The organism is Pseudomonas sp. BIGb0558 (genome assembly GCF_024807515.1).
In the GTDB taxonomy this organism is placed as follows: Bacteria; Pseudomonadota; Gammaproteobacteria; order Pseudomonadales; family Pseudomonadaceae; genus Aquipseudomonas; species Aquipseudomonas yamanorum_A.
The window spans coordinates 57672-173014 of sequence record NZ_JANUEW010000003.1; the positions used below are offsets into that span (position 1 = coordinate 57672).

Sequence of the window (115343 nt, forward strand, 5' to 3'; positions counted from 1 at the left end):
TGGCCGCGGCAATCAAGGGCTACAAGATGGTCCTGATCATGCCCGACAACGGCAGCGCCGAGCGCAAGGCAGCGATGACGGCCTATGGCGCCGAGTTGATCCTGGTCACCCAGGAAGAAGGCATGGAAGGCGCCCGCGACCTCGCCGAGCGCATGGCCGCCGAAGGCCGTGGCCTGGTGCTGGACCAGTTCGCCAACGGCGACAACCCCGAGGCGCACTACACCACCACCGGCCCGGAAATCTGGCGCCAGACCCAGGGCACCATCACCCACTTTGTGAGTTCGATGGGCACCACCGGCACCATCATGGGCAACTCGCGCTACCTCAAGGAGCAGAATCCCGAGATCCAGATCGTTGGCCTGCAACCGATGGAAGGCGCGGCGATCCCGGGGATTCGTCGTTGGCCCGAAGAGTACTTGCCGAAGATCTACAACGCGGCCCGCGTTGATCGCATCATCGACATGGCCCAGCGTGAAGCCGAAGACACCACCCGCCGCCTGGCCCGTGAAGAAGGCATCTTCTGCGGCGTATCGTCGGGTGGCGCCGTGGCCGGGATGTTGCGCTTGTCCCAGGAATTGGAAAACGCGGTGATCGTCGCGATCATCTGTGACCGTGGCGACCGTTACCTGTCGACCGGCATTTTCGACGCGCCCAACTGATGGCCAAGCACGAGAGAGGCCTGCGCTTCCAACCGACGGGCGGCAGCCGGGCCCCACAGATTCCAGTAGGCAAGAAGCAACGCCTGACCATCGAACGCCTGGCCAATGACGGCCGTGGCATCGTGTTCTTCGAAGGCCGCACCTGGTTTGTGGTGGGTGCCCTGGCGGGCGAAGAGGTTGAAGCGCGGGTGTTGGGCGCCCACGGCAAAGTGGTGGAGGCGCGCACCGAGCGCGTCTTTAGCGCCAGCGCACTGCGCCGCCCGGCACCTTGTGTGCACGCCGGCCGGTGTGGCGGTTGCAGCCTGCAACACTTGCCCCATGACGAACAGCTCGCCCTGAAACAGCGCATGCTCGCCGAGCAATTATCCCGTGTGGCGGGTGTCGAACCCCAAGAGTGGGCAGCGCCGTTGAGCGGGCCGGAATTCGGCTATCGCCGGCGTGCCCGCGTGGCCGTGCGCTGGGATGCCAAGGCGAAGAAACTCGAGGTGGGCTTTCGCGCCGTGGCCAGCCAGGACATCGTCGCCATCGACGATTGCCCGGTGCTGGTACAGGCCTTGCAACCGATCATGCAGCGGTTGCCCAACATGCTGCGGCGCTTGAGTAAACCTCAGGCGTTGGGCCATGTGGAATTGTTCAGCGGGTCGTCGATTGCCGTGTTGTTGCGACACATGGCGCCGTTGTCCGAAGCGGACCTGACGATCCTGCAGGAATTTTGTACCTTCCATGAAGCGCAATTGTGGCTGCATGGCGAGGACCAGCCGCAACCGTTCGAACCGGACCAGGCCCTGGGCTATCGTCTGGAACAGTGGGATCTGCAGTTGGCGTACCGCCCGGGAGACTTTGTGCAGGTCAACGCCGGGGTCAACGAGGCGATGGTCGCCCAGGCCCTGGAGTGGCTGGCGCCAAAGCCCGACGAGCGGGTGCTGGATTTGTTTTGTGGCTTGGGCAACTTCGCCTTGCCGCTGGCCCGCCAGGTGCGGGAAGTGGTGGCGGTGGAGGGTGTACAGGCCATGGTGGACCGGGCGGCACAAAATGCCGCCAGCAATAATTTGCATAATGCGCATTTTTTTCAGGCCGATTTGTCCCAGCCTTTGACCGACGCGGAATGGGCCAAAGAGGGCTTTTCTGCGGTACTCTTGGACCCACCCCGTGATGGTGCCCTGGAGGTTGTGCGCAAGCTCGCCACTCTGGGGGCCGATCGCCTGGTGTATGTGTCCTGCAATCCGGCAACGCTGGCGCGGGACACGGTCGAGTTGGTCAAGCAAGGCTACCGGCTAAAACGTGCCGGGATCCTCGACATGTTTCCCCAGACGGCCCATGTCGAGGCCATGGCGTTATTTGAAGCGGGCTAGGATGCCCGTTTAATCCGACTGGCCTGCATCTCCTGGGCCTGTGACCTGCCAGGGAGCGTGCACAAGCTTTTTTGTAAAGCAGGTCAGCGATGATTTTGACGCACTAAAAGGTGCGTCGTAGGGAAGGTAAGCAAGATGGTACAGGTGAGAGCACACCAGCCGATCAACACCGACGGCAGTATCAATCTCGAGGCATGGCTGGATCATGCCATCAGTGTCGACCCGGCACTGGACCGTGAAGCCTTGAAAGCAGCCTGCGAGTTCGCTCGTGAGTCTGAACAGCAAGACAATGCGGCCAAGAACCTGTGGGCCGAAGGCACTTCAAGCTTTCGCACCGGGTTGGAGATCGCCGAGATCCTCGCCGATCTCAAGCTCGATCAGGATTCGCTGATCGCGGCGGTGCTGTATCGCGGCGTGCGCGAAGGGCATATTCAACTGCCCACCGTCAGCCAGCGTTTCGGCACCGTGGTGGCCAAGCTGATCGACGGCGTGCTGCGCATGGCGGCGATCAGTGCCAGCCTCAGCCCGCGCCAGTCCATGGTGCTGGGCACCCAGGGCCAGGTGGAAAACCTGCGCAAGATGCTGGTGGCGATGGTCGACGACGTCCGCGTCGCGCTGATCAAGCTGGCCGAGCGCACCTGCGCGATTCGTGCGGTAAAAACCGCCGACGACGAAAAGCGCAACCGTGTCGCCCGCGAGGTGTTCGACATCTACGCGCCGCTGGCCCACCGCCTGGGCATCGGCCATATCAAGTGGGAGCTGGAGGACTTGTCCTTCCGTTACCTCGAACCCGATCAATACAAACAGATTGCCACGCTGCTCCATGAGCGGCGGCTGGACCGTGAGCGTTTCATCGCCGACGTGATGAGCCAGCTGCGCACGGAATTGCAGGCCACCGGGGTTGAAGCCGACATCAGCGGCCGGGCCAAGCACATCTATTCCATCTGGCGCAAAATGCAGCGCAAGGGCCTGGCCTTCAGCCAGATCTACGACGTGCGCGCCGTGCGCGTGCTGGTGCCGGAAATGCGCGACTGCTACACCGCGCTGGGTATCGTCCACACGCTGTGGCGGCACATCCCGAAAGAATTTGACGACTACATCGCCAACCCCAAGGAAAACGGCTACCGCTCGTTGCATACAGCGGTGATCGGCCCCGAGGGCAAGGTGCTGGAAGTGCAGATTCGCACCCACGCCATGCACGAGGAAGCGGAGCTGGGCGTATGCGCCCACTGGCGCTACAAGGGTACCGACGTCAAGGCCGGGTCCAACCAGTACGAAGAGAAAATCTCCTGGTTGCGCCAGGTGCTGGAATGGCATGAAGAGCTGGGCGACATCGGCGGTTTGGCCGACCAGTTGCGGGTGGATATCGAACCTGATCGGGTCTACATCTTCACCCCCGACGGCCACGCGATCGACCTGCCCAAGGGCTCCACGCCACTGGATTTCGCCTACCGCGTGCACACCGAGATCGGCCACAACTGCCGTGGCGCGAAGATCAACGGGCGCATCGTGCCGCTCAACTACAGCCTGCAGACCGGTGAACAGGTCGAGATCATCACCAGCAAGCACGGTACGCCGAGCCGCGACTGGCTGAACCCGAACCTGGGCTACATCACCACGTCCCGGGCGCGGGCGAAGATTGTCCACTGGTTCAAGTTGCAGGCGCGCGACCAGAACGTCGCCGCCGGCAAGACCTTGCTCGAACGCGAATTGGCGCGCCTGGGCCTGCCGCAGGTGGACTTCGACAAGCTGGCCGAAAAGGCCAACATGAAGATCGCCGAAGACATGTTTGCCGCCCTCGGTGCTGGCGATCTGCGCCTGGCGCAGTTGGTCAACCTGGCCCAGCAACTGGTGGAGCCGGAGCGCGGCAGCGAGCAACTGGAACTGATTCCACGCAAGGCCACCGGCTACAAGCCGGGCAAGCGTGGCGATATCCAGATCCAGGGTGTGGGCAACCTGATGACGCAGATGGCCGGCTGCTGCCAGCCATTGCCGGGGGACGCCATCGTCGGCTACATCACCCAAGGCCGTGGGGTGAGCATTCACCGCCAGGACTGTGCCTCGGTGTTGCAACTGGGCGGGCGCGAGCCGGAGCGGATCATCCAGGTCAGCTGGGGCCCGGTGCCGGTGTTGACCTATCCGGTGGATATCGTCATCCGCGCCTACGACCGTTCCGGCCTGCTGCGTGACGTGTCGCAGGTGCTGCTCAATGAGCGGATCAACGTGCTGGCGGTCAACACCCGCTCGAACAAAGAGGACAACACCGCGTTGATGTCCCTGACCATCGAGATTCCGGGGCTGGACGCGTTGGGGCGGTTGCTGGGGCGTATTTCCCAGTTGCCGAACATCATTGAGACCCGGCGCAACCGCACGCCATAACCCATTTTTTTGTGGGAGCCGGGCTTGTGTGGGAGCTGGCTTGCCTGCGATGCAGACGCCTCGGTATTTCAGATGTATTGAGTCGATGCCATCGCAGGCAAGCCAGCTCCCACAGAACACGGATAGAGATTGATCGATGTATTCACTTGAAGACCTGCTGCACCTGATGAACCGCCTGCGCGACCCGCAATATGGGTGCCCGTGGGACATCAAGCAAACCTACGCCACCATCGTGCCCCACACCCTGGAAGAAGCCTATGAAGTCGCCGACGCCATCGAGCGCGGGGATTTCGATCACCTGCAAGGTGAGCTGGGCGACCTGTTGTTCCAGGTGGTGTATTACAGCCAACTGGCGCGGGAAGAAGGGCGCTTCGAGTTCGCCGGGGTGATCGACAGCATCACCCGCAAGCTGATTCGTCGTCATCCCCACGTGTTCCCCACCGGCGACTTGTATGCGCCGCTGGATATCCCGCAACTGAGCGAAGAACAGGTCAAGGAACGCTGGGAGCAGATCAAGGCCGAGGAGCGTGCGGAAAAATCCGACGCGCCGGAGCAGTTGTCCTTACTGGACGATGTGCCCACAGCCCTGCCTTCGTTGTCCCGTGCCGCCAAATTGCAAAAGCGCGCCAGTCAGGTCGGCTTTGATTGGCCCGCCGCATTGCCGGTGGTGGATAACGTGCGCGAAGAGCTGGATGAAGTGCTCGAAGCCATGGCCGACAACGACCCGGCAGCCATCGCCGACGAGGTGGGTGACCTGCTGTTTGCGGCGGTGAACCTGGCCCGTCATCTGCAGGTCGACCCGGAAGCTGCGTTGCGTTTAGCCAACGCCAAATTCGAACGACGTTTCCGATTTATCGAACAGGCATTGCGCGAGACCCATCGTCCCATAGAAGATTGCACCCTCGAAGAGTTGGACGCCCTGTGGGGCGAAGCCAAACGCCAGGAAAAGAATCTGTCCAGCTGCGGCTGAGCCGTTGCCCAAGTGAGTAAGCACCATGAGCATTTCCCTTCGCGACCAGTTGCTCAAAGCAGGCCTGGTCAATCAAAAGCAGGCCAAGCAGGTCGGCAAAGAGAAACAGAAACAGCAGCGTCTGGTGCATAAAGGCCAGGCTGAAGCGGATGACAGCCAGGCGCGCCTGGCCATTGAAGCCCATGCCGAGAAGGTCCGGCGTGACCAGGAGCTGAACCGTCAGCAGCAGGAAAAAGCCGAGGCCAAGGCCCGCGTTGCCCAGGTCAAGCAGTTGATCGAAACCTCGCGCCTGCCCAAGCTGACCACCGAGGACTACTACAACTTTGTGGACGACAAGAAGGTCAAGCGCCTGTCGGTCAACACCCTGATGCGTAACAAGCTGAGCAACGGCTCCCTGGCAATCGTCCATCACGGTGGCGGTTACGAGGTGATCCCGCGCGAGGCAGCGCTGAAGATCCAGGAGCGGGCGCCGGAGCGCATCGTGCAGATGAACGTCCTGACCGAAAGCCAGGTGCCGGATGAGGATGATCCATACGCCGCCTACCAGATCCCTGATGACCTGATGTGGTAAGGCTGTAGAAACGACATTGTGCCAAGGGCGCTTGCTGTGGTGAGTGAACTTGCTGTGGCAAGGGGGCTTGCTGTGGCGAGGGAGCTTGCTGTGGCGAGGGAGCTTGCTCCCGCTGGGGCGCGAAGCGCCCCCAAAAATCCCCCCGCCCCCCAAAAAAACACAAACCCCGCTCAAAAGGCGGGGTTTGTGTTTATAAACACTCCAGCTGCGTGGGGCCGGGTGTCTAAGGATTTCAGAGTCTCAGGAGCTTTGCGCCTGGCGTTTCATCTCAAGGGTCTCGAGCTCGTTTTTATAATTATGAGCTTCGGTCTCGTCGTGAAACATGCCGACCAGCAGGTCTTGCTGGTGTACATCCCAGATGTGAATCCCGTGGGCTACTGCTTCATGGGACATATGTTCATCGTCGCGTTCAGTTACTTTTACAGTCATCTGCTTGCTCCAATCTCTGGTTGATCTGCGGCAAGGCGTCGCAGGCCTTTGTTATATGATTTGTTAGCTTGCTAAGTAAATAACCAGAATTTGCAACACACCTTTACAGAAGCTGGAACAATCACCGAGCCCCCGTAAACCGCGATATTGCGTCGCAGGGCGCTGAGTTTTATGACAAAAGTTTCATGTTGGCGTCAGTCGGCAGGCGAAAAAAAGCCCCGCAATAGCGAGGCTCTTTCATTGCGCAGAGGATCAGCTGCCTTTGACAGCCTTGCCGTCAACGGTACCGTCCTGCAGCATGATGTTGTATTCCTTGCCGTCGGTCTCGACCTGACGCAGGGCAACCAGGATGCCGCCCCAGTCCTTGGCAAACCACATTTGGGTAATGCGCTTGCTTTGCGTCGGGTCACGCACGCGCTCGACCTTGATCGCATCGATGGAGCCGGCTTTGGTCTGGACCTTTTCCGGGCCAATCACGCGGAAGTCGTAGGTATCGGTATCAGTACCCTCGACCACGCGGTAGCTCATGCTTTTCTTGCCGGCTGCGACATCGCGCTGCAGGGCAAGCTGGTAGGTCGACTTGTCCATCATGCCGCTTTCAAGGGCGACATTGACCGGGTCCTTGTTTTCGAAGCCGGTGACCTTGTTGGCCGTGCGGTCGAAGTCCAGGTTGATCTTCTTCGCCTTGCCCAGGCCTCCGCGTTCGAAGGTGTAGCTCTGCGGCTGCAGGGCGTCCTTGTCGAAGCGGATCACGCTGGTTTCGGTCAGGCTGGCGATCATCATGGACGCCTTGAAATTCAAGGTCCAGGTGCCGTTGTCATTCTTGGTCAGGCTGCGTTCTGCCGAACCACTCATGGGCAACTGTTTCCAGTCGGCGGTGTAGCTGGCGGAGAAAGGGTGAAGGTCTGCCGCTTGCACGGCAGGCAAGGCGAACAGCGCAAAAGCGAAGAGCAGGGCGCGACGCATAAAGTCTCCTAGGTTCGAATCAAGTGGCCGCTGGCCGCAAGTAACTGACCGTCCAATAATGCACCGTGGTCGCCAAGAATCAACCGCCCCTCAGCGAACCAGCGAACAGCCAGCGGGTAAATCCTGTGTTCCTGGGTGTGAACCCGTTGCGCAAGCGTCTGCGCAGAGTCCGCAGACTCTACCGGAACTACTGCCTGTACGACCAGAGGCCCGCCATCGAGTTCCTCGGTAACAAAGTGCACGCTGCAGCCGTGCTCGGTGTCGCCGGCCTCCAGGGCACGCTGGTGGGTGTGTAACCCTTTGTATTTTGGCAGCAGGGACGGGTGGATATTCAGCAGGCGCCCGTTGTAGTGGCGTACGAAGTCAGCGCTGAGAATGCGCATGAAGCCAGCCAGTACCACGAGTTTGGGATTGAAGGCGTCGATCAGTTCGATCAAGGCGCTGTCGAAGGCCTCGCGGCCTTCGAAAGCCTTGTGATCCAGGGAGCGGGTGTCGATACCTGCGTCCCTGGCGCGTTGCAGGCCGTAGGCGTCGCTGCGGTTGGAGATCACCGCAGCGATGCGCACCGGGCTGTCGCCGGCGCGCGTGCTATCGATCAGGGCCTGCAAGTTACTGCCGGTGCCGGAGAGCAGCACCACGACATCACAGGTCTGGGACATCTGCCCTTGCATCAGTGTGCCTTGAGGTTCTTCAGTTCAACCGCAGCAGCGCCTTCGGGGGCGGTGGCGATCTGGCCGATGACCCAAGGTTGTTCGCCGGCTTCACGCAGTACGTTCAGCGCGGTTTCAACGTGCTCCTGAGCCACGCAGATCACCATGCCCACGCCGCAGTTCAGCACGCGGTGCATCTCGGTTTCGTTGACGTTGCCTTTCTCTTGCAGCCAGTCGAATACCGCAGGGCGCTGCCAGCTGGCCACGTCGACGATGGCCTGGGCGCCTTTTGGCAGAACGCGCGGGATGTTGTCCAGCAGGCCGCCACCGGTGATGTGGGCCATGGCCTTGACCGCGCCGGTGTCCTTGATCAGCTTGAGCAACGGCTTCACGTAGATGCGGGTCGGGGCCATCAGCAGGTCGGTCAGAGGCTTGCCGTCGAGCTGGATGGTTTCGATGTCGGCGCCGGACACTTCGATGATCTTGCGGATCAGCGAGTAGCCGTTGGAGTGCGGGCCGGAGGATGGCAGGGCCAGCAGGGCGTCACCGGCAGCGACTTTGGAGCCGTCGATGATTTCGGATTTCTCTACAACGCCGACGCAGAAACCGGCCAGGTCGTAGTCTTCGCCTTCGTACATGCCTGGCATTTCAGCGGTTTCGCCGCCGACCAGGGAGCAGCCGGACAATTCGCAGCCGGCGCCGATGCCGGTAACCACTTGGGTCGCGGTCTCGACGTTGAGCTTGCCGGTGGCGTAGTAGTCAAGGAAGAACAGCGGCTCGGCGCCGCACACCACCAGGTCGTTCACGCACATGGCAACCAGGTCGATGCCGATGCTGTCGTGCTTGTTCAGGTTCAGTGCCAGGCGCAGCTTGGTGCCCACACCGTCGGTGCCGGAGACCAGTACAGGCTGCTTGTAGCCGGCCGGGATCTCGCAGAGGGCGCCAAAACCGCCCAGGCCGCCCATGACTTCGGGGCGCGCAGTGCGCTTGGCGACGCTCTTGATGCGTTCGACCAATGCTTCACCGGCGTCGATGTCTACACCGGCGTCCTTGTAGCTCAGGGAGGGTTGCTTGCTCATGATCCAGGCCTTTAGGGGGGATTCAGGGGTAACGACCGAATGCGGCGGGTATACCGAAACCTGAAGTTTCAGCATGGCCTGCCATTGACGGTCTGCGAAGGCGCGCGATTTTATCAGGCTTGAGGGGCAGCGGCCATCCTCGGGCCGACGGGCAGGGGCAATAGCTGTTAAAAAAATCGCTAATCGAGTCGGTCACGGGCCGTATTAAGGTATAGCCTTTAACTCGCTATCGTTATGACAGTACAAAAACTTGCCGAGGCCCTGTGAATGTTTTGCCGGTCGCTGTGGTCACAGCCTTGCTAAACACTGTTCACGCGGTCTGTTCCAACCGCTTATTTTGCCGTTCGGGAATCTTCTTTCATGGGTCTGAGTAAATATTTTTTTGTGGGCTGTTTGTCGTTGGTCAGCCTGGCGAGTCATGCCGAAACCCTCAATGGCCTCTATCAAGTGCTGGAACCGGTCAGCAGTCAGTCTCCCCAGGAGCGTGACCAGGCTACCCAGCGTGCCCTGCAAACCCTGGTGATCCGCCTGACCGGCGACGCAAAGGCCGCCGATGGCCCAGCCCTGGCGGCGATCCGCAAGGACCCGCAACAGATCATCAGCCAATACGGCTACGACGCCGGCCCTCCGGAAAGCCTGCAAGTGGATTTCGACCCGGTCAGCACCGATCGCGCCTTGCGTGGCGCGGGCCTGGCGCTGTGGGGCAGCAATCGGCCGTCGATCCTCGGTTGGTGGCTGAACGATTCCGTCGAAGGCAGCAGCCTGATTGGCGATGGCCAAGCCGTCGCCCAGCCGCTGCGCCGCGCGGCCCAGCACCGTGGCTTGCCGTTGCGCCTGCCGTTGGGTGACCTGGACGAGCAAATCGTCGCCACCGCGCCGAATCTCGAAAGCCCCGACGCCACGCCGCTGCGTGCCGCTTCCGAACGTTATGGCGCCGACGCTTTGCTGGCGGTGCACGCCCGCGAAGACGGCGGCCAATGGTCGGCCAAATGGCGCCTGTGGCTGGGGGATAAAAGCGAGCAGGGCACTGCCACCGGCACAGACACCGGCGCATTGGCCGACGCCGTGCTGCTGGCCGTGAGCGAACGCCTTGCGCCGCGCTTTGCGGTCAAGGCCGGCGCTGCCACCAGCGATCAGTTGCTGGAAGTGCAGGGCATGAACCTGGAGCATTACGCCGCCCTCGGTCATCTGCTGGAGCCGTTTGGTGCCCAGCCGGTGCGCGTGGACGGTACTCGCATTGTCTATCGCGTGAATGGCAGCGCCGAGCAGTTGCGTACCCAGTTGAGCCTGGCCAAGTTGCAGGAAGTCCCGGCAGGTGAAGCGCCGGCTCCGCAGCCGGTGGTGGAAGGTGCGCAACCGGCTCCGGTCGAGCCGACACCGCAGTTACGTTTTCATTGGTAAGCGTTCTTCCTCTTTATATAGAAGAAGGAAGCAAATAACAGATGGAGTGGTTTATGGCGGATACGCGTCGTTGGGTGTGGATTGGCGGGATTGTCCTGCTGTGCGTTTTTGTGTTCCTGCTGCATTCGATCCTGACGCCGTTCCTGGTTGCGTTACTGCTGGCCTATCTGTTCGATCCCGTGGTGGATCGCCTGGAAAAGCTCGGCCTGTCACGTACCTGGGGCGTGGTGGCGGTGTTTGCCTTGTTCACGTTGATCATCACGGCGTTGGTGCTGGTGCTGGTGCCGATGCTGGCCAAGCAATTGTTCAAGCTCTATGAACTGGCGCCGCAGATGCTCGACTGGCTGCAACACACGGCCATGCCGTGGGCGCAGGCCAAGTTGGGGCTGGCAGACGGCTTCTGGAAGTTCGACAAGGTCAAGGCGGCCATCAGCGAGCATATGGGCCAGACCACTGACATCGTCGGCGTGGTACTGAGCCAGGCGACGGCGTCGAGCCTGGCGCTGATCGGCTGGCTGACCAACCTGGTGCTGATACCGGTGGTGGCGTTCTACCTGCTGCGGGACTGGGACATCATGATGGCCAAAATCCGCAGCCTGCTGCCGCGCGACCGCGAAGAGCGTGTGGTTTCCCTGGCCGGGGAGTGCCATGAGGTGCTCGGCGCCTTCGTCCGTGGCCAGTTGCTGGTGATGCTGGCGTTGGGGATTATCTACGCGGCGGGGCTGATGGCTATCGGCCTGGAACTGGGCCTGTTGATCGGCCTGATCGCCGGCCTGGCGGCCATCGTGCCGTACATGGGCTTCGTGATCGGGATTGGTGCGGCACTGGTGGCCGGGTTGTTCCAGTTCCACGGCGACCTGTACCCGATGCTCGGGATTGTCGCGGTGTTCATGGTTGGCCAAGCCCTGGAAGGCATGGTGCTGACGCCGTTGCTGGTGGGCGACCGGATCGGCCTGCACCCGGTGGCGGTGATTTTCGCGATCCTGGCGGGCGGCGAGCTGTTCGGCTTTACCGGCATCCTGCTGGCGCTGCCGGTGGCGGCCGTGATCATGGTGCTGGTGCGCCATGTGCACGACTTGTACAAGGATTCGGACATGTACGCCGGAACAGACGAACCGGAGTTATAACCGCAGCATCACAAACCCGGCTCAAGGCCGGGTTTGTCGTTTAACGGCTCCGGCGTTTCGCCGGTGCGTCAAACAATCTTCACCAAATCCAACAAGTTAACGCAAACCTTTGATTTTGCTTGTGGTCTGCTGCATTGTGCGCCCGGCGTCACGGGTATAAACTTTGCAAACTTTACACAGAGGCCACTAACGGTTCGATTGGAACCGTTCAGTCAGCATGAAACCGATTCAGCTGCCCCTAGGTGTGCGTCTGCGTGACGACGCCACCTTTATCAATTACTACCCAGGCGCCAATGCCGCTGCACTCGGCTATGTCGAGCGGCTCTGCGAAGCCGACGCCGGGTGGACCGAAAGCCTGATCTACCTCTGGGGCAAGGACGGCGTGGGGCGTACCCACTTGTTGCAGGCCGCGTGCCTGCGTTTCGAGCAGATGGGCGAACCGGCGGTGTACCTGCCGTTGGCGGAGCTGCTGGACCGCGGTATCGAGATCCTCGATAACCTTGAACAATACGAACTGGTCTGCCTGGACGATTTGCAGGCAGTGGCGGGGCGGGCGGATTGGGAAGAGGCGCTGTTCCACCTGTTCAACCGCTTGCGTGACAGCGGCCGGCGTTTGTTGATTGCCGCATCCACCTCGCCCCGAGAGTTGCCGGTGAAGCTGGCCGACCTCAAGTCACGACTGACCCTGGCGCTGATTTTCCAGATGCGCCCTTTGTCCGACGAAGACAAATTGCGCGCCCTGCAGTTGCGTGCTTCCCGTCGCGGCTTGCACCTGACCGACGAAGTCGGGCATTTTATTCTCACCCGTGGCACCCGCAGCATGAGCGCACTGTTCGACTTGCTCGAACAGCTCGACCAGGCCTCCTTGCAGGCCCAGCGCAAGCTGACCATTCCCTTCCTTAAAGAAACCCTCGGCTGGTAGCCAGCCCTTCAAAATCGGGGCTTTCGGCAAATTCCAGGCGCCAGAAAACCTGCGTTTGGGCCGTTTTGGCCACGCAAATGGCTTGTATAGGGTGTTAAGGGCTTAGATGTCATAGTCCAAACAAGAAGTCACATAGATCACGATTGAATTTGCAAATCGATGTGATAGAAGGCATAGTCTCGGCTTCTTTACACATCAGCCACGGTCGTGCCCATGCTAAATCGCTTCGCACCCCTCGTGCCTCTCGCACTCGTTACCCTGTTGTTTGGTTGCGCCACCCACACTCAAAACGTGGCTGAGCAGCAAAAACCGGCACAACAGTCCCAGGCAAAATTCGTTGCATCGCAGTCTTCCACTGTTTATCAGGAAGAGATCGCAACTGAAAAAGAACTTGCCGATTTCGCTGGCGCCAAGCCTTACCAGCTTCCAGTTCTGGCCGACAGCATTCTCGAACGCGGCATGTCCTTGATCGGTACCCGTTACCGTTTCGGCGGTACCTCTGAAGCCGGTTTCGACTGCAGCGGTTTCATCGGCTACCTGTTCCGTGAGGAGGCCGGCATGAACCTGCCGCGCTCCACCCGCGAAATGATCAACGTTAATGCACCGTTGGTCGCACGGAACAACCTCAAGCCCGGTGATCTGCTTTTCTTCAGTACGGCTGGCCGTGGTCGTGTCAGTCACGCCGGTATCTACCTGGGCGACAACCAGTTTATCCACTCCAGCAGCCGCCGCAGCGGTGGTGTGCGAGTCGACAACCTGGGTGACAGCTACTGGAGCAAAACCTTCATCGAAGCCAAGCGCGCCCTGGCGATGGCCCCGACTACCGTTACCGCCAGCAAGTAAAGTTAAAGTGATACTTGAAGTTTGACGTGTAAGCGCTAGAATCCCTGGACATTGTTGTAAATCGATCGCGCGAGCTTTGCTTGCGCGTTCTGTTTTTCAACGTTCGGCAGCGAAAGCCGCATCCAGATCAGGATTGTTCTGCCCATGTCGACCTCGGCCCGCCTAATTCTTCTCGTTTGCGCCGCGCTGCTCAGCGCCTGCGCAAGTCGTCCTCCGCCTGCTCCCGTGGCCGTCAAGCCCAAGCCGGTGTTCAACACCTACGCCACCCAAAGTTTCTCGCCGGCAGCCGAAGACGTGCTCTTTCGTGCGCTGGGCCTGGTGGGCACGCCTTATCGCTGGGGCGGCAATACGCCGGACTCGGGGTTTGATTGCAGCGGCCTGATCGGTTTTGTTTACCGTGATGCAGCCGGCATCTCCCTGCCGCGCACCACCCGCGAGCTGATCGTGATGCGCGCCCAGGACGTGAGCGAAAACAACCTGCAAACCGGTGACCTGATCTTCTTCGCCACCGGTGGCGGCTCCCAGGTCAGCCATGCCGGGATCTACGTGGGAGAAGGGCGCTTTGTGCATGCGCCGCAAACCGGCGGTACGGTGAAGCTGGACACGCTGTCCAAGGCCTATTGGCAGAATGCCTACCTGAGCGCCAAGCGTGTGTTGCCGGCTGAGCACCTGGCGCGAAACCCTTAGGAAAAACGCTAATCAAAATGTGGGAGCCGGGCAAGCCCAGCTCCCACATTGTTTTGTGTGGTGAGTTGAATCGGCTATTTCGCCGCCGACACCCGCCACACCTTGTTCCCCACATCATCCGCCACCAGCAAATCCCCCTGCTTGTCGATCACCACGCCGACCGGGCGGCCCATGGCTTTCTCATCGCTGTCGAGGAACCCGGTCAGCACATCCACCGGCTGGCCTTTTGGCTTGCCTGCCTCAAACGGTACGAAGATCACCTTGTAGCCACTGTGGGGCTTGCGGTTCCACGAGCCATGCTGGCCGATAAACGCGCCGTTGCTGAACTGCGCTGGCAACTTGCTGCCGTCGGCAAAGGTCAGCCCGAGGGACGCCGTGTGCGGCCCTACCGCATAGTCCGGTGCAATGGCCTTGGCCACCAGATCCAGGTTCTGCGGTGTCACCCGCACATCCACGTGCTGTCCGTAGTAGCTGAATGGCCAGCCATAGAAAGCTCCGTCCTTGACCGAGGTGATGTAGTCCGGCACCAGATCACTGCCGATCTCATCGCGCTCGTTGACGGCCGCCCACAGCTTGCCGCTTTGCGGTTCCCAAGCCATGCCATTGGGGTTGCGCAGCCCGGAGGCGAAGATGCGATGCTCGCCGGTGGCGCGGTCCACTTCCCAGATCGCGGCCCGGCCTTGCTCGGCTTCCAGGCCGTTTTCCCCGACGTTGCTGTTGGAGCCCACGCTCACGTACAACTTGCTGCCATCCTTGCTGGCCACCACGTTTTTGGTCCAGTGATGGTTAATGCTGCCGCCCGGCAAGTCGGTCACGGTGGTGCCGGCTTCCTTGATCGAGGTTTCGCCCGGCTGATAAGGGAAACGCAGCAGCTTGTCCGAATCGGCGACATACAAGTCGTTGCCCACCAGCGTCATGCCGAAGGGCGAATTCAGGTTCTCCAGGAACACCGTGCGGGTCTCGGCGACGCCATCGTGATCAGCGTCCCGCAGCAGGGTGATGCGATTCGGGCTGGGCACGCCAGCGCCGGCACGGCCCATGACTTTTTCCATCACCCAACCACGAATGCCCTTCGAGTCGTCCGGCTTGGGCGGCGCGTTGGTTTCCGCCACCAGCACGTCGCCATTGGGCAGCACATACAGCCAGCGCGGGTGATCCAGGCCTTCGGCAAACGCTGCCACCTGGGTGCCCGCCGCCGGGGTCGGCTTGGTGCCTTCCGGCCAGCCGATCGCCGGTGCGATATTCACCGTGGGAATCAGGGTTTTATTCGGTTCCGGCAGCTTGGGCGACGGTCCGGTGCCGTCGGACACTTGCAGGGTAGAGCTTTCACCACAGGCGGCGAGGGTGCCGGCGAGCATGATCAGTAGGGCAAGTCGGGTCTTGTGCATGGTTTTCTCCTTGATACCTGTAGGGGTAGAGGTGCAGGGCGGTCCGATGGTTCACGCGCGTGTCCGGCTTTAATTGACGCTCCACCCCCAACCCACTAACCTTCGCGGCTTGTTTCAGGTGCTCTGTGGCGTACGCGTCGACTGAGTGAAACAGGGAAGCCGGTGAGTGAGCGTACTTTTCTACAGTGCAGCCACGATCCCGGCGCTGCCCCCGCAACGGTAAATGAGTCAAGACGGTGCCTTAAGCCACTGTATCGCCCGCGATATGGGAAGGCGCACCCTCGGCATTGCATGTCACTCATGAGCCCGGAGACCGGCCTGATCCATCCAACAGCATCACGGTGGGCGATGCTTGGCTGTCTATCTGTACCTTTTTCCTGCCCGCCGTTTTTGTCCAGCCCCAACGGAGAGCTGCCATGACTGAATCCCCCGATCGTGACGAACGCCACCTGGCGCGCATGCTGCGCAAAAAAGCCGTGATTGACGAGCGCATTGCCAATTCACCGAACGAGTGCGGGTTGCTGCTGGTGCTCACCGGCAATGGCAAAGGCAAGAGCAGCTCAGCCTTTGGCATGCTGGCCCGGGCCATGGGCCACGGTATGCAGTGCGGCGTGGTGCAGTTCATCAAGGGCCGCAACAGCACCGGCGAAGAACTGTTCTTCCGCCGTTTCCCCGAGCAGGTGCGGTTCCACGTGATGGGCGAAGGGTTTACCTGGGAAACCCAGGACCGTGCCCGCGACATCGTGGCTGCCGAAGCCGCCTGGGCGGTCTCCCGTAAAATGCTGCAAAACCCGGCCATCGGCCTGGTGGTGCTGGATGAGCTGAACATCGCCCTCAAGCACGGCTACCTCGACCTGGACCAGGTGCTCAGCGACCTGCAGGCCCGCCCGGCCATGCAACACGTGCTGGTGACCGGCCGGGGTGCCAAACCCGAATTGATTGAAATGGCCGACACCGTGACGGAAATGGGCATGCTCAAGCACGCCTTCCAGGCCGGTATCAAGGCACAGAAAGGCATCGAACTTTGAATCAGCCCCGTCACTGTCCTGCAGTCCTGATCGCCGCACCGGCATCCGGCCAGGGCAAAACCACCGTCACCGCCGCGCTCGCCCGTTTGCACCGCAACCTGGGGCGCAAGGTGCGGGTGTTCAAATGCGGTCCGGACTTTCTCGACCCGATGATCCACGAGCGCGCCAGTGGTGCGCCGGTCTATCAATTGGACATGTGGATGGTGGGCGAGCAGGAAAGTCGCCGGTTGCTGTGGGAAGCGGCGGGGGAAGCCGACCTGATCCTGATCGAAGGCGTGATGGGCCTGTTCGACGGCACCCCGTCCAGCGCCGACCTGGCGCGCCATTTTGGCGTGCCGGTACTGGCCGTGATCGACGGTACCGCCATGGCCCAGACTTTCGGCGCCCTGGCGCTGGGCCTGGCGCGCTACCAGCCGGACCTGCCGTTTGCCGGCGTGCTGGCCAACCGCGTCGGCACCCTGCGCCACGCGCAATTACTTGAAGGCAGCCTCACCGAAGGCCTGCGCTGGTATGGCGCACTGTCCCGGGAAACCGGCATCGAGTTGCCCAGTCGGCACCTTGGCCTGGTGCAAGCCAGCGAACTGAATGACCTCGACCTGCGCCTTGACGCAGCCGCCCAGGCCCTGGGCAACAGCTGCGAGGTAGCGCTGCCACCGCCGGTGGAGTTCGCCGCGCCCGAGGTGATCGAGGCCCAGCCGTTGTTGGCCGGCGTGCGCATTGCCGTGGCCCGCGACGAAGCCTTTGCCTTTACCTATGGCGCCAGCCTCGACCTGCTGCGGGCGATGGGTGCCGAGTTGCGATTCTTCTCGCCGATTCGCGACAGCGCGTTGCCTGAAGCTGACAGCCTCTACCTGCCCGGCGGCTACCCGGAACTGCATCACCAGGCGCTGTCGGAAAATACCGCGATGCTGGACGCCATCCGCGCCCACCACGCTGCCGGCAAGCCACTGCTGGCCGAATGCGGCGGTATGCTCTATCTGCTGGACTCGCTCACCGATGTCGACGGTACCCGTGCTGAACTGGTCGGCCTGCTCCAGGGGGATGCCGTGATGCAAAAGCGTCTGGCGGCATTGGCGCTGCAAAACGTCGAACTGCCTGAAGGCCTGTTGCGCGGCCACACGTACCATCACTCGCTGACCACTACCGAGTGGCAGCCGATTGCCCGGGGCCTGAGCCCGAATGGCGGGCGCGGCGCCGAGGCGGTTTACCGTCAGGGCCGGATGACGGCGTCCTACGTGCACTTTTATTTCCCGTCCAACCCGGTGGCGGTGGCTGCCTTGTTTGCGCCGGACCCTCAGGCCGCCATCGCAGGCAAGCCAGCTCCCACACTTGACCGAGTTGAAACGCAATCCACTGTGGGAGCGGGCTTGCCCGCGATGAGGCCATGACTGACAACGCCTTTCCCCAGGCCGACCGCGAAGCCGTCTACCGCGCCATCGCCGAACGCCGCGACATGCGCCATTTCAGCGGCGGGAGCGTCGCGCCTGAATTACTCCATCGCCTGCTGCAAGCCGCGCACCAGGCGCCGAGCGTCGGCTTGATGCAGCCCTGGCGGTTTATCCGCATCAGCGACCGCACTTTGCGCGGGCAGATCCAGCAACTGGTGGAAGAAGAACGCGTACGCACCGCTGAAGCCCTCGGCGAGCGCTCCGACCAGTTCATGAAGCTCAAGGTCGAAGGCATCAACGACTGCGCCGAAGTGCTGGTGGCTGCCCTGATGGACGACCGCGAACGGCATATCTTCGGGCGACGCACCTTGCCGGAAATGGACATGGCGTCGTTGTCCTGTGCGATCCAGAATCTATGGCTGGCGGCCCGCGTCGAAGGCCTGGGCATGGGCTGGGTCTCGCTGTTCGAGCCCCAGGCCCTGGCCGAACTGCTGGGCCTGCCGCCCGGCGCCAAGCCGTTGGCCGTGTTGTGCCTGGGCCCGGTGACCGAGTTCTACCCGGCACCGATGTTGCAGCTCGAAGGCTGGACCGAACCACGGCCACTGAGTGACATGTTGTATGAGAATGTTTGGGGAGTGAGTCAATGAGTGTGGCCTTGCTGAGTGTCGCTGCGGTGGCGCTGGATGCGCTGCTGGGCGAGCCCAGGCGCTGGCATCCGCTGGTGGCGTTCGGCAATTTTGCCGGGCGCATCGAGCAGCGTTTCAACTCCGGCGGTCGTGGCTGGCGCAGCCATGGTGTCACCGCGTGGGTGATCGCGGTGGTGCCGCTGACCCTGCTGGCCACGGCCCTGTCGTGGGCGCCTTACATCGGCTGGGTACTGGAAATCCTCGCGCTGTATTGCGCCCTCGGCATGCGCAGCCTCGGCGAGCACGTGCTGCCGGTGGCGCAAGCCCTGCGCAGCGACGACCTGGACGAGGCGCGCAAGCGTGTCAGCTACCTGGTCAGCCGCCAGACCAGCGAACTCGACCGCACCGAAGTCGCCCGCGCGGCCACCGAATCGGTGCTGGAGAACGGCAGCGATGCGGTATTTGCCGCCTTGTTCTGGTTTGTGGTCGCAGGCGTGCCGGGCGTGGTGCTCTATCGTCTGAGCAACACCCTGGATGCCATGTGGGGCTATCGCAATGAGCGCTTTGAACGTTTCGGCTGGGCCGCGGCAAAGATCGACGACGTGCTCAACTATATTCCGGCACGCTTGGTGGCGTTGACCTACGCGCTGCTGGGCAAAACCCGCCTGGCCCTCACATGCTGGCGCACCCAGGGCCCGACCTGGGACAGCCCTAACGCTGGTCCGGTGATGGCGGCCGGTGCCGGCGCCCTGGGTGTGGAGCTGGGCGGCGCGGCGATTTATCACGGCGAACTGCACCAGCGCCCGCAACTGGGCGAAGGCCCGCCAGCGGACGCAGACTCAATCGAGCGTGGCTGGCAACTGGTGCAGCGCGGCGTGTGGCTATGGTTGTTGATCCTGTGCGTGGGGGCTGAGTTTTATGCTTGAGCACGGTGGCCGCTTGCGCAAGGCGGCGATGCAGTACGGCATTCCAGAAACCGAATGGCTGGACCTGTCCAGCGGCCTGGCGCCGTGGCCGTTTCCGATCCCGGAAATCCCGCTGCGGGCCTGGGCGCGCCTGCCGGAAACCGATGACGGCCTGGAACAGGCCGCCTGCGAATATTACGGAGCCACCCATGTGCTGCCTGTGGCCGGGTCCCAAGCAGCGATCCAACTGCTACCGCGCCTGCGCCGGGCGGGCAAGGTCGGTGTGCTGTCGCCTTGCTACGCCGAACACGCAGAAGCCTGGCGTCGCGCCGGCTATATCGTGCGCGAAGTGCTGGAGCAGGAAGTCGACTTCTTCCTCGACAGCCTCGACGTGCTGGTGGTGGTTAACCCCAACAACCCCACCGGCCTGAGCCTTGCGCCCCAACGCTTGCTGGACTGGCATGCACGCCTGGCCCAGCGCGGTGGCTGGCTGGTGGTGGATGAAGCCTTCATGGACATCACTCCGCAGTTGAGTCTGGCGAGCCAGGCTCATCAAGTCGGGCTGATCGTGCTGCGCTCGTTTGGCAAATTTTTCGGTCTGGCCGGGGTACGGCTGGGGTTTGTATTGGCCGAGCGCAAGCTGCTCAAACTGCTCGCCGAACAGGTGGGACCGTGGGCCGTCAGCGGGCCGACGCGGGTGCTGGGGCAAGTGTGCCTGCGCGATACCGCCGGCCATGCGCAACAGCGGCTGCGTTGCGAATCGGCCAGCCAGCGTCTGTTTGATGTGCTCGAACGCCACGACTTGCGGCCTCAGGGCGGCTGCGCGCTGTTCCAGTGGATGATCACCGACCGGGCTGAGCTGTTGCATGAATTCATGGCCCAGCGCGGGATTCTGCTGCGCCTGTTTGTCGACAACAGCAGCTTGCGGTTTGGCCTGCCGGACACCGAGGCCGACTGGCTGCGGCTGGAACAGGCGCTCAGCGCCTACAAGGACGCCTCATGAGTACCTTGATGGTGCAAGGCACCACATCCGACGCGGGCAAAAGCACGCTGGTGACCGCACTTTGCCGCTGGCTGGTGCGCCAGGGCATCCCCGTGGTGCCCTTCAAACCCCAGAACATGGCCCTCAACAGCGCCGTGACCGCCGAAGGTGGCGAGATCGGCCGCGCCCAGGCGGTGCAGGCCCAGGCGGCGAACCTGGCGCCCCACACCGACATGAACCCGGTGCTGCTCAAGCCCAACAGCGACACGGGCTCCCAGGTGATTATCCATGGGCGTGCCGTGACCACCATGAATGCCGTGGCCTACCACGACTACAAAGCCATCGCGATGCAGGCAGTGCTGGCCTCCCATGCGCGGTTGAGTGCGGCGTATCCGGTGGTGATGGTCGAGGGCGCGGGTTCGCCGGCCGAGATCAACCTGCGGGCGAATGACATTGCCAACATGGGCTTTGCCGAAGCGGTGGACTGCCCGGTGCTGCTGATTGCCGACATCAATCGTGGCGGGGTATTTGCGCATCTGGTGGGCACGCTGGAATTGTTGTCGCCGACCGAACAGGCGCGGGTCAAAGGCTTCATCATCAATCGGTTTCGCGGGGATATTGCGCTGTTGCAGCCAGGGCTGGATTGGCTGGAAGCGCGTACCGGCAAGCCGGTGGTGGGGGTGTTGCCGTATGTGATGGATTTGCACCTGGAGGCGGAGGACGGTATCGACCAGCGTCAGATCGACAAGGCGGCGCAGGTGCTCAAGGTGGTGGTGCCGGTGTTGCCACGCATCAGTAATCACACGGATTTTGATCCGCTGCGGTTGCATCCGCAGGTGGATTTGCAGTTTGTCGGGCCGGGGCAGGCGATTCCTGCGGCGGACCTGATTATTTTGCCGGGCTCGAAAAGTGTGCGCAGTGATTTGGCGTATTTGCGGGCCAATGGGTGGGATACGGCTTTGGCGCGGCACCTGCGTTATGGCGGGAAGGTGTTGGGGATTTGTGGTGGGTTGCAGATGCTCGGGGAGCAGGTGCATGACCCGCTTGGGTTGGAAGGGCCCTGCGGTTCCAGTTTGGGTTTGGGGTTGTTGGCGTTCAGTACGACTCTGGAAGAAGAGAAGCAATTGCGCAATGTGCGGGGGCGGTTGTTGCTGGAGGATGCCGAGGTGAGTGGGTATGAGATCCACGCGGGCGTAACCAGTGGCGCTGGTTTATTGCGGGCTGCGGTGCAGTTGGACGATGGGCGCAGTGATGGGGCGCAGAGTGAGGATGGGCAGATCTTTGGCACTTACCTGCATGGGGTGTTTGAGACGCCGGCTGCGTGTAGTGCGTTGTTGCGGTGGGCTGGGTTGGAGGATGTGCAAGAGGTGGATTATCACGGGTTGCGGGAGAGGGATATCGAGCGGTTGGCGGACCTGGTAGAGCAGCATTTGGATACTGGGTTGCTGCTTGATTTGTGTGGGGTTTGATTTTTTTGGACTGTGTACATATCCATTCCTGCGGTAACGGCGGCTTAGGGTTCCGCTCTTACAACGGGTCACTTTTGGCAAACGCCCGGAATGCCGGCCCAGCCAAAAGTAACCAAAAGGTCTTTGCCCCACCACTCGGTGCCTCGCTTAGGCTCGGCATGCCGGAACGAAGGCCATCGTGGTTGACGGGGCCCGCAGATCAAGATCAAAAGCAAGAGCACGGCGGCCTGAAAGCCGACCTGAGTGGTAGAAGCAAAGGCAAAAGCCAAGGCAAGCGCAGAGCTGCTTTTCTGTAGGAGCTGGCTTGCCGGCGATGCGGACAACTCGGTCTTTCAGATACACCGAGGCGATGCCATCGCTGGCAAGCCAGCTCCTACAGTGGACCGTGTTCGCTTTAGATTTTGATTTGGCTTTTGCTTCACCACACTCAAGCCGGGCGGTAGGCCGCTGTGCTGTTGATCTGCTTTTGATCTTGATCTTAGGCGCCCCGTTAAACCACGCTGGCCGAACGCAGGTAGTACGGAGCGGGTAAACCGGCAGGACGCCGGTTTAGCCGCGACGGGGCAGGGACGCCCCGTCGCGGCGGCCCGCTTCGTGCTGCCTGCGTTCGGGCACACCGAGCCTGAGCGAGGTGCCGAGTGGTGGGGCAAGAGCGTTTTGCTTACTTTTGCGCTTTTCAAAAGTGAGCCGCTGTAAGAGCGGAACCAATAGTGGCCGTTACCTAAATAACGGATATACACACAAAGCAGAGGCACAACCCATGCTCCAGTTGATCCTCGGCGGCGCCCGCTCCGGCAAAAGCCGCCTGGCTGAAACGCTCGCCACCGACAGCGGCCTGAGCGTCACCTACATCGCCACCAGCCAACCCCTGGACGGCGAAATGAGCGCGCGCGTCGCCCACCATCGCGAGCGTCGCCCAGCCGAATGGGGCTTGATCGAAGAGCCCATCGAACTGGCCCGCGTCCTCAGGGAAAACGCCAGCCCCAACCATTGCCTGCTGGTCGACTGCCTGACCCTCTGGCTCACCAACCTGCTGATGCTCGAAGACCCCGACCGTCTAAAGCAAGAACGCGAAACCCTGCTACAAACCCTGGCCACCCTCCCGGGAGAAATCATTTTTGTCAGCAACGAGACCGGTATGGGTGTCGTGCCGCTGGGCGAATTGACTCGCCGCTATGTCGATGAAGCCGGTTGGCTGCATCAAGCCTTGGCCGAACGTTGTCAGCGCGTTGTCCTGACCGTCGCCGGCCTGCCCCTGACTCTGAAAGGTACTGCATTATGACCGACACCTGGTGGCTCAACCCCTGCAAAGCAATCGACGCCCAAGCCCACGAACAAGCCCTGGCTCGCCAACAGCAACTGACCAAACCCGCCGGCTCCCTCGGCCAGCTGGAAGCCGTGGCGGTACAACTGGCCGGCCTCCAGGGCCAGGTCAAACCCAGCGTCGACCACCTGTGGATCGCCATCTTCGCCGGCGACCACGGCGTCGTCGCCGAAGGGGTCTCCGCCTTCCCCCAGGAAGTCACCGGCCAGATGCTCCACAACTTCGTCACCGGCGGCGCCGCCATCAGCGTGCTGGCCCGCCAACTGGACGCGAAACTGGAAGTGGTCGACCTCGGCACCATCACCCCCACACTGAACCTGCCCGGCGTGCGCCACCTCAACATCGGTGCCGGCACCGCCAACTTCGTCAACGGCCCGGCAATGACTGAAGCTCAGGGCCGACTGGCCTTGCAAGCCGGCCGCGACAGCGTGCGTCGCGCCATCGAGAGTGGTGCGCAACTGTTTATCGGCGGCGAAATGGGCATCGGCAACACCACCGCCGCCAGCGCCCTGGCCTGCGCACTGCTGGACTGCCAGGTCAGTGACCTCACCGGCCCCGGCACCGGCCTGAACGCCCAGGGCGTCAGCCACAAAGTCGCCGTCATCGAACGCGCCCTGGCACTGCACGCAGGCGAGCGTGATGCCCCGCTGAAAACCCTGTTCAACCTCGGCGGCTTCGAAATTGCCGCGCTGGTCGGCGCCTACCTGGCCTGTGCCCAAGAGGGCGTCGTGGTGCTGGTGGACGGCTTTATCTGCACGGTCGCGGCGCTGGTCGCCACGCGCCTCAATCCGGCCTGCCGCGAATGGCTGCTGTTCGGCCATCGCGGTGCCGAGCCCGGTCACCGTCACGTGCTGCAAAGCCTCAATGCTGAACCGCTGCTGGAACTCGGCCTGCGTTTGGGCGAGGGCAGTGGCGCCGCGCTGGCCGTGCCGTTGCTGCGCCTGGCCTGCGCGCTGCACGGGCAGATGGCAACCTTCGCTGAAGCAGCCGTGGCGGATCGTCCGGCATGACCCTGCACCTGGACCTGCTGCGCCACGGCGAAACCGAACTGGGCGGCGGCTTGCGCGGCAGCCTGGACGACGCGCTCACCGACAGGGGCTGGGAGCAGATGCGTGCGGCGGTGGTGGAGCAGGGCCCGTGGGACCGTGTGGTCAGTTCGCCGCTGCAACGTTGCGCGCGGTTTGCTGATGAGCTGGGCGCACGCCTGAACCTGCCAGTCAGCCTGGAAAAGGATCTGCAGGAGCTGCACTTCGGTGCCTGGGAAGGGCAGAGCGCTGCGGCCTTGATGGAGACCGATGCCGACGCGCTGGGGCTGTTCTGGGCCGATCCCTACAGCTTCACGCCGCCCCAGGGCGAGCCGGTGGCGCAGTTTTCCGCGCGGGTGCTCGGCGCTGTCGCCCGCTTGCATCAAGCGTATGACGGCCAGCGCGTGCTGCTGATCAGCCACGGCGGCGTCATGCGTCTACTGCTTGCCCAGGCGCGGGGTTTGCCGCGTGAGCAACTGTTGAATGTCGAAGTCGGCCATGGTGGCCTGTTCAGCCTGCAGGTAGAGGCTGGTGGCGTATTGAAGGAAGGACTCTAAGCATGCTGCCGTTCTGGATCGCCTTGCAGTTTCTCAGCAGCCTGCCGATTCGCTTGCCGGGCATGCCGCAGCCCCAGGAGCTGGGACGCTCGTTGCTGTTTTATCCGGTGGTGGGGCTGTTGTTCGGGCTCCTGCTGTGGGGCTTGAACGCCGTGTTGATGGGCGCACCCTTGCTGCTGCATGCCGCGCTGCTGTTGACCGCGTGGGTGCTGCTCAGCGGTGGCCTGCATCTGGATGGCCTGGCCGACAGCGCTGATGCCTGGCTCGGTGGCTTCGGCGACCGCGAGCGTACCCTGACCATCATGAAAGACCCGCGCAGCGGGCCGATCGCGGTGGTCACCCTGGGCCTGGTGTTGCTGCTCAAGTTCACTGCGCTGGTGGCATTGATCGAGCAGCACAACGGCGCCGCGCTGATCCTCGCACCATTGATTGGCCGCGCTTCGATGCTGGCGCTGTTTCTCACTACGCGGTACGTGCGTGCTGGCGGGTTGGGGCAGGCGTTGGCGGATCATCTACCACGGATCGTCGGCCAACAGGTGCTGATCCTCAGCGGTCTGGCGTGTCTCTTGATCGGCGGCTTCAGCGGCGGCATTGCCGTGTTGCTGGCGGCCCTGTGCTTTATCGGCTTGCGCCAATTGATGGTCAATCGCCTTGGCGGCACCACCGGCGACACGGCTGGCGCGTTGCTGGAGCTGCTGGAAGTCGCGGTGTTGATCGGTCTGGCGCTGTAACAGTTTCTTGCATTTCATTAATCCCGGGTATATACACGCTCCATGCTTGCCTCCCAATGTTTATGTACCAACCTGCGTCGCGCCGCTCGTGGCGTCAGCAGGCATTACGACGGCGCTCTCGACGGCTTCGGGATCAACGTTGCCCAGTATTCTCTGCTGTGTAATCTGCAGCGCCTCGATCAACCGAGCATTTCCAGCCTGGCCGATGCCATGGGCCTGGATCGCAGCACGTTGGGGCGCAACCTGCGGGTGCTGGAAGGCGAAGGCCTGGTGCAGTTGGTGGAGGGTGACGACCTGCGTAACCGCCTGGTGTTGCTCACCGAAACCGGGCATGAACGGCTTGCCGCGGCATTGCCGGCCTGGGAAGCGGCGCAGCAAAAATTGATTGATCAGTTGGGCGCCGAAAAGCGCGAAACCCTGTTGGCCTTGCTGGATGAACTCGCTTGATGCGGGTTTGTTCGATGACAAGCGGGTATATACCCGCGAACGGAGAATAAGAATGACCTCGATGTGGCGCACCAGCGGCTGGATTCTAGTGGGGAGTGCGTTGATCCTGGCGTTGTCTCTGGGCGTGCGGCATGGCTTTGGCCTGTTCCTGGCGCCCATGAGTGCCGAGTTTGGCTGGGGCCGTGAAACCTTTGCCTTTGCCATCGCCCTGCAAAACCTGATCTGGGGCCTGGCGCAGCCGTTTACCGGCGCCCTGGCCGACCGCTTCGGCGCTGCCAAGGTGGTGATGATCGGTGGCGTGCTGTATGCGCTGGGCCTGGTGTTCATGGGCTTGTCGGACTCGGCGTGGTCGCTGTCCCTGAGTGCCGGGTTGCTGATCGGCATCGGCCTGTCGGGCACCTCGTTCTCGGTGATCCTCGGGGTGGTGGGGCGTGCCGTGGCGCCGGAAAAACGCAGCATGGCCATGGGTATCGCCAGCGCCGCGGGCTCGTTCGGCCAGTTCGCCATGTTGCCGGGCACCCTCGGTTTGATTGGTTGGCTCGGCTGGTCGGCCGCGTTGCTGGTGCTGGGTGTGATGGTGGCGCTGATTGTGCCGCTGGTGAGCATGCTCAAGGACCGTCCGCTGCCAGCGGTGGCCGGTCAACAAACTTTGCGCGAGGCCTTGCATGAAGCCTGCTCCCATTCAGGCTTTTGGCTGTTGGCGTTCGGTTTTTTTGTCTGCGGTTTCCAGGTGGTGTTTATCGGTGTGCACTTGCCGTCGTACCTGGTGGACCAGCATTTGCCCGCCTCGGTGGGCACCACAGTGCTGGCATTGATCGGCCTGTTTAATATCTTCGGTACTTACACCGCCGGATGGCTCGGCGGGCGCATGTCCAAGCCGCGCTTGCTGACCGGGTTATACCTGCTGCGGGCGGTGGTGATTGTGATCTTCCTGTGGGCGCCGGTGACGCAAACCAGTGCCTACCTGTTCGGCATGGCAATGGGCTTCTTGTGGCTGTCCACGGTGCCGCTGACCAACGGTACGGTCGCGACCTTGTTTGGGGTCAGAAACCTTTCCATGCTCGGCGGGATCGTGTTCCTGTTCCACCAACTCGGCTCGTTCCTCGGCGGCTGGCTGGGCGGAGTGGTCTATGATCGAACCGGTAGTTACGATTTGATCTGGCAAGTGGCAATCGTCCTGAGCCTGGTGGCAGCGGCCTTGAACTGGCCGGTGCGCGAGCGGCCGGTGGCACGTTTGCAGGCGCAAATGGGGGTGGCATGAATTCGACCTGGCATTGGCTCGGCGCCGCAGGAGCAGCGCTCTTGCTGCTTCTGGCGTGGTGGGGCTGGCAACAGGGCGGGCTGGCATTGATGCAGTTGGGCATGGCGATCTGTTAAGTTCTGTGTCTGAGACTTTTCAAGGACAGGTGACATGCTGATGCGCTGGCTCGCAGTACCCGCTCTGATGGTGGCTTTTGGCGGTGTCGCCATGGCCGCCGATTGCCCGCCGTTGCTTGAAGGCCAGTTGCCCAAGCTGCGCGCCAAGGAATCCATCGACCTGTGCCAGCGTTTCGCCGGCAAGCCGCTGCTGATCGTCAACACCGCCAGCTTCTGCGGGTTTGCGCCGCAGTTCAAAGGGCTTGAGGCGTTGTATCAGCGCTACAAGGGCCAGGGCCTGGAAGTGATTGGCGTGCCGTCCGATGACTTCAAGCAGGAAGCCAAGACCGGCGAGGAAACCGCCAAGGTTTGTTATGTGAACTACGGCGTGACCTTCACCATGACCGAGCCACAGAAGGTCAAGGGCCCGGACGCGGTGCATCTGTTCAAGATCCTGGCGCAGCAGAGCAGCGCGCCGAAGTGGAATTTCTACAAGTACGTGGTGGACCGCCAGGGCAAGGTGATCGCCAATTTCTCCAGCCTGACCAAGCCGGATAATCCAGACCTGATCAAGGCGCTGGAAGAGGCGCTGGCTTCGAAGCCCTGATCGGCGCCCACTAAAAAAGCCCCGCCTCTTGTGCAAGAGAGCGGGGCTTTTTTATGTCGCTTTACATCAGAACTTGTACGTCACGCCCAGGCCGAAACCGTTGGCGCTGTTTTCGTACTTGGCGTTGTAGGACTGGCCCAGTGCGTTAGCGCGTGCAACTTTGACAGGTTCTTCCTTGAGGTAGGAGTAAGCCACGTCGATGGTCATGTTCGGCATTACGTCGTAGCCCAGGCCGAGACTGAAGATCGTCCGGTCACCGGTAGGGATACGAGGCGAGCGATCAGTGTTATTGGTCGGCGACTGGTCGAACGTCAGGCCGGTACGCAGTACCACCTGCTTGGTCACACGGTACGAGGTGCCCAGGGCGTAGGCCCAGGTGTCGTGCCAGTTCTGGTCTTCCTTGATGGTGCCGACAATTTGCGGAGCCAAAGCGCCACTGCCCGCAGCGGCAGATACGCCTTCGTTGTTGACGGTGATGTCTTTCAGTCGGCTCCAGCGCGTCCAGGTTGCGCCCGCATAGAGTTTCCAGGCATCGCTCAAGTCTTGAGTAACAGACAGGTCCCAGGACTCAGGCGTGTCGATCTTCAGCGAGGCGTCATAGCGACCATTGTTCAAGAGAGTGGCAGGAACGTTGGTCCCTTTGGTCACTTCGGTATGGCCTTCGAGCTTGTACTTCACTTTCGAGTGGTAGGTCAGGCCCACACGAGTGGTGTCAGTGGCTTGTACCAGCAGACCGGCGTTGAAGCCGAGCGCGGTGTCATCACCCTTGATCTTGATGTTATTGGAGCCGGTACCCGCGATTGGCAGGTTGATGTCGGACTCAAGCGTACCGGAGATACGGTTGATAGTCGGACCAAAACCAATGGATACCCGGTCGTTGAAGGCATAGCTGACGGTTGGCTGGAAGGTAATGACCTTCACTTCGCTCTTACTGCCGAATGCTTTGCCCTGGAAGCCACTTTCGTAGTCAGTCACCAGGCCAAATGGTGCATAGACGCCGAAACCGACAGCCCATTGCTCATTGAGTTTATTGGTGTAGAAACCGAAAGGAACGGCAGTAAAAGGCACCATGTCGCCTTTGTTGCTACCGGTGGAGCGGCCACTGACATCTTTTATGTTGGTGGAGGCATCGATCGCTGCAACACCACCTGTAACTTGCTGGCCTTCAAGGCGAGCCATACCGGCAGGGTTACCATAAACGGTGCTTGCGTTATCGGCAGAGGAAGAGCGTCCCGCAAAACCGGTACCCATCCCGGCAACATCTTGTTCGTTGAGGGCGAAGCCGCTCGCGAACACGTGGGAGGATGCCATTGCAACGGCGAGGCTAAGTGTCGTCTTGAGCATTACTTTTTTCATTATTAGAACTCCGTGGTGATCACCGCTGCGGAAAGTAACAATAAATTTATGTTTGCGCTATAGGCTGAAACATAGGAGATAGAGCGGTTTTGTAGGACAATCCGACCAAAATCAACGTTTTTAGCCGAATCTTGCAAATCGCCCGGTCAACAAGCGACGTGATTCATGGGTGAAACACAGGTTTGCCAGGCTTGGGTGAAATCCCGAAGCCGGCCCTGGGGGTGAAATATTTCTTTCCAGATACGCGCCATGGCCAAAACATCGTCGGGTGGCGGCAGGGCAGGGCGGTGTTGTTCCACCAGCAGCCAGGCGATGGCGGTGGCGTAACGCAGGTTGACCGTCAGCTCAAGCTGCGGCCCGCTGAGGAACGCGTGCTGGCTGGCGAGGCCACGAACCAGGCTGGCGCGCTCTGGGTCCAGCGCCAGGTAGTTGTCCCACAAGGCGCGGTGGCGCGGTTCGGTGATGCTGTAGAGGCCATGGCCGCGGCGGTCGTGCAAGGCTGAACCGAGGGCCGACTGGCTGGCGGCGATACCCAGCAGCAGGGATTCGGCAGTCGGGTTATGGCGGCCCAGATACAGCAGGGTGGGCCGGATCACATAACGACACAATTCGCTGGCGGCGATGCCCATAAAAGCCTCAATCCATGAAATTGGTCGGCGATACCTGAGAGGGGGGCTTGGCAGCAGTGAATCGGATCTCAGGCTCGCCGGAAGCGGATCATGCCGCTTGAGTTGAAGTGTAGTGTCATATTTACGACGTAAAGGACTGTTTTTAAAATATTTTCATCATTTAGTTATATCGTTTATATCAATTTAAACTTAGCGCGCCTGAATTTCAGGCAATAAAAAACCCCGGGTTTTAACCGGGGTTTTTGTGTTTCAGCGATCCGGGTCGATCAGGCAACCAGTGCCTGGCGAGTACGATCGATCACGGCCTGCAGCGGTTCTGCGCTGGAGTATTGATCGGGGTACAGGCGTTCGCTGTGACGAGCGATGCCGTGTTCGTTGACCAGGGTAAAGCTGAAGCAGCCTTTGCGAGCGGCCATGATCAGGCAGTTCATTGGTGCAAAAGCGTTGGTGAGGGTGCGAATGGCATCCTGAGTGTGGATTTGAGTGGACATATTATGGGTGTTCCTACAAATGACACGGTTAAGAACCGTGCAACGTTAAAACGTTCCAGTGACGCTGATCACCATTGATCAAGCGAAGAACCCGACTGGAACAAAGCAGCCAGTTTGAAGCGCTATTAAGTTGGCGCGCTTGGGCTGGCAGGTAGGTACTTAGGAGGGCAGGCAACACAACAGGGGCAAAGGTTCTGGGCCCGGGGTGAAGATCCTGATCAATTTGCAGGTTGGTTCGGTCAGCGTATGGAAACTTCGCGACACCCTTTGCATTGTTCAAAGGCTGTGTCGTCGCAAGTGATACCTGGAAACCATCGAGGTGGTCGATCCCTTTTTGTCGGCGGTGCCGTGAGGGAGTTGTTCGACCAGAATTGACTTTCAGCTTGGTACTAACGCCGCGGATAGTAACGGATTGAAACGTGGAAAGAAAGTGTGCTAGGCAAAAAACTTTTCTGGCCTCGGTGCCTCGGTAACATTCCTGGGTCGAAGTCCGACAGAAAAACGCGGTGGATATAACCGCAAGGTGAGTAGTTGTGCACATTGGTTGCGCCCTGTGTAACCGTGCTGACATACACCGTGTAGTGCTCCCGGGTGCCTGCAACTAAAATTTAAGTCAATGAAAAATCGAGCTTTTTTTTATTGGTGAAAAAATCGTCAGTTTGACTGCGGCCCCCGTTCCATGGGCCTTTGCGGGAGTTACATAACGGTTGTCCACTGAGTTATCCACAGGTTCTGTGGATTGTCCCAAGCGCTTGCTCTAGAACGGGCGTGCAGGCTTTTTTCAGCTTTACCTGTACGAAAAAAAGAGTAGAGTGGCGCGCCTTCCGTTCTGTCCCACAGTGCTTTATGAAGTTTCGCTCAGTATCACCTTCTGTTACCGACAGCCCTCAGGTTGTTACCGCACCCAAGCGTTTTTCCCTGAAAGTTGCCTTGTGGTTGCTCGACAGCCCGCGCCTGGGCCACAGCCCCAACGTGAAGCATTTCGCCGGGCATTTGCTCAAGCAACCGGCGCGCGCTGGCGTGGTAGTGGCGCAGAGTCGCCTTGGCCAGTTGATGTGCCGCGAATGCGGCAACGCCCGGGACCGCCGCATCGGCCATGACCTGCTGCGCCAGGCTGCCCGCGCCGGCGACCGCATCGCCCAGCGTGAACTGGGCCAGATCGAAGACTGAGCTGTCCTCATTGCACAGGCTTGGTTAACCTTCTTCTTTTCGGGTGACGGCAGGAATCGCTATGGCTTTTGACTGGACCAGTGTTGTGCTGGGTCTCGCCGCTGCTGGGTTGCCGCTAGTGGGCCTGTGCTGGCAGATCCAGCGAAAACTGTCTGCCCGAATGGCCGGCTGGGAATTGCTCGAAGAGCGCCTGGCCACCGCGCAACTGGCCCAGGAAGGGCTCGCCGCGCAGTTGGACGCCAGCCGTGACGAAATCAGCGACCTGAGCCAAGCCAATGCCGCCAAACAGGCCGACCTGGCGGCCGTGCGCCGCGAAGTTGAACTGCTGCAGATCGACCGCGACAACGCCCGCGACGCCGCCCACGCCTGGAACCTCGACCGTTCCTCCAAGGAAACCGAACTGCGTCGCCTGGATGCCTTGGCCGCGTCCCTGCGCGCCGAACTGCGCGAGCAACAGGAAAGCCACCAGCAACGCCTCAACGACCTGCAAGGCTCCCGCGATGAACTGCGGGCGCAGTTCGCCGAACTCGCCGGGAAGATCTTCGACGAGCGCGAGCAGCGCTTCGCCGAAACCAGCCAGCAACGCCTCGGCCAATTGCTCGATCCGCTCAAGGAACGCATCCAGTCGTTCGAAAAACGTGTCGAAGAAAGCTACCAGAGCGAAGCCCGCGAGCGGTTCTCCCTGGCCAAGGAGCTGGAGCGCCTGCAACAGCTGAACCTGCGCCTGTCCGACGAAGCCACCAACCTGACGCGCGCCCTCAAGGGCCAGAAAACCCAGGGCAACTGGGGCGAATTGATTCTGGAGCGGGTGCTGGAACATGCGGGCCTGGAGAAGGGCCGCGAGTACCAGACCCAGGTCAGCCTCAAAGGCCCGGACGGCGAACGCTTCCAGCCTGACGTGCTGATCATGCTGCCGGGTGACAAGCAGGTGGTGGTGGATTCCAAGGTCAGCCTGACCGCCTATCAACAGTACGTGGCCGAGGACGACCAAGCGATCGGCCAGGCGGCCCTGAAGCAACACGTGCTGTCCTTGCGTAACCACGTAAAAGGCTTGGCCGGCAAGGACTACAAGCGTCTGGAAGGCTTGCACAGCCTGGACTTTGTCCTGTTGTTCGTGCCCATCGAAGCCGCGTTTTCGGCAGCGCTTCAAGCGGAGCCGAACCTGTTCCAGGAAGCGTTCGACCGCAATATCGTGATTGTCAGCCCGACTACCCTGCTGGCCACCTTGCGGGTGATCGACAGCTTGTGGAAACAGGAACGGCAAAGCCAGAACGCCCGGGAAATTGCCGAGCGTGCCGGTTGGCTCTACGACAAGTTCGTACTGTTTATCCAGGACCTGGACGAGGTGGGCAACCGCCTGCAACAGTTGGACAAAGCCTACAGCGCAGCGCGCAACAAGCTGACAGATGGACGCGGAAACCTGGTGAGCCGTACCGAGCAATTGAAGCTGCTCGGTGCCCGCGCCAGCAAAAGCCTGCCGGCTGACCTGCTGGAGCGGGCAATGACCGATGAAGACGGCGTGGCGCAGTTACCGGAATAGTCACCGGCCCCTGTAGGAGCTGGCTTGCCTGCGATAGCATCAACTCGGTTTCACGTCAGAGACCGAGTCGCCTGCATCGCAGGCAAGCCAGCTCCTACAGTGGTCAGAGCGGCAGGTGCCGGCTCAACAACGCCCGCAACGCCGCCGGCTTCACCGGCTTGGCCAGGTAATCCAGCCCCGCCGCATGCACCTGGGCCACCATCTCCGGCCGTCCATCGGCACTGATCACCACGCCCGGAATCGGCTCTGCCAATTGCGCCCGCAGCCAGCCCATCAACTCGGTGCCGGTCTCCCCGTGGTCGAGGTGATAATCCACCAGGGCCAGTTGCGGCCGCACACCCTCCGCCAGCAGCGCGGCACATTGCGCCTGGTCGCGCGCGGTCCACACTTCACAGCCCCAGCGCGTCAGCAAACTGCGCATGCCGATCAGGATGCTTTCTTCGTTATCCACACACAGTACCTGGGCGCCACTCAACGGCTGGCCGTTTTCCGGTACCGGCTTGGCGGGGGCGCTGACCTGGCTGCGGGCCAACGGCACCCGTACGCTGAAGACGCTGCCCTTGCCCGGCCATGAGCGCACGCTCAAGCGGTGCCCAAGCACGCGGCACAAGCCGTCGGCAATCGCCAGGCCCAGGCCCAGGCCTTTTTCCGCGCGGGTCTGGTGACTGTCCAGGCGTTTGAATTCCTCGAAGATGACTTTCTGCTTGTCCTGGGGAATGCCGGGGCCTCGGTCCCACACTTCCAGGCACAATTCACCACGCCGGCGCCGCACACCCAGCAGCACCGGCCCGTCGGCATAGCGGAACGCGTTGGTCAGGAAGTTCTGCAACACCCGCCGCAGCAACTTGATGTCACTGTCGACCCGCAAACGGCTACCCCGCAGCCGGAAACGCAAACCCTGTTCCTGGGCCAGCGCCTTGAACTCGGCACCCAACGTATCAAACAGTTCGTTGAGCACGAAGGGCTGGCGCTGCGGATTGATCTTGCCGTTTTCCAGGCGCGAAATATCCAGCAGGTCGCTGATCAGGTCTTCCGCCGAACGCAGCGAGCTGTCCAGGTGCTGCACCAGTTGCCGGGCATCCGCCGACATGCCGTCGTTCTGGTGGGAGAGGGCGGCAGAAAACAACCGCGCGGCGTTCAGCGGTTGCATCAAGTCGTGGCTGACGGCCGCGAGGAAGCGGGTTTTCGACTGGCTGGCGGTCTCGGCCACACCCTTTGCATCGGTGAGTGCGACGTTCAGTTGCGACAGTTCGTGGGTACGCTCGGTCACCCGTTGCTCCAGCCCTTCGTTGGCCTCGGTCAGCGCCTGCTCGGCTTCGCGGAACGCGGTGATGTCGGTGAAGCTCATCACAAACCCGCCACCCGGCATCGGGTTGCCGATCAACTCGATCACCCGGCCATTGGGAAACAGCCGTTCGGACGTGTGTGCGCGACCCTGGCGCATCCAGTGCAGGCGGCGCGCCACGTGCACTTCCGCCTCGCCCGGGCCGCACAGCCCGCGTTCGGCGTTGTAGCGAATGATGTCGGCAATCGGCCGGCCCACACTGATCAGGCCTTCGGGGTAATTGAACAGCTCCAGGTAGCGTCGGTTCCACGCCACCAGCCGCAGGGACTGGTCCACCACGCTGATGCCCTGGGTGATGTTTTCGATGGCGCCTTGCAGCAGCGCCCGGTTGAACTGCAGCACTTCCGACGCTTCGTCGGCGATGCGTACTACGTCCTCCAACTGCATTTCCCGGCCTTCGATGGCAGCTTTCACCACCGCCCGGGTTGATGAGGCACCCAGCACACCTGCCAGCAAGCGTTCGGTGTGGGCGATCCAGTCGTTGTCGGCATTCTGGTTGGGGTTAAAGCCTTTGCCCTGGCGATAGGCAAAGCGCACGAAACTCTGATGCGCCCGTTCTTCGCCGACAAACCGCGCCGCCAGGCTGAGCAAATCGTTGATCTGCACCGAGAGCATCGAGCGGGCGCTGGCCCGCTGGCTGATTTCCTGGCCGATAAAACGCCCGGCCTGCCAATGCTCCGAGACCCGGGTGCGCGAGAGCATCGAGACCCAGACGAACAAGGTGAAGTTACCCGCCAGGGAAAATACGGTGCCTAGCGTCAGGGAAGTCACGGACAAACCCAGCGGGTGCGAATGCAGCCACGTCATGCCGGGGAAAAGGCTGAACGACCAGCCGAGACTTTTTGCAGTGACCGGCAGGACCAAGGTGTAGAACCACAGGAATGTGCCTGCCGCCAACCCGGCAAATACCCCGCGCCGGTTGGCCTGTTTCCAATACAGCGCACCCAGCATCGCCGGCGCCAGTTGCGTCACGGCAGCAAACGCAATCTGGCCAATCGTTGCCAGGCTGGCAGACGAACCCAGCAGCCGGTAACTGACATAAGCCAGCAGCAGGATGATCACAATGCTCACTCGGCGCACCGACAGCATCCAGTGCCGAAACACCTCGAACGGCCGCTCGGCGCTGGAGCGGCGCAGCAGCCAGGGCAGCAGCATGTCGTTGGAAACCATGGTCGACAGGGCGATGCTCGCGACGATCACCATACCCGTGGCCGCCGAGGCACCACCGATAAATGCCAGCACCGCGAGGGCCGGATGGGCTTCGGCCAACGGCAGGCTGATCACGTAGGAATCCGGCAATACCGAGCCCGGCAGCAGCATCTTGCCGCCGAGGGCAATCGGGATCACAAACAGCGCCGCCAGGATCAGATAGGCCGGGAACACCCACTTGGCCAGGCGCAGGTCCTGCGGGTCGATATTCTCCACCACGGTCACGTGGAACTGCCGGGGCAGGCAGATGATCGCCATCATCGCGACGCCGGTCTGCACCACCATCGAAGGCCAGTTGACGGTCTCTTTCCAGTATTCCTCCAGCCGTGGCGCAAGCATTGCCTGGCTGAACAGGTCGTCGAAACCGTCGTACAGGCCGTAGGTCACAAACGCCCCGACGGCGAGAAACGCGAACAGCTTGACCAGGGATTCAAAGGCAATCGCCAGCACCATGCCCCGGTGGTGTTCCGTGGCGTCCAGGTTGCGGGTACCAAACACAATGGTGAACAGCGCCAGTACCAGTGACACGATCAGCGCCGTGTCCTGGGAACGGGTGCCGGTGGTATCGGCGCTGGCACCGATCAGCAGGTTCACGCCGAGCACGATGCCTTTGAGCTGCAAGGCGATATACGGCAGGACGCCCACCAGGCAGATCAGCGCCACCACCACCGCAAGGGATTGGGATTTGCCGTAGCGGGCGGCGATAAAGTCGGCGATGGAGGTGATGTTTTCCTGCTTGCTGATCAGCACCATCTTCTGCAGGACCCAGGGCGCCAGCACCAACAGCAGCACCGGTCCCAGGTAGATCGGTAAAAATGCCCACAATTGTTCGGCCGCCTGGCCTACGGCACCAAAGAAGGTCCAACTGGTGCAATACACCGCCAGCGACAGGCTATACACCCAGGCACGCATCCGCGGCGGCAACGGCGCATGGCGACGGTCACCGTAAAAGGCGATGGCAAACATAATGGCCATATAGGCCAGGGCAACGGCGGCGATCAGCCCGCTGGACAGCGTCATGAGAACTCCAGACATAAGAACGCCCGGGCATTCCCGGCCCGGGCGAACAGTCTCGCATGATGCTTGGCGTTAGTCAGTGTCGACCAAGGTCGGAGCGTGGTGTGATGTCGCAGCTTTTGCTTACGCGCTGAAACCACCGTCGATGGTCAGGCTGGCGCCGGTGATATAGCCGGCTTCAGGGCCAACCAGATAGGCGACGAAACTGGCGATCTCTTCCACATGGCCATAACGGCCCACGGCCATGAAACCGATCAGGCTCTCGGCGAAATCACCGCTTGCCGGGTTCATGTCGGTGTCCACCGGGCCTGGCTGCACGTTATTGATGGTGATGCCCCGTGGCCCCAGGTCGCGTGCCAGGCCTTTGGTCAAACCCACCAGCGCCGACTTGCTCATGGCGTACGGGCCGCCACCGGCAAACGGCATGCGTTCGGCGTTGGTGCTGCCGATGTTAATGATGCGGCCACCTTCGCCCATGTGCCGCGCGGCTTCCTGGGTGGCGACAAACACGCTGCGCACGTTGATCGCCAGGGTGCGGTCGAAGTCTTCCAGTTTGAAGTCTTCCAGCGGGCCCACGGCCAGCACGCCTGCGTTGTTCACCAGGATATCCAGGCGCCCGAAGGCGTTGACAGTGGCGTTGACGGCGCTGCGGATGGCATCTGCGTCGGCGCTGTCGGCATGAATCGCCAGGGCTTTGCCGCCTTCGCTGATCACGCTGTTCTGCAATTCCTCGGCCTTGGCGGCCGAGCTGACGTAGGTAAAGGCGACCGCTGCGCCCTGGGCGGCCAGGCGCTTGACGATGGCGGCGCCGATACCGCGGGAACCGCCCTGGATCAAGGCGACTTTGCCGCTGAGGTTTTGTGTGGTCATGTCGTTCTCCAAAAGGTGTGTTTAGGTTGGAGCCGAGTATCGACCTCACCCGGCGCGCCCGGTAGACCGCGATTGCTATAGTCTGTGTAAACCAAAAGTTTAGAATGGGGTGATATGGAAAGCTTTGGCAGTATCGAATGCTTCGTGCGCAGCGCCGAAGGTGGCAGCTTTGCCGAAGCCGCCCGGCACCTGAGCCTGACTCCGGCGGCTGTAGGCAAAAGCGTGGCCAAGCTGGAGGCGCGGCTCGGTGTAAGGCTGTTCCAGCGTAGCACCCGGCGCCTGACCCTGACGGAAGCCGGCAAGCTGTTCCTGGAGGAAGTCAGTGGCAGCCTCACCACCATTCAAAACGCCGTGGCCAATCTGGCCAGCGCTGAAGGGCGGCCGGTGGGTACGCTTAAGGTGAGCATGGGCACGGTGTTCGGCAACCGTTATGTGGTGCCGTTACTGGGGGAGTTTCTAAAGCGTTTTCCTGACATCAACCCCGACTGGCATTTCGACAACCGCCAGGTGGACCTGATTGGCCAAGGCTTCGATGCCGCGATCGGCGGTGGTTTTGAACTGCCCCAAGGCGTGGTCGCGCGCAAGCTGGCACCGGCGCACCGGATTCTGCTGGCTTCGCCGGATTACCTGGCCCAACGTAAGCCGGTGGTCGTGCCCGAGGACTTGTCGCTGTGCAACGGCATCCTGATCCGTTCACCGCAAACCGGGCGCGTGCGTTCCTGGCAACTCACCCACCGCACCCGCGAACAACGCCCGCTGGTGCTCAAGCCGCGCATGACCATGAGCGACTCCGGCGCCGCCTGTTGCGCCAGCGCCCAAGGCCTTGGCGTTGCGCTGGTCAGCATGCCGATGGCGGTTCCGTATCTGGACAGTGGCCAACTGGTGCGGGTGCTGCCCGACTGGTACGTCGACGACGGCAATATCTCGCTGTACTACGCCGAACACAAACTGCTGCCCGGCAAGACCCGGGCGTTTGTGGAGTTCATCCTTGAGCAGTTTGTCGAGCGCCGGCTGGGGCAGCGGTTCAGTGCCATTTGAGTGATGGCGTTACACCGAGGCGTGGCCATCGCGGGCAAGCCCGGCTCCCACATTTGATCTGCGCCAGACACAAAAGTAGCGGCACACTCAGTCACTGTGGGAGCCGGGCTTGCCCGCGATGGCCACGGCTCGGTCTTAACGGCGCCCCGGCCAACCGATGACTTTCTTCGGCCTCGGCGTGGCATACGTGCGGATCTTCGAGGTCGACAGCCCCAGCCGCACCAAGCCTTCGGCAATCGTCACCGCCGCCGTTACACCGTCCACCACCGGCACGCCTGTTCGGTGGCGAATCTGATCATCCAGCCCGGCCATGCCGCCGCAGCCCAGGCAGATCACTTCGGCCTTGTCTTCGCTGATCGCCAGCTCAGCCTGGCGCACGATGGCTTCCATGGCCCGCAGCGGGTCTTCTTCCAGTTCCAGCACCGCCATGCCGCTGGCGCGCACCGATGCACAACGCTGATACAAACCCGCGAGTTTCAGCCGGTCTTCGATCAGCGGCACGGTGCGGTCCAGGGTGGTCACCACCGAGTAGGCATGCCCGAGGAACATCGCGGTGCTGGCGGCCGCTTCGGTGATGTCCACCACCGGCACGTTGAGCAACTCCTGCAACCCTTCGCGGCCATGCTCGCCGTACCCGGCCTGGATCACCGCGTCGAACGGCTGGTCGTAGGCCATCACCCGGTCCATCACGGCAATGGCCGCCAGGTAGCTTTCAAAGTTGCCCTCCACCGACTCGGCACCAAAAAACGGGGTCAGCCCGACGATCTCGGTGCCGGGGGACGCCACCGCCCGTGCCTGTTTGGCGATGGCCTCGGTGATGGATTCGGTGGTGTTGACGTTGACCACAAGGATGCGCATGGAATGTCCTTACTTAATGACTGACGTTATCGACTGCAATGCTTTCGCCGCTCACATCGGCGTAATACGGCTGGCGCTTGGCAAACAGCAGGTACAGCAGCCCTGCAATACCGGCGCCAATCAGCCAGGAGAAGGGCGAGACGTGGGCAAAACCGGGCAGCAGGGCGAGGAGAATGGCGATCACCGCCGCAGGAATGAAGGCCGCTACGGCGCGCAGATTGACGCCACGGCTGTAGTAATAAGCGCCCTTCGGGTCTTCGCTATACAGCTGCGGCACATCCACCTGGCTTTTGCGGATCAGCCAGTAGTCGACCATGATCACGCCGTACAACGGCCCCAGCAGCGCGCCCAGCCCCGAGAGGAAATACACGATCACCAGCGGGCTGTTGTAGAGATTCCACGGCAGGATCAGCACCGCCACGGTGGCGCTGATCAGCCCGGCGCGGCGGAAGTTCAGGTACTTGGGCGCCAGGTTGCTCAGCACAAAGGCCGGCGCGACAAAGTTGGCCATGATATTCACCGCCACGGTCACAATCAGGAACGCCAGGCAGCCCAGCACCAGGAAGAAGGTGTTCGGAATTGCCGCGATGATTTCCGTGGGGCTCTCGATCACCCGGCCGTTGAGGTGGAACTGCCCGCCACACAGCAGCACGGTGATGGCGGCGAACACCAGGATATTCACCGGCAGGCCCCAGAAGTTGCCGACCTTGATGGTCTTGCGGCATGGGGAGGAGCGGGCGAAGTCGCAGAAATTCAGGATCAGCGTGCCGTAGATCGCCAGCCACAGCGCACCGCCGGCGAAAATATTGCGCCACATCTCGCCACCCGTCAGCGGTTCGCGAATCGACCAGGCGATCTGGCCGCCGGCCTGGAAATACATCCAGCCGGCCAGCGATGCCACGGTCAGCAAAATCACCGGCCCGGCGAAGGCTTCATAGCGGCGCACCATCTCCATGCCGTAGGCGAGGATGGCCAACTGCACAAACCAGATCGCCACGAAACACGCCCAGCCGAGGGTCGACAGGCCGAGGATCGCGTTGTGGTCGTAGTCGGCAAAACCAGGGTGAACCGCCGTCAACAGCACGCGGAAAACCACCGAGGCCAGGTAGGTCTGAATCCCGAACCAGGCAATCGCGATCACCGCGCGAATCAGCGCCGGAATCTGCGCGCCATGGATGCCGAAACTGATGCGGCTGATCACCGGAAACGGCACGCCGGTCTTCTGCCCCATGTAGCCCGACAGGTTCATGAAGAAGTACACCAGCGCCGCGCCGATCCCCAGTGACAGCAGAATCTGCCAGCCGCCCAGGCCCAGCGCATACAGGCCAATGGCGAAGGAATAGTTGGCGATGTTATGCACATCGTTGGTCCACAGGGCAAAGATACTGTAGCGGCCCCAACGTCGACCCTCGGCCTTGGTGGGCGCCAGGTCCTTGTTGTGCAGACGCGGGCTGAGCACCAGCGGGCCGGGGTTCGTGGCCTCGGGGTTCAGGGAGGAGGGCAGATCCAGTGCGATGTTATTGGAGAGACTTGTACGCATTCCGGCAGGCTCCTGGACATCAGCAGGCGGGCGGCTGATGTCAAAGTGTATGTATCTTTTTTATTAATTGTATACAAAGTGTGTTTTGCCTTAAGCCACATGCGTGCCAGATTTTCGCCTGGGAAAATGTCGGAGGATTTGGTTTTTAGAGTGATTGGAAATAAACAGCTGAATTTAAAGCGATATAAATTGACCGATTGAACAGCTATTTATTTTGTAGCGCAGGGACGGGACGGGATTTAAACGGAGGTACTACGCAGGAGGGTGTAACTTTTCGGTGCATGATTTTATAAGTGCACACAAAAATGGCACCGATGGTGACATTTCTGTGTACAGGATTTTGAGGCAGGCGTTACGCCTTGCTGATGATATTCCCTGCGTGCAACCCGCATTCCTTCTGGGTTGCTTCTTCCCACCACCAACGGCCTTCGCGTTCGTGCTGGTTCGGCAGTACCGGGCGGGTGCAGGGCTCACAGCCGATGCTGATAAAGCCGCGCTCGTGCAGGCTGTTGTACGGCAGCTCCAGCATGCGGATGTAACCCCAGATCTCTTCGCTGGTCATCTGCGCCAGCGGGTTGAACTTGTACAGGGTGCGTTCAGGGGTGGAGAAGGCGCTGTCGATTTCCAGTGAGGCCACCTGGCTGCGGGTGCCGGGGCTCTGGTCGCGGCGCTGGCCGGTGGCCCAGGCGCTCACGCCGGACAGCTTGCGGCGCAGCGGTTCGATCTTGCGCACGCCGCAGCACTCGCCATGGCCGTCCTTGTAGAAGCTGAACAGGCCCTTTGCCTTGACGAAGGGTTCCAGCTTGCTCTGGTCGGGCGAGATCAGCTCGATGTCGATCTTGTAGAACTCACGCACCTGCTCGATAAACCGGTAGGTCTCCGGATGCAGGCGGCCGGTGTCGAGGCTGAACACCTTGACGTTCTTGTTCAGCTTCCAGGCCATGTCGACCAGCACCACGTCCTCGGCACCGCTGAAAGAGATCCACAGGTCGTCGCCAAACTGGCTGAATGCCAGCTTGAGAATGTCCTGGGCGGATTTGTTGGCATAAGTCGCGGCGAGTTCAGCGACGTCGAAGGCTTGGTTCATCAGGACGGTTCCTACAGGTCAATGGCGCTTAGCGCTCTATAGGAGGGCGATGGTAACAAAATCCCGCCTGCGTTGCGGCGGCCAGCGTGAATCGCTAGAGTTCGGCAGTCCTTTTGCTCGCTCAACTCAATAACTTTAAATGGGAGTGTCTTGTGGAAATTGCCTGTCTCGACCTGGAAGGGGTGCTGGTCCCGGAAATCTGGATCGCCTTCGCCGAAAAAACCGGTATTGAATCCTTGCGGGCCACCACCCGGGACATTCCCGACTACGACGTGCTGATGAAACAACGCCTGCGCATTCTGGATGAGCACGGGCTGAAGCTGTCGGATATCCAGGAAGTGATCGCCACCCTCAAGCCCCTGGACGGCGCCATCGAGTTCGTCAACTGGCTGCGCGAGCGCTTCCAAGTGGTGATCCTGTCGGACACGTTCTATGAGTTCTCCCAGCCGTTGATGCGTCAACTGGGTTTCCCGACCTTGCTGTGCCATCGCTTGATCACCGACGAGAACGACCGGGTGGTGAGCTACCAGCTGCGTCAGAAAGATCCCAAGCGTCAGTCGGTACTGGCCTTCAAGACCCTGTACTACCGGGTGATTGCCGCCGGTGACTCCTACAACGACACCACCATGCTCGGTGAAGCGGACCGTGGGATCCTGTTCCACGCGCCGGAGAACGTGATCCGCGAGTTCCCGCAGTTCCCGGCGGTGCATACGTTTGAGGATTTGAAGAAAGAGTTCATCAAGGCGTCGAATCGACAGTTGAGCCTGTAAGTTATTTGGCGTGGCTGATGGCCTCATCGCAGGCAAGCCAGCTCCCACATGTTGATTTGTGAACCCATTCAAATGTGGGAGCAGGCTTGCCTGCGATGGGGCCTGGCCAGTCGCTACAAGCCTTCCAGCGTTTCCAGCAACACCCGCACCTTGGTCATCGATTCCTGGTACTCCGCTTGCCATTCCGAGTCCGCGACGATCCCGCCGCCGCCCCAGCAGCACACCTGCCCATCCTTGACCAGCAAGCTGCGAATCGCGATGGAGCTGTCCATCTCGCCGCGCACGTCCAGGTACAGCAGTGACCCGCAGTACAACCCACGCCGCGTCGGCTCCAGCTCGTCGATGATCTGCATTGCACGGATCTTCGGAGCGCCGGTGATGGAGCCGCCGGGGAAGCTGCCGGCAATCAGGTCCAGGGCGTCTTTATCGTCGGCCAGTTCGCCAGTCACGCTGCTCACCAGGTGATGCACATTCGGATAGCTTTCCAGGCTGAACAACTCCGGCACTTTCACCGAGCCGGTACGGCAGGTGCGGCCCAGGTCGTTGCGCAGCAGGTCGACGATCATCAGGTTCTCGGCACGATCCTTGGGGCTGGCCAGCAGTTCGGCGGCGTTGGCCGCGTCTTCCTCAGGCGTCGCCCCCCGTGGCCGGGTGCCCTTGATCGGGCGGGTTTCCACCTGGCGCTGGCTGATTTTGACGAAGCGCTCCGGCGACAAACTCAGCACTGCGCCATCGTCCGGCAGGCTCTGGAACCCGGAAAACGGCGTAGGGCAGGCTTCGCGCAGGGCGCAGTAGGCCACCCACGGGTCGCCGCTGCACGGGGCGCGGAAGCGTTGGGCAAAGTTGACCTGGTAGCAGTCGCCGGCCTGGATGTAGTCCTGGATGCGGGCGAGGGCTTGCTGGTAGGTTTGGGCGGTCACGTCCGGGGCCATGGGGCCTTGCAGCTTGAACGTTGCCTGCGGGCTGATGGCGGGCTGGCTGAACAGGCTGATCAAGCGTTGCCGCTCGCTTTCCGTCTGTTTGGGGTGGAATACCAGTTGGCTGGTCTGCGCCTGGTGATCGCTGATCAAGGCCCAGGCGTACAGGCCAAAGCGCGCATCCGGCAGGTGCAGGTCGTCCACGGCCAGGTGTGGCAGTTGCTCAAGATGACGACCGAAGTCGTAGCTCAGGTAGCCAATGAGGCCGCCGGCAAACGGCAGTTCGTAGGGCGCGGGAATGTCGGCTTCACCCAGCAACGTCAGGTTTTCCCGCAAGCGTTGCAGGAAATCGCTGCCGCTTTCGTCGGGCAGCACCGCCAGGGTCGTTTCGGGCCAGGCGCTCAGCAGGTCATAACGGCCGCGCTCGGCGGCCGGTCGGCCACTGTCCAGCAGCACCGCGCCGGGCGCATGGCGGATCGCTGCAAAGTATTCGGCAGGGTTGGCCCGGTAGGGCAGCGGATGTACGGAGCAGGTCACTGGGTTTATCCCTCGACCGCCGGAATATGCCCAAACATCTCCTGCACGAACTTCACCCGTTCTTCGGGCGTTTCCGTCACGCCTGCGGCCTTCAGCGCTTCCAGTCGGGCTTCCACCGCATGGGTACGCAAGGTCAGGCCGCAGTCGTTGGCGATCTGGATATTCAGCCCCGGGCGAGCGTTCAGCTCGAGGATCAGCGGGCCTTTTTCCTGGTCCAGCACCATGTCCACGCCGATATAGCCCAGGCCACACAGTTCATAGCAACCGGCGGCGAGCTTCATGAAACCGTCCCAGTTGGGCAGTTGCACGCCGTCCACCGCGTTGGTGGTGTCGGGGTGTTTGGTGATGATGTTGTTCAGCCAGGTGCCCCGCAGGGTCAGGCCGGTAGCCAGGTCTACACCCACGCCAATCGCGCCCTGGTGCAGGTTGGCCTTGCCGCCGGACTGGCGGGTGGGCAGGCGCAGCATGGCCATCACCGGGTAGCCCATCAGCACAATGATGCGGATGTCCGGCACGCCTTCGTAGCTGATGCTCTTGAAGATCTGGTCGGGCACCACGCGGTATTCGATCAGCGCCCGGTCGCGGTGGCCGCCGAGGGAATACAGGCCGGTGAGGATGCTGGAAATCTGATGCTCGATCTCTTCGTGGCTGATGATCTTGCCGGAGACCGTGCGATAGCGCCCTTCAAACCGGTCGGCGATCACCAGGATGCCGTCACCGCCGGCGCCCTGGGCCGGCTTGATCACGAAGTCGCTGCGCCCGCCGATGATCTCGTCGAGCTTGTCGATTTCCTTCTCGGTGGAAATGACCCCGTACATCTCCGGCACGTGGATGCCGGCCGCCATGGCCCGTTCCTTGGTGATGATCTTGTCATCCACGATCGGGTACAGGCTGCGCTTGTTGTACTTGAGCACATAGTCGGCGTTACGCCGGTTGATGCCCATGATCCCCCGCGCTTCCAGGGCCTTCCAGGTCTTCCAGAAGCCGAACATTACGAGTCAGCCTTGAGGAACGCCTTGAAGCGCACCAGTTCGGTCAGGCGGTAGCCGCGATAACGACCCATGGCCAGCATGAAGCCCACCAGGATCAACAGGATCGCCGGGAAGGTGAACACGAAGTAGATCAGCTCCGGCACGCTCATGATGATGTGGGCCAGGGAGGCCGCGAACAGCGTGCCGATCGCGACTTTCATCGCATGGCCGCCACCGCGCTCTTCCCAGGTGATCGACAGGCGTTCGATGGTCATGGTCAGGATTACCATCGGGAACAGTGCCACCGACAGCCCACGTTCCAGGCCCAGCTTGTGGCTGAACAGGCTGATGGCCGCGATCAGCACCACCACGAAGGTCAGCACCACCGAGAGCCTCGGCAGCATCTGCAGCTTCAAGTGTTCCAGGTAAGACCGCAGCGACAGCCCCAGCGCCGTAATAATGGTGAACAGCACAATCCCGAAGCCCAGCTGTGTCTCGCGGAACGCCAGGGCAATCAGCACCGGGGTAAACGTGCCGAGGGTCTGCAGGCCGATCAGGTTGCGCAGGATCAGGATCACCAGCACGCCAATCGGGATCATCACCATGATCATGAAGGTCTGCTGGGTTTGCAGCGGCAGGCCGTACAGCGAGTATTCGAGGAAGTTGGCGTCGGTGTTTTCGTCCGTCAGCTTGGCCAGGCGGATCGCGTTCATTTCACTGTTGTTGAGGCTGAAGGTCACCATGGCTTTCTTGCCACCGTCGACGGTGATCAGGTTTTCATCGCCGGTCCACCACAGCAGGCGGTCGGCCGGCAGGCCTTGTTCGCCGGTGTCGGGGTTGAAGTACAGCCAGTCATTGCCGTTGAAGCTGCGCAGCCAGAGTTCCGGGGTTTGCGGCTGGTCGGCCACCAGGCGGATGGTGTGGACCTTTTCCACCGGCACGTGGGCGATGGACAGCAGCAGCTCGACGATCTTGGCCTTGTGCGGCGTCGACGGGTCGCCCGCCAGCAGCAGCTTCACGTTGTCGTCGTTGAGGTTGTTGGTGCGCTTGATGGCTTCGCTGATAAAGGTCTCGACGTCGGCCGAGTGCTGGCGGATTGGCGCCAGCAGGGCTTCGGCGGCGATTTTTTCCGGGCCTTCGACGGCAATGCTGTCGCGGAAGGTGGGGCCCTTGACCTTGACCTTTTCACCGCTGTAGCGCTTGGTCAGCACCAGGCGGTAGTAGAGGGTCTGGTTGCCCTTGGCCCGGCGGGCCGACCAGGTGACCTTGCGGTTGCCATCGAGGCGGTTGACGCTCACGCCGTAGTTATTCGAGATAAAGCTTTCGTTCAGGCTGACGAAGTCGCGGCTTAACGGCGGCACGAACATCTGGATTTTCACCGGGTCCTTGGCGCTGGCGACGAACTCGACCTTGGCGTCGATGTTCCACAGGTCGTCGGTGGCGTCCTCGGTGACGGGAATCCCCAGCACGAAAATCTGGTAGGCGGTGACCGAAATGCCCAGGACCACCAACACGGCGATCAGGATTTTCAGGTGCAGATTAAGAGAGCGCATTCAAATTACTCAGCGGTATGAGCGTCGGTGGCGCAGGCAGGTTTGCCCGCCGCGTATTTAAGACTGGGGTCGACCAGCGCATCAAAGCGTTTCAGCGCTTCGGAGCCGATCAGCAGCGGGTATTGGAAAGCGCTGCGGTCAGTCAAGTTCACTTCGATGCTGCGTAAAGCGGTGCCCATGCAGATGTCCAGGGCAATCACTGGACGGGCGGTGTAGTTCTTGTCTTCATCGGGGTCGTAGTCGCCGGCGCGGCGCTTGATCTTGCTCACGCGGGCCAGGGGACGCTCGATGGGGTGGGAATGGGCGGTGTCGATGGCGAGATAAAAGCGCACCCAGGATTCGCCGTTGCGCTTGAAACGCTTGATGTCGCGGGCGCTCAGGGAGGCGGTCTTGGCACCGGTGTCGAGTTTGGCGGCCACTTCCAGGTCAATGCCGGCCAACTTGGCGTATTCATTGAGGCCATACACGGTCTTCTCGGCTGCAACGCCAAGGCCCGGTATGAACAGTAGAAGCAAAAAGGGGAAGGGCTTGAGTCTCATAAATCCTGACGCGGGGCAGGCGACTGGCATCGCTGCGCAATCTCTGGTGCGCCTTTCATCCATGGATGGCAGGCAAAAGTGGCCGGCATTCTAACATGAAGGTTTTCTTGTGCCAGCGCTGGCAGCCGGCCATGCCCTGATAGAGTGCAAGGCAGGTTATTAGACGATTGTCGACAATGTGTATTTATTCTTTGACTATCCGGGGCTGATTGGCTAGTTTTTGCGGCATTGCTTTTAAAGGTGTCGACAATATGCTGGATCAACTGGAAACCCCAGTGATGGCCCAAGACGATTCCCAGACCATGTCCGAGAACGTCTTCCGGCGTATCCAGGCCGCCATCGTCAAGGGCGAGATCGCCCCGGGCAGCAAGATCTCCGAGCCGGAACTGGCGCGCACCTACGGCATCAGCCGTGGCCCGCTGCGCGAGGCGATCCACCGCCTGGAAGGCCAGCGCCTGCTGGTGCGCATCCCCCATGTAGGCGCGAGAGTGGTGTCATTGAGCCATGAAGAGCTGATCGAGCTCTACGAAATCCGCGAATCCCTCGAAGGCATGGCCTGCCGCCTGGCGGCCGAGCGCATGACCGACGCCGAGATTGAAGAATTGCGCCAGGTGTTGCACACCCACGAGCGCGATGCCGCCTTCCAGGCCGGTGTCGGCTACTACCAGCAGGAAGGCGACTTCGATTTTCATTACCGGATAATTCAAGGCGCCGGTAACCGCACCCTGACCCAAATGCTGTGCGGCGAGCTGTATCAATTGGTGCGCATGTACCGCATCCAGTTCTCCGCCACCCCCAATCGTCCACGCCAGGCCTTTGCCGAGCATCACCGCATTCTTGACGCGATTGCCGATCGCGACGGTGAACTGGCCGAGTTGTTGATGCGCCGGCATATCGGCGCTTCCAAACGCAACATTGCCCGTCACTTCCCGGACGGCGCTCCCCAATCACGAGGTGAGTCATGAGTTCCAATAACAACATCACTCCAGGCCAGCGTTTCCGTGACGCGGTTGCCAGCGAGCAGCCCTTGCAAGTGGTCGGCGCGATCAACGCCAACCACGCGCTGCTGGCCAAGCGTGCCGGGTTCAAGGCGATCTACCTGTCGGGTGGCGGGGTGGCTGCCGGCTCCCTCGGCGTGCCGGACCTCGGCATCACCGGCCTGGATGACGTGCTGACCGACGTGCGCCGCATCACCGACGTGTGCGACCTGCCGCTGCTGGTGGACGTGGACACCGGTTTCGGTTCCTCGGCGTTCAACGTGGCGCGCACCGTCAAGTCGATGATCAAGTTCGGCGCGGCGGCGATCCATATCGAAGACCAGGTGGGCGCCAAGCGTTGCGGCCATCGTCCGAATAAAGAGATCGTGTCCCAGCAGGAAATGGTCGACCGCATCAAGGCCGCCGTGGATGCGCGCACCGATGACAGCTTCGTGATCATGGCCCGTACCGATGCGCTCGCCGTCGAAGGCCTGGAATCCGCCCTGGAACGCGCCGCCGCCTGCATCGAGGCCGGTGCCGACATGGTGTTCCCGGAAGCCATCACGGAGCTTGAGATGTACAAGCTGTTCGCCTCCCGCGTGAAAGCGCCGATCCTGGCCAACATCACCGAGTTCGGTGCAACGCCGCTCTACACTGTCGACCAACTGAAATCTGCGGATGTTTCCATTGTCCTGTACCCGCTCTCGGCTTTCCGCGCCATGAACAAGGCCGCCGAGAACGTCTACACCGCGATTCGTCGCGACGGCACCCAGCAGAACGTGATCGACACCATGCAAACCCGCATGGAGCTTTACGATCGCATCGACTACCACACCTTCGAGCAGAAGCTCGACGCGCTGTTCGCCGCCAAAAAATAAAGGCTGTTCGCTCACTGTAGGAGCCGGCTTGCCGGCGATGGCGTCTTCAAGGATTGCGCCGATGTCGGGGGACTCATCGCCGGCAAGCCGGCTCCTACAGTAGAGGGTGTGTTGTGAACACGCCTCCCTGAATAACTACAAGATTGGAGATAACCATGGCCGAAGCAAAAGTACTGAGTGGAGCTGGCCTGCGTGGCCAGGTTGCCGGGCAGACTGCACTGTCCACCGTGGGCCAGGCCGGTGCCGGCTTGACCTATCGCGGCTACGACGTGCGCGAACTGGCTGCCGACGCGCAGTTTGAAGAAGTCGCCTATCTGCTGCTGTACGGCGAACTGCCGACCCAGGCCGAACTGGCCGCCTACACCGCCAAGCTCGGCAAGCTGCGCGACCTGCCCCAGGCGCTGAAAGAAGTGCTGGAACGCATCCCCGCCGACGCCCACCCGATGGACGTGATGCGCACCGGTTGCTCGTTCCTGGGCAATATCGAGCCGGAGAAAGACTTCTCCGTGCAGCGCGATGTGACCGACCGCCTGCTGGCCGCGTTCCCGGCGATCATGTGCTACTGGTACCGCTTCAGCCACGACGGCCAGCGTATCAACTGCGTGACCGACGAGCCATCCATCGGCGGCCACTTCCTGCACCTGCTGCATGACAAGAAGCCCAGCGACTTGCACGTCAAGGTGATGAACGTGTCGCTGATCCTCTACGCCGAGCACGAGTTCAACGCCTCGACCTTCACCGCCCGCGTGTGTGCGTCGACCCTGTCGGACCTGTATTCCTGCGTTACCGCCGCCATCGGCTCCCTGCGCGGCCCGCTGCACGGTGGCGCCAACGAAGCGGCGATGGAAATGATCGAGCGTTTCTCGTCCGCCCAGGAAGCGGTGGAAGGCACCCTCGGCATGCTGGCGCGCAAGGACAAGATCATGGGCTTTGGCCACGCGATCTACAAAGACAGCGACCCGCGTAATGAAGTGATCAAGGGCTGGTCGAAAAAACTTGCCGACGAAGTGGGCGACACGGTGTTGTTCCCAGTTTCCGAAGCCATCGACAAGACCATGTGGGAGCAGAAGAAACTGTTCCCCAACGCCGACTTCTACCATGCCTCGGCGTACCACTTCATGGGCATCCCGACCAAGCTGTTCACCCCGATTTTCGTCTGCTCACGCCTCACCGGCTGGGCGGCTCACGTGTTCGAACAGCGTGCCAACAACCGCATTATCCGTCCGAGCGCCGAGTACATCGGCGTTGAGCAGCGCAAGTTCGTGCCAATCGAACGTCGCTGAGTGGTGGGAATCTGAGGCGCCGGTTTTAAGGATCGGAACCGGTTCAATGTGGGAGCTGGCTTGCCTGCGATAGCATCACCTCGGTGTAACTGACACATCGAGGTGCCCGCATCGCGGGCAAGCCCGGCTCCCACAGGGACCGTGTTCATCCAGGCCCATGCCACAGGTTTTTGCTGTACACCTTACCGTGACCGAGTCCCAGCCTATGAACACTGAACACCGCAAACCGCTGCCCGGCAGCCGCCTCGATTTCTACGACGCCCGTGCGGCCGTCGATGCAATCACCCCCGGCGCCTACGCCACGCTGCCGTACACCTCCCGCGTACTCGCCGAGAACCTGGTGCGTCGCTGCGACCCGGCGACCCTCAACGCGTCCCTGAGCCAACTGATCGAGCGCAAGCGCGACCTCGATTTTCCGTGGTTCCCGGCCCGCGTGGTGTGCCACGACATCCTCGGCCAGACCGCCCTGGTGGACCTCGCCGGCCTGCGCGATGCCATCGCCTTGCAAGGCGGTGACCCGGCCCAGGTCAACCCGGTGGTGCCCACCCAACTGATCGTCGACCATTCCCTGGCCGTCGAAGCCGGTGGGTCTGACCCGCAGGCGTTCGAGAAAAACCGCGCCATCGAAGACCGCCGCAACGAAGACCGTTTCCACTTTATCGAGTGGACCAAAAAGGCCTTCAAGAACGTCGATGTGATCCCGCCGGGCAACGGCATCATGCACCAGATCAACCTGGAGAAAATGTCTCCGGTGATCCAGGTGCGTGACGGCGTGGCCTTCCCGGATACCTGCGTCGGCACCGACAGCCACACGCCGCACGTGGACGCATTGGGCGTGATCGCCATCGGCGTTGGCGGCCTCGAAGCGGAGAGCGTGATGCTTGGCCGCGCCTCGTGGATGCGCCTGCCGGAAAGCGTCGGCGTGGAGCTGACGGGCAAGCTGCAACCGGGCATCACCGCCACCGACATGGTGCTGGCGCTGACCGAGTTCCTGCGCAAGCAAAAGGTCGTCGGCGCGTGGCTGGAGTTCTTCGGTGAAGGCGCGTCCGCGCTGACCCTGGGCGACCGCGCCACCATCTCCAACATGGCCCCGGAATACGGTGCCACCGCAGCGATGTTCTACATCGACCAGCAGACCATCGCCTACCTGAAACTCACCGGCCGTGAAGACGAACAAGTCGCCCTGGTGGAGCAATACGCTCGCCACACCGGGCTGTGGGCAGACGACCTCAAGGGCGCGCAATACGAGCGTGGCCTGAGCTTCGATTTGTCCTCGGTGGTGCGCAACATGGCCGGCCCGAGCAACCCACACGCCCGTGTTGCCACCAGCGACCTGGCGGCCAAGGGCATCTCTGGCCAGTGGGATGACGTGCCGGGGCAAATGCCCGACGGCGCGGTGATCATCGCTGCCATCACCAGTTGCACCAACACCAGCAACCCGCGCAACGTGATTGCCGCCGGCCTGCTGGCGCGCAACGCCAACAAGCTCGGGCTGGCCCGCAAGCCGTGGGTCAAGTCGTCCCTGGCGCCGGGTTCGAAAACCGTAGCGATGTACCTCGACGAAGCCGGGCTGACCACTGAGCTGGAGCAGTTGGGTTTCGGCGTGGTGGCGTTCGCCTGCACCACCTGCAACGGCATGTCTGGCGCGCTCGATCCGGTGATCCAGCAAGAGATCATCGACCGCGACCTGTACGCCACCGCCGTGCTCTCGGGCAACCGTAACTTCGACGGCCGCATCCACCCGTACGCCAAGCAAGCGTTCCTCGCTTCGCCGCCGCTGGTGGTGGCCTATGCGATTGCCGGCACCATCCGTTTCGACATCGAAAAAGACGTGCTGGGCCTGGACGCCGACGGCCAGGAAATCCGCCTGAAGGACATCTGGCCGAGCGACGAAGAAATCGACGCAGTAGTCAAGGCCTCGGTCAAGCCGGAGCAGTTCCGCCAGGTCTACATCCCGATGTTCGCGATCCATGAAGACACCGGCCCCAAAGTCACGCCGCTGTACGACTGGCGCCCGCAGAGCACCTACATCCGCCGCCCGCCGTATTGGGAAGGCGCCCTGGCCGGCGCACGTCCGCTCAAGGGCATGCGCCCGTTGGCGGTGCTGCCGGACAACATCACCACCGATCACCTGTCGCCGTCCAACGCGATCATGCTCGACAGCGCCGCCGGTGAATACCTGGCGAAAATGGGCCTGCCGGAAGTCGACTTCAACTCCTATGCGACTCACAGGGGCGACCATTTGACCGCGCAACGCGCCACCTTCGCCAACCCGAAACTGTTCAATGAAATGGTGGTTGAAGACGGCAAGGTCAAGCAGGGTTCCCTGGCGCGCCTGGAGCCGGAAGGCAAGGTCACGCGCATGTGGGAAGCCATCGAAACCTACATGGAACGCAAGCAGCCGCTGATCATCATCGCCGGTGCCGACTATGGCCAGGGTTCGTCCCGGGACTGGGCGGCCAAGGGCGTGCGCCTGGCGGGTGTGGAAGCGATTGCTGCCGAAGGCTTCGAGCGTATCCACCGCACCAACCTGGTGGGCATGGGCGTGTTGCCCCTGGAGTTCCTGCCGGGCACCGACCGCAAGACGTTGAAGATCGACGGCACCGAAACCTACGACGTGATCGGCGAGCGCACCCCGCGTGCGCAACTGACCTTGTTGATCAACCGCAGGAATGGCGAGCGTGTCGAGGTGCCGGTGACCTGCCGCCTGGACACGGCTGAAGAAGTGTCGATCTACGAGGCGGGCGGCGTGTTGCAACGCTTTGCCCAGGACTTCCTGGAATCGGCTGTTACTGCCTGACAACTGTGGCCGGGGTTCGCGCCCCGGCCCATGAGGACCACCATGGCACACGTACCGCAGATCAAGATTCCCGCCACCTACATGCGTGGCGGCACCAGTAAAGGCGTGTTTTTCAGCCTCAAGGATTTGCCCGAGTCGGCCCAGGTTCCCGGTGCCGCACGGGATGCCTTGTTGTTGCGGGTGATCGGCAGCCCCGACCCGTACGACAAGCAAATCGACGGCATGGGCGGCGCCACCTCCAGCACCAGCAAAACCGTGATCCTCGCCAAGAGCACCCGCGCCGATCACGACGTGGACTACCTGTTTGGCCAGGTATCCATCGACAAGCCGTTCGTGGACTGGAGCGGCAACTGCGGCAACCTGTCGGCGGCGGTGGGGTCGTTCGCCATCAGCGCCGGGCTGGTAGACGCGGCGCGGGTTCCGCAAAACGGCGTGGCCGTGGTGCGGGTCTGGCAGGCAAATATCGGCAAGACCATCATCGCCCACGTGCCGATCACCGGCGGCGCGGTGCAGGAAACCGGCGACTTCGAACTGGACGGCGTGACCTTCCCGGCCGCCGAAGTGCAGTTGGAATTCATGGACCCGGCGGCAGAAGAAGAGGGCGGCGGTGGCTCGATGTTCCCTACCGGCAACCTGGTGGATGACCTGGAAGTACCGGGTGTCGGCACGTTCAAGGCGACGCTGATCAATGCCGGGATTCCCACCATCTTCATCAATGCTGAAGACCTGGGTTACGCCGGTACCGAGTTGCAGGGCGCGATCAACAGCGACCCCAAAGCCCTGGCGATGTTTGAAACCATCCGCGCCCATGGCGCACTGCGTATGGGCTTGATCAAACACCTGGACGAAGCGGCCCAGCGCCAGCACACGCCGAAGGTGGCGTTTGTGGCAAAGCCTGCGGATTACGTGGCGTCCAGCGGCAAGGCGATCAAGGCAGGCGATGTGGACCTGCTGGTGCGGGCGCTGTCCATGGGCAAGCTGCACCACGCGATGATGGGCACGGCGGCGGTGGCGATTGGCACGGCGGCGGCGATTTCCGGCACGCTGGTTAACCTCGCAGCGGGCGGTGTGGAGCGCAATGCAGTGCGGTTCGGACATCCGTCCGGCACGTTGCGCGTGGGCGCCGAGGCCAGCCAGGTCGACGGTGAGTGGGTCGTGAAAAAAGCCATCATGAGCCGCAGTGCGCGAGTGTTGATGGAAGGTTTTGTGCGCGTGCCCGGCGACTCTTTCTAACGATCACAGGCAGGCGCCAAGACCTGCCTTTTATAAAACTTCAACCCTGACCCTGAGGATGGAACAACCCCTAACTTTTGGAGTACTGCCATGAGCGCCAACGTCGACCAGAACAACCGCCCCGACTATGACCGGGTCCTGCAGGACATCGCCGACTATGTCCTGGACTTCAGGATCGAATCCCGCGACGCCCTGGACACCGCCCGCAACTGCCTGATGGATACCCTCGGTTGCGGCCTGCTGGCCCTGCGTTTTCCGGAGTGCACCAAGCACCTGGGGCCGATCGTCGAAGGCACGGTGGTGCCGTTCGGCGCACGGGTGCCGGGCACCTCGTTCCGCCTGGACCCGGTCAAGGCCGCGTGGGACATCGGCTGCATCGTGCGCTGGCTCGACTACAACGACACCTGGCTCGCCGCGGAATGGGGCCATCCCTCGGATAACCTCGGCGGTATCCTCGCAGTCGCCGACCATCTCTCGCAAAAGCGCGTGGCCAATGGCGATGCGCCGCTGCCCGTGCGGGCGGTGCTGGACGCGATGATCATGGCTCACGAAATCCAGGGCGTGATTGCCCTGGAAAACTCCTTCAACCGCGTCGGCCTCGACCATGTGCTGCTGGTGAAAGTCGCCTCCACCGCCGTCACCGCCAAACTGATGGGCGCCAACCGTGAGCAACTGCTGTCGGCCCTGTCCCAGGCGTTTGTCGATGGCCAGGCGCTGCGTACTTATCGCCATGCGCCGAACGCCGGTTCGCGCAAGTCGTGGGCGGCGGGGGATGCGTCGAGTCGCGGAGTGCGCCTGGCCGATATCGCCATGCGTGGCGAGATGGGTATTCCCGGTGTGTTGAGCGCGCCGCAGTGGGGCTTTTATGACGTGCTGTTCAGCCACACCAACAAGGACCTGGCGCTCAAGCCTGAAGACAAGCGCGCCTTCAGCCTGTCCCAGCCCTACGGCACTTATGTGATGGAAAACGTGCTGTTCAAGATCAGTTTCCCGGCCGAGTTCCATGCGCAAACCGCCTGCGAAGCAGCAGTGACCCTGCACCCGCAGGTGAAGCACCGTCTGCATGAGATCGACAGGATTGTGATAACCACCCACGAGTCGGCAATCCGGATCATTTCCAAAGTCGGGCAGTTGGCCAATGCGGCGGACCGTGATCATTGCCTTCAGTACATGACGGCTGTGCCGCTGGCGTTTGGCAACCTGGTGGCCGAGCAATACGAAGATGAGTTCCATGCGGCCCATCCGATCATTGATGAGCTGCGGGAGAAGATGGTCATCGTCGAAGAGCCGCGCTACAGCCGCGAATACCTGGAGGCCGACAAACGCTCCATTGCCAACGCGGTGCAGGTGTTCTTCAAGGATGGTTCCAGCACCGAACAGGTGGCCGTGGAATACCCGATTGGCCACCGCCGCCGCCGGGTGGATGGCATTCCGTTGCTGGAGGACAAGTTCAAGGCCAACCTGGCGACCCGGTTTACCGCACAGCGCAGTGCCGAGATTTTTGCGCTGTGCAAGGATCAGGAAAAGCTTTTGGCCACCCCGGTAAACCGCTTTATTGAGCTGTTCGTGATCTGAAAAACACCACGGCACTCACTATGTAAACCACAATCAATGTGGGAGCTGGCTTGCCTGCGATGCAGGCACCTCGGTCTTCCAGATACACCGAGGTGATGCCATCGCAGCCAAGCCAGCTCCCACATTTGTTCTGTGTTGTTCAATGGAAAGTGGTCGGCATCATGTCGCTACATGCTGCCTTCCACATCATCCAGGCTGAACGTCTCGGTATGGTCGTCATAGGAGAAAATCTCCGCATACCGCCCCCACGCCACCACGCTTTCCAGGGTTTTCTCCACAAACGCCTCGGTCAGCGAATCTTCCAGTTCCTGCTCGAAGCGCACCCGCGGCGCCCGATGGCCGCTGCGCTCCAGCAACACCTGGTGAATGCGTGCGGCCAACGGCACGTGGCGGATCAGATGTTCGGCGAACAGGGTTTTACGCTCTTGGGTGCCGTAGTCGGCGAACAGTTTGCCGGCGTCGGTGAGGGTGATGTCGGCGCCCTTGAGTTCGGCGAAGCCCAGATGCTCAAGCATCTCCGCTACCGGGAACAGATCGTCGACTTCCAGCAAGCGCCGCTCGGCCACGGTCGGCAGGCCGGCGTGGCCGTTGTAGGGCTCGGCGGCCAGGGTTTCGATCAGGCCGGCCATCAGGTTGGTGGAGACTTCGGGCAGCAGGCTGCCCATTTTCAGCTCAGGCAAACCTCTGCTCGCGTCAGCGCTGCGGCGGTCGGTCATCAGGGCGTAGATGTCATCGACCATCTGCCTGAAGGTCGGGTCCAGGCGGTTGCGCGGGTGTGCAAACGGCACCTTGATCTCGGCCACCACCCGGCCAGGGTTGGACGACAGCACCAGGATGCGGTCGCACATCAGCACCGCTTCTTCGATGTTGTGGGTCACGATCAGGATCGATTTGATCGGCAGCTGCTTGCCGCTCCACAGGTCCAGCAGGTCGGTGCGCAGGGTTTCAGCGGTGAGCACGTCCAGCGCCGAGAAAGGCTCGTCCATCAGCAGCAAGGTCGGGTTGACCACTAGCCCGCGGGCAAAGCCCACACGCTGGCGCATGCCGCCGGACAGTTCCCGTGGGTAGGCGTTTTCAAAACCGTCCAGGCCGATCAGGTCGATGGCCGCCAGTGCGCGCCTGCGGGTTTCCTTGCGCTCGACCTGCAAGGCCTGCAGGCCGGCCTCGACGTTTTCCAGCACGGTCAGCCACGGGAACAGCGCAAAGGTCTGGAACACCATGGCCACGCCCTCGGCCGGGCCGGTCAGTGGCTTGCCGTTGTACAGGACTTCACCCGACGAGGGCTGGATCAGCCCTGCGATGATCCGCAGCAAGGTCGACTTGCCTGAGCCAGAGCGGCCGAGCATGCCGACAATCTCGCCTTCGTGCAGGCTCAAATCCACGCCGCTGAGGACTTGCAGCTCGTCTTTACCTTTGCCGAACACCCGGTTCACGTTTTTCAACGAATAGATTTCCGGGGTGTCGGCGGCATGCTCGGTATAGGTAGTCATCTCAGCGAATCCCATCAATTCAGACGAAGTTTGTTTTCAGCGATGGCGTACATCGGCCGCCAGACCGCGCGGTTGAACGCCACCACGAAGATCGACATCACCACCACGCCCAGGGCAATTTTCGGGAAGTCGCCGGCAGCGGTGGTCTGTGCGATGTAGGCGCCCAGCCCGTGGGCGACCACGTTGTCCTGGCCCCAGGACACGTACTCGGACACGATACTGGCGTTCCAGGCACCGCCCGAGGCGGTAATGGCGCCAGTGACGTAGTACGGGAAAATCCCCGGCAGCATCACTTTGCGCCACCACAACCAGCCACGAATGCGGAAGTTGGCGGCGGCTTCCTTGAAGTCATTGGGAAACGCGCTGGCGCCGGCGATCACGTTGAACAGGATGTACCACTGGGTGCCCAGCACAATCAGCGGGCTCAGCCAGATATCCGGGTTGAGGTTGTAGTGCAGGATCACGATGACGAACACCGGGAACAGCAGGTTCGCCGGGAACGCCGCGAGAAACTGCGCCAGTGGCTGGATTTTTTCCGCCAGGGCCGGGCGCAAGCCGATCATCACGCCTAGAGGTACCCAGATCAGCGAGGCGATCAGGATCAGGCCGGCCACCCGCAACAGGGTGATCAGGCCCATCAAAAATACATGGCCGACTTCGGCCAAGGTCACCTCGGTGCCGACGTACTGCACGATGTGATACAGCGCATAAGCGGCCAGCAACGCGATGAGTGTGCCCCACACCCAGTCGATCACTTTTGATGCTTGCGGGGTTTCTGCCGGCAGCGCCTTGAGTGCACCGCCCGCCAGGCTGAAGCGTTTGTTGCCCAGGCGGCTGACGGTGCGGGTAACAGGCCGCAGGATGCGCTGGACGATGCGCGTGCGCTGGATCAGGTTCAACAGCCAGGATTGCGGCGCCGCGCCTTGGGAGGCGGTGGTTTCCATGCGGAACTTGTCGGCCCAGGCCACCAATGGGCGGAACAGGAACTGGTCGTACATCAGGATGACCACAATCATCGCCAGGATCACGTAGCCCACGGCGTGCAGGTCTTTCTGGGCAATCGCCAGGGCCAGGTACGAACCCACGCCCGGCAAGGTGATGGTCTTGTCGCCGACGGTAATGGCCTCGGAGGCGACCACGAAAAACCAGCCGCCGGACATGCTCATCATCATGTTCCACACCAGCCCTGGCATGGCGAAGGGCACGTCGAGCTTCCAGAATCGTTGCCAGCCGGAAAGCCGCAGGTTGGTCGATACTTCCACCAGGTCATGGGGCAGCATGCGCAGCGACTGGTAGAAGCTGAACGTCATGTTCCAGGCCTGGCTGGTGAAAATCGCAAAGATGGCCGCCAGCTCCGCGCCGAGCACGCGCCCGGGGAACAGCAGCAGGAAGAACGTCACGGTAAACGAGATATAACCCAGCACCGGTACCGATTGCAGGATGTCGAGCACGGGCACCAGTAGCTTCTCGGCGCGCCGGCTTTTGGCGGCCAGGGTGCCGTACAACAGGGTGAACACCAGCGCCGCAACCATCGCCGCCAGCATGCGCATCGTGGTGCGCATCGCGTATTCCGGCAGGTTGGCCGGGTCCAGCGAGATGACTTCACTTTGCAAGGTAGCGATGGGCGCCCAGGTTTCCCGGGCCGTGATGGAGAAAAACAGTAAAAAGCCGATCACCAGGGGCAGGGCGACCAAGTCCCAGCGGTTGGGCAGCAAGCGCAACGTGGACGCAGGTATGTAGTGACGGAGCACTCTTTTCATAGGCAGTCATTCCTGCAGCGTTCAGGTTCAGGGCGTATTGGGAGTGAGCTTAGCTGCTGCACGAATGACCCATCGGGAAGGAAGGGCGCTGTTTTCGCGAGTCAGGGCAACGAGGCGTTGTTGGCGGGATTGTACGTTTCTGAATGTTACAAGCACATAAATTTGCTGTCAGTTTGCTGTACGAACTGCGGCTAGGTCGTTGGCGCCCCAGCCGCTGCCCGGCGGCTATTCAAACCGCAGGATCACCCGGCGGTTGTGTTTGCTTTTCTTCTCGATTTTTTCGCAGAACACCCGGCCGATTTCCTCGGTATTGGTCACATGGGTGCCGCCGCAAGGCTGGATGTCGATCCCGGTAATTTCGATCACCCGTACCGAACCCTGGATCACCGGCGGTGCCACCGCCTGGGTGCGGGTGATCTGCAGCAGGGTGGAATACTCCGAGGCGGGCATCGACAGGGTTTTCACCGCGTGTGCCTGTTCGATCAAGGCGTTGAGGTCGCGGGTGATGGTCTCTTTGTCGAGGGTCATTTCCGGCAGGTCGAAATCCAGCCGGCCCTTGTCGAAGCTGATGCTGCACCCGGTCACAGGGGCATCAATGATTGAGCACAGCAGGTGCAGGCAGGTGTGCATTTTCATGTGCTGGTAGCGGCGCTCCCAGTCCAGGCTTGCGTCCACCTGCATCCCGGCGGCCAGTTGTTCGGGGCAGTGTTCCACTTGATGCCAGATGATCGAGCGCAGCACCGGGTCGCGCACGGTGCCGGTGATGTCGACGCGGCTGCCGTCGGGCAGTATGAAGTGGCCGGTGTCGCCTGGTTGCCCGCCGCCGGTGGGATAGAACAGCGTGTGCTCCAGGGCGATCCCCTGTTCACTGACGGCAATCACCCGCGCACTGAAAGCGTTCTGGTAAGGCGCGCTGTCGAACAGCGCGAGGGTTTCCATGGTGTGCACGGACATGTTCAACCTCCGACGATCAGTGGGCTGGCTTGCAGCAGGCGACGAACCATCGCGCTTAAGCCAGGGGGAGAGAGCAGGGTGATTTCAAATTCGGGCCCGGTCACTTTCAGGTTCAGCGGCAGGCGCGGCGGGTAACTGTTGGTTTCTATGTGCCGCAGGCGGAACTGCAGGTGATGGCGTTCCTTGACCGTGGGTTCCAGCAGCAGGCCGGGCAGGGGATGGAAGTCGGCGTCCAGCACCGTCACCTTGTGGCTGGCGTTGACCTCGCCCACCACGTGCAGGCGTTCGTCGAGGGCGAACGCGCCGAGGTAGTTGCTGTGGTCCGACTCGTCGTTTTTCTGCAGCTGGATCTGGTTGACCACCTTGACCTTGGTACCGGCCGGCACGTCCTGGGTGATCACGCAGGAAGGGCTGATGAACACGTTGTCGCCGATCAGCACATAGCCCAGCACCCGCGCGCCGGAACCGACTTCCACGTTGTTGCCCAGGCGTGGATGGCGCTTGCCGTCCGGGTTGTTGGCGATGCCCCGGGCGCCGAGGGTCACGCCGCAGAGGATGTAGCAGTCGTTGCCGATCTCGCAGGTTTCGCCGATGACCGTGCCGTAGCCGTGGTCCAGCACAAAGCGCCGGCCGATGCGGGCGGCGGGGTGAATTTCGGCGCCGGACAGAATCTTGCCCTGGTTGCTCAGTTTCAGGGCGATGGCACAAAACGCGCCGTCGCCCTTGTCCGGGAAATTCCATACCTGGTGCGCCAGCCGGTAGTACAGCACCGCCTTGAACGAGGCATAGGATTCCAGGATCAGCTCCCCGCGCCCACGGGAGGCCGGGTCGCGCCAGGCATAGGCGATCAGGTCTTCGGCCACCGCCTGGGCCGCTGTCTGGACCAGCGTGCCAAGGTGCTCCTCCAGTTGCTTCAACTGCGCGGGCGCCAGCGTGGTGATGAGGTGGGTGAGCAACTCATCGTGCAGTTGTTGCATGTCGATAAAGCCCCCCATGGAGGCACCCCCGCAATAGTTGTTATTCAAAACAGGGCAAATAGCTGTCGGCACTGTCGTAGACCATGGTCAGCACGACGGTGTCGGTGCGCAGTTCCGGTGCCAGCTTGGCGATGGCCACCATGTTGGCGGCCGACGACAGCCCGAGGCTGATGGCGTCGGTGCGCATGATGCGTTTGATCATGTCGAGGCATTCCTGGCGCGATACCTTGAGCATCCCGTCAATGATCGCGACGTTGAGGATGCTCGGGATCAAGCCGATGGACAGGCCCTGGATATGGTGCGGCGCGTGGCGGTCGCTGAGCAGGTCGCATTCTTCCGGCTCCACGCCCATCACGCGGATCGTCGGCCAGGCGCTCTTGAGGGTTTCGCCGATGCCGGTGATGTGGCCGCCGGTGCCGATGCCGCTGACGAAGTAGTCCACACGCTTGTCGCCGAAGGCGCGGATGATTTCCCGGGCGGTGGTGTCGCGGTGGGTTTGCGGGTTGGCGCCGTTGCGCTGCTGGTTGAGCATCACGTAGCTGGGGTTTTCCAGCTGCAGCTCCATGCACTTTTCGCCGTGGGAATTGTTGCCCAGGCGGCTGTCCGACAGCACCACCCTGGCGCCGTACAGGCGCAGCAGTTTCTGCTTCTCGGGGCTGTAGTTGTCGGGAATCACCAGCACCACTTTGTAGCCCAGCACATTACCGGCCATCACCAGGCCGATGCCGGTGTTGCCGCCGCTGGGCTCGATGATGGTTTGCCCGGAACCACGGATCAGAATGCCCCGGCGCTCGGCGTCGAGGATCATGCCCAGGGCGATGCGCGCCTTGTGGCTGCCGCCGGGATTGAGGGATTCCAGCTTGGCGTAGACCTCGATGCCGAGGTCTTCGGAAAACTGTTCCAGGCGCACGATAGGCGTTTGGCCAATGGCGTCGAGTATCGAGTTATGCAACATCAAGTAAGAACCCATGGCCGCTGATCAGTACAAAGGCATGTCGGGTTCGACGTCGCGAACCCAGTGTTTCATGCCACCTTGCAGTACTTTGGTGTTGGCGAAGCCGGCGGCCAGCAAGGTGCTGGCGGCTTGCTCCGCGCGGGTCCCGGCGTAGCAGATCAGGTAGTGGGTGTTGTCGCGGCTGAGGTTGGCGAGTTGCCCGTCGAGTTCGGCCAGGGGGATGTGCACCACCCCCGGCAACTTGCACACTTCCAGCTCGCTGGCATCGCGCACGTCCAGCAGCACGTCGGCCTTGCTGTGTTGTTCGAGCAGTTGCTTGAGTACCCGTGGCTTGATGTAGCGCTCTTCGGCGAGCGACGGCTGGCTTGGCATGGCATCGGCGCAGACGGCGGGTGCGATGGTTTGGCTGTGGCGCAGTTCCGAGCAGCAAGGGCAGTCGGCGCGGCGCTTGAAGCGGATCTCGCTGAATTTCATCGCCAGTGCATCAAAGCGCATCAGCCGGCCCGACAGCGGTTCGCCAATACCGATCAACAGCTTGATGGCCTCGGTGGCCTGGATCATCCCGACCACGCCCGGCAATACGCCGATGACGCCACCGGCGCTGCAATTGGGCGCCAGTTCCGCCGGCGGGGCCTGGGGAAACAGGCAGCGGTAGCACGGCCCGCCTTTATAGTTGAGCACGCTGATCTGCCCGTCGAAGCGGTAGATGGCGCCGTACACCAACGGCTTGCCCAGTTGTACGCAGGCGTCGTTGACGAGGTAGCGGGTTTCGAAATTGTCGGTGCCGTCGATCACCAGGTCATAGGCGCCCACCAGTTCCAGGGCGTTGTCGGTGTTGAAGGCGGTGTCGTAGGTGTTGATCTGGATGTGGCTGTTCAGGTCCTGCAAGCGCTGCTTGGCGGACTCGACCTTGGGCAGGCCCAGGGTGCTGTTGCCGTGGACGACCTGGCGTTGCAGGTTGCTGCTTTCCACCACGTCGAAATCCACCAGCCCCAGGGTGCCGATGCCGGCCGCCGCCAGGTACAGGCTGATGGGCGAACCGAGGCCGCCGGTGCCGATGATCAGCACGCGGGCTTTCTTCAGGTTCAACTGGCCTTCGCGGCCGACGCCGGGCAGGGTGATGTGGCGCACGTAGCGCTGCACTTCCTCGTTGCTCAGTTGATCCACATCCATGCCGCCGGAGGTGGCCAGCAGGACCTCGATTTTTGCCTTCTCAGGCAATGTGTCGTTGGCGTCGATCAGCTCTTCCTCGGCGGTAAACAGGAAGTGCTCCTTGAGCTGGTTGTTCTCGTAGAGCAGGTGCGCCCGCAATTGCGGGTGCTCGGTGCACAGGTTTTCAATGACTTCGCGCAATGTCGATCCGGCACCCTCGAGGGTCGATGCTGGCAGCTTGGCCACGCGGACCAGGATGTCGGGGAAAGAGACAGCGTTCATGCACAACTCCGTTTGCAGGTCGTTGAAGGGGTTTTGGGCGAAGCGCTTGCCATCCCAGGCAAACAGCTTGGAACCTTGGGTCTGGCCCTGGCGAACATCCACCACCAGGTAGCTCACGGGGTAGATCGGCTCGCCCATGAAGAGGGCCTTGTCCTGGTCTTCGTCGCTGAAATACGCGCCGACGTCAGGGTGGGAGTGGTAGATCACCACCACCGGGTTATCACTGCGAAACGCCTTGTTCATCATCAGCGTGTCGGCCACCGAAAAGGTGTAGCCGTTGGCAGCGCTGCGTGAATACATCTCGGGGTTCTTGCGGTGTAACTCGTTCTGGATATTGCTGCCCAGGTACACGCTGCCATCGGCGAAAACAAAGCCGCAGCATTCCTCGGGATAGCTGCGGTCGGCGTGGGCGTAAATCTGCTCCAGGGCGCTTGGGCTCAGGACCTTCATCTCAGTTTTTCTTCGCCAGGAGCTTTTCGATGGGCAGCTTGGTAATCGCAAAACCGGCCAGCAGGATCGCCGAATACATCATCAGGTCCTTGGAAATCTGCACGCCTTCGTACCAACTGCCGATGATCACGGCGAACACCGGGAAGATGATGAACACGAAGGACAAAATGATCGGGCTCAGGCGCTTGAGCAGCATGAAATACACGATAAAACCACCCACCGAGGCCACCAGGCCGAGGTAGAACAGCGCACTCCAGGAACGCAGGGTGATGTCTTCGAAGGTCGGGGTTTCAAACCAAAGCCCGGCGACAAACAGCATCAGCCCGGCGATGCCGATGGGCAGGGTGTTGTAGGTGATCACGCTGATGGCGCTGCCTTGTTTCTTGGTAATCACGTAGCACAAGGCATGCATGATCGCGGCGGCCAGGATCGCCAGCACTCCGAAGAACTCGGCATGGTCCAGGTGCAGGCCCTGGCTCTTGATGATCATGTACAGGCTGCCGAAACCGATGGCGATACCGACCACCTGGGAAAAGTAGATGCGCTCACGCAGGAACAACGCGGAGAAAATCAGGATAAACACCGGCATGCAACTGAACAGCAGGGCGGTGAGGCCGGACGAGACATGCATCTCGCCGTAGTTGAGCAGGTAATACGGAACGCTGAAGTAGGACAGCGTCACGAACACGAAGAACCAGCGGCTCTCCCGGGGAAACAGGATCGGCTCGCGGCGCACCCAGGCAAAACACAGGAACAGCGGGAACGCGATCAGAAAGCGCAGCCCGGCGGAGGTCAGCGGCGGCACGCTTTCCACGGCGATCTTGATCCCAAGCCAGGTGGTGCCCCAGCTCAGGCACACAATCAGGAACATCACACTGGTAATCAGCCCAGCCAACCACTGCTTGTGAGTTTTTGTTTTTTCAGCGTTTTCGAGAACGGCGGACATTGGCATCGTGACATTGCTTCCATGAGACCGAATTGACCTCTATATTGAGTGCCTTGATTCGGTGATTGAACCCGTAAAAGCACACTATTAGGGCGAATGATGGCTGTCAAAACAAATATTGACATGGTGTCAATTATGCGAGAAGGACTCTCCAGCGGGCAGGGCGTGAAGTACAAACGCCTGTCCGATGTCATGGAGCGGGGCATTCTTGAAGGCTTGATTGAACCGGGAAGAAAACTGCCACCTCACCGGGTGCTTTCCGACAATCTGGGGGTAACCATTGGCACCATCAGCCGCGCCTACGGTGAGCTGGAACGGCTGGGGTTGGTGGTGGCGCGCGTGGGTGACGGCACCTTCGTGCGCAAGCGTGGGATGGAGCGCCAGCGGGATGAAGGCTTTCGCAACTTCAGCGATGAGCCGCGGCAATACTTTGATATGAGCCGCAACATGCATATCCCGGGGCAGGAGACCACGTTCCTGGCCCAGAGCTTCCAGACCCTGGCCACCAACGCCAAGTTCTTGCAGGACATCAGTGCCTACACCCCGGACGCCGGGCTACCGCGTTACCGTGCGGCGGGCGCACAGTGGCTGGTGCAGCGGGACTTCCACCCGATTCCCGAGCAGGTGATTTGCGTGAACGGCGGCCAGCACGGGCTGCTGTGCGCACTGATGGCGCTGCTGCGGGCCGGCGATACGGTGGTCACCGAGCAACTGACCTATCCGGGGCTGATCACCGCCGCGCGGATGCTGGGAATCCGCCTCATCGGCCTGGAAATGGATGAAGAAGGCCTGCTGCCGGGGGCGCTGGATGAAGTCTGTCGCAATCACCGGGTGTCGGCGTTGTACTGCACGCCGACCATCCAGAATCCTACGACTGCGGTGCTGTCGGTCGCGCGTCGGGAGGCGTTGGTCAAGGTGTGCCGTGAGCACAATCTGCTGATTCTTGAGGACGAGGCCCACGGTGTGCTGGTGGAAGATCGTCCGCCGCCCCTGAGCTATTTCGCCCCGGAACGTACGATTCTGATCAGCAGCCTGAGCAAGGCGGTGTCGGCCGGGTTGCGCGTCGGGTACGTGCATGCGCCGCCGGCGCTGGTCAGCCGGATTTCCGCGGCCCTGCGCTCAACCTGCTGGATGGCCACCCCGGTGACCCTGGAACTGGCGACCCAATGGATCGAAAACGGTACGGCTGAGCACCTGTTGCATCAGCAGATCCAGGAGATCAGCCGGCGCAAGGCGTTGGTTGAAGGGTTGCTGATCGGGCTGGAGTACCGCACCCACCTCAATAGCCCGCACTTCTGGATCGAAGTCCCGGAGCCTTGGCGCGCGTCGGAAATCGAGGCGGAGCTGAAGCAGAATAATTACCTGATTGCCACCGCCGAGGCGTTTGCGGTGGGGCAGACGGCGGTGCCGCAGTTTATCCGGGCGAGCATCTGCAATACGTCGGGGGATGATCAGTTGCTGCTGGATGGGTTTGATGCGCTGGCGACGGCGTTGGGGCAGGGTGGGGGGCGGTTTCACCTATAGGCAGGTTGACCGCGTTATCGTTCATCGCGGGCAAGCCCGGCTCCCACAGGGGAATGCATTCCAATGTGGGAGCTGGGCTTGCCTGCGATAGCGCTGGTTCAGGCCATGAAGATTACTTGAACCGCCGCTCCACCCCTTTCTCCACCAGAATCTTCGCCGAAATCTCTTCCACCGAAAAATGCGTGGAATTGATGTGCGCAATATTCTCCCGGCGGAACAGATTTTCTACTTCCCGCACTTCAAATTCGCACTGCGCATAGCTGGAGTATCGGCTATTGGGCTTGCGTTCATTGCGAATCGCCGTCAGCCGGTCCGGGTCAATGGTCAGCCCGAACAGCTTGTGCTGGTGCGCGCGCAGGGCGGCAGGCAGCGTCAAGTGTTCCATGTCGTCTTCGGTCAGCGGGTAGTTGGCCGCGCGAATCCCGAATTGCATGGCCATATAGAGGCAGGTCGGCGTCTTGCCGCAGCGGGACACGCCCACCAGGATCAAATCAGCCTTGTCGTAATAGTGGGTGCGGGCGCCGTCGTCGTTGTCGAGGGCGAAGTTCACCGCCTCGATCCGCTCCATATAGTTGGAGTTGTGGCCAATGGAGTGAGATTTTCCGACGGAGTATGACGAATGTTCACTTAACTCTTGTTCCAGCGGCGCCAGGAAGGTAGAGAAGATGTCGATCATGAAACCATTGGAGGTCGCGAGGATCTCACGAATGTCCTGATTGACGATGGTGTCGAAAATGATCGGACGAAATCCGTCTTTTTCGGCCGCCAGATTGATTTGTTGTACCATGGCTCGCGCTTTATCCACGCTGTCTATATACGGTCGCGTGAATTTGCTGAAGGTAATGTTTTCGAACTGCGCCAACAGGCTTTGACCCAGGGTTTCGGCTGTGATGCCGGTGCCGTCGGAGATAAAGAAAGCAGATCGTTTCATTTGAGCCTTGGGCCTTAAGCTGATGACGAATCTTGGATATGATAGGCGCGATTTTGCCGTCCCGCAGTGGGCCGCATTCTCACTTATTTTCCAGGTCCAGGCCACAAACGCCGGTAACTGCTCCTACTGAGCCGCCGGCGTCCTGAGCTTTTCCAACACAGAAAGTGGAGAGATCACCTTGGTAGAGTACGTAGTTTCCCTCGATAAGCTCGGCGTCCATGATGTAGAGCACGTAGGGGGCAAGAACGCATCCCTGGGCGAGATGATCAGTAATCTTGCGGGCGCCGGTGTATCGGTGCCAGGTGGTTTTGCCACCACCGCCCAGGCTTACCGTGATTTCCTCGAGTTGAGCGGCCTCAACGATCAGATCCATGCCGCGCTCGATGCGCTGGACGTCGATGACGTCAACGCCCTGGCCAAGACCGGTGCCCAGATCCGTCAATGGATCATGGAAGCCGAGTTCCCCGAGAAGCTCAACGCCGAGATCCGCACCGCGTTTGCCACGCTGTCGGCCGGTAACCCTGACATGGCCGTCGCCGTGCGCTCCTCGGCCACCGCCGAAGACCTGCCGGACGCCTCCTTTGCCGGTCAGCAAGAAACCTTCCTGAACATCCGCGGCGTGGAAAACGTGATCCGCGCGGCCAAGGAAGTGTTTGCCTCGCTGTTCAACGACCGCGCCATTTCCTACCGTGTACACCAGGGTTTCGACCACAAGCTGGTGGCTCTGTCTGCCGGTGTGCAGCGCATGGTGCGTTCGGAAACCGGCACGGCCGGCGTGATGTTCACCCTGGACACCGAATCGGGCTTTCGCGACGTAGTCTTCATCACCGGCGCCTACGGCCTCGGCGAAACCGTCGTACAAGGCGCGGTGAACCCGGACGAATTCTACGTCCACAAACACACCCTTGAAGCCGGCCGTCCGGCCATCCTGCGCCGCAACCTGGGTAGCAAGGCGATCAAGATGATCTACGGCGACGAGGCCAAGGCCGGTCGCTCGGTAAAAACCGTTGATGTCGACAAGGCCGAACGCGCGCGTTTCTGCCTGACCGACGCCGAAGTCAGCGAGCTGGCCAAGCAGGCGATGATCATCGAGAAGCACTACAAGTGCCCGATGGACATCGAATGGGCCAAGGACGGTGACGACGGCAAGCTGTACATCGTTCAGGCCCGCCCTGAGACCGTGAAGAGCCGCACCTCGGCCAACGTCATGGAACGCTACCTGTTGAAAGAAACCGGCACCGTGCTGGTGGAAGGCCGTGCCATCGGCCAGCGCATCGGCGCCGGCAAGGTGCGGATCATCAAGGACGTGTCCGAGATGGACAAGGTCCAGCCAGGCGACGTGCTGGTCTCCGACATGACCGACCCGGACTGGGAACCGGTGATGAAACGCGCCAGCGCCATCGTCACCAACCGTGGCGGGCGTACCTGCCACGCGGCGATCATCGCCCGTGAACTGGGGATCCCGGCAGTTGTGGGTTGCGGCAACGCCACCCAACTGTTGAAAGACGGCCAGGGCGTGACCGTGTCCTGCGCCGAAGGCGACACCGGCTTCATCTTCGAAGGCGAGCTGGGCTTCGACATCAAGCAAAACTCCATCGACGCCATGCCGGACCTGCCGTTCAAGATCATGATGAACGTCGGCAACCCGGACCGCGCCTTCGACTTCGCGCAGTTGCCGAACGCCGGTGTGGGCCTGGCCCGCCTGGAGTTCATCATCAACCGCATGATCGGCGTGCACCCCAAGGCCCTGCTGAACTACGACGGCCTGCCGCCGGACATCAAGGAAAGCGTCGACAAGCGCATCGCCGGCTACAGCGACCCGGTGGGCTTCTACGTCGAGAAACTGGTGGAAGGCATCAGCACCCTGGCGGCGGCGTTCTACCCGAAAAAGGTCATCGTGCGCCTGTCGGACTTCAAGTCCAACGAATACGCCAACCTGATCGGCGGCAAGCTCTACGAGCCGGAAGAAGAAAACCCGATGCTGGGTTTCCGTGGTGCCTCGCGTTACATCAGCGAAGCCTTCCGCGATTGCTTCGAGCTGGAATGCCGTGCCCTCAAGCGCGTGCGCAACGAAATGGGCCTGACCAACGTCGAAATCATGGTGCCGTTCGTGCGCACCCTGGGCGAGGCGAGCCAGGTGGTGGACCTGCTGGCTGAAAACGGCCTGTCCCGTGGCGAGAACGGCCTGCGCGTCATCATGATGTGCGAGCTGCCGTCCAACGCCATCCTGGCCGAAGAGTTCCTGGAATTTTTCGACGGCTTCTCCATCGGCTCCAACGACCTGACCCAACTGACCCTGGGCCTGGACCGTGACTCGGGGATCATCGCCCACCTGTTCGACGAGCGTAACCCTGCGGTCAAGAAGCTGCTGGCCAACGCCATCCAGGCGTGCAACAAGGCTGGCAAGTACATCGGGATCTGCGGCCAAGGCCCTTCCGATCACCCGGACCTGGCCAAATGGCTGATGGAACAGGGCATCGAAAGCGTTTCGCTGAACCCCGATTCCGTACTGGAAACCTGGTTCTTCCTGGCTGAAGGCCAAGCCCAGGCGTAATACGTAACACCCCCAAGTGCCGGTCAACCTTGCGGTTGGCCGGCATTTCTCATTCTGTACAGGGCGGAACTCCATCCGGACGCCGCCCTTTTTTGTGCAAGAGCATTATGCAAAGCAGCAGCAACCTGTTTCCCGTCGCCTTGATCAGCGCTGAGCGTCGTGGCGACCTGAGTGAAGATGTGTATCGCCTCAAGCCCGCCAACAGCCCTGACGGCACCGTCGAGCTGGCCGTGACCCGCCTTGGCCTGGCTGATGTCCCGGAAAACCGGGGCGTGCCGGTGGTTTTGGTGCATGGCAGTTTCTCCAACCGACGCTTCTGGTATTCGCCCAAGGGCATCGGCCTGGGCGCTTACCTGGCCCGCGAGGGGTTCGACGTGTGGATCCCGGAAATGCGCGGCCACGGGCTGTCCCGACGTAACCACGACTACGCCAAAAACCGCGTTGCCGACTATGCTCGCTACGACTTGCCGGCCATTGCCGCCTTTGTGCGTGAGCAAAGTGGGCAGATCCCCCACTGGCTCGGACATTCCCTGGGTGGCACGACCCTGGCCGCGGCCCTGGGCGGGCAGCACCTTGGCGCGCCGGCGGTAGCCTCGGTGGCGCTGTTTGGCTGCCAGGTCAGTCGCACCCATTGGCCGTTGAAACTACCGCCAGTGGAATGGACCGGTCGCCTGCTCTTGAAGCGCTTTGGCCAATTGTCTGGCTCGCGATTGAAACGCGGCCCGGAGGACGAGCCGGCAGGCGTGCTGATTGAAGCGATGCGCTGGAATGGCCTGTTCGGCCGCTTTGGCGAGGGCAAGCAGGATTGGTGGAAGGGCCTGGCTGAGGTCGACGTTCCGCTGCTGGCGGTGAGCGCTGCCGGCGATCACCAGGACCCGGACTGGGCCTGTCGCAAGCTCTTCGAGCAAGTCGGCTCCGAGCATCGCCAGTACTTGTGCCTGGGGCGCCAGCAAGGGTTCAGCGGGGATTTCGGGCATGTCGAGATGCTCGTCAGCAAGGCCGCTCAGGCAGAAGTGTGGCCGTTGGTGAAGCGTTGGTTGAAAGATCCGCTCACACCTTTGGCGGGCGCGCAGACGCAGGAACTGGCACAGGTTTGAGCGGGAGGCTCTATCAGGGGCGTTTCGCTTGCTTCTCGTAGCGGCTAAGATATGACGCATCGGATGGTTCTGGTCATATTCAGTCGCGTAGTGGGTCTTGCGTCGCTGTCCTATGGGCCCGACTATTCGGCCCGGATTAAAGAACCTTCATGGCAAAGCGTTTCCAGATGTAAGTAAACAGTGGGATGTTTGACACCTTCTTTCACCTACAGGAGTTTCTCGATGAACCATTACCTTACCCCCGACCTGTGTGACGCCTACCCGGAGCTGGTGCAGGTGGTTGAGCCGATGTTCAGCAATTTCGGCGGCCGAGACTCCTTTGGTGGCGAGATCGTGACCATCAAGTGCTTTGAAGACAATTCCCTGGTCAAGGAACAAGCCGAACTCAATGGCGCCGGCAAGGTGCTGGTGGTCGACGGTGGTGGTTCCCTGCGCCGCGCATTGCTGGGCGACATGATTGCCGAGAAAGCCGCGAAAAACGGCTGGGAAGGGCTGGTGATCTACGGCTGCATCCGCGATGTCGACGTGATTGCCCAGACCGATTTGGGTGTACAGGCCCTGGCCAGCCACCCGATGAAGACTGACAAACGCGGCATTGGCGATTTGAACGTGGCGGTGACCTTCGCTGGCGTGACCTTCCGCCCGGGTGAGTACGTGTACGCCGACAATAACGGTGTGATCGTCTCTCCCAGCCCGCTGAAAATGCCTGAATAAACAGCAGTAGCCGACAGGGGTGAGGATGTTCGAGGAAGAAAACGCGCAGTGGGGGCTGGTGCATGCCCTGGTGCTGGACGGTAAAGGTGGCGCGCGTTCGATTGCCCGGACAGAGCTTGATGCGCTGCAACTGCAGCCTCAGGAAAGCCTGTGGCTGCATTGGGACCGTAGCCATCCCCAGACCCAGACCTGGTTGCGCAAATCCAGCGGCTTGAGCGAGTTCGCGTGTGACCTGCTGCTGGAGGAAAACACCCGCCCACGCCTGTTGCCGTTGCCGGACGCCGAACTGCTGCTGTTTTTACGCGGGGTCAACCTGAACCCAGGCGCCGAACCGGAAGACATGGTCTCGGTGCGCATCTTTGCCTCGGCGGCGCGGGTGATCTCCCTGCGCTTGCGCCCGTTACGCGCCACCGATGAGTTGCTGGTGCAGTTGGCGGATGGCAAGGGGCCCAAGACTGCCTCGGAACTGGTCCTTTATATGGCGCAGTACCTGACCAACAAGGTCCAGGATCTGGTCAGTGATCTGTCCGAAATCGTCGATATCGAAGAAGAAAAACTGGATGCCGACGAACGGTATACCCCGGAGCATGGCAGCGTTTTGCAGATCCGTCGGCGCGCCGCCGGGCTGAAACGTTTCCTGTCGCCACAACGGGATATTTTCGCGCAGTTGACCCGGATCAAGTTGCCCTGGTTCTGCGATGACGATGCTGACTACTGGAACGAATTGAACAACAGCCTGACCCGTTACCTGGAAGAGCTGGAATTGGCCCGGGAGCGCGTGGGGCTTGTGCTTGAGACCGAAGACCGGCGTTTGAGCCTGCGCATGAACCGCACCATGTACCGCTTCGGGATCATCACCGGGATCTTCCTGCCGATGAGTTTTCTGACCGGTTTGCTGGGGATCAACGTGGGGGGGATTCCGTTCTCTTCCAGCCCTTACGGGTTCCTGATTGCCTGCCTGATGATGGTCTCGGTGGCGGTCGGGCAATGGTGGTTGTTTCGACGTTTACGCTGGGTCTGACCTGAATGTGACCTGAACGTGGAAAGAGGTCATGTGACCCGAAGAATTTTACCCTCGTCTTTTAAATCACTTGCGAGAGGTCTTTATGCACGATCCGTTCGAACAGTCTTTGCGTGACATGCTTAACGCTTCGCCGTCCAACCGGGACGACGATGCTTGCCTGGGTCGCGTTTTGAAAACCGCCAACCGCCAGGTCGGGGCGGGGGACCTGTTCGGTCTGCTCGGCCGCTGGTTGCCGGCATTGATGATGGCCCTGAACAACGGTTCGGCCCATGTTTCACCGATTTCCCGTCGTAAACCTCTTGCTCGCACTGCTGATAAGGCTGAATGAATATGGAACTCGATCTCTGGACCCAGAGTCTGGTAACTGCAATGACTGCGCTGTGGACCAAGGTGGCGAATTTCATTCCCAACCTGTTTGGTGCCCTGGTGGTGGTACTGCTGGGTTTTGTCGTGGCCAAGCTGCTCGACACTCTGCTCTCCAAATTGCTGGCTAAGCTGGGTCTTGATCGACTGATGGGCGGTACCGGCCTGACCAAGATTCTGGGGCGTGCCGGGCTGCAGGTGCCGATCTCGACATTGATCGGCAAGATCGTTTATTGGTTTGTTTTGCTGATTTTTCTGGTTTCTGCGGCTGAATCCCTTGGACTTGAGCGAGTTTCAGCTACGCTCGACATGCTGGCGCTGTATTTGCCGAAGGTATTCGGTGGCGCGCTGGTGTTGCTGGTAGGGGTTTTGCTGGCGCAATTGGCCAATGGCCTGGTGCGCGGAGCGGCAGAAGGTGTGGGTTTGGATTACGCCAGTGGCTTGGGGCGAATCGCTCAAGGCCTGGTGATTATCATCAGTATTTCGGTCGCGATCAGCCAGTTGGAGGTCAAGACTGACCTGCTGAACCATGTGATTGTGATTGTTTTGATTACCGTTGGTCTGGCCGTTGCGCTGGCCATGGGTCTGGGAAGCCGGGAAATTGCCGGGCAGATTCTTGCGGGAATCTATGTGCGTGAGCTGTATCAGGTTGGGCAACAAGTGCGTGTGGGCGAGGTCGAAGGGCAGATCGAAGAGATCGGCACGGTCAAGACAACAGTGCTGACGGATGATGGCGAGCTGGTGTCGCTTTCGAATCGGATCCTGCTGGAACAGCATGTGACTAGCCGCTAACCCGGCAAACCCTGCTAATGTACGCCGCCGCAATCCTGGGTATCCAGGCTGAGGCGGACATTGACCTGACTGTCGGCACGACTTGTTTTGAATAAAGCCCAAACGCTGTCCACGCGCTATGACCCCCGTGAGCTCTCTGATGAGGAGTTGGTCGCGCGCTCGCACACGGAGCTGTTTCACGTAACACGCGCGTATGAAGAATTGATGCGCAGGTATCAACGCACTCTGTTCAACGTTTGTTCAAGGTATTTAGGGAACGATAGAGATGCGGATGATGTCTGTCAGGAAGTGATGCTCAAGGTGCTCTACGGCCTGAAGAACTTTGAGGGCAAATCGAAGTTCAAGACATGGCTCTATAGCATCACGTACAACGAGTGCATCACGCAGTATCGGAAGGAACGGCGAAAGCGTCGCTTGATGGATGCTTTGAGTCTGGACCCCCTTGAGGAAGCGTCTGAAGAGAAGGCGCCAACCCCGGAAGAAAAGGGCGGACTCGATCGCTGGCTGGTGCATGTGAATCCGATTGACCGGGAAATTCTGGTGCTACGATTTGTCGCAGAGCTGGAATTTCAGGAAATTGCTGACATCATGCATATGGGTTTGAGTGCTACAAAAATGCGTTACAAACGCGCTCTTGATAAATTACGTGAGAAATTTGCGGGCAGTACTGAAACTTAGTGCGTGGCAAATATCTCTTACGTGTAGGCAAGTTCTGTTAGACTTGTCGCCGAGTTGTCCCCCGGTATGTGGGACTGCTTTACAATCACCAGATGGGGATTTAACGGATGAAACTGAAAAACACCTTGGGCTTGGCCATTGGTACTCTTATTGCTGCTACTTCCTTCGGCGCTCTGGCACAAGGTCAAGGCGCAGTTGAAGGCCAGCTGTTCTACAAAAAGCAGTTCAACGATAGCGTCAAGCATATCGAAGACGGCTTCAATCCTGGCGCAAGCATCGGTTACTTCCTGACCGACGACGTGTCGATCAACCTGAACTACGACACTACCAACCACACCCGTTCGAACGACGGTACCGGTAGCCAGAAGATCAAGGGTGATACCGGCAGCGTTACTGCCCAGTACCACTTCGGTCAAGCTGGTGTCGACTCCCTGCGTCCATACGTAGAGGGCGGTTTCGGCCACCAGAGCCGTACCAACGTAGAAGCTGATGGTCACAAAGGTCGCGATCAATCGACCCTGGCTATCGCTGGCGCTGGTGTGAAGTACTACTTCACCGACAACCTGTTCGCACGTGCTGGTGTTGAAGCTGACTACGCACTGGACAACGGCAAGTGGGATTACTCCGCACTGGTTGGTCTGGGCGTAAACTTCGGCGGCAACGCTGGCAAAACTGCTCCAGCTCCTACCCCAGCACCAGCTCCAGAGCCAGTTCCAGAGCCAGAAGCTCCGGTTGCTCAGGTTGTTCGTGTTGAGCTGGACGTGAAGTTCGACTTCGACAAGTCGGTTGTTAAGCCTAACAGCTACGGCGACGTGAAAAACCTCGCTGACTTCATGAAACAGTACCCACAAACCACCACCGTTGTTGAAGGTCACACTGACTCCGTCGGTCCTGACGCTTACAACCAGAAGCTGTCCCAGCGTCGTGCTGACGCTGTTAAGCAAGTCCTGGTCAAAGACGGTATTGCTCCTAACCGCGTAAGCTCGGTTGGTTATGGCAAATCCCGCCCAGTTGCTGACAACGCAACTGAAGCTGGCCGTGCTATCAACCGTCGCGTAGAAGCCTCGGTAGAAGCACAAGCAGCTCAGTAATTACTGAGTTGTAGAAAAAAGCCCGGCTTAGGCCGGGCTTTTTTTCGCCTGTCATTTGTCTCAGGCGCTAACGCTGGCCAAGGCTTCAACCGCTTGCGTCGCCTGGATAACCTGGCCAATCACCAGAATCGCCGGGCTCTTCAGGGCGAAGTCCTGGGCATCCTCCTGCATCCGGGAAAGGCTGCTGCGACACTCGCGTTGCTGTGGCAACGAGGCGTTTTCAATCATCGCCACCGGCATATCATCGCTCATGCCACCTTCCAGCAGCTGCTGCCGAATCTCCCCCAGCTTCGCCACTCCCATATAGATCACCAACGTCGTGCCGCCCTCGGCCAGTGCCCGCCAATTGAGACTGCTGTCGTCCTGGGTGTGGGCCGTAACCAACGTGACGCCACGGCTGACACCGCGCAAGGTGAGCGGAATATCACAGTTCGTTGCCCCGGCCAGCCCCGCCGTAATGCCATTGACCAACTCCACTTCCACCCCATGCTGCCTGAGCCAGGCCGCCTCTTCGCCGCCGCGACCAAAAATGCACGGATCGCCACCCTTGAGCCGCACCACGCATTTGCCTTGCCGGGCATAACGCAACATCAGGCGGTGGATAAAGGCCTGGGGCGTGGACCGACAGCCGCCGCGTTTACCCACGGTGATCAGCCGGGCAGCGGGGCAATGCTCCAGCAGCGCCGGGTTGACCAGATCATCGATCAGCACCACGTCGGCTTCCCGCAGGGCTCTCACTGCCTTGAGTGTCAGCAGCTCCGGATCACCGGGGCCTGCACCCACCAGCCAGACTTTTGCGCTCATATGCATCCTCACACCGTGATCGCGATTGGCTGTGTGCCGCTCGCCAATAGTCGTTTGATTTCCGGTACACAGGAGCCGCATTGCGTGCCGCAACCCAGTTCCTGCTTCAGCCCATTCAGGTCCAGGCCCCGGGCAATGCCGGCGCACACCGCGCTTTCGCTGACGTTCTTGCAGTTGCATAGCGTCTTGTTGCTGGTCGAACCGCCCCCCGGTGGCGCACTCAATGGCGCCAGCAGCCAGCGTCGTAACTGGTCATCGGTACGACCTTCCAGCCACAGGCTTTGCAACCAATGGCGAGCCAGGGTTTCGCCGGCCAGGCGGATCGCAGTGATGCGACCTTTTTCGATTTTTACCCGCTTGCCAATCGAGCGCCGCGGGTCGTCGTAGGCCATGACTGGGCCGTCATTGAGGCCCAGCAACTGGTCAATCTGCTTCAGAAGCTCAAGCGCCGGCGCCTCGTGATGCGCGGCGCGAATCAGCAGGGCGGGCCGCTCACGCCCGGTCAGGCTCAGGCTGACGTAGGCAAAACCCTCACACAGCGGTCTCAAGGCTTCAAAGTGTTGCTGCACATCGCCTTCAATCAGTGCAAATAAATGCCAGGGCAGTTGCACCGCCTCCAGGCGCACGCCGCTGTGTTTGAGTTCCGGCTGTTTGGACAGCGGGTCGAACGCCGGCTGTGTGAGCGCATTGACACCGCCTTTGAGAAACCGGTCGCCCCAGTGCATTGGCAGAAACGCCTGGCCGGGACGCACGCTGTCATCACTGCCGACGGCCACAATAACGCTGCCGCGCCGGCTTTTCAGGCTGACCAGGTCGCCTTCCTTCAAGCGATGTCGACGCAGCTCATCCGGGTGCAGGCTGAGCAAGGCCTCGCTGACATGGCCGAACAACTGCGCTGCGGTGCCGGTGCGGCTCATGCCGTGCCATTGGTCCCGCAGGCGCCCGGTGATCAGGGTGAGCGGGAAACGCGCGTCACGCTGCTCCTTGGCGGCGCGATAAGGGTCGGCCACAAAGTGCGCGCGGCCCGTCTCGGTAGGAAAAATCCCATCTGTATACAAGCGTGTGGTGCCGCTCACCGCGCTGGTCGGGAATGGCCATTGTTGCGGGCCGATCCGGTCCAGCAGGGCGTGACTGATGCCCGAAAGGTCGAGGTCGCGCCCGCGGGTCAGCAGTTTGTATTCATCAAAGATCTGCGCGGGTTGCTCAAAGGCAAAAAGCCCCGGTTTTCCGGGACAAAGACGCTGCTCCAGGCGCTGGGCAAAATCCACGGTGATTGCCCAGTCCGGCCGGGCTTCGCCAGGTGGGACGATGGCTTGGCGGACATGGGAAATGCGCCGTTCAGAGTTGGTAACTGTGCCTTCTTTCTCGCCCCAACTCGCCGCCGGCAACAACAGGTCGGCGAAACGCGCCGTCTCGGTTGTACGAAAGGCTTCCTGTAGCACCACGAACGGACATGCCTCCAGCGCCTGGCGCACGGTGTTCTGATCGGGCAGGGATTGTGCGGGGTTGGTGCAGGCAATCCACAGGGCCTTGATCTTGCCGGCCTGTATCTGTTCAAACAGCTCGATGGCGGTCAGCCCGGTGTTGGCTGGCAGTTGTTCAACCCCCCAATACGCGGCCACCTCTGCCCGGTGTTCAGGGTTGGCCGCCTCGCGGTGCCCCGGCAGCAGATTCGACAAACTGCCGGTTTCCCGCCCACCCATGGCATTCGGCTGACCGGTCAGGGAGAACGGTCCGCAGCCGGTGCGGCCAATGGTGCCGGTGGCCAGGTGCAGGTTGATCAAGGCGCTGTTCTTCGCACTGCCCGCGGTGGATTGGTTAAGCCCCATGCACCACAGCGACAGAAAACTCGCCGAGGTGCCGACCCATTCCGCGCACAGGCGCAGTTGCTCGACACTGATCCCGCACAGTTGCGTAACCATTTGCGGCGTGTAGTCGTGAACCAGGCGTTTGAGTTCCACCAGGCCGTCGGTATGGGCCTGGATAAAGTCGCGGTCGATCCAGTCTTCCCACAGCAACAAATGCAAGATCCCATGGAACAACGCGACATCCGTACCCGGCAAAATCGCCAGATGCAGGTCTGCCAGGTCGCAGGTGTCGGTACGCCGGGGATCGATCACCACCACCTTCATCTGTGGCCGCCGGGCTTTGGCCTCCTCCAAGCGTCGGAACAAAACCGGATGCGCGTAGGCCATGTTGCTGCCGACGATCATCACGCAGTCGCTCGACTCCAGGTCCTCGTAGCTGCACGGCGGCGCATCGGCCCCCAGGCTGCGCTTGTAGCCGACCACTGCCGACGACATGCACAGCCGCGAGTTGCTATCGATATTGTTGGTACCCACCAGCGCCCGCGCCAGTTTGTTGAAGCTGTAGTAGTCCTCGGTCAGCAACTGCCCGGAGATGTAGAACGCGACGCTGTCGGGCCCGTGTTCGGCGATGGTCTCGGCGAACACATTCGCCGCGTGTTCCAGGGCGGTGTCCCAATCGGTGCGGCTGCGGGCCAGGCCCTTGCCCAGCCGCAGTTCCGGGTACAGCGCACGTGCCGCCAGGTCGCCGGTCAGGTGCAGGCTCGAACCCTTGCTGCACAGCTTGCCGAAGTTGGCCGGGTGGCTTGGATCGCCGCTGACGCCGAGGATCTGCGAGCCATCATGCTCGATCAGCACGCCGCAACCGACCCCGCAGTAGCAGCAGGTGGACGCGGTGGTCTGGCGGTTCATCAACCGGCGTCCCGCAGTGCCAGCATCACCCGGCCGTTTTCCACACGGGCCGGATGGTGATGGGCACAGCCGATGTCCGGTGCCTGGGCCTCACCGGACTCCAGGTCGATCTGCCAGTTATGCAGCGGGCAGGCCACGCGTTTACCGTAGATCAAGCCCTGAGACAGCGGCCCGCCCTTGTGCGGACAGCGGTCGTCGAGGGCGAACACTTCGTCGTCACTGGTACGAAAAATCGCGATGTCGCCTTTTGGCCCGGTGATGATGCGCGAGCCCAGGGCGTTGATTTCTTCGAGGGCGCAGATATCCAGCCAGTTCATGCCGGCACCTCCAGCAGTTTGACGGGGATGGTGTCGAATTCCTTTTTCAGCAGCGGCTGTTCCAGGCGTTCTTTCCACGGGTCCTGTTCGAACGACAGGGAGAATTGCAGGCGTTCATTGAGCGCCTGGCGCCGTGCCGGGTCTTCCAGCACGGCCTTCTTGATGTGCTCCATGCCCACCCGTTGCAGGTAGTGCACGGTACGCTCCAGGTAGAAGGCTTCTTCCCGGTAAAGCTGTAGGAAAGCGCCGTTGTATTCGCGCACTTCTTCGGCGGTTTTCAGCTTGACGAAGAACTCCGCGACCTCGGTCTTGATCCCGCCGTTACCGCCGATATACATCTCCCAACCGGAATCGACGCCGATAATTCCCACGTCCTTGATCCCCGCTTCCGAGCAGTTGCGCGGGCAACCGGACACCGCCAGCTTGACCTTGTGAGGCGACCACATATTGAACAGGTCATGCTCCAGCTCGATCCCCAGTTGCGTGGAGTTCTGCGTACCAAAGCGGCAGAACTCACTGCCGACGCAGGTCTTCACGGTACGGATGGATTTGCCGTAGGCGTGGCCGGACGGCATGTCGAGGTCTTTCCACACACCGGGCAAGTCCTGCTTCTTGATGCCCAGCAAGTCGATGCGCTGCCCGCCGGTGACCTTGACCATCGGCACGTTGTACTTGTCGGCCACATCGGCGATGCGCCGCAGCTCCGACGGATTGGTCACGCCGCCCCACATCCTTGGGACTACCGAGTAGGTGCCGTCTTTCTGAATGTTGGCGTGGGCCCGCTCGTTGATCAGGCGCGATTGCGGGTCGTCTTTCGCTTCGCCGGGCCAGGTGGAAATCAGGTAATAGTTGAGTGCCGGGCGGCAAGTGGCGCAGCCGTTCGGGGTGCGCCAGTTCAGGTAGCTCATGGTGCCGGCGATGGTCAGCAAATGCTGGTCGCGGATGGCCTGGCGGATCTGCCCGTGGTTGAGGTCGCTGCAGCCGCAGATGGCTTTTTCGCTTTTCGGTTTGACGTCCGCCGCGCCGCCTACGGTGTTGATCAGGATCTGTTCCACCAAGCCTGCGCAGGACCCGCAGGAACTGGCGGCCTTGGTATGCTTTTTCACATCGTCGACGCTGAACAGCCCGTGTTCCTGAATTGCCTTGACGATGGTGCCCTTGCACACGCCGTTGCAGCCGCAGACTTCAGCGGTGTCGGCCATGCTCATGGCTTTGTCCTGGCCTTGATGGCCTACATCGCCGATGGCGTTTTCGCCGAACATCAGGTGATCGCGGATCTCGCCAATGGCGTGGTTCTCACGGATCTGCCGGAAATACCAACCGCCGTCAGCGGTGTCGCCGTACAGGCACGCGCCGACGAGGATGTCGTCCTTGATCACCAGCTTCTTGTAGACGCCGCCAATCGGGTCGGAAAGGGTGATGGTCTCGGTGCCTTCGCCGCCCATGAAGTCCCCGGCGGAAAACAGGTCGATGCCGGTGACTTTCAGTTTGGTCGAGGTCACCGAGCCCTGATAGCGTGCGAAACCCAGCTGGGCGAGGTGATTGGCGCAGACCTTGGCCTGCTCGAACAGCGGTGCCACCAGGCCGTAGGCGATCCCGCGGTGGCTGGCGCATTCGCCGATGGCATAGATGCGCGGGTCGTAGGTTTGCAGGGTGTCGTTGACCAGAATCCCACGGTTGCACGGGATGCCGGATTTTTCCGCCAGTTCAGTGTTGGGGCGGATGCCGGCCGCCATCACCACCAGGTCCGCCGGGATCACGTCGCCATTCTTGAATTGCACCGAACCCACGCGACCGTTGCCGGCGTCATGCAGGGCCTGGGTTTGCTCTTGCAAGCGAAAAACCAGGCCGCGGCTTTCCAGTTCAGTTTGCAGCAGCTGGCCGCTGGTCTTGTCCAGTTGCCGCTCCAGCAGCCACTCGCCGATATGCACCACGGTCACGTGCATGCCACGCAGCATCAGGCCGTTGGCGGCCTCCAGGCCCAGCAGGCCGCCGCCGATGACCACAGCGTGCCTGTGGGTCTTGGCGGTGTCGATCATGGCCTGGGTGTCGGCGATGTCGCGGTAGCCGATCACACCCTGCAACGTATTGCCGGGGATCGGCAGGATAAACGGCGTGGAGCCGGTGGCGATCAGCAGGCGATCGTATTCGGCCTCGCTGCCGTCTTCGGCGATGACTTTGCGTTTGACCCGGTCGATCTGCACCACTTTGCGGTTGAGCAACAGTTTGATGTTGTTGTCGAGGTACCAGCTCAGGTCATTGAGCACGATCTCTTCGAAGGTCTGCTCACCGGCCAGTACCGGCGACAGCAGGATGCGGTTGTAGTTGGTGTGGGGCTCGGCGCCGAAGACGGTGATGTCGTACAGGTCGCTGCTCAGCTTGAGCAATTCTTCAAGGGTGCGAACCCCGGCCATGCCGTTGCCGATCATCACCAGTTTGAGTTTCTTCATGTCGTTCTCCGCAGTGGCTCGACAAATCGTGCGCAACAAAAAAAGGCGTCCCCGCTACGCAAGTAGCGAGGACGCCTTTGTCCTGGTCCCGTTCTCTCGGGAAGCTCGACCTTCGACGTTGAAGGTGCGGCTATATGTGTGTTGATGGGAAAGCTAATGCAGTGGTTGTGCCAAGTAGCGGTTTGGCCGGATTTGTTCAGCCTGGCGCCGAGGTATCGAGAAATTTCGCCTCTTAGTGGTGCAACAGCCAGTACAACAGCACCAGATTGATCAGCAACGACAGCGCGGCCAACGTTTGCCAGACCTTCAGCGGTTCGCGCTCCAGCAGCGGTTTTGGCCGCATGCTCAACTCCCGGCGGTCTGCCTGTTCCAGCACCAGCAACCATTCTTCGGCGGTTTCATACCGTTGCTCCGGTTGCGCGGCGACTGCGCGTTCCAGGCTTTGTTGCAGCCAGTCGGGCAGGTCGGGGCGGTAACGGCTGGCGCTGACCGGCGTGGTGAACCTGGGGCGTTGGAAAGCTTCGATTTCGCCGTAGGGATAATGCCCTGTCAGCAGGTAATACAAGGTCACGCCGACGCTATACAGATCCTGCTGCGGGGTAGGGCGTTCGCCATTGAAGGCTTCCGGGGCGATAAAGCTCGGCGTGCCTGGCAGCAGGTGCGCGCGGTCCTCCGAGAGCCCTGGGCAGTAGGCCAGGCCGAAGTCCAGCACGCGCAATTCGCCATCTTCGCCCAGCAGCAGGTTTTCCGGCTTGATGTCGCGGTGCAGGATCTGCCGGCGGTGCAGCAGCCCGACCGCACGCAACAGGCGCTCGGCCAGGGATTGCCATTGTGCCAGGGGGAGCGGGCCCTGGTGCTTGAACAGCTCGGCGAGGGTTTGCCCGGCGTATTCACGCATCACGTAGTACAAATGCTGACGGCCGCTGGCGGGATGGACTTCAGGAAACGCCCGGCCAGCGACCCGGCGCAGGAACCATTCCTCCGACAGCAGTGCCTGGGCGGCGAACACATCGTCGTCATGGCTGATCGGCAAGGTTTTCAGCAACCAGGCCTGTTGCTGGGCGTCGCGTACCCGATAGAGCAGGGACTGACGACTTTGCCCCAGCAGCGCTTCCACCTGCCAGCCTTCGAAGTGTTGCCCGATTTTGAGGGGCGGCGGCATTGGCCATTGCTGCAACTGCACCAATGCATCCCCGAGGGTGGCGGCGCCGAGCTGGTCAACGCGCACCAGCAGGGCGCTGGCATTGTCCTGGCTGCCCGCCAGGTGCGCGGCACTGACCAAGGTGTTCACGGCGAGGTCCAGGTTTGACTGTTCCCGCAGGATCGCGCCAATGGCGTGATCCCCCAGGGTTGCCCAAACGCCGTCGCTGAGCAGCAGGAAACATTCCCCCGCCCGCAACTCACCGTCGAGGAAATCCAGCACCAGGTGTTGGTCCAGGCCCATGGCGCGCTTGAGCACATGTTGCATGCCCGGTTGCACCCAGACGTGCTCTTCGCTGAGGCGTTGCAACTCGCCGTCGAGCCAGCGGTACACCCGACAATCACCCACATGGGCCAGGGTGAAGCGCCGCCCGCGAAACACCAGGGCACTGAGGGTGGTCAGTAGCGGCAGGCCGCCACCGTTGGCCTGCAACCAGCGATTCTGTGCCACCAGCAAACGCTCCAGCGCCTGGGCCACGCCCCAGGTTTGCGGCGTGGCGTAGTAGTCCAGGGCCAGGGCCTGCAAGGTCGAGCGGGCGGCCAGTCCGCCATCTGCACACTGGCTGACGCCGTCGGCGATGGCGCACAGGTAGCCCTTGCTGGCGGCCAGCTCCGGGGCAGGTGTGACCAGGCGCAAGGCGTCCTGGTTTTCCTGCCGTGGGCCGGTGGCACTGGCTTGGGCGAAGCTCAGTTGCAGACTCATCAGACCCGTGCAGCCGTCACTGCCGCTGAGCCCCAAGTGGTTCTCCAGCGACGCTTGACGCCGTACAGGCCGAACCAGGCCAGCACGCCCAGGCTGGCGAACAACCACAACGCCAACTGATAACTGCCGGTGCTTTGCTTGATCGCGCCCATGCCCGCCGCGAGGGCGAAACCGCCGATGCCGCCAGCCATGCCGATCAGGCCGGTCATTACACCGATCTCCCGATGAAAGCGCTGGGGCACCAATTGGAAGACTGCACCGTTACCCGCACCCAAACCGAGCATGGTGCACACGAAAAGCGCCAGTGCTGCGTAGGAACTTGGCAGGTTGAACCCCACCGCCGCGATGCAGATTGCGGCCACGCCGTACATGCCGAGCAGGGTGCGGATCCCGCCAAAACGGTCGGCCAGGGCGCCACCCAACGGCCGCATCAGGCTGCCACCAAACACGCAGGCGGCGGTGTAGTAGCCGGCGGTGACCGGGCTCAGGCCGTACTGGTCGTTGAAATAGCCGGGCAGGGCGCTGGCCAGGCCGATAAAGCCGCCGAAGGTCACGCTGTAGAAGAACATGAACCACCAGCTGTCGCGGTCACCCAGGGCTTTGAAATAGTCGGCCATGGATTTGGCCTTGGGCCGTTGCGGGGCATTGCGGGCGAGCCAGGCGAAGACGATCAGGGTCAGCACCAGCGGGATCAGCGCAAAGCCGAACACATTGCTCCAGCCGAACGCGGCGGCGAGTACCGGTGCCAGCAGGGCTGCAAACACCGTCCCGGAGTTGCCGGCACCGGCGATGCCCATGGCCTTGCCCTGGTGTTCGGCGGGGTACCACTGGGATGCCAGGGGCAAGGCTACAGCGAACGAGGCGCCGGCCATGCCGAGGAACATGCCCAGCAGCAGGGCTTGTTCGTAGCTGTGGATTCCGAGTTTCCAGGCGCCGAAGAGGGCGCAGATGACAATCACCTGGCCAATCAGGCCGGCGGTCTTGGGGGAGAGTTTGTCGGCGAGCATGCCCATCAGGAAGCGCAGCACGGCGCCGGCCAGGATCGGGGTGGCTACCACCAGGCCGCGTTGTTGGGTGGTGAGGTGCAGGTCGGCGGCGATTTGCACGGCCAGGGGGCCCAGCAGGTACCAGACCATGAAACTCAGGTCGAAATACAGGAACGCGGCGAACAGGGTCGGGGTGTGACCGGATTTCCAGAAGCTTGATTTCATCACGCACCTCAGCGGTAGGGGTCTTATGAGAAGGCCTGGTGATGGAGCGGCTGTTGCCGCCCCATCGGCCCCGGGCTATGGGGCCAAAACGAAAAAACGCCGCCACCGGGTTTGCCAGGGCAAACCGGATGTGCGACGTCTTTGTCGTGGATGGGGCAACCGCCGTTGGCTACCTGTGGGGATTCTTTAGCAAGAGGTGGGCCAACAGGGGTTGGGTTGTGTACATATCCGTTGCTGCGGTAACGGCCGCCTATGGTTCCGCTCTTACAGCGGGTCACTTTTGGCAAACGCCCGGAATGCCGGCCCAGCCAAAAGTAACCAAAAGGTCTTTGCCCCACCACTCGGTGCCTCGCTTAGGCTCGGCATGCCGGAACGAAGGCCCGGTTCCGCGGGCCGCCGGGACGGGCCATCCATGGCCCGGCGCGGCTAAATCGGCATCCCTGCCGATTTACCCGCTCCACCGTGCCTGCTTGCGGCCATCTTGGTTGACGGGGCCCGCAGATCAAGATCAAAAGCAGATCAACATCAAAAGCACGCAGCCTCGCTGGCGCTCGACAGCTGCTACGGGGTGGCTTTGTTTTTCTGTAGGAGCTGGCTTGCCGGCGATGCAGGCGACTCGGTCTTTCAGATACACCGAGGTGATGCCATCGCAGGCAAGCCAGCTCCTACAGTGGACCGTGCCCGCTTTGGCTTTTGATTTGGCTTTTGCTTCACCACACTCAAGCCGGCCTGTAGGCCGCTGTGCTGTTGATCTGCTTTTGATCTTGATCTTAGGCGCCCCGTTAAACCACGCTGGCCGAACGCAGGTAGTACGGAGCGGGTAAACCGGCAGGACGCCGGTTTAGCCGCGACGGGGCAGGGACGCCCCGTCGCGGCGGCCCGCTTCGTGCTGCCTGCGTTCGGGCACACCGAGCATTAGCGAGGTGCCGAGTGGTGGGGCAAGAGCGTTTTGCTTACTTTTGCGCTTTTCAAAAGTGAGCCGCTGTAAGAGCGGAACCAATAGTGGCCGTTACCTAAATAACGGATATACACCCCTCACCCCAACAACTCACTCATCGCAATAATCTGCTCCGCCACCTGAATCAGCTTCTGCTGCCGACTCATCGCCTGACGCCGCATCAGCGTGTAGGCCTCTTCCTCATTACACCCCTTCATTTTCATCAACAATCCCTTGGCCGTTTCGATCCGCTTACGCTCCGCCAACTGCTGATCCCGAGCCTGCAACTGCGCGCGCATCGCCTGGTCACTCTCAAACCGCGCCATCGCCACATCCAGGATCGGCTGCAACCGCTGCGCCTGAATCCCCTCGACGATGTAGGCACTCACCCCAGACTTGATCGCCTGCCGCATCACCCCCGGATCATGCTCATCGGTAAACATCACAATCGGCCGCGGCTGGTCGCGACTCACCAACACCACCTGCTCCATCACATCGCGCCCCGGCGACTCGGTATCGATCAAGATCACATCCGGGCGCACCGCCTCAACCCGCGCGGGCAAGTCGATCGTCAGCCCCGACTCATCAATCACTTCAAACCCAGCCTCGGTCAGCGCAGCCTTGAGCCGCCCAACCTTGCGCGGTGTGTCATTGATCAACAGGATTCGCAACATAAGGTCCTCCTGTCAGCGCAAGGCTTGGCGGCTGGCAACATCTGCCATGGCGTGCAGGCGAAAGCTGCGGGCATACCCGGCCGGGTCGGAACCGTCCCAGACCTTGCCGTCGATCAGTTGGCTGCTGCGCATCGCCTCGCCACCGGCCGGCACACCCACCGCACTGGCCGCCTGCCGATAGATGTCCAGTTGCTGCACACGCCGGGCGATACCGAGGTAGTCCGGATCTTCGCGCAGCAGGCCCCAGCGACGGAATTGGGTCATGAACCACATGCCATCCGACAGGTACGGCAGGTTCACCTCGCCATCCCCATAAAAACGCAGTGCGTGGGGATCCTGCCAGTGGTTGCCGAGGCCGTCGTCATAGCTGCCCAGCAAGCGCGGTTCGATGCAATCGAGCGGTGCGTCGAGGTACTGCGGGGCGCTCAGCAATTGCGCGGTGGAGCGACGGTTTTCCGTGCTCTCTTCGATAAACCGGCTGGCCTGCAGGATCGCCATCACCAGCACCCGGGCAGTGTTGGGATACTGCTCGACAAACGCCTGGGTGCAGCCGAGGACTTTTTCCGGATGGTCGGGCCAGAGCGCCTGGGTGGTGGCCAGGGTGAAGCCCTGGTTCTGCTTCACTGCACTGGCGCACCACGGCTCGCCCACACAAAACCCGTCGATGCGCCCGGCTTGCAGGTGCGCCACCATTTGCGGCGGCGGCACCACCACACTGTCCACATCCTGTAGCGGATGGATGCCCTGGCTGGCCAGCCAGTAATACAACCACATGGCGTGGGTGCCTGTGGGAAAGGTCTGGGCGAAGGTGAGTTTTGTTCGGCTTTGGTGCACGTGGCGGTCCAGCGCCTCAGGACTGGTCACTCCCAGCTGTTGCAGGCCGCGGGACAGGTTGATGCTCTGGCCGTTCTGGTTCAGGCCCATCAGCACTGCCATGTCGGTGGGCGCCACGCCGCCGATGCCCAGGTGCACGGCGTAGATCAGGCCGTACAGACTGTGGGCCGCGTCCAGTTCGCCGCTGACCAGGTTGTCCCGCAGGCTGGCCCATGACGACTGGCGCTTGAGGTTCAGTTTCAGGCCATAGGGTTGGGCGAAACCCTGGGTGGCGGCGACCACCACCGAGGCGCAATCGCTCAGGGCCATGAACCCCAGGTTGAGGCTGCTCTTTTCCGGGGCATCACTGCCGTTGACCCAAGCCAGGGGATCATTCATCTACACGTACCTTTCATAAAAAAACGTCGCTCCGTCGGGCCGCTCACAAGGGCGGCCCGGGGTAACGACGTCTTTGTCCTGAACCCGTTCCGCCGTTGGCGCGGGCTGCGATAGACAAGGCAAAGCAAGGCACATGCCACGGGTCGGGAAAGCTCGGTCGGCCGTCAGCTTCCCGTCAGGATTGAAACCGGCGTGGCTCGCAGTATGGCCGCTCCTTGGTCCCGGGCTTTGCAGGCATGTTCATCAATCGTCATCGTTTTGCGACTGCGTTCATCTGGCTGTTGATGCTGGGCAGTTCCAGCGTGTTCGGGGAGCCCTACCAGGCCCGTGATGAAAGCCTGCATACCTTTTTTACGGCGCTGTCCTTGCCGTTGGGGCTGCCGATCGTTGTCAGCCAGGCAGCGGCCCGCAAGCGCATCAGCGGGGCGTTCGATTTCGATTCGGCACAACCGCTGCTGGAGTCGGTCGCCCGCCAGCATGGCTTGATCTGGTACAGCGACGGGCAAGTGCTTTACCTCTATGACGCCGACGAGGCGAAAAGCTCGGTGGTGACACTGCGGCATATTTCGGTCGATATCCTGCGCGGGTTCATGCGGCGCTCGGGGCTCGACGAAGCACGCTATCCGCTAAGGGCGAGCGGGGCGCGGGTGTTCTATGTGTCCGGGCCACCGAACTATGTCGACCATGTGCTGCGTCTGGCCCAACTGATGGACCGCCAGCGTGCGGAGCTGCGCATGGGGCCGCAGCGGATCGGGGTGGTGCAGGTGCTCAACACCCACGTCGCCGACCGCGAGTACAGCATGGGCGACAGAACCGTCACGGTATCGGGCATGGCGTCGATGATCGAAAAACTCCTGGAGGTAGAACAGAAGGGGGCCTCCCCACGGCAACCCGGGTTACTCGCCGACAAGAATATTTCGGTGCTGGCGTATCCCGACACCAATAGCTTGTTGATCAAGGGCAAGCCGGCGCAGGTGAGCTTTATCGAAAACCTGGTGGCAGAACTGGACGTGCCCAAGCGTGGGGTGGAGGTTTCGTTGTGGCTGGTGGATGTGGATCGTGATGAGCTCAAGCAGATGGGTTTTGCCGCGGCCGGCAAGTCTTCTGCAACGCGGGTAATGACGCCTGTCGAGGACGATGCATTCATGAAGCGGATCACGGCACTGGAGCAGCGTCGGCGAGCGAAGGTCACGACGTTGCCGGTGATCCTTGGCCAGGAAAATGTGCCGGCCGTTTTCAACGATAACCAGACGTTCTATCTGCCCCGGCCGGGTGAGGACCGTGATGAATGGCAGCCGGTGGTCTATGGCACGCAGGTGAGTGTGCTGCCGCGCTTCGCCGAAGCGAATGAAATCGAGATGCTGCTCACCATCGAGGATGGCCGCCAGATGGGCAAGGCCGGCAGTCGCGACAAGCGCTCGGAGGCGGTGGAGCGCACGGGGGTCAACACCGTGGTGCGCATGGCTCCGGGTAGGCGGCTGCTGGTGGGGGACTTTCAGCGCGATACCAGCCCGGCCTTGGCCGGGCGCTACTACGGACCTATGGCCAATAGCGTACGGCTGTTTGTCATTCAGGCCACGGCAGCGGGTGATGCCGTGCCTACGGGCGCCGAGCCGGGGCAGGCGCCGCCGTTGACGCCCTCCCAGCATGAACGGGTGAAGCGTGCATTTACGCGGGAGTCGGAGGGAGGGCCGCATTGAAAAGTCTTACACCAGCAATCCGAAAAAAAACAAGCCTGTGGGCTTTTGCCTCTCCTGTGCAGCGGTTGAGCTTCTTATAGTCGCCACTTTTCTGGAGAACCTGCGTGGGCATGAGGGGGAGTTGGATGCAGAGGTACCAATGGCCGTTGTGATAGAGCGGGACCTGGCTGGCCCGATGGTCTTTGATCAATGGACATTGCACGGCGACGGCAGGTTGACCGGTGAAGGCTCGGATATCCAGCTACCGCCCAAGGAGTGGCAGGTGCTGCGCCTGTTATTGGTTTCGGCCGGCGCGCTGGTAACCAAGGACCGCTTGCTGGAAAAGGCCTGGCCCCATAACGAGGCCACGGAAGAGTCCCTCACCCGTTGCATCTGTTCGCTGCGCAAATATCTGAAGGCCGGCAGGGGGCTGATCAAGACGGTGTATGGCAAGGGGTATCGCATGACCTGCTCGGTCAAGCGGGTCAGTGACGTCTGTGCAGCCTGTGGTCGGGGCCAGGTATGAAGGGAGCCATGGCGATGTTGGTGTTTGCGTTGTGTTTCCCTGATGACGCCAGGGCGTATTGCTGGGCCGAGGCTGCCCGCCGCTATGACATCGAGCCGGAGCTGTTGCAGGCCATCGCTGCGGTGGAGTCGGGGTATCGCGCCGAGGCCATGAATTACGCCAACAACAACGGTACCCGTGATATCGGGCTGATGCAGATCAACAGCATCCACCTGCCGCGCCTGCTCAAGGACGGTATTACCGAACAGCGGTTGCTCAATGAACCCTGCCTGTCCGTGGAGGTAGGCGCGTCAATCCTGGCCGACTTCATCAAACAGTTCGGCTACAACTGGACGGCGATCGGTTCCTATAATGTTGGTGCTGGCCCTGGGCCTCGTCGTGAGGAGCTGCGCCTTCGTTACGCGCAGAAAATCTGGACGCGCTACGAGGAACTGATGGCGCACCGTCACTGACGATTGCTCGGCACGCCTCGCATGCAGCCCTCCACCCCGGCTATAATCGCCGCCACCTTTCGCCGCCATCCGAGTCAATCCCGCCCATGTATACCCTGGCCCGCCAGCTGTTGTTCAAACTCTCTCCGGAAACCTCCCACGATCTGTCCCTGGATTTGATCGGGGCCGGTGGCCGCCTGGGGCTCAATGGCCTGGTGTGCAAGGCTCCGGCGAAAATGCCGGTGTCGGTGATGGGGCTCGACTTCCCCAACCCGGTCGGCTTGGCTGCCGGCCTGGACAAGAACGGCGCAGCCATCGACGGTTTTGCGCAGTTGGGTTTTGGCTTTGTCGAAATCGGCACCGTGACCCCACGGCCGCAACCGGGCAACCCCAAGCCGCGGATCTTCCGCCTGCCGGAAGCCGAGGCGATCATTAATCGCATGGGCTTCAACAACCTGGGGGTGGATAACCTGCTGTCGCGGGTCCAGGCGGCGAAGTACAAGGGCATCCTGGGGATCAACATCGGCAAGAACTTCGACACGCCGGTGGAGCGTGCGGTGGATGACTACCTGATTTGCCTGGACAAGGTCTACGCCCACGCCAGCTATGTCACGGTCAATGTCAGCTCACCGAACACCCCGGGCCTGCGCAGCCTGCAGTTTGGCGACTCCCTCAAGCAATTGCTCGAGGCCCTGCGCCAGCGCCAGGAAGACCTGGCGGTGCGTCATGGCAAGCGTGTGCCATTGGCGATCAAGATTGCCCCGGACATGAGCGACGAAGAAACCGTGCTGGTGGCCCAGGCCCTGGTGGATTCGGGCATGGACGCGGTGATCGCCACCAACACCACCCTGAGCCGCGTCGGTGTCGAAGGCCTGGCCTTTGGTGACGAGGCGGGTGGCTTGTCCGGCGCGCCGGTGCGCGACCAGAGCACCCACATCGTCAAGGTGCTGGCGGCCGAGCTGGCCGGGCGCTTGCCGATCATTGCGGTGGGCGGTATTACCGAAGGCAGGCACGCGGCCGAGAAAATCGCCGCCGGCGCCAGCCTGGTGCAGTTGTATTCCGGCTTTATCTACAAGGGCCCGGCACTGATTCGCCAGTCGGTGGATGCGATCGCGGCGCTGCCACGAGGCTCAGAGCAGGCAATAAAAAGGGCTCCTTGAAGGAGCCCCTGGGCCGAAGCCCGCCGCCCGGATAGGGCGTGCGTGGTTAAGGTGTTGCGTATTCGTGGTGGTGTCGGAATTAAATGCCCTTGATTAGCCGACGGCGTGAAGTTCGTTGAGTCTGTGGATTCCCGCAGTGCCAGTCATACCGTCCCAGTTGTCGCCGCGTCCTTCTCGCCAGCCGTTGATCCAGGCTTGGCGTACCGACGGTAGAGTAAATGGGCAAAGCTCACGGGATTTGCCATGAACGCCATATTGATATCCGCGTAAAAATGCTCTTTCCAACGGATCACGCTTAAGTCTTCTCATAGGGTGTTTCCCTCACTTGTTGACTGTCTTGATATCCTTCGGCCTCGTCCGAGGCCGGGCAGAGTTTTTCTGCCGTTGGTGGGCTCGCTGCCGGCGTGGCGAGCCTATGTGTCGGCGTCGTTACGGCGCCAACCTGTGTTGAGTTCTAACCAATAGGTCACATGGATTCAATGATCGTTTTGTCATAAGCACGTAACGATAATGATGCTATAGCCATAAGCTGGGATGGCTTTTCGCCCCTTTTATTGGGCAAACCCAGCTATGATGTGCCCTTCAAAGAGGATGGGTTTAATCCTTTAGTGAGAATGCCCGCCTGTTGCAGTCGGTTATTATTCGACGAAGGGTCAGAATATTTCTTTTTGTTGCACCCAATACATGAACTGCCCCGTCAATAAAGGCCCATAAGGCCTGTAGCCGGGGTGGAACGGCACATTCGTGCCACACGAGCGCTCTTCAAGAAAAGCGCTTGATTGAAAACCGAACGCGCGATGCGTCGCCCGTTCACTTATTGCTGAAAAGCCTGGAATGCCCCATGTCGGACCGTTTTGAACTCTTCCTCACTTGCCCCAAGGGCCTCGAAGGCCTGCTGATCGAGGAAGCCGTCGGGCTTGGCCTTGAGGAAGCCCGCGAGCACACCTCGGCCGTGCGCGGCATGGCCGACATGGAGACCGCCTACCGCCTGTGCCTCTGGTCGCGCCTGGCCAACCGCGTGTTGCTGGTGCTCAAGCGCTTCCCGATGAAGGACGCCGAAGACCTCTACCACGGCGTGCTGGACATCGAGTGGGAAGACCACATGCTCGCCGATGGCACCCTCGCCGTTGAATTCAGCGGCCATGGCTCGGGCATCGACAACACCCACTTCGGCGCGCTGAAGGTCAAGGATGCGATTGTCGACAAGCTGCGCACCCCGACCGGCGAACGCCCGTCCATCGACAAGATCAACCCGGACCTGCGCATTCACCTGCGCCTGGACCGTGGCGAAGCGATCCTGTCCCTCGACCTGTCCGGCCACAGCCTGCACCAGCGCGGTTACCGCCTGCAGCAGGGTGCCGCGCCGTTGAAAGAGAACCTGGCGGCGGCGATCCTGATTCGTTCCGGCTGGCCGCGCATTGCTGCCGAAGGCGGCGCGCTGACTGACCCGATGTGTGGCGTCGGTACCTTCCTGGTGGAAGGCGCGATGATCGCCGCCGACATGGCCCCCAACCTGAACCGTGAGCTGTGGGGCTTCACCGCCTGGCTCGGCCACGTTCCTGCGCTGTGGAAGAAACTTCATACAGAAGCCAGCGAACGTGCCGCCATCGGCATGGCCAAGCCACCGCTGTGGATCCGCGGCTACGAAGCGGACCCACGCCTGATCCAGCCGGCCCGCAACAACATCGAACGTGCTGGCCTGAGCCACTGGATCAAGATTTACCAGGGCGAAGTCGGCACCTTCGAGCCGCGCCCGGACCAGAACCAGAAAGGCCTGGTGATCTGCAACCCGCCCTACGGCGAGCGTCTGGGTGATGAAGCCAGCCTGTTGTACCTCTACCAGAACCTCGGCGAGCGTCTGCGCCAGGCGTGCCTGGGCTGGGAAGCGGCGGTGTTCACCGGTGCGCCGGACCTGGGCAAGCGCATGGGCATCCGTAGCCACAAACAGTATTCGTTCTGGAACGGCGCCTTGCCGTGCAAATTGCTGCTGATCAAGGTCACCCCCGACCAGTTCGTCACCGGTGAGCGCCGTACTCCGGAGCAACGCCAGGCCGAACGCGAGCAGGCCGCCTACGACCAGGCACCGACCGAGCCGCAAGAGCGTCAGTACAACAAGAACGGTAACCCGATCAAACCCGCCCCGGCCCCTGTGGTCGAGCAGGCGCGCTTGAGCGAAGGCGGGCAGATGTTTGCCAACCGCCTGCAAAAGAACCTGAAGCTGCTGGGCAAGTGGGCCAAGCGCGAAGGCGTCGATTGCTACCGTGTGTACGATGCCGACATGCCGGAATACTCCATGGCCATCGACCTGTACCACGACTGGGTGCACGTCCAGGAATACGTGGCGCCCAAGTCAATTGACCCGGAAAAAGCCTCGGCGCGTATGTTCGATGCGCTGGCGGCCATTCCCCAGGCGCTGGGCATCGACAAGAACCGCGTGGTGGTCAAGCGTCGCGAGCGTCAGAGCGGCACCAAGCAGTACGAGCGCCAGAGTGCCCAGGGCAAGTTCACCGAGGTCAGCGAAGGCGGCGTCAAGCTGCTGGTCAACCTGACGGATTACCTGGACACCGGCCTGTTCCTCGACCACCGCCCAATGCGCATGCGCATCCAGAAAGAGGCGGCCGGCAAGCGCTTCCTCAACCTGTATTGCTACACCGCCACTGCGAGTGTGCACGCTGCCAAAGGCGGCGCGCGCAGCACCACCAGCGTCGACCTGTCGAAAACCTACCTGGACTGGGCGCGCCGCAACTTCTCCCTCAACGGCTTCTCCGACAAGAACCGCCTGGAGCAGGGCGACGTCATGGCCTGGCTGGAAGCCAGCCGCGATGAGTTCGACATGATCTTCATCGACCCGCCGACCTTCTCCAACTCCAAGCGCATGGAAGGCATCTTCGACGTGCAACGTGACCACGTGCAGTTGCTGGACCTGGCCATGGCGCGCCTGGCACCGGGCGGCGTGTTGTACTTCTCGAACAACTTCCGCAAGTTCCAGCTGGAAGACAACCTCGTCGAGCGGTACGCCGTCGAAGAGATCAGCGACAAGACCATCGACCCGGATTTTGCGCGCAACGCCAAGATTCATCGGGCGTGGAAAATCACCGCTCGCTGATCGGCCCCTCTAAAGCCGCAAGCCGGGATTATTCCGGGCTTGCGGCTTTTTTTTGTGCTGGTCAAACCCAAGTCCTGTGGCTATAACTTAAGGCCTGGCCAAAGTGACGCACCTGCACGCTGGCGTTTTGAGTCTTGTCTATGCCGCTGCATGCCGTCCGCCCGAAAATCCTAGGCTTCATCAGTGAGCAGGTGTCGGCGTGGCTGGTGGCGGTGGTGGTGTTTCTGTCCGGTATCGCGCTGACGGTCATCGTCGCCTGGGCCGCCTCCGATCTCTATCAGCAGCAGCTGCGCCAGCGTTTTCAGTTGCTGGTCAACGAGCGTTACAGTCGCCTCCAGGAGCGTTTCGAGGACCAGGAGCAACGCCTGGGCAGCCTGCGGCGGTTCTTCGTCAACTCCAATACGGTCTCCCGCGCAGAGTTCGACGGTTTCGCGCAGCCCTTGCTGTTGCGTGCCCGCGCCTATGCCTGGGCGCCCCGGGTTTCGCGTGACCAGCGCAGTGCGTTTGAGCAAGAGGTGACGGCCGAGCGCCGCGCGAGCTTCTCCATTCGCGAATTGAACGCGGCAGGTGAACTGACCCCGGCCAGCCAGCGTGATGAATATGTGCCGGTGCTGTACAGCCAGACCCAGAGCCTGCTTGGCTCGCCACTGGGGTTTGACCTGCTGGCCCAGCCACTGCGGCGCTCGACGGTGGAGCGTGCGCAACAGTCAGGCAAAATGGCGGTGTCCCAGCCCATGCAACTGGTGGGTGTGGAGCCGGCCTACGCCATGGGCGTGCTGCTGGTGGCACCGGTCAGCCGGGCACCGACGACACAAACGCCCGTCAGCGAACCTTACGGCTACGTCATGGCGGTGATCAGCATGCGCCAGCTGGTGGCCGATGGCTTGCCCAAGGTCGCCCGGGACAACCTGGTGACACAGATCGTCGACACCTCCGACGCAGAAAAACGCGTGTTGTACGAATCCGGCAACGCCGTGGCAGACAGCGACCTGGTCGCCGCGCGCCGGTTGACCCTGGGTGATCACATCTATGCCTTGAGCCTGCGCCCCAGCCAGGTGTTCCAGCAGGGCAATCATTCTTCGCTGGCCAGTATCCTGGTGATGGGCGGCCTGCTGAGCCTGTTGCTCAGCGCCTTGCTCTACGTGCTGGTCAGCCAGCGCCAGCGTGCATTGAAGCTGGTGGAGCAGCGCACCGCGCAATTGCGTCAGCGTGAACAGGAGCTGCGGGGCACCCACGGGCAACTGCGCAGCGTGCTGAATGCGGCGACCCAGGTGGCGATCATTGCCACCGACTTGCGCGGGGTGATCACCACTTTCAATGCCGGTGCCGAGAAGATGCTGGGTTATGAAGTGGAGGAGGTTCTGGGCCACCTGACCCTCGAAAGCCTGCACCGGGCGCCCGAGCTGGAAAACCGTGCCGCGCAGTTGAGTGCGGCCCTGGGCAAGCGCATCGGGCCAGGCCAGGCGATGTTGGTGGACAGTGCCGACACCGTTCACGAAGCCCGGGAATGGACGCTGGTGCGCAAGGATGGCAGCCAACTGACGGTGAACATGCTCGCCACCGTGTTGCTGGATGAACATGGCCTGTGGGTCGGGCACCTGGCGATCTGCCTGGATGTCACCGAGCAAAAGCGCGTCTATGAGGCGCTGGCCGCGCGGGATCGCCTGCTGAAGAAGCTCAGTGCCCATGTACCCGGCGGCATTTTTCAGTTCGTTCTGGAGCCGAACGATATCTCGCGTTTCATTTATGTCAGCGACGGCATTCGCGATATCTACGAAATCGAGCCGGGGCTGCTGCAGCAGGATGCGCGAAAGGTGTTCGAGCGTATTCATCCGCTGGACGTCGAACGGGTACGCGAGTCCATTCGCCTGTCTGCCCTGCAGCTGAGCCATTGGCGTGAAGAGTACCGGGTGCAATTGCCGCGTCGCGGGCTGCGCTGGATTCGCGGTGAAGCGACGCCGGAAGAACTGCCCGGCGGCGGTACCTTATGGTACGGCTACGTGTCGGATATTTCCGACCTCAAGCGGGTCGAGGAAGAGCTGCGGGCGTTGTCGATTACCGACTCGCTGACGGGTATCCATAACCGACGCTATTTCCAGGATCGTCTGAAAGCCGAGATGATCCGGGTCAAGCGTGCTTCGGGGGCGTTGTCGGTGATCATGTTCGACATCGACCACTTCAAGCGCATCAATGACCAGCATGGTCATGGGGTGGGCGATGAGGTGCTCAAGGAGTTGTGCCAGCGTATCAGCCAGCGGTTGCGACGCACGGATGTGTTTTGCCGGTTGGGGGGCGAGGAGTTCGTAGTGCTGTGCCCCAATACCGACGGCGGTCAGGCCTTCAGTGTGGCCCTGGAGTTATGGCAGGCGTTGCGCAGTGCGCCGATGGAGGGTGTGGGGACCGTGACGGCGAGCTTCGGGGTGGCCAGTTGGCGAGTCGAGGAGGGCGTTGACGGCTTGTTGCTGCGGGCGGACTCGGGGGTGTATGCGGCGAAGCAGGCGGGCCGGGACAGAGTTGAGGCAGAGCGGGCGCTTGCCTGAAGCCTGCAGATCACTGTAGGAGCTGGCTTGCCTGCGATGGCATCACCTCGGTATCCCTGATAGACCGCGGCGCCTGCATCGCAGGCAAGCCAGCTCCCACATTTGATTTTCGTCGGCAGTTAGAGGACCGGAGCAGCCGCCGCCAGCTTGGGCTGGCGATACAGGTCCAGCAGCACCTGGTCCAGCACCGAGGACGCTCCCCACGGTTTCGGGTCGTTGAGAATCGCCACCACCGCCCAGGTATTGCCATTGTTGTCGCGGCTGAAGCCGGCGATCGCCCGCACGGTGTTCAGAGTGCCGGTCTTGACGTGGGCTTCACCGCGCATGGCGGTGGTCTTCAGGCGTTTACGCATGGTGCCGTCGGTGCCGGCAATCGGCAGCGAGCTGATGTATTCCGCCGCGTACGGGCTTCTCCACGCCGCTTGCAGCATGGTCGCCATCTCGCGGGCGCTGACCCGTTCGGCGCGGGACAGGCCGGAGCCATTCTCCATCACAAGGTGGGGCGCGGTGATGCCTTTTTTCGCCAGCCACTGGCGCACTACGCGTTGGGCGGCCTTGGCGTCGTCGCCGTCGGCATCGGTGCGGAACTGCGCGCCCAGGCTCAGGAACAGCTGCTGGGCCATGGTGTTGTTACTGTATTTGTTGATGTCGCGGATGATCTCCGCCAGGTCCGGCGAGAACGCCCGGGCCAGCACCTTGGCGTTCTTCGGTACCGGTGCCTGGATGTCGCGACCCTGGATGCTGCCGCCCAGTTCCTTCCAGATCGCCCGAACGGCGCCGGCGGTGTAAGTGGCGTGGTCCAGCAACGACAGATAAGTCTGCGAGCTGCAGCCATCCGCCAACTGGCCGCTGACGGTCACGGTGACGCTGCCATCGGCGGCGGTCATCGGGCTGTAGCGCACATCGCCCGTGCATTGCTTGGCGTTGGAGACCTTGACCTGATTGTCGATGCGAATGCTCGCAATCGGCGGTTCCACCGATACCAGCACTTTGCCCGAATCATTGCGGGTGACGAAGCGCAGCGCCTTGAGGTTGACCATCAGGGCATCGGGCTTGACCAGGAACGGCTTGTTCTCGTCGTTGCCGTCGTCATTGAACTCCGGCAGTTGCGGCGGGATGAAGAAGCCGCGGTCCAGCACCAGGTCGCCGGTCACTTGCTGCACGCCATTGGCCCGCAGGTCGCGCATCAGCAGCCAGAGTTTTTCCATGTTCAGCTTGGGGTCGCCGCCGCCCTTGAGGTACAGGTTGCCGTTGAGGATGCCGCCGCTCAGGGTGCCGTCGGTGTAGAACTCGGTTTTCCACTGATGGTTGGGGCCGAGCATTTCCAGGGCCGCGTAGGTGGTGACCAGCTTCATGGTCGAGGCCGGGTTGACCGATACGTCGGCGTTGAACACGGTCGGGGTGCCCGGGCCATTGAGAGGAATCATCACCAGGGACAAGGCGTTGTTTTGCAGCTTGGCTTTCTGGAGGGCTTCCTGGACCTTGGGCGGCAGGGAAGTGTTGACGGGGGCGGCGGTAACGGAAAAGGCCAGGGGCAGAAGAAATCCGGCAAGTAACAATGGACGCAAAGATTTGATCATAAGAATTAAAACCCTACTGCTGAGGGGGTGAAAAAGGCGAGGGGTATGTAAGAAAAATCCCTCAATGGTCATGAAAGTGTCGGCATTATGCCCCAAGGCAGTCGCACTTGTGCCTGAACGATAGCTGCTATTCGCGGTTTTTTTTACTGGCACTCTGCCGCCTGTCCCAGAGAGTCGGGCAAAGGCCGGCTTAAACTGCTAAAGTGCCGCCCGTTATTACTTAAGAGGATTGTTCCAATGGCGACTAACCGTTCCCGGCGTCTGCGCAAAAAACTGTGCGTTGATGAATTTCAAGAGCTGGGTTTCGAACTGAACCTGGACTTCAAAGAAGGTTTGGACGATGAAGCGGTTGACGCTTTCCTCGAAGCATTCCTGACTGAAGCAATGGACGGCAACGGCCTGGACTACGTTGGCGGTGATGACTTCGGTCTGGTTTGCAAAGCCACCCGTGGTTCGGTCAACGAAGAACAGCGTGCCGCTGTTGAAGCGTGGCTGAAGGCTCGTCCAGAGCTGACCCGCGTTGAAGTCAGCGCCCTGTTGGACGCTTGGCATCCAGAAAAGCCGATCAACCCGGCAGTCTGATGTCATGAAAAAGCGACCCATTCGGGTCGCTTTTTCGTTACTGGGTCTTAAAGATTCAGGCCTTGCGCCAGTTCAGAATCACCAGCGTCAACACCCCCGCCACAATCCCCCAGAACGCCGAACCGATGGAAAACAACGTCAACCCCGACGCTGTGACCATAAAGGTGATCAACGCTGCCTCCCGTTCCTTCGGCTCATTCATGGCGATACTCAGGCCATTGATGATCGAGCCAAACAACGCCAGTGCCGCAATCGACAGCACCAGTTCCTTGGGCAGGGCGGCGAACAGCGCGGCCAGCGTTGCGCCAAACACCCCGGCAATCCCGTAGAAAATTCCGCACCAGACAGCAGCGGTATAGCGCTTGTTGCGATCTTCATGGGCATGGGGCCCGGTGCAGATTGCCGCGCTGATGGCCGCCAGGTTGATGCCGTGGGAGCCGAAGGGTGCCAGCACCAGCGAGGCCAGGCCGGTGGTGGTGATCAGGGGCGAGGCCGGCACGTTATAGCCATCGGCCCGCAGCACCGCGACCCCCGGCATGTTTTGTGAGGTCATGGCCACCACGAACAGCGGGATGCCGATGCTGATGGTCGCCGCCAGGGAGAAGTGCGGCGTGGTCCACACCGGCGTCGCCACTTCCAGGTGGAAACCGCTGAAATCCAGCAATCCCATCAACCCGGACAGCGCCGTGCCGATCAGCAAGGCTGCGAGCACCGCATAACGCGGCGACAGGCGTTTGATGATCAGGTAAGTGAAGAACATCCCCAGCACCAGCCCGGTACGGTGCTGGGCGGCGACGAAAATCTCGCTGCCGATCTTGAACAGGATCCCCGCCAGCAAGGCTGCGGCCAGGGAGGCCGGGATGCGCTTGACGAGTTTTTCGAAGCTGCCGGTCAGCCCGCAGATCGTCACCAGCACCGCGCAGGTGATATAGGCGCCGATGGCTTCGCCGTAACTCACGCCGCCCAGGCTGGTGATCAACAGCGCTGCGCCCGGCGTAGACCAGGCAATAGTGATCGGCGTGCGGTAGCGCAACGACAGGCCAATGCTGCACACCGCCATGCCGATGGAGATTGCCCAGATCCACGAGGAAATCTGCGCCGTGGTCAGGCCGGCGGCCTGGCCGGCTTGAAACATCAGCACCAGGGAGCTGGTGTAGCCGGTCATCATGGCAATGAAACCGGCGACGATGGCCGAAGGCGAAGTGTCGGCCAGTGGGCGTAATCGCGCTTGGGGGACGTCGGACATGGGGCGGTGTTCCTTATACCGGGCTGTCTGTAGGAGCGAGCTTGCTCGCGAAAAACCTGAGGGCGCCGTTGGGTGTCAGTAAACCAACGTCATCGTTAACGACCTTCGCGAGCAAGCTCGCTCCTACAAAGAAAGGAGAAAACGTGGAATCAAGCCTAAACTCAAACGTAACGATTCATTGCAATACAGCCGGCGCCGCAAACAGCCGTACAGTGTGTTGGCGCAATGGGTTGTGTACAATGTGCGCTGATTTTACGCGATACTTGCCAGCGACCCTCTGTGCCGTATTACAGTCAACGTCAATTCGCCGCCGTTCTCCCGACCCGAGTGCCCATGAACGAACAGTTGCAGCCCCTCAAGAAACAACCGCGAGCCGGTAAGGCCGGTCGCAGTGGAACCCAGGACGATATCGTCTACGCGCATATCTTCGAGGCCATCCTCGAGCAACGCCTGGCGCCCGGTACCAAATTGAGTGAAGAAGCGCTGGGCGAAATCTTCGGCGTCAGCCGCACTATCATTCGCCGTGCGCTGTCGCGCCTGGCCCATGAAGGCGTGGTACTGCTGCGGCCCAATCGCGGCGCGGTAGTGGCCAGCCCGAGTGTCGAGGAAGCCCGCCAGGTGTTCCTCGCCCGGCGCCTGGTGGAGCGTGCGATCACTGAATTGGCGGTGCAGCATGCCACGGCCGAGCAACTGGCCGAGCTGCGGCAGATGGTCAACGACGAGCGCGACAGCTTTTCCCGGGGTGATCGCGGCGCGGGCATCCGGCTTTCCGGCGAATTCCACCTGAAGCTGGCTGAAGCGGCGAAGAACGCGCCGCTGATCAGCTTCCAGCGCAGCCTGGTGTCCCAGACCTCGTTGATCATCGCCCAGTACGAAAGCGGCAACCGCTCGCACTGCTCGTACGATGAGCACACCCAGTTGATCGACGCGATCGAAGCGCGGGATGCGGATTTGGCTGTGAACCTGATGATGCACCACATGGATCACATCGACAGCAAGCTCAACCTCGACGAGGAAAGTGCGTCGGATGACCTGCATGCGGTGTTCTCGCATTTGTTGCAGACCAAGAAGCCGGGGCGCTCGTCCGTAAAACTGTAAACCCCGATCAAAAATGTGGGAGCTGGCTTGCCTGCGATAGCATCACCTCGGTTCAACTGAATGATCGAGGTGTCTGCATCGCAGGCAAGCCAGCTCCCACATTTGTTTTGTGGTGCCTGTTAAATCAGCGTTGGTGCACGAGTTGCCCCGCTGCATATGTCTGCAACACCGCCCGGTCATCCCCCAGCGTCATCAACACAAACAACGTCTCGGCAATGTTATTGGCCTGCTTCAGGCGATAGCTGAGCAGTGGCGTGGCGTTGTAATCCAGCACCAAAAAGTCCGCATCAGTGCCCGGTTGCAGCGTGCCGATCTTGTCTTCCAGGCGCAGCGCTCGCGCACCGCCCAAGGTGGCCAGGTACAACGACTTGAACGGGCTCAACCGCGCGCCTTGCAACTGCATCACCTTGTACGCCTCGTTCAAGGTTTGCAGCAGCGAGAAGCTGGTACCGCCACCGACATCCGTACCCAAGCCGACATTCAGCTTGTGCTTCTCGGCCATCGGCAGGTTGAACAACCCGCTACCCAGGAAGAAGTTCGACGTCGGGCAGAACGCGACTGCCGAGCCGGCTTCTGCCAGCCGCGCGCATTCGTCGTCGCACAGGTGCACGCCGTGGGCGAACACCGAGCGCTCACCCAGCAATTTGTAATGGTCGTACACGTCCAGGTAGCCCTTGCGCTCCGGGAACAGTTCTTTCACCCATTCCACTTCCTGCAGGTTTTCACTGATGTGAGTCTGCATGTACAGGTCCGGGTATTCCCCCAGCAACTGCCCGGCGAGGGTCAGTTGTTCGGGTGTACTGGTTGGTGCGAAACGTGGCGTTACCGCGTAGTGCAAACGGCCCTTGCCATGCCAGCGCTCGATCAACGCTTTGCTCTCTGCGTAGCCGGATTGCGCGGTGTCGGTCAGATAGTCTGGCGCGTTGCGGTCCATCATCACCTTGCCGGCGATCATCCGCAGGTCGAGTTTCTCGGCCGCTTCAAAAAACGAGTTCACTGACTGCGGGTGCACGCTGCCGAATACCAGCGCGGTGGTGGTGCCGTTACGCAGCAGTTCCTTGATGAAAATATCCGCGACTTCTTCGGCGTGGGCCTTATCGGCGAACTGGCTTTCGCACGGGAAGGTGTAGGTGTTGAGCCAGTCCAGCAACTGTTCGCCATAGGCGCCGACCATGCCGGTTTGCGGCAGGTGAATGTGCGTGTCGATCAGGCCGGGGGTGATCAGCGCGTCCTGATAATGAGTGACTTCGATATCGGCGGGCAGGCTGGCGAGCAAGTCGCTGGCGTGGCCCAGGGCGCTGATCTGGCCGTTGTCGATCACCAGCAGGCCGTCTTCGAAATACTCGTAGGAGGCTTCGATCCCAACTTCGGCAGGGTCGGCGATGCTGTGCAAAATGGCGGCACGGTAGGCTTTGCGTGTCAAAGGCATGGTCGTCTCAGTTAGTCGCTTGGCTGCGGCGTGATACCGGCAGCAGTTTGGCAATGGGTTCGGCGCTCGCAGTGTGCTGGCCGAAGTTGGCGTTATAGGTGGCGATGATTTCGCCGGCGATGGAGATGGCGATTTCCACAGGCAGTTTGCCTTTGACTTCGGTCAGCCCCATCGGGCAATGCATGCGTTGCAGTTGCGCGGTGTCGAAACCGCGATCCCGCAGGCGGTGTTCAAACTTGACGCGCTTGGTCTTCGAACCGATCAGGCCGAAGTAGGTGAAGTCATTGCGCTTGAGCAGGGCGGCGGTCAGCTCCAGGTCCAGCGCGTGGTTGTGGGTCATGACGATGCAGTAACTGCCCACAGGCAAGTTGTCGATTTCATCCACCGGCTCTTCGCTGACGATTTTACGCACGCCTTGGGGGATGTGTTCCGGGAATTCCTGTTCGCGGGAATCGATCCAGCGCACCCGGCACGGCAGGCTGGCCAGCAGCGGCACCAGCGCACGGCCCACGTGGCCGGCGCCGAACACCGCGATCTGCGCCTGCACCTGGCCCATCGGTTCGAACAACAGCACCGTCACGCCGCCGCAGCACTGGCCCAGGCTGGCGCCGAGGCTGAAGCGCTCCAGATGGGTGTTCTGCTGGCCGCGCACGAGCATGTCCCGGGCGATCTGCATCGCCTTGTATTCCAGGTGCCCGCCACCGATGGTGTCGAAGGTGTGGGCGGAGCTGATGACCATCTTCGAACCGGCATTGCGCGGCGTGGAGCCGAGCTCTTCGATGATAGTCACCAGCACGCAGGGTTCACCCTGGTTCTGCAGGTCGGCGAGGGCGCTGATCCAGTTGTTCATGTTTACCTCAGCATCTCTGTTGTCAGTTCGACCGCTATCGCAGGCAAGCCAGCTCCCACATTTGATCGGGTTCACACATCCAAATGTGGGAGCCGGGCTTGCCCGCGATGGCAGCGCCTCGGTCTAAAGCGAAGCCAACTCGGTTTCGGTTTCCACAGCTTTTGCGGCGTTCAACTGGCGCATCTGCTCACACCCCCACAACACCCGCTCCGGCGTCGCCGGTGCATCAATCTTCGGCTGATGACGGTAGTCACCCAGGCTCGCCACCGCATCCTTGATCGCACACCACGAGGCGATGCCGAGCATGAACGGCGGCTCACCCACGGCCTTGGAATGGAACACCGTGTCTTCCGGGTTCTTGCGGTTTTCCACCAGCTTCACCCGCAGGTCCAGCGGCATGTCGGCCACGGCGGGGATCTTGTAGCTGGCCGGGCCGTTGGTCATCAGCTTGCCCTTGTTGTTCCAGACCAGCTCTTCCATGGTCAGCCAGCCCATGCCCTGGATGAAGCCGCCTTCGACCTGGCCGATGTCGATGGCCGGGTTCAGCGAGGCGCCCACGTCGTGGAGGATGTCGGTACGCAGCATCTTGTATTCGCCGGTCAGCGTATCGACGATCACCTCGCAACAGGCCGCGCCGAACGCGAAGTAGTAGAACGGCCGGCCGCGCGCCTGGCTGCGGTCGTAGAAGATTTTCGGCGTCTTGTAGAAGCCCGTGCTGGACAGCGACACCTGGGCGAAATACGCCTGCTGGATCAGCGCCTCAAACGTCAGGATATGATCGCGAACCCGCACATGCCCGTTGTGGAATTCAACGTCGGCCTCGCTGACTTCATACTTGCGCGCGGCAAATTCCACCAGGCGTTGCTTGATGGTTTCGGCAGCATTCTGCGCGGCCTTGCCGTTCAGGTCGGCACCGCTGGAAGCCGCGGTCGGCGAGGTGTTCGGCACCTTGTCGGTGTTGGTGGCGGTGATCTGCACGCGGTCGATTTCCACCTGGAAAATCTCGGCCACCACTTGCGCCACCTTGATGTTCAACCCCTGGCCCATCTCGGTGCCGCCGTGGTTCAGGTGGATGCTGCCGTCGGTGTAGATGTGGATCAGCGCGCCGGCCTGGTTGAGGAAGCTGGCGGTGAAGGAAATGCCGAATTTCACCGGCGTCAGCGCCAGGCCTTTTTTCAGGATCGGGCTGTTGGCGTTGTAGCGACGGATCGCTTCGCGGCGCTCGAAATACTGGCTGCTGTGTTCGAGTTCGGCGGTCATCTCTTCGAGCATGTTGTGCTCGACGGTCTGGTAGTAGTGGGTGACGTTGCGCTCGGTCTTGCCGTAGTAGTTGGCCTTGCGCACGGCCAGCGGGTCGAGGGCCAGATGCCGGGCAATGGCGTCCATCACTTCTTCGATGGCGACCATGCCTTGTGGCCCGCCGAAGCCACGGTAAGCGGTATTGGACGCGGTGTTGGTCTTGCAGCGGTGGCCGTTGACGGTGGCGTCGCCCAGGTAATAGGAGTTGTCGGAGTGGAACATGGCGCGGTCGACAATCGAGTTCGACAGGTCCGGTGAGCAGCCGCAGTTGCCCGCCAGGTCCAGATTGATACCGTGCAGGCGGCCGGTGTCATCGAAGCCCACGTCGTACTCGATATAGAACGGGTGGCGTTTGCCGGTCATCAGCATGTCTTCGACCCGCGGCAGGCGCATTTTGGTCGGCTGGCCGGTGAGGCGTGCGACCACCGCGCACAGGCATGCGGGGCTTGCGGCCTGGGTTTCCTTGCCGCCGAAACCACCGCCCATGCGGCGCATGTCCACCACGATTTTGTTCATAGAGACGTCGAGTACTTCGGCCACCAGCTTCTGCACTTCGGTGGGGTTTTGCGTGGAGCAGTAGACGATCATGCCGCCGTCTTCGGTGGGCATCACCGAGGAGATCTGGGTTTCCAGGTAAAAGTGTTCCTGGCCGCCGATGTGCAGCGTGCCCTGGATGCGGTTTTTGGCGGTCGCCAGCGCACCGGCGGAATCTCCGCGCTGGTGCGTATGGCTGTCCAGCACGAAATGCTTTTTGCGAAACGCCTCGACCACGTCCAGCACCGGCTCCAGGTCTTCGTATTCGATCACGGCGGCCATGGCGGCCTTGCGTGCGGTTTCCAGGTCGCGGGCGGCGACGGCCAGCACCACCTGGCCGACAAACTGCACGGTGTCGATGGCCAGCAACGGGTCGCCGGGCATCAGCGGGCCGATGTCTTTCAGGCCCGGCACGTCTTCGTGGGTAATGACGATGCGCACGCCGTCGAAGGCGTAGCACGGCGCGGTGTCGATGCTGATGATCTTCGCGTGGGCGCGGTCCGACATGCGGGCATACAGGTGCAACTGGTTGGGGAATTCCAGGCGGTCATCGATGTACTGCGCCTCGCCCGAGACGTGCTTGACGGCGCTGTCGTGCTTGACGCTGCGACCGACTCCGCTGGTCAGGTCCTGGGCAAACAGTTCGGCGAGTTCGGCCTGGGATTTTTCCACGGCGTGATGGTTAGACATAAGCGGTCACCCGAGTCTCGATGTGCGGCGTTTGCAGTTCGATGAAATACTTGCGCAGCAGGTTTTGCGCGCTGAGCAGGCGGTATTCCTTGCTGGCGCGGAAGTCCGACAGCGGCGTGAAATCTTCGGCCAGCGCAGCGCAGGCTTTTTCCACGGTGGCGGAATTCCAGGTGGCGCCGTTCAGCACCGCTTCGCAGTTTTTCGCGCGTTTGGGGGTGGCGGCCATGCCACCGAAGGCAACCCGCGCGTCGCTGATAACGCCGTTATCGATCTTCAGGTTGAAGGCGGCGCAGACGGCAGAGATGTCATCGTCCAGGCGCTTGGAAACCTTGTAGGCGCGAAACAGCGGCACGCCTTTGGGCACGATGATTTTTTCGATGAATTCGCTGTCCTGGCGGGCAGTGACGCGATAGTCGATAAAGTAATCTTCCAAGGCCAGGGTGCGGCGGGTGTTGCCCTTGCACAGCACGATCTGCGCACCGAGGGCGATCAGCAGCGGCGGCGAATCACCGATGGGCGAGGCGTTGCCGATATTGCCGCCCAGGGTGCCCTGGTTACGAATCTGCAACGAGGCGAAGCGGTGGAGCAATTCGCCGAAGTCCGGGTATTCGTGGTTGAGAGCGGTGTAGCAGTCGGACAGCGAAGTCGCGGCGCCGATTTCCAGGCGATCGTCGAAGCTTTCGATGCGCTTCATCTCTTCGATATTGCCGACGTAGATCATCACCGGCAGCGTGCGGTGGAACTGGGTGACTTCCAGCGCCAGGTCGGTGCCGCCCGCCAACAGCCGGGCTTGTGGGTACGCGTCGTAAAGGTCGGCCAGGTCGGCGACGGTCAGCGGCACCAGGCAGCGTTTGTCGCCACTGTTCAGTTCACCGGTTTGCGTCGGTGCGATGGCTTTCAGGCGGGCGATGGTTTCGGCCTGGCGGCTGTCGAACTGGTCCTGGGGCTTGTTGCAGCAGGCCTGTTCAGCGGCGGCGAGAATCGGACGATAGCCGGTGCAGCGGCAGAGGTTGCCGGCCAGGGCTTCGTGGGCTTTCTGGCTGTCGGGGGCATCACTGTTCTTTTGCAGGGCGAACAGTGACATCACAAAACCCGGGGTGCAGAAGCCGCACTGCGAACCGTGGCACTCCACCATGGCTTGTTGCACGCTGTGGAGCTGGCCCTGGTGCTTGAGGTCTTCGACGCTGATCAGTTGTTTGCCGTGCAGGGACGAGACAAACGTCAGGCACGAATTGAGGCTGCGATAGCGAATCTGCTCGGCGCCCTGATCGTCGGTGTGCAGCTCGCCGACCACCACGGTGCAGGCGCCACAGTCGCCGCTGGCGCAGCCTTCCTTGGTGCCGGATTTGCCCAGGTGCTCACGCAAATAGTTGAGCACGGTCAGGTTCGGGTCCAGGGCGTGCTCGCTACGGAGCTCCTGGTTTAGTAAAAACTGGATCACGGAAGGCCTCGCAGACTCATTATTGTTGTTAACCGCTTTGCGCCGAATCTAGTCATGTCTGACTTTTCGGTCAACGATTTTCTGACCGAAAGGTCAAGAAAGTGCGATCTCAACATCTTTAATTATGGTCCAGTTCTCTGGAACCGCCGTTTTTGGGGGCTTCTGGACTTTAACGGCTGCTTATTTCATGCCAAATTCCGCTCTGTGGGCCGTACGCCATCAACCGGCAAGTGCGCTACACTGCCGCGCTTGTACCGATAGAAGATTTTGAAGGGAAAACATGACGTTCAAGGCGCCGGATAGTCTTGCCGAGCAAATCGCTCACCACCTCGCCGAACGTATCATTCGCGGCGAGCTCAAGCCTGGGGAGCGGATCCAGGAGCAGAAGGTCACACTGGCGCTCAATGTCAGCCGTGGCTCCGTGCGCGAAGCCTTGCTGATCCTCGAGCGCCGGCACCTGATCGCGATCCTGCCGCGCCGTGGCGCCCATGTCACCGAGCTCTCCGCCCACAAGGTGCAGAGCCTGTGCACGCTGATGGGCGAGCTGTACATCCTGCTGGGCAACGCGGTCGCCGCCGGCTGGCAGACTCAGGCCGACATGGCGCCGTTCGTGCAGATCCAGCAGCGCCTGATCGCCAGCTTCGAACGCCAGGACATCCGGGCCTTCGTCGAAGAGAGCTTCAACGTGATGCGCGCCGCCTATCCGTTCGCCAACAACCCGTATCTGCAGGAAACCGTCGAGAACCTGCAGCCGGCGATGAACCGTGCCTATTACCTGGCGCTGGATCAACGCAAGGCGTCCATGAGCGAGTACCTGGTGCTGTTCGAGCAATTGCTCGCCGCCGTGCTGGCCCGTGACCTGCCGCAGATTCGCCAGGTGCTCTCGGCCTACGGTGAGCGCAGTTGCTCGCTGGTCATCGCTGCGTTGGCGGAAGCCTAAGCGTGCGGCTCAAGTGCATCAAACTGGCGGGGTTCAAATCCTTCGTCGACCCGACCACGGTGAACTTCCCCAGTAACATGGCGGCAGTGGTGGGGCCCAATGGTTGCGGCAAGTCGAACATCATCGACGCCGTACGCTGGGTGATGGGCGAGAGCTCCGCGAAAAACCTGCGTGGCGAGTCGATGACCGACGTCATCTTCAACGGCTCCACCAGCCGCAAGCCGGTGAGCCAGGCCAGCATCGAACTGGTATTTGATAACTCCGACGGCACCCTGGTGGGCGAGTACGCGGCCTACGCGGAAATTTCCATCCGTCGCAAGGTGACCCGCGACAGCCAGAACAGCTACTTCCTCAACGGCACCAAGTGCCGCCGCCGGGACATCACCGACATTTTCCTCGGCACCGGCCTGGGCCCGCGCAGCTACTCGATCATCGAGCAGGGCATGATCTCCAAGCTGATCGAAGCCAAGCCGGAAGACCTGCGTAACTTTATCGAAGAAGCGGCCGGCATCTCCAAGTACAAGGAACGCCGCCGCGAGACCGAAAACCGCATCCGTCGCACCCATGAAAACCTCGCCCGCCTGACCGACCTGCGTGAAGAGCTGGAGCGCCAGTTGGAGCGCCTGCACCGCCAGGCCCAGGCCGCCGAGAAATATCAGGAATACAAGGGCGAGGAGCGTCAGCTCAAGGCGCAACTGTCGGCCCTGCGCTGGCAAGCATTGAATGACCAGGTGGGCCAGCGCGAAGCAATCATCGGCACCCAGGAAATCAGCTTTGAAGCCCTGGTGGCCGAACAGCGCAATGCCGACGCCAGCATCGAGCGCCTGCGGGACGGTCACCATGACCTGTCCGAGCGCTTCAATCTGGTGCAGGGGCGCTTCTATTCGGTGGGCGGTGATATCGCTCGGGTCGAGCAGAGCATCCAGCACGGTCAACAACGTTTGCGCCAATTGCAGGATGACCTGAAAGAAGCCGAACGTGCGCGCCTGGAAACCGAATCCCACCTGGGCCACGACCGCACCTTGCTGCTGACCCTTGGGGAAGAGCTGGACATGCTCACCCCCGAGCAGGAAGTCACCAGCGCCGCCGCTGAAGAAGCCGCTGCGGCCCTGGAAGAATCCGAAACCACCATGCATGGCTGGCAGGAGCAGTGGGACAATTTCAACCTGCAATCCGCCGAGCCGCGCCGCCAGGCTGAGGTGCAGCAGTCGCGCATCCAGCAACTGGAAACCAGCATGGAGCGCCTGGCCGAGCGCCAGCGGCGTTTGGTGGAAGAGCGCGTGCTGCTCGCCGCCGACCCGGAAGATGCAGCGATCATGCAGTTGAGCGAGCAGCTGGCTGAAAGCGAAATGACGCTGGAAGAGCTGGAAGCCAGTGAAGAACAACAAGTGGAGCGCCTGGAGCAATTGCGTCAGCAACTGCAACAGGCGACCCAAGCCCAGCAAACCGCTCAAGGTGATTTGCAGCGGCTCAACGGCCGGTTGGCGTCCCTGGAGGCCTTGCAGCAAGCGGCGCTCGACCCGGGCACCGGCACGGCCGAATGGCTGCGCGATCAACACCTGGCCGAACGCCCGCGCCTGGCCGAAGGCTTGAAGGTTGAAGCCGGTTGGGAGCTGGCGGTGGAAACCGTGCTCGGCGCCGATCTGCAAGCGGTGCTGGTGGATGATTTTGGCGGCTTTGACCTGGCGGGTTTTGCCCAGGGCGACCTGCGTTTGCTCAGCCCGGCGGCGGACGGCACTCGCGTGCCGGGCAGTTTGCTGGACAAGGTCGAGGCGGCGATTGACCTGTCGCCTTGGCTGGGCCAGGTCAAACCGGTGGACAGTCTTGAGCAGGCCCTGGCCCAGCGCGGCCAATTGGCTGCCGGGCAAAGCCTGATCAGCCGCGACGGCTTTTGGGTTGGCCGGCACTTTTTGCGGGTGCGTCGCGCCAGCGAAGCGGAAAGCGGCGTTCTGGCCCGTGGCCAGGAAATCGTCAACCTGACCGCCGAGCGCGAAGAGCGCGAAGCCACCCTCGAGTCCCTGGAAAACCAGCTGCAAACCCTGCGCGCCACCCAACGCCAGCAAGAGACCGGCCGCGAACATCTGCGCCGCCTGTTGCAGGACGAAGCGCGCCAGCAAGGCGAATTGAAAGCCCAACTCTCGGCGAGCAAGGCCAAGGTCGAGCAACTGACCCTGCGCCGTACCCGTCTCGACGAAGAAGTGGCCGAGATGGGCGAGCAACGCGCCCTCGAACACGAACAAGTCGGTGAAGCCCGTCTGCAACTGCAGGAAGCCCTCGACAGCATGGCCCTGGACACCGAGCAGCGCGAGTTGCTGCTGGCCCAGCGCGACAGCCTGCGTGAACGCCTCGACCGCGTACGCCAGGAAGCCCGTCAGCACAAGGACCACGCCCACCAGTTAGCCGTGCGCCTCGGCTCCCTGCGTGCGCAACACGACTCCACCCGCCAGGCCCTTGAACGCCTGGAAATGCAGTCCGAACGCCTGACCGAAAAGCGCGAGCAACTGAGCCTCAACCTGGAGGAGGGCGAAGCTCCGCTGGAAGAGCTGCGCCTGAAGCTCGAAGAGTTGCTCGACAAGCGCATGACCGTCGACGAAGAACTCAAGACCGCACAGATCGCCCTGGAAGACGCCGACCGTGAACTGCGCGACGCGGAAAAACGCCGGACCCAGGCCGAGCAACAGTCGCAACTGATCCGTGGTCAGCTCGAACAGCAGCGCATGGAATGGCAAGCCCTCACGGTGCGCCGCAAAACCCTGCAAGACCAGTTGCTGGAAGACGGCTACGACCTGCATGGCGTACTCAATACCTTGACCGCCGAGGCCAACGAGAAAGAAGCCGAAGAAGAACTTGAGCGGATTGCCGCGCGTATTCAACGACTCGGCGCGATCAACCTCGCCGCCATCGACGAGTACCAGCAGCAGTCCGAGCGCAAGCGTTATCTGGACGCGCAGAACGCCGATCTGGTCGAAGCCCTGGACACCCTGGAAAACGTGATCCGCAAGATCGACAAGGAAACCCGCAATCGCTTCAAAGATACCTTTGATCAGATTAATGGTGGTTTACAGGCGTTATTCCCGAAAGTTTTCGGTGGTGGCAGCGCTTACTTGGAACTGACGGGCGAAGATCTACTCGATACAGGGGTAACGATCATGGCGCGGCCTCCGGGCAAGAAGAACAGCACCATCCATTTGTTGTCCGGTGGCGAGAAGGCACTGACGGCGTTGGCCCTGGTATTTGCGATCTTCAAGTTGAACCCGGCGCCGTTCTGCATGCTCGACGAAGTTGACGCCCCGCTGGATGACGCTAACGTTGGACGGTACGCCCGACTGGTTAAAGAGATGTCCCAGACGGTGCAGTTCATCTATATCACCCACAACAAGATCGCCATGGAAATGGCTGACCAGTTGATGGGTGTGACGATGCACGAGCCTGGCTGTTCGCGATTGGTGGCGGTGGATGTCGAAGAGGCGATGGCGTTGGTGGAATCCTGAGCCCACTTCGAAGGAGGATTTTCAGCAGGATGTAAGGTGATTTACCGGTCTGGGAAAAGTGGCAAATGGACATATTTGTTCAAGGCATTTTGACAGACGGTGTAAAGTTATCTTTGGTCGTGCTAGTTTAATGTCAAATTTTCGTATGCGTGGGCAAAACGTCATTCAGAACATAGAGTTGGCGCCACGTTTTAAAGCGGTTTGCACGGTGCTAAACCCCTTATTTTTCAGCATTTTTTATTAGAGGCACGGGATTACATGGAAATCGGTCTGCGCGAGTGGCTGATCGTCATCGGCATTATTGTCATTGCCGGTATTCTTTTTGATGGCTGGCGCCGGATGCGCGGCGGCAAGGGCAAGTTGAAATTCCGCCTGGACCGCAACCTGTCCAATCTGCCGGATGACGACGGCAGCGCCGAGCTGCTGGGGCCACCGCGTGTCCTGGATAACCATAAAGAGCCGCAGCTGGACGAGCACGACCTGCCGTCGATGAGCGCACCGGTGCGTGAAGCCCGCGAGCCAAAGCGCGGCAAGCGCGCGGCTGCCAGCGAACCGGCCCAGGGCGACCTGAACCTGGACCTGGACGAAGGCCCGAGCTTCAGCAGCCGTGACGATGACTTCCCGGATGAGGCACCGACCAGGAGCGCCCATAAAGAATCCGTCAAGGACCAACCGGCCGCCGAAGAGGTGCTGGTGATCAGCGTGATCTGCCGTGACGCCGCCGGCTTCAAGGGCCCGGCCTTGCTGCAGAATATTTTGGAAAGCGGCCTGCGTTTCGGCGAGATGGATATTTTCCACCGCCACGAAAGCATGGCTGGCAACGGTGAAGTGCTGTTCTCCATGGCCAACGCGGTCAAGCCGGGCATCTTTGATCTGGACGACATCGACCATTTCAGCACCCCGGCCGTGAGCTTCTTCCTCGGTCTGCCAGGCCCGCGTCACCCGAAACAAGCATTCGACGTGATGGTGGCCGCTGCCCGCAAGCTGTCCCAGGAACTCAACGGCGAGCTCAAGGACGATCAACGCAGCGTCCTGACCGCCCAGACCATCGAGCATTACCGTCAGCGCATCGTCGAGTTCGAGCGTCGCGCCCTGACACAGAAGCGCTGAGGTCCAAGCTTAAGCGTTGCCTGTAGAATCCATGCACTAACATATTGAGCAGCTTCGGCTGCTCTTTTGCTTTATGAGAGAACACCCATGACCGCCGCCCACACCCGCATCCTCGAACTGCGCGCTGAACTGGATCAGCACAACTACCGTTACCACGTCCTCGACGAACCGAGCATCCCGGACGCCGAGTACGACCGGCTGTTCCACGAGCTCAAGGCCCTGGAAGCCGAGCACCCGGACCTGGTCACCCGTGATTCACCGACGCAGCGGGTCGGCAGTGCGGCATTGTCTGCATTCACTCAGGTACGCCACGAAATCCCGATGCTCAGCCTGGGCAACGCCTTCGATGAAAGCACCATGCTGGAATTCGATCGCCGGGTGACCGAGGGCCTGGACCTGCCGGTAGGCGACCTGTTTGGCGGTGGCGCGGCGGTGGAATACAGCTGCGAGCCGAAGCTTGATGGCCTGGCGGTCAGCCTGCTGTATCAGGATGGCGAACTGGTGCGTGGCGCCACCCGCGGCGACGGCACCACCGGTGAAGACATCAGCGTCAACGTGCGCACCGTGCGCAATATTCCTCTGAAACTGCAGGGCAGCGGCTGGCCGGCGACCCTGGAAGTGCGCGGCGAAGTGTTCATGTCCAAGGCCGGTTTCGAGCGGCTGAACGCCACGCAGCTGGAAGTCGGCGGCAAGACCTTCGCCAACCCTCGCAATGCGGCGGCGGGTAGCCTGCGCCAGCTGGATTCGAAGATTACCGCCAGCCGTCCGCTGGAATTCTGCTGCTACGGCGTGACCACGGATATCAGCGACACCCACATCGGCAATCTGCAACAGCTGAAGCAGTGGGGCATGCCCATCAGCCATGAGTTGAAGCTGGCCAAGGGGATTCAGGATTGCCTCGACTACTACCGTGATATCGGCGAGCGCCGCAATGCCTTGCCGTATGAAATCGACGGCGTGGTGTTCAAAGTCAATAGCATTGCCTATCAGCGGGAACTGGGCTTCCGTGCCCGCGAGCCACGCTGGGCGATTGCCCATAAATTCCCGGCCATGGAAGAGCTGACCGAACTGCTGGACGTTGAATTCCAGGTCGGCCGCACCGGGGCTGTAACGCCTGTGGCACGCTTGAAGCCGGTCAAGGTTGCCGGTGTGACCGTGTCCAACGCCACCCTGCACAACATGGACGAAGTGGCACGCCTGGGCTTGATGATCGGCGACACCGTGATCATCCGCCGTGCGGGTGATGTGATCCCCCAGGTGGTGTCGGTGGTCACCGAGCGTCGCCCGGAAAACGCCCGTGCGGTGCAGATCCCCGAGAGTTGCCCAGTGTGCGGTTCCCACGTGGAGCGCACGCAGTTGGTCAAGCGCAGCAAGGGCAAGGAAACCGTCAGCGAAGGCGCGGTGTATCGTTGCGTCGGGCGCCTGGCCTGCGGTGCGCAGCTCAAGCAGGCGATCATCCATTTCGTCTCGCGCCGGGCCATGGACATTGACGGCCTGGGCGACAAGACCATCGAGCAACTGGTGGACGAGAAGCTGATCGGCTCGCCGGCTGACCTCTACAAGCTCAAGTACGAACAGATCATCGACCTGGAAGGCTTTGC

Annotated in this window: 94 protein-coding genes, 1 pseudogene and 1 riboswitch (2 of these 96 cut by a window edge); of the genes and pseudogenes, 54 read left to right on the forward strand and 41 right to left on the reverse strand. The window is 61.4% G+C overall.

Annotation, left to right across the window (positions count from 1 at the left end; genetic code table 11):
* From cysM to M2400_RS06350, 5 genes are all read left to right on the forward strand, one after another.
* Window positions 1-659, forward strand: partial view of a cysteine synthase CysM gene (gene cysM / locus M2400_RS06330; RefSeq protein ID WP_003210736.1) — the 3' portion only. The gene continues 244 nt to the left of window position 1, outside the view; only the last 659 of its 903 coding nucleotides appear in the window; its start codon lies beyond the left edge, outside the window; it ends in the stop codon at window positions 657-659.
* On the forward strand, window positions 659-2011 hold the full coding sequence (gene rlmD, locus M2400_RS06335; protein ID WP_177079490.1) for a 23S rRNA (uracil(1939)-C(5))-methyltransferase RlmD: 1353 nt from the start codon (window positions 659-661) through the stop codon (window positions 2009-2011). The genes cysM and rlmD overlap by 1 nt, the downstream gene beginning before the upstream one ends.
* 135 nt (window positions 2012-2146) lie before the next feature.
* A complete protein-coding gene (relA, locus tag M2400_RS06340) occupies window positions 2147-4390 on the forward strand; it encodes a GTP diphosphokinase (protein WP_177044842.1) in 2244 nt (747 codons plus the stop codon).
* A 136-nt stretch (window positions 4391-4526) separates the two neighbouring features.
* On the forward strand, window positions 4527-5360 hold the full coding sequence (gene mazG / locus M2400_RS06345; protein ID WP_177044840.1) for a nucleoside triphosphate pyrophosphohydrolase: 834 nt from the start codon (window positions 4527-4529) through the stop codon (window positions 5358-5360).
* 25 nt (window positions 5361-5385) lie between these two features.
* Window positions 5386-5931 carry a DUF2058 domain-containing protein gene (locus M2400_RS06350; RefSeq protein ID WP_177044838.1) on the forward strand — a complete coding sequence of 182 codons (546 nt, stop codon included), beginning with the start codon at window positions 5386-5388 and terminating at the stop codon, window positions 5929-5931.
* Window positions 5932-6171: 240 nt separating this feature from the next.
* On the opposite strand, the gene M2400_RS06355 is transcribed toward M2400_RS06350, so the two are convergent.
* The 4 genes from M2400_RS06355 to purM form a co-directional block, all read right to left on the reverse strand.
* On the reverse strand, window positions 6172-6360 hold the full coding sequence (locus M2400_RS06355) for a hypothetical protein (RefSeq protein ID WP_008438187.1): 189 nt from the start codon (window positions 6358-6360) through the stop codon (window positions 6172-6174).
* A 252-nt stretch (window positions 6361-6612) separates the two neighbouring features.
* Complete coding sequence (locus tag M2400_RS06360) at window positions 6613-7326, reverse strand: DUF3108 domain-containing protein (protein WP_088426114.1); 714 nt, start codon at window positions 7324-7326, stop codon at window positions 6613-6615.
* A gap of 8 nt (window positions 7327-7334) precedes the next feature.
* The gene (gene purN / locus M2400_RS06365; protein WP_177079489.1) at window positions 7335-7985 is read right to left on the reverse strand and encodes a phosphoribosylglycinamide formyltransferase; all 651 of its coding nucleotides are present in this window, start codon (window positions 7983-7985) and stop codon (window positions 7335-7337) included.
* Between the two features lie 11 nt (window positions 7986-7996).
* The gene (gene purM / locus M2400_RS06370; protein ID WP_010176470.1) at window positions 7997-9055 is read right to left on the reverse strand and encodes a phosphoribosylformylglycinamidine cyclo-ligase; all 1059 of its coding nucleotides are present in this window, start codon (window positions 9053-9055) and stop codon (window positions 7997-7999) included.
* A gap of 360 nt (window positions 9056-9415) precedes the next feature.
* Between purM and M2400_RS06375 the strand changes: the two genes are divergently transcribed.
* The 5 genes from M2400_RS06375 to M2400_RS06395 all read left to right on the forward strand — a co-directional run bounded on the left by M2400_RS06375 (window position 9416) and on the right by M2400_RS06395 (window position 14035).
* The gene (locus M2400_RS06375; RefSeq protein WP_177121653.1) at window positions 9416-10456 is read left to right on the forward strand and encodes a DUF2066 domain-containing protein; all 1041 of its coding nucleotides are present in this window, start codon (window positions 9416-9418) and stop codon (window positions 10454-10456) included.
* 53 nt (window positions 10457-10509) lie between these two features.
* Window positions 10510-11583, forward strand: coding sequence for an AI-2E family transporter (locus tag M2400_RS06380; RefSeq protein ID WP_177044832.1), 1074 nt, complete (start codon window positions 10510-10512; stop codon window positions 11581-11583).
* 217 nt (window positions 11584-11800) lie between these two features.
* Window positions 11801-12505, forward strand: a complete 705-nt coding sequence (gene hda / locus M2400_RS06385) for a DnaA regulatory inactivator Hda (protein WP_010176467.1) — start codon at window positions 11801-11803, stop codon at window positions 12503-12505.
* Window positions 12506-12718: 213 nt separating this feature from the next.
* Window positions 12719-13348: a C40 family peptidase gene (locus tag M2400_RS06390; RefSeq protein ID WP_177044830.1), complete on the forward strand. Its 630-nt coding sequence runs from the start codon at window positions 12719-12721 to the stop codon at window positions 13346-13348.
* A 144-nt stretch (window positions 13349-13492) separates the two neighbouring features.
* Window positions 13493-14035: a C40 family peptidase gene (locus tag M2400_RS06395; protein WP_003210749.1), complete on the forward strand. Its 543-nt coding sequence runs from the start codon at window positions 13493-13495 to the stop codon at window positions 14033-14035.
* A gap of 74 nt (window positions 14036-14109) precedes the next feature.
* Here M2400_RS06395 and M2400_RS06400 read toward each other — a convergent pair whose 3' ends face one another.
* Window positions 14110-15423 (reverse strand): sorbosone dehydrogenase family protein, encoded by a 1314-nt coding sequence (locus M2400_RS06400; RefSeq protein ID WP_259198734.1) that lies wholly within the window; start codon window positions 15421-15423, stop codon window positions 14110-14112.
* A gap of 99 nt (window positions 15424-15522) precedes the next feature.
* Window positions 15523-15760: riboswitch (cobalamin riboswitch) on the forward strand.
* Between the two features lie 79 nt (window positions 15761-15839).
* On the opposite strand from M2400_RS06400, the gene cobO reads away from it, so the two are divergent.
* The 13 genes from cobO to M2400_RS06465 all read left to right on the forward strand — a co-directional run bounded on the left by cobO (window position 15840) and on the right by M2400_RS06465 (window position 27868).
* On the forward strand, window positions 15840-16451 hold the full coding sequence (cobO, locus tag M2400_RS06405) for a cob(I)yrinic acid a,c-diamide adenosyltransferase (protein ID WP_177113818.1): 612 nt from the start codon (window positions 15840-15842) through the stop codon (window positions 16449-16451).
* Complete coding sequence (locus M2400_RS06410) at window positions 16448-17839, forward strand: cobyrinate a,c-diamide synthase (protein ID WP_259198733.1); 1392 nt, start codon at window positions 16448-16450, stop codon at window positions 17837-17839. Before cobO ends, M2400_RS06410 begins: the two co-directional genes overlap by 4 nt.
* Entirely contained in the window at window positions 17836-18486 is a 651-nt protein-coding gene (gene bluB / locus M2400_RS06415) for a 5,6-dimethylbenzimidazole synthase (protein WP_259198732.1), read from the forward strand. Before M2400_RS06410 ends, bluB begins: the two co-directional genes overlap by 4 nt.
* The gene (cbiB, locus tag M2400_RS06420; RefSeq protein WP_177044813.1) at window positions 18483-19391 is read left to right on the forward strand and encodes an adenosylcobinamide-phosphate synthase CbiB; all 909 of its coding nucleotides are present in this window, start codon (window positions 18483-18485) and stop codon (window positions 19389-19391) included. Before bluB ends, cbiB begins: the two co-directional genes overlap by 4 nt.
* Entirely contained in the window at window positions 19384-20373 is a 990-nt protein-coding gene (gene cobD / locus M2400_RS06425) for a threonine-phosphate decarboxylase CobD (RefSeq protein ID WP_177133877.1), read from the forward strand. Before cbiB ends, cobD begins: the two co-directional genes overlap by 8 nt.
* Complete coding sequence (locus M2400_RS06430; protein ID WP_177044810.1) at window positions 20370-21821, forward strand: cobyric acid synthase; 1452 nt, start codon at window positions 20370-20372, stop codon at window positions 21819-21821. Before cobD ends, M2400_RS06430 begins: the two co-directional genes overlap by 4 nt.
* Before the next feature lie 760 nt (window positions 21822-22581).
* Window positions 22582-23103, forward strand: a complete 522-nt coding sequence (gene cobU, locus M2400_RS06435) for a bifunctional adenosylcobinamide kinase/adenosylcobinamide-phosphate guanylyltransferase (protein WP_177044808.1) — start codon at window positions 22582-22584, stop codon at window positions 23101-23103.
* A complete protein-coding gene (cobT, locus tag M2400_RS06440; protein WP_259198818.1) occupies window positions 23100-24155 on the forward strand; it encodes a nicotinate-nucleotide--dimethylbenzimidazole phosphoribosyltransferase in 1056 nt (351 codons plus the stop codon). The genes cobU and cobT overlap by 4 nt, the downstream gene beginning before the upstream one ends.
* Complete coding sequence (gene cobC, locus M2400_RS06445) at window positions 24152-24727, forward strand: alpha-ribazole phosphatase family protein (RefSeq protein ID WP_259198819.1); 576 nt, start codon at window positions 24152-24154, stop codon at window positions 24725-24727. Before cobT ends, cobC begins: the two co-directional genes overlap by 4 nt.
* Window positions 24728-24729: 2 nt before the next feature.
* Window positions 24730-25458: an adenosylcobinamide-GDP ribazoletransferase gene (locus M2400_RS06450; RefSeq protein ID WP_177115315.1), complete on the forward strand. Its 729-nt coding sequence runs from the start codon at window positions 24730-24732 to the stop codon at window positions 25456-25458.
* Between the two features lie 42 nt (window positions 25459-25500).
* A complete protein-coding gene (locus tag M2400_RS06455; protein WP_177044800.1) occupies window positions 25501-25905 on the forward strand; it encodes a MarR family winged helix-turn-helix transcriptional regulator in 405 nt (134 codons plus the stop codon).
* 61 nt (window positions 25906-25966) lie between these two features.
* Window positions 25967-27166, forward strand: a complete 1200-nt coding sequence (locus M2400_RS06460) for an MFS transporter (RefSeq protein ID WP_177045156.1) — start codon at window positions 25967-25969, stop codon at window positions 27164-27166.
* Between the two features lie 150 nt (window positions 27167-27316).
* Entirely contained in the window at window positions 27317-27868 is a 552-nt protein-coding gene (locus M2400_RS06465; protein WP_177044798.1) for a glutathione peroxidase, read from the forward strand.
* A 66-nt stretch (window positions 27869-27934) separates the two neighbouring features.
* Here the strand turns inward: M2400_RS06465 and M2400_RS06470 are convergent, their stop codons facing one another.
* The 3 genes from M2400_RS06470 to M2400_RS06480 all read right to left on the reverse strand — a co-directional run bounded on the left by M2400_RS06470 (window position 27935) and on the right by M2400_RS06480 (window position 30344).
* On the reverse strand, window positions 27935-29224 hold the full coding sequence (locus M2400_RS06470) for an OmpP1/FadL family transporter (RefSeq protein WP_177044796.1): 1290 nt from the start codon (window positions 29222-29224) through the stop codon (window positions 27935-27937).
* A 146-nt stretch (window positions 29225-29370) separates the two neighbouring features.
* Window positions 29371-29853 carry a hypothetical protein gene (locus M2400_RS06475; protein ID WP_177044794.1) on the reverse strand — a complete coding sequence of 161 codons (483 nt, stop codon included), beginning with the start codon at window positions 29851-29853 and terminating at the stop codon, window positions 29371-29373.
* A 266-nt stretch (window positions 29854-30119) separates the two neighbouring features.
* On the reverse strand, window positions 30120-30344 hold the full coding sequence (locus M2400_RS06480) for a hypothetical protein (RefSeq protein ID WP_003214941.1): 225 nt from the start codon (window positions 30342-30344) through the stop codon (window positions 30120-30122).
* An 846-nt stretch (window positions 30345-31190) separates the two neighbouring features.
* Here M2400_RS06480 and M2400_RS06485 point away from each other — a divergent pair.
* Window positions 31191-31514 carry a hypothetical protein gene (locus tag M2400_RS06485; RefSeq protein ID WP_026078187.1) on the forward strand — a complete coding sequence of 108 codons (324 nt, stop codon included), beginning with the start codon at window positions 31191-31193 and terminating at the stop codon, window positions 31512-31514.
* Between the two features lie 175 nt (window positions 31515-31689).
* On the forward strand, window positions 31690-33054 hold the full coding sequence (gene rmuC / locus M2400_RS06490) for a DNA recombination protein RmuC (RefSeq protein ID WP_177077523.1): 1365 nt from the start codon (window positions 31690-31692) through the stop codon (window positions 33052-33054).
* Between the two features lie 103 nt (window positions 33055-33157).
* Here the strand turns inward: rmuC and M2400_RS06495 are convergent, their stop codons facing one another.
* Both M2400_RS06495 and M2400_RS06500 read right to left on the reverse strand, forming a co-directional pair.
* Window positions 33158-36628, reverse strand: coding sequence for a PAS domain-containing hybrid sensor histidine kinase/response regulator (locus M2400_RS06495; protein ID WP_177044792.1), 3471 nt, complete (start codon window positions 36626-36628; stop codon window positions 33158-33160).
* A 120-nt stretch (window positions 36629-36748) separates the two neighbouring features.
* Window positions 36749-37495, reverse strand: a complete 747-nt coding sequence (locus tag M2400_RS06500; RefSeq protein WP_177044785.1) for a 3-oxoacyl-ACP reductase family protein — start codon at window positions 37493-37495, stop codon at window positions 36749-36751.
* Between the two features lie 114 nt (window positions 37496-37609).
* Here M2400_RS06500 and M2400_RS06505 point away from each other — a divergent pair, with 114 nt between their 5' ends.
* Window positions 37610-38533, forward strand: a complete 924-nt coding sequence (locus M2400_RS06505) for a LysR family transcriptional regulator (protein ID WP_177077516.1) — start codon at window positions 37610-37612, stop codon at window positions 38531-38533.
* Window positions 38534-38668: 135 nt separating this feature from the next.
* Here the strand turns inward: M2400_RS06505 and M2400_RS06510 are convergent, their stop codons facing one another.
* The 3 genes from M2400_RS06510 to M2400_RS06520 form a co-directional block, all read right to left on the reverse strand.
* The gene (locus M2400_RS06510; RefSeq protein ID WP_177044781.1) at window positions 38669-39391 is read right to left on the reverse strand and encodes an aspartate/glutamate racemase family protein; all 723 of its coding nucleotides are present in this window, start codon (window positions 39389-39391) and stop codon (window positions 38669-38671) included.
* 13 nt (window positions 39392-39404) lie between these two features.
* Complete coding sequence (locus M2400_RS06515; protein ID WP_259198820.1) at window positions 39405-40931, reverse strand: NCS1 family nucleobase:cation symporter-1; 1527 nt, start codon at window positions 40929-40931, stop codon at window positions 39405-39407.
* A 352-nt stretch (window positions 40932-41283) separates the two neighbouring features.
* Window positions 41284-42018 (reverse strand): phosphoadenylyl-sulfate reductase, encoded by a 735-nt coding sequence (locus tag M2400_RS06520; protein ID WP_259198821.1) that lies wholly within the window; start codon window positions 42016-42018, stop codon window positions 41284-41286.
* Window positions 42019-42170: 152 nt separating this feature from the next.
* Between M2400_RS06520 and thrH the strand changes: the two genes are divergently transcribed.
* Window positions 42171-42788, forward strand: a complete 618-nt coding sequence (gene thrH, locus M2400_RS06525; protein WP_010176441.1) for a bifunctional phosphoserine phosphatase/homoserine phosphotransferase ThrH — start codon at window positions 42171-42173, stop codon at window positions 42786-42788.
* A 113-nt stretch (window positions 42789-42901) separates the two neighbouring features.
* Here thrH and pabB read toward each other — a convergent pair whose 3' ends face one another.
* Genes pabB through M2400_RS06545 form a run of 4 tightly spaced genes read right to left on the reverse strand, consistent with a single transcriptional unit; the run spans window position 42902 to window position 47305 of the window.
* On the reverse strand, window positions 42902-44242 hold the full coding sequence (gene pabB / locus M2400_RS06530) for an aminodeoxychorismate synthase component I (RefSeq protein ID WP_259198822.1): 1341 nt from the start codon (window positions 44240-44242) through the stop codon (window positions 42902-42904).
* A 5-nt stretch (window positions 44243-44247) separates the two neighbouring features.
* Window positions 44248-45234 carry an alpha-L-glutamate ligase-like protein gene (locus M2400_RS06535; RefSeq protein WP_177044772.1) on the reverse strand — a complete coding sequence of 329 codons (987 nt, stop codon included), beginning with the start codon at window positions 45232-45234 and terminating at the stop codon, window positions 44248-44250.
* Window positions 45234-46766, reverse strand: coding sequence for an inactive transglutaminase family protein (locus tag M2400_RS06540; protein WP_003214971.1), 1533 nt, complete (start codon window positions 46764-46766; stop codon window positions 45234-45236). The genes M2400_RS06535 and M2400_RS06540 overlap by 1 nt, the downstream gene beginning before the upstream one ends.
* 5 nt (window positions 46767-46771) lie before the next feature.
* Window positions 46772-47305, reverse strand: a complete 534-nt coding sequence (locus M2400_RS06545) for an ATP-dependent zinc protease (protein WP_177044770.1) — start codon at window positions 47303-47305, stop codon at window positions 46772-46774.
* A gap of 251 nt (window positions 47306-47556) precedes the next feature.
* Between M2400_RS06545 and M2400_RS06550 the strand changes: the two genes are divergently transcribed.
* The 6 genes from M2400_RS06550 (at window position 47557) to prpD (ending at window position 56051) form a co-directional block, all read left to right on the forward strand.
* Complete coding sequence (locus M2400_RS06550) at window positions 47557-48270, forward strand: GntR family transcriptional regulator (protein WP_008432676.1); 714 nt, start codon at window positions 47557-47559, stop codon at window positions 48268-48270.
* Complete coding sequence (gene prpB, locus M2400_RS06555; RefSeq protein ID WP_177044768.1) at window positions 48267-49160, forward strand: methylisocitrate lyase; 894 nt, start codon at window positions 48267-48269, stop codon at window positions 49158-49160. The genes M2400_RS06550 and prpB overlap by 4 nt, the downstream gene beginning before the upstream one ends.
* A 155-nt stretch (window positions 49161-49315) precedes the next feature.
* Window positions 49316-50443: a 2-methylcitrate synthase gene (gene prpC, locus M2400_RS06560; RefSeq protein ID WP_010176436.1), complete on the forward strand. Its 1128-nt coding sequence runs from the start codon at window positions 49316-49318 to the stop codon at window positions 50441-50443.
* A 205-nt stretch (window positions 50444-50648) separates the two neighbouring features.
* Window positions 50649-53243: a Fe/S-dependent 2-methylisocitrate dehydratase AcnD gene (acnD, locus tag M2400_RS06565; RefSeq protein WP_177044766.1), complete on the forward strand. Its 2595-nt coding sequence runs from the start codon at window positions 50649-50651 to the stop codon at window positions 53241-53243.
* A 42-nt stretch (window positions 53244-53285) separates the two neighbouring features.
* Entirely contained in the window at window positions 53286-54476 is a 1191-nt protein-coding gene (gene prpF / locus M2400_RS06570; RefSeq protein WP_259198823.1) for a 2-methylaconitate cis-trans isomerase PrpF, read from the forward strand.
* 90 nt (window positions 54477-54566) lie between these two features.
* Window positions 54567-56051: a 2-methylcitrate dehydratase gene (prpD, locus tag M2400_RS06575; protein WP_259198824.1), complete on the forward strand. Its 1485-nt coding sequence runs from the start codon at window positions 54567-54569 to the stop codon at window positions 56049-56051.
* Window positions 56052-56218: 167 nt separating this feature from the next.
* Here prpD and M2400_RS06580 read toward each other — a convergent pair whose 3' ends face one another.
* From M2400_RS06580 to M2400_RS06610, 7 genes are all read right to left on the reverse strand, one after another.
* Complete coding sequence (locus M2400_RS06580) at window positions 56219-57541, reverse strand: AAA-associated domain-containing protein (protein WP_177044760.1); 1323 nt, start codon at window positions 57539-57541, stop codon at window positions 56219-56221.
* 14 nt (window positions 57542-57555) lie between these two features.
* On the reverse strand, window positions 57556-59301 hold the full coding sequence (locus M2400_RS06585; protein WP_177044759.1) for an ABC transporter permease subunit: 1746 nt from the start codon (window positions 59299-59301) through the stop codon (window positions 57556-57558).
* Between the two features lie 225 nt (window positions 59302-59526).
* The gene (locus tag M2400_RS06590; RefSeq protein WP_177044757.1) at window positions 59527-60255 is read right to left on the reverse strand and encodes an alanyl-tRNA editing protein; all 729 of its coding nucleotides are present in this window, start codon (window positions 60253-60255) and stop codon (window positions 59527-59529) included.
* 2 nt (window positions 60256-60257) lie between these two features.
* Entirely contained in the window at window positions 60258-61250 is a 993-nt protein-coding gene (locus tag M2400_RS06595) for a serine O-acetyltransferase (RefSeq protein ID WP_177044755.1), read from the reverse strand.
* 22 nt (window positions 61251-61272) lie between these two features.
* Window positions 61273-62187, reverse strand: coding sequence for a PLP-dependent cysteine synthase family protein (locus M2400_RS06600; protein WP_259198834.1), 915 nt, complete (start codon window positions 62185-62187; stop codon window positions 61273-61275).
* 24 nt (window positions 62188-62211) lie between these two features.
* Window positions 62212-64071 carry a molybdopterin-synthase adenylyltransferase MoeB gene (gene moeB, locus M2400_RS06605; protein WP_259198825.1) on the reverse strand — a complete coding sequence of 620 codons (1860 nt, stop codon included), beginning with the start codon at window positions 64069-64071 and terminating at the stop codon, window positions 62212-62214.
* Window position 64072: 1 nt separating this feature from the next.
* Window positions 64073-64966, reverse strand: a complete 894-nt coding sequence (locus M2400_RS06610; RefSeq protein ID WP_177045149.1) for a DMT family transporter — start codon at window positions 64964-64966, stop codon at window positions 64073-64075.
* Window positions 64967-65116: 150 nt separating this feature from the next.
* Between M2400_RS06610 and M2400_RS06615 the strand changes: the two genes are divergently transcribed.
* Entirely contained in the window at window positions 65117-66541 is a 1425-nt protein-coding gene (locus tag M2400_RS06615) for a PLP-dependent aminotransferase family protein (protein WP_177044751.1), read from the forward strand.
* 112 nt (window positions 66542-66653) lie between these two features.
* On the opposite strand, the gene M2400_RS06620 is transcribed toward M2400_RS06615, so the two are convergent.
* A complete protein-coding gene (locus tag M2400_RS06620) occupies window positions 66654-67472 on the reverse strand; it encodes a pyruvate, water dikinase regulatory protein (protein WP_010176424.1) in 819 nt (272 codons plus the stop codon).
* Window positions 67473-67650: 178 nt separating this feature from the next.
* Between M2400_RS06620 and ppsA the strand changes: the two genes are divergently transcribed.
* The 8 genes from ppsA to M2400_RS06660 all read left to right on the forward strand — a co-directional run bounded on the left by ppsA (window position 67651) and on the right by M2400_RS06660 (window position 75785).
* On the forward strand, window positions 67651-70026 hold the full coding sequence (gene ppsA / locus M2400_RS06625; RefSeq protein ID WP_177044743.1) for a phosphoenolpyruvate synthase: 2376 nt from the start codon (window positions 67651-67653) through the stop codon (window positions 70024-70026).
* Window positions 70027-70133: 107 nt separating this feature from the next.
* Window positions 70134-71123 (forward strand): alpha/beta fold hydrolase, encoded by a 990-nt coding sequence (locus M2400_RS06630; RefSeq protein ID WP_177044741.1) that lies wholly within the window; start codon window positions 70134-70136, stop codon window positions 71121-71123.
* Between the two features lie 222 nt (window positions 71124-71345).
* Complete coding sequence (rraA, locus tag M2400_RS06635; protein WP_003215007.1) at window positions 71346-71837, forward strand: ribonuclease E activity regulator RraA; 492 nt, start codon at window positions 71346-71348, stop codon at window positions 71835-71837.
* Between the two features lie 25 nt (window positions 71838-71862).
* Window positions 71863-72858 (forward strand): zinc transporter ZntB, encoded by a 996-nt coding sequence (locus M2400_RS06640; protein WP_177122050.1) that lies wholly within the window; start codon window positions 71863-71865, stop codon window positions 72856-72858.
* An 85-nt stretch (window positions 72859-72943) separates the two neighbouring features.
* The gene (locus M2400_RS06645) at window positions 72944-73189 is read left to right on the forward strand and encodes a CrfX protein (RefSeq protein ID WP_259198827.1); all 246 of its coding nucleotides are present in this window, start codon (window positions 72944-72946) and stop codon (window positions 73187-73189) included.
* A 2-nt stretch (window positions 73190-73191) separates the two neighbouring features.
* On the forward strand, window positions 73192-74016 hold the full coding sequence (locus M2400_RS06650) for a mechanosensitive ion channel family protein (RefSeq protein WP_008432650.1): 825 nt from the start codon (window positions 73192-73194) through the stop codon (window positions 74014-74016).
* Window positions 74017-74103: 87 nt separating this feature from the next.
* Entirely contained in the window at window positions 74104-74694 is a 591-nt protein-coding gene (sigX, locus tag M2400_RS06655; protein WP_003215014.1) for an RNA polymerase sigma factor SigX, read from the forward strand.
* A gap of 107 nt (window positions 74695-74801) precedes the next feature.
* Window positions 74802-75785: an OmpA family protein gene (locus tag M2400_RS06660; protein ID WP_259198828.1), complete on the forward strand. Its 984-nt coding sequence runs from the start codon at window positions 74802-74804 to the stop codon at window positions 75783-75785.
* Between the two features lie 60 nt (window positions 75786-75845).
* Here M2400_RS06660 and cobA read toward each other — a convergent pair whose 3' ends face one another.
* The 8 genes from cobA to M2400_RS06700 form a co-directional block, all read right to left on the reverse strand.
* Window positions 75846-76589 carry a uroporphyrinogen-III C-methyltransferase gene (cobA, locus tag M2400_RS06665; protein WP_177044734.1) on the reverse strand — a complete coding sequence of 248 codons (744 nt, stop codon included), beginning with the start codon at window positions 76587-76589 and terminating at the stop codon, window positions 75846-75848.
* A gap of 8 nt (window positions 76590-76597) precedes the next feature.
* Entirely contained in the window at window positions 76598-79306 is a 2709-nt protein-coding gene (locus M2400_RS06670) for a nitrate reductase (RefSeq protein ID WP_259198829.1), read from the reverse strand.
* Window positions 79306-79623 carry a nitrite reductase small subunit NirD gene (nirD, locus tag M2400_RS06675; RefSeq protein WP_088424575.1) on the reverse strand — a complete coding sequence of 106 codons (318 nt, stop codon included), beginning with the start codon at window positions 79621-79623 and terminating at the stop codon, window positions 79306-79308. Before nirD ends, M2400_RS06670 begins: the two co-directional genes overlap by 1 nt.
* Window positions 79620-82073, reverse strand: a complete 2454-nt coding sequence (gene nirB, locus M2400_RS06680; RefSeq protein WP_177077491.1) for a nitrite reductase large subunit NirB — start codon at window positions 82071-82073, stop codon at window positions 79620-79622. The genes nirD and nirB overlap by 4 nt, the downstream gene beginning before the upstream one ends.
* A gap of 232 nt (window positions 82074-82305) precedes the next feature.
* Entirely contained in the window at window positions 82306-83976 is a 1671-nt protein-coding gene (locus M2400_RS06685; protein ID WP_259198830.1) for a bifunctional protein-serine/threonine kinase/phosphatase, read from the reverse strand.
* Window positions 83976-85187: a NarK/NasA family nitrate transporter gene (locus M2400_RS06690; RefSeq protein WP_010176415.1), complete on the reverse strand. Its 1212-nt coding sequence runs from the start codon at window positions 85185-85187 to the stop codon at window positions 83976-83978. The genes M2400_RS06685 and M2400_RS06690 overlap by 1 nt, the downstream gene beginning before the upstream one ends.
* Window positions 85188-86222: 1035 nt before the next feature.
* A complete protein-coding gene (locus tag M2400_RS06695) occupies window positions 86223-86798 on the reverse strand; it encodes an ANTAR domain-containing response regulator (protein ID WP_177045799.1) in 576 nt (191 codons plus the stop codon).
* 12 nt (window positions 86799-86810) lie between these two features.
* Window positions 86811-88010 (reverse strand): CmpA/NrtA family ABC transporter substrate-binding protein, encoded by a 1200-nt coding sequence (locus M2400_RS06700; protein ID WP_177113375.1) that lies wholly within the window; start codon window positions 88008-88010, stop codon window positions 86811-86813.
* 236 nt (window positions 88011-88246) lie between these two features.
* Between M2400_RS06700 and sctC the strand changes: the two genes are divergently transcribed.
* The 4 genes from sctC (at window position 88247) to M2400_RS06720 (ending at window position 91806) form a co-directional block, all read left to right on the forward strand.
* Window positions 88247-89710, forward strand: a complete 1464-nt coding sequence (gene sctC / locus M2400_RS06705) for a type III secretion system outer membrane ring subunit SctC (RefSeq protein WP_259196180.1) — start codon at window positions 88247-88249, stop codon at window positions 89708-89710.
* Between the two features lie 139 nt (window positions 89711-89849).
* Window positions 89850-90215: a winged helix-turn-helix domain-containing protein gene (locus M2400_RS06710; RefSeq protein ID WP_177045794.1), complete on the forward strand. Its 366-nt coding sequence runs from the start codon at window positions 89850-89852 to the stop codon at window positions 90213-90215.
* 14 nt (window positions 90216-90229) lie between these two features.
* Window positions 90230-90667: a transglycosylase SLT domain-containing protein gene (locus M2400_RS06715; protein ID WP_177045811.1), complete on the forward strand. Its 438-nt coding sequence runs from the start codon at window positions 90230-90232 to the stop codon at window positions 90665-90667.
* A gap of 86 nt (window positions 90668-90753) precedes the next feature.
* The gene (locus M2400_RS06720; RefSeq protein WP_177045792.1) at window positions 90754-91806 is read left to right on the forward strand and encodes a quinone-dependent dihydroorotate dehydrogenase; all 1053 of its coding nucleotides are present in this window, start codon (window positions 90754-90756) and stop codon (window positions 91804-91806) included.
* A gap of 93 nt (window positions 91807-91899) precedes the next feature.
* Here the strand turns inward: M2400_RS06720 and rmf are convergent, their stop codons facing one another.
* Window positions 91900-92115 carry a ribosome modulation factor gene (gene rmf, locus M2400_RS06725; RefSeq protein WP_002553055.1) on the reverse strand — a complete coding sequence of 72 codons (216 nt, stop codon included), beginning with the start codon at window positions 92113-92115 and terminating at the stop codon, window positions 91900-91902.
* Window positions 92116-92647: 532 nt separating this feature from the next.
* On the opposite strand from rmf, the gene rlmKL reads away from it, so the two are divergent.
* Together rlmKL and M2400_RS06735 are read left to right on the forward strand one after the other, a co-directional pair.
* The gene (gene rlmKL, locus M2400_RS06730; protein ID WP_003219107.1) at window positions 92648-94912 is read left to right on the forward strand and encodes a bifunctional 23S rRNA (guanine(2069)-N(7))-methyltransferase RlmK/23S rRNA (guanine(2445)-N(2))-methyltransferase RlmL; all 2265 of its coding nucleotides are present in this window, start codon (window positions 92648-92650) and stop codon (window positions 94910-94912) included.
* 140 nt (window positions 94913-95052) lie between these two features.
* Window positions 95053-97452 (forward strand): diguanylate cyclase, encoded by a 2400-nt coding sequence (locus tag M2400_RS06735; RefSeq protein ID WP_259196179.1) that lies wholly within the window; start codon window positions 95053-95055, stop codon window positions 97450-97452.
* Between the two features lie 119 nt (window positions 97453-97571).
* Here M2400_RS06735 and dacB read toward each other — a convergent pair whose 3' ends face one another.
* Window positions 97572-99032, reverse strand: a complete 1461-nt coding sequence (gene dacB, locus M2400_RS06740; RefSeq protein WP_177045773.1) for a D-alanyl-D-alanine carboxypeptidase/D-alanyl-D-alanine-endopeptidase — start codon at window positions 99030-99032, stop codon at window positions 97572-97574.
* A 237-nt stretch (window positions 99033-99269) separates the two neighbouring features.
* Here dacB and M2400_RS06745 point away from each other — a divergent pair, with 237 nt between their 5' ends.
* Window positions 99270-99614: a YggL family protein gene (locus tag M2400_RS06745; RefSeq protein ID WP_003219101.1), complete on the forward strand. Its 345-nt coding sequence runs from the start codon at window positions 99270-99272 to the stop codon at window positions 99612-99614.
* Between the two features lie 55 nt (window positions 99615-99669).
* On the opposite strand, the gene M2400_RS06750 is transcribed toward M2400_RS06745, so the two are convergent.
* Together M2400_RS06750 and M2400_RS33485 are read right to left on the reverse strand one after the other, a co-directional pair.
* Window positions 99670-100860, reverse strand: a complete 1191-nt coding sequence (locus tag M2400_RS06750) for a benzoate/H(+) symporter BenE family transporter (protein WP_177045771.1) — start codon at window positions 100858-100860, stop codon at window positions 99670-99672.
* Between the two features lie 28 nt (window positions 100861-100888).
* Window positions 100889-100975 (reverse strand): annotated as a pseudogene (locus M2400_RS33485) (outer membrane lipoprotein carrier protein LolA); the annotation flags it as partial.
* 218 nt (window positions 100976-101193) lie between these two features.
* Here M2400_RS33485 and M2400_RS06755 point away from each other — a divergent pair.
* Window positions 101194-101958, forward strand: coding sequence for a GntR family transcriptional regulator (locus M2400_RS06755; protein ID WP_003219095.1), 765 nt, complete (start codon window positions 101194-101196; stop codon window positions 101956-101958).
* Window positions 101959-102082: 124 nt separating this feature from the next.
* On the opposite strand, the gene guaD is transcribed toward M2400_RS06755, so the two are convergent.
* The 4 genes from guaD to xdhA form a co-directional block, all read right to left on the reverse strand.
* Complete coding sequence (guaD, locus tag M2400_RS06760; RefSeq protein ID WP_177113367.1) at window positions 102083-103387, reverse strand: guanine deaminase; 1305 nt, start codon at window positions 103385-103387, stop codon at window positions 102083-102085.
* A gap of 7 nt (window positions 103388-103394) precedes the next feature.
* Window positions 103395-104237: a xanthine dehydrogenase accessory protein XdhC gene (gene xdhC, locus M2400_RS06765; RefSeq protein ID WP_259196176.1), complete on the reverse strand. Its 843-nt coding sequence runs from the start codon at window positions 104235-104237 to the stop codon at window positions 103395-103397.
* Window positions 104238-104360: 123 nt separating this feature from the next.
* Complete coding sequence (xdhB, locus tag M2400_RS06770; RefSeq protein WP_259196175.1) at window positions 104361-106760, reverse strand: xanthine dehydrogenase molybdopterin binding subunit; 2400 nt, start codon at window positions 106758-106760, stop codon at window positions 104361-104363.
* Complete coding sequence (xdhA, locus tag M2400_RS06775) at window positions 106753-108201, reverse strand: xanthine dehydrogenase small subunit (protein WP_177045765.1); 1449 nt, start codon at window positions 108199-108201, stop codon at window positions 106753-106755. The genes xdhB and xdhA overlap by 8 nt, the downstream gene beginning before the upstream one ends.
* 280 nt (window positions 108202-108481) lie before the next feature.
* Between xdhA and M2400_RS06780 the strand changes: the two genes are divergently transcribed.
* The 4 genes from M2400_RS06780 to ligA all read left to right on the forward strand — a co-directional run.
* Complete coding sequence (locus M2400_RS06780; protein ID WP_177134675.1) at window positions 108482-109141, forward strand: GntR family transcriptional regulator; 660 nt, start codon at window positions 108482-108484, stop codon at window positions 109139-109141.
* A 2-nt stretch (window positions 109142-109143) separates the two neighbouring features.
* Complete coding sequence (smc, locus tag M2400_RS06785; protein ID WP_177113363.1) at window positions 109144-112632, forward strand: chromosome segregation protein SMC; 3489 nt, start codon at window positions 109144-109146, stop codon at window positions 112630-112632.
* Between the two features lie 258 nt (window positions 112633-112890).
* Window positions 112891-113742, forward strand: coding sequence for a cell division protein ZipA (zipA, locus tag M2400_RS06790; RefSeq protein WP_177045754.1), 852 nt, complete (start codon window positions 112891-112893; stop codon window positions 113740-113742).
* A gap of 87 nt (window positions 113743-113829) precedes the next feature.
* On the forward strand, window positions 113830-115343 hold the 5' portion of the coding sequence (gene ligA, locus M2400_RS06795) for an NAD-dependent DNA ligase LigA (protein ID WP_177113361.1). 847 nt of this gene lie beyond the right edge of the window; only the first 1514 of its 2361 coding nucleotides appear in the window; it begins with the start codon at window positions 113830-113832; the stop codon falls past the right edge of the window.

Coding starts and splice junctions, on each gene's coding strand:
- rlmD (WP_177079490.1), top strand. CDS start 659: ATGGCCAAGCACGAGAGAGGCCTGCGCTTCCAACCGACGGGCGGCAGC.
- relA (WP_177044842.1), top strand. CDS start 2,147: ATGGTACAGGTGAGAGCACACCAGCCGATCAACACCGACGGCAGTATC.
- mazG (WP_177044840.1), top strand. CDS start 4,527: ATGTATTCACTTGAAGACCTGCTGCACCTGATGAACCGCCTGCGCGAC.
- M2400_RS06350 (WP_177044838.1), top strand. CDS start 5,386: ATGAGCATTTCCCTTCGCGACCAGTTGCTCAAAGCAGGCCTGGTCAAT.
- M2400_RS06355 (WP_008438187.1), bottom strand. CDS start 6,360: ATGACTGTAAAAGTAACTGAACGCGACGATGAACATATGTCCCATGAA.
- M2400_RS06360 (WP_088426114.1), bottom strand. CDS start 7,326: ATGCGTCGCGCCCTGCTCTTCGCTTTTGCGCTGTTCGCCTTGCCTGCC.
- purN (WP_177079489.1), bottom strand. CDS start 7,985: ATGTCCCAGACCTGTGATGTCGTGGTGCTGCTCTCCGGCACCGGCAGT.
- purM (WP_010176470.1), bottom strand. CDS start 9,055: ATGAGCAAGCAACCCTCCCTGAGCTACAAGGACGCCGGTGTAGACATC.
- M2400_RS06375 (WP_177121653.1), top strand. CDS start 9,416: ATGGGTCTGAGTAAATATTTTTTTGTGGGCTGTTTGTCGTTGGTCAGC.
- M2400_RS06380 (WP_177044832.1), top strand. CDS start 10,510: ATGGCGGATACGCGTCGTTGGGTGTGGATTGGCGGGATTGTCCTGCTG.
- hda (WP_010176467.1), top strand. CDS start 11,801: ATGAAACCGATTCAGCTGCCCCTAGGTGTGCGTCTGCGTGACGACGCC.
- M2400_RS06390 (WP_177044830.1), top strand. CDS start 12,719: ATGCTAAATCGCTTCGCACCCCTCGTGCCTCTCGCACTCGTTACCCTG.
- M2400_RS06395 (WP_003210749.1), top strand. CDS start 13,493: ATGTCGACCTCGGCCCGCCTAATTCTTCTCGTTTGCGCCGCGCTGCTC.
- M2400_RS06400 (WP_259198734.1), bottom strand. CDS start 15,423: ATGCACAAGACCCGACTTGCCCTACTGATCATGCTCGCCGGCACCCTC.
- cobO (WP_177113818.1), top strand. CDS start 15,840: ATGACTGAATCCCCCGATCGTGACGAACGCCACCTGGCGCGCATGCTG.
- bluB (WP_259198732.1), top strand. CDS start 17,836: ATGACTGACAACGCCTTTCCCCAGGCCGACCGCGAAGCCGTCTACCGC.
- cbiB (WP_177044813.1), top strand. CDS start 18,483: ATGAGTGTGGCCTTGCTGAGTGTCGCTGCGGTGGCGCTGGATGCGCTG.
- cobD (WP_177133877.1), top strand. CDS start 19,384: ATGCTTGAGCACGGTGGCCGCTTGCGCAAGGCGGCGATGCAGTACGGC.
- M2400_RS06430 (WP_177044810.1), top strand. CDS start 20,370: ATGAGTACCTTGATGGTGCAAGGCACCACATCCGACGCGGGCAAAAGC.
- cobU (WP_177044808.1), top strand. CDS start 22,582: ATGCTCCAGTTGATCCTCGGCGGCGCCCGCTCCGGCAAAAGCCGCCTG.
- cobT (WP_259198818.1), top strand. CDS start 23,100: ATGACCGACACCTGGTGGCTCAACCCCTGCAAAGCAATCGACGCCCAA.
- cobC (WP_259198819.1), top strand. CDS start 24,152: ATGACCCTGCACCTGGACCTGCTGCGCCACGGCGAAACCGAACTGGGC.
- M2400_RS06450 (WP_177115315.1), top strand. CDS start 24,730: ATGCTGCCGTTCTGGATCGCCTTGCAGTTTCTCAGCAGCCTGCCGATT.
- M2400_RS06455 (WP_177044800.1), top strand. CDS start 25,501: ATGCTTGCCTCCCAATGTTTATGTACCAACCTGCGTCGCGCCGCTCGT.
- M2400_RS06460 (WP_177045156.1), top strand. CDS start 25,967: ATGTGGCGCACCAGCGGCTGGATTCTAGTGGGGAGTGCGTTGATCCTG.
- M2400_RS06465 (WP_177044798.1), top strand. CDS start 27,317: ATGCTGATGCGCTGGCTCGCAGTACCCGCTCTGATGGTGGCTTTTGGC.
- M2400_RS06470 (WP_177044796.1), bottom strand. CDS start 29,224: ATGAAAAAAGTAATGCTCAAGACGACACTTAGCCTCGCCGTTGCAATG.
- M2400_RS06475 (WP_177044794.1), bottom strand. CDS start 29,853: ATGGGCATCGCCGCCAGCGAATTGTGTCGTTATGTGATCCGGCCCACC.
- M2400_RS06480 (WP_003214941.1), bottom strand. CDS start 30,344: ATGTCCACTCAAATCCACACTCAGGATGCCATTCGCACCCTCACCAAC.
- M2400_RS06485 (WP_026078187.1), top strand. CDS start 31,191: ATGAAGTTTCGCTCAGTATCACCTTCTGTTACCGACAGCCCTCAGGTT.
- M2400_RS06495 (WP_177044792.1), bottom strand. CDS start 36,628: ATGACGCTGTCCAGCGGGCTGATCGCCGCCGTTGCCCTGGCCTATATG.
- M2400_RS06500 (WP_177044785.1), bottom strand. CDS start 37,495: ATGACCACACAAAACCTCAGCGGCAAAGTCGCCTTGATCCAGGGCGGT.
- M2400_RS06505 (WP_177077516.1), top strand. CDS start 37,610: ATGGAAAGCTTTGGCAGTATCGAATGCTTCGTGCGCAGCGCCGAAGGT.
- M2400_RS06510 (WP_177044781.1), bottom strand. CDS start 39,391: ATGCGCATCCTTGTGGTCAACGTCAACACCACCGAATCCATCACCGAG.
- M2400_RS06515 (WP_259198820.1), bottom strand. CDS start 40,931: ATGCGTACAAGTCTCTCCAATAACATCGCACTGGATCTGCCCTCCTCC.
- M2400_RS06520 (WP_259198821.1), bottom strand. CDS start 42,018: ATGAACCAAGCCTTCGACGTCGCTGAACTCGCCGCGACTTATGCCAAC.
- M2400_RS06535 (WP_177044772.1), bottom strand. CDS start 45,234: ATGTTCGGCTTCTGGAAGACCTGGAAGGCCCTGGAAGCGCGGGGGATC.
- M2400_RS06540 (WP_003214971.1), bottom strand. CDS start 46,766: ATGCGCTCTCTTAATCTGCACCTGAAAATCCTGATCGCCGTGTTGGTG.
- M2400_RS06545 (WP_177044770.1), bottom strand. CDS start 47,305: ATGAGACTCAAGCCCTTCCCCTTTTTGCTTCTACTGTTCATACCGGGC.
- M2400_RS06550 (WP_008432676.1), top strand. CDS start 47,557: ATGCTGGATCAACTGGAAACCCCAGTGATGGCCCAAGACGATTCCCAG.
- prpB (WP_177044768.1), top strand. CDS start 48,267: ATGAGTTCCAATAACAACATCACTCCAGGCCAGCGTTTCCGTGACGCG.
- prpC (WP_010176436.1), top strand. CDS start 49,316: ATGGCCGAAGCAAAAGTACTGAGTGGAGCTGGCCTGCGTGGCCAGGTT.
- acnD (WP_177044766.1), top strand. CDS start 50,649: ATGAACACTGAACACCGCAAACCGCTGCCCGGCAGCCGCCTCGATTTC.
- prpF (WP_259198823.1), top strand. CDS start 53,286: ATGGCACACGTACCGCAGATCAAGATTCCCGCCACCTACATGCGTGGC.
- prpD (WP_259198824.1), top strand. CDS start 54,567: ATGAGCGCCAACGTCGACCAGAACAACCGCCCCGACTATGACCGGGTC.
- M2400_RS06580 (WP_177044760.1), bottom strand. CDS start 57,541: ATGACTACCTATACCGAGCATGCCGCCGACACCCCGGAAATCTATTCG.
- M2400_RS06585 (WP_177044759.1), bottom strand. CDS start 59,301: ATGAAAAGAGTGCTCCGTCACTACATACCTGCGTCCACGTTGCGCTTG.
- M2400_RS06590 (WP_177044757.1), bottom strand. CDS start 60,255: ATGTCCGTGCACACCATGGAAACCCTCGCGCTGTTCGACAGCGCGCCT.
- M2400_RS06595 (WP_177044755.1), bottom strand. CDS start 61,250: ATGGGGGGCTTTATCGACATGCAACAACTGCACGATGAGTTGCTCACC.
- M2400_RS06600 (WP_259198834.1), bottom strand. CDS start 62,187: ATGTTGCATAACTCGATACTCGACGCCATTGGCCAAACGCCTATCGTG.
- moeB (WP_259198825.1), bottom strand. CDS start 64,071: ATGAAGGTCCTGAGCCCAAGCGCCCTGGAGCAGATTTACGCCCACGCC.
- M2400_RS06615 (WP_177044751.1), top strand. CDS start 65,117: ATGGCTGTCAAAACAAATATTGACATGGTGTCAATTATGCGAGAAGGA.
- M2400_RS06620 (WP_010176424.1), bottom strand. CDS start 67,472: ATGAAACGATCTGCTTTCTTTATCTCCGACGGCACCGGCATCACAGCC.
- M2400_RS06630 (WP_177044741.1), top strand. CDS start 70,134: ATGCAAAGCAGCAGCAACCTGTTTCCCGTCGCCTTGATCAGCGCTGAG.
- rraA (WP_003215007.1), top strand. CDS start 71,346: ATGAACCATTACCTTACCCCCGACCTGTGTGACGCCTACCCGGAGCTG.
- M2400_RS06640 (WP_177122050.1), top strand. CDS start 71,863: ATGTTCGAGGAAGAAAACGCGCAGTGGGGGCTGGTGCATGCCCTGGTG.
- M2400_RS06645 (WP_259198827.1), top strand. CDS start 72,944: ATGCACGATCCGTTCGAACAGTCTTTGCGTGACATGCTTAACGCTTCG.
- M2400_RS06650 (WP_008432650.1), top strand. CDS start 73,192: ATGGAACTCGATCTCTGGACCCAGAGTCTGGTAACTGCAATGACTGCG.
- M2400_RS06660 (WP_259198828.1), top strand. CDS start 74,802: ATGAAACTGAAAAACACCTTGGGCTTGGCCATTGGTACTCTTATTGCT.
- cobA (WP_177044734.1), bottom strand. CDS start 76,589: ATGAGCGCAAAAGTCTGGCTGGTGGGTGCAGGCCCCGGTGATCCGGAG.
- M2400_RS06670 (WP_259198829.1), bottom strand. CDS start 79,306: ATGAACCGCCAGACCACCGCGTCCACCTGCTGCTACTGCGGGGTCGGT.
- nirD (WP_088424575.1), bottom strand. CDS start 79,623: ATGAACTGGCTGGATATCTGCGCCCTCGAAGAAATCAACGCCCTGGGC.
- nirB (WP_177077491.1), bottom strand. CDS start 82,073: ATGAAGAAACTCAAACTGGTGATGATCGGCAACGGCATGGCCGGGGTT.
- M2400_RS06685 (WP_259198830.1), bottom strand. CDS start 83,976: ATGAGTCTGCAACTGAGCTTCGCCCAAGCCAGTGCCACCGGCCCACGG.
- M2400_RS06690 (WP_010176415.1), bottom strand. CDS start 85,187: ATGAAATCAAGCTTCTGGAAATCCGGTCACACCCCGACCCTGTTCGCC.
- M2400_RS06695 (WP_177045799.1), bottom strand. CDS start 86,798: ATGTTGCGAATCCTGTTGATCAATGACACACCGCGCAAGGTTGGGCGG.
- M2400_RS06700 (WP_177113375.1), bottom strand. CDS start 88,010: ATGAATGATCCCCTGGCTTGGGTCAACGGCAGTGATGCCCCGGAAAAG.
- sctC (WP_259196180.1), top strand. CDS start 88,247: ATGTTCATCAATCGTCATCGTTTTGCGACTGCGTTCATCTGGCTGTTG.
- M2400_RS06710 (WP_177045794.1), top strand. CDS start 89,850: ATGGCCGTTGTGATAGAGCGGGACCTGGCTGGCCCGATGGTCTTTGAT.
- M2400_RS06715 (WP_177045811.1), top strand. CDS start 90,230: ATGTTGGTGTTTGCGTTGTGTTTCCCTGATGACGCCAGGGCGTATTGC.
- M2400_RS06720 (WP_177045792.1), top strand. CDS start 90,754: ATGTATACCCTGGCCCGCCAGCTGTTGTTCAAACTCTCTCCGGAAACC.
- rmf (WP_002553055.1), bottom strand. CDS start 92,115: ATGAGAAGACTTAAGCGTGATCCGTTGGAAAGAGCATTTTTACGCGGA.
- rlmKL (WP_003219107.1), top strand. CDS start 92,648: ATGTCGGACCGTTTTGAACTCTTCCTCACTTGCCCCAAGGGCCTCGAA.
- M2400_RS06735 (WP_259196179.1), top strand. CDS start 95,053: ATGCCGCTGCATGCCGTCCGCCCGAAAATCCTAGGCTTCATCAGTGAG.
- dacB (WP_177045773.1), bottom strand. CDS start 99,032: ATGATCAAATCTTTGCGTCCATTGTTACTTGCCGGATTTCTTCTGCCC.
- M2400_RS06745 (WP_003219101.1), top strand. CDS start 99,270: ATGGCGACTAACCGTTCCCGGCGTCTGCGCAAAAAACTGTGCGTTGAT.
- M2400_RS06750 (WP_177045771.1), bottom strand. CDS start 100,860: ATGTCCGACGTCCCCCAAGCGCGATTACGCCCACTGGCCGACACTTCG.
- M2400_RS06755 (WP_003219095.1), top strand. CDS start 101,194: ATGAACGAACAGTTGCAGCCCCTCAAGAAACAACCGCGAGCCGGTAAG.
- guaD (WP_177113367.1), bottom strand. CDS start 103,387: ATGCCTTTGACACGCAAAGCCTACCGTGCCGCCATTTTGCACAGCATC.
- xdhC (WP_259196176.1), bottom strand. CDS start 104,237: ATGAACAACTGGATCAGCGCCCTCGCCGACCTGCAGAACCAGGGTGAA.
- xdhB (WP_259196175.1), bottom strand. CDS start 106,760: ATGTCTAACCATCACGCCGTGGAAAAATCCCAGGCCGAACTCGCCGAA.
- M2400_RS06780 (WP_177134675.1), top strand. CDS start 108,482: ATGACGTTCAAGGCGCCGGATAGTCTTGCCGAGCAAATCGCTCACCAC.
- zipA (WP_177045754.1), top strand. CDS start 112,891: ATGGAAATCGGTCTGCGCGAGTGGCTGATCGTCATCGGCATTATTGTC.